Origin of the sequence: Bradyrhizobium sp. STM 3566 (assembly GCF_045571445.1) — a bacterium.
GTDB lineage: Bacteria > Pseudomonadota > Alphaproteobacteria > Rhizobiales > Xanthobacteraceae > Bradyrhizobium > Bradyrhizobium vignae.
In genome coordinates, this window is the sequence record NZ_CP120692.1 from 2,100,510 (window position 1) to 2,214,077 (window position 113,568).

Annotated in this window: 104 protein-coding genes, 2 tRNA genes, 1 other RNA gene and 2 pseudogenes (2 of these 109 running past the window's edge); 75 read left to right on the forward strand and 34 right to left on the reverse strand. The window is 63.2% G+C overall.

Annotation, left to right across the window (positions count from 1 at the left end):
• The 7 genes from P6U27_RS09970 to ssrA form a co-directional block, all read right to left on the reverse strand.
• Window positions 1–1,384: the 5' portion of a ferrous iron transporter B gene (locus P6U27_RS09970; RefSeq protein ID WP_122402021.1), read on the reverse strand. Its footprint begins 488 nt before the window's first position; only the first 1,384 of its 1,872 coding nucleotides appear in the window; its start codon is at window positions 1,382–1,384; its stop codon lies beyond the left edge, outside the window.
• A 36-nt stretch (window positions 1,385–1,420) separates the two neighbouring features.
• On the reverse strand, window positions 1,421–1,696 hold the full coding sequence (locus tag P6U27_RS09975) for a FeoA family protein (protein ID WP_122402022.1): 276 nt from the start codon (window positions 1,694–1,696) through the stop codon (window positions 1,421–1,423).
• Window positions 1,697–1,813: 117 nt separating this feature from the next.
• A complete protein-coding gene (locus P6U27_RS09980; RefSeq protein WP_025038043.1) occupies window positions 1,814–2,065 on the reverse strand; it encodes a ribbon-helix-helix domain-containing protein in 252 nt (83 codons plus the stop codon).
• Window positions 2,062–2,250 (reverse strand): DUF4169 family protein, encoded by a 189-nt coding sequence (locus P6U27_RS09985; RefSeq protein WP_122402023.1) that lies wholly within the window; start codon window positions 2,248–2,250, stop codon window positions 2,062–2,064. The genes P6U27_RS09980 and P6U27_RS09985 overlap by 4 nt, the downstream gene beginning before the upstream one ends.
• Window positions 2,251–2,521: 271 nt before the next feature.
• Window positions 2,522–3,949 (reverse strand): class II fumarate hydratase, encoded by a 1,428-nt coding sequence (fumC, locus tag P6U27_RS09990; protein WP_407193956.1) that lies wholly within the window; start codon window positions 3,947–3,949, stop codon window positions 2,522–2,524.
• 89 nt (window positions 3,950–4,038) lie between these two features.
• Window positions 4,039–4,557, reverse strand: a complete 519-nt coding sequence (locus P6U27_RS09995; RefSeq protein WP_122402025.1) for an SspB family protein — start codon at window positions 4,555–4,557, stop codon at window positions 4,039–4,041.
• A gap of 117 nt (window positions 4,558–4,674) precedes the next feature.
• Window positions 4,675–5,042: a transfer-messenger RNA gene (gene ssrA, locus P6U27_RS10000) on the reverse strand.
• Window positions 5,043–5,127: 85 nt separating this feature from the next.
• Here ssrA and P6U27_RS10005 point away from each other — a divergent pair.
• From P6U27_RS10005 to P6U27_RS10055, 11 genes and pseudogenes are all read left to right on the forward strand, one after another.
• Window positions 5,128–5,651: pseudogene (locus tag P6U27_RS10005) on the forward strand (chromate transporter).
• 95 nt (window positions 5,652–5,746) lie between these two features.
• Window positions 5,747–6,505 (forward strand): tripartite tricarboxylate transporter TctB family protein, encoded by a 759-nt coding sequence (locus P6U27_RS10010; RefSeq protein WP_407193957.1) that lies wholly within the window; start codon window positions 5,747–5,749, stop codon window positions 6,503–6,505.
• A gap of 10 nt (window positions 6,506–6,515) precedes the next feature.
• Window positions 6,516–8,030, forward strand: coding sequence for a tripartite tricarboxylate transporter permease (locus P6U27_RS10015; protein WP_162500176.1), 1,515 nt, complete (start codon window positions 6,516–6,518; stop codon window positions 8,028–8,030).
• A 179-nt stretch (window positions 8,031–8,209) separates the two neighbouring features.
• A complete protein-coding gene (locus P6U27_RS10020) occupies window positions 8,210–9,187 on the forward strand; it encodes a tripartite tricarboxylate transporter substrate-binding protein (RefSeq protein ID WP_407193958.1) in 978 nt (325 codons plus the stop codon).
• A 187-nt stretch (window positions 9,188–9,374) separates the two neighbouring features.
• Window positions 9,375–10,169 (forward strand): thymidylate synthase, encoded by a 795-nt coding sequence (locus P6U27_RS10025; protein ID WP_122402029.1) that lies wholly within the window; start codon window positions 9,375–9,377, stop codon window positions 10,167–10,169.
• 5 nt (window positions 10,170–10,174) lie between these two features.
• The gene (locus P6U27_RS10030; protein ID WP_129144002.1) at window positions 10,175–10,660 is read left to right on the forward strand and encodes a GNAT family N-acetyltransferase; all 486 of its coding nucleotides are present in this window, start codon (window positions 10,175–10,177) and stop codon (window positions 10,658–10,660) included.
• Window positions 10,660–11,169, forward strand: a complete 510-nt coding sequence (locus P6U27_RS10035) for a dihydrofolate reductase (protein WP_407193959.1) — start codon at window positions 10,660–10,662, stop codon at window positions 11,167–11,169. Before P6U27_RS10030 ends, P6U27_RS10035 begins: the two co-directional genes overlap by 1 nt.
• 153 nt (window positions 11,170–11,322) lie before the next feature.
• Window positions 11,323–12,459, forward strand: coding sequence for an FtsH protease activity modulator HflK (gene hflK, locus P6U27_RS10040; protein ID WP_122402032.1), 1,137 nt, complete (start codon window positions 11,323–11,325; stop codon window positions 12,457–12,459).
• A complete protein-coding gene (gene hflC, locus P6U27_RS10045; protein WP_122402033.1) occupies window positions 12,456–13,352 on the forward strand; it encodes a protease modulator HflC in 897 nt (298 codons plus the stop codon). The genes hflK and hflC overlap by 4 nt, the downstream gene beginning before the upstream one ends.
• A gap of 71 nt (window positions 13,353–13,423) precedes the next feature.
• Window positions 13,424–13,630 carry a DUF2065 domain-containing protein gene (locus P6U27_RS10050; protein WP_025038031.1) on the forward strand — a complete coding sequence of 69 codons (207 nt, stop codon included), beginning with the start codon at window positions 13,424–13,426 and terminating at the stop codon, window positions 13,628–13,630.
• A gap of 142 nt (window positions 13,631–13,772) precedes the next feature.
• Window positions 13,773–15,290, forward strand: coding sequence for a Do family serine endopeptidase (locus tag P6U27_RS10055; RefSeq protein WP_407193960.1), 1,518 nt, complete (start codon window positions 13,773–13,775; stop codon window positions 15,288–15,290).
• A gap of 147 nt (window positions 15,291–15,437) precedes the next feature.
• On the opposite strand, the gene serB is transcribed toward P6U27_RS10055, so the two are convergent.
• Window positions 15,438–16,343: a phosphoserine phosphatase SerB gene (gene serB / locus P6U27_RS10060; RefSeq protein ID WP_129143998.1), complete on the reverse strand. Its 906-nt coding sequence runs from the start codon at window positions 16,341–16,343 to the stop codon at window positions 15,438–15,440.
• Window positions 16,344–16,354: 11 nt separating this feature from the next.
• Between serB and miaA the strand changes: the two genes are divergently transcribed.
• The 11 genes from miaA (at window position 16,355) to P6U27_RS10115 (ending at window position 29,502) form a co-directional block, all read left to right on the forward strand.
• Window positions 16,355–17,296 carry a tRNA (adenosine(37)-N6)-dimethylallyltransferase MiaA gene (gene miaA / locus P6U27_RS10065; RefSeq protein ID WP_407193961.1) on the forward strand — a complete coding sequence of 314 codons (942 nt, stop codon included), beginning with the start codon at window positions 16,355–16,357 and terminating at the stop codon, window positions 17,294–17,296.
• A 329-nt stretch (window positions 17,297–17,625) separates the two neighbouring features.
• Window positions 17,626–19,401 (forward strand): acetolactate synthase 3 large subunit, encoded by a 1,776-nt coding sequence (locus tag P6U27_RS10070; RefSeq protein ID WP_129143996.1) that lies wholly within the window; start codon window positions 17,626–17,628, stop codon window positions 19,399–19,401.
• 148 nt (window positions 19,402–19,549) lie between these two features.
• Entirely contained in the window at window positions 19,550–20,092 is a 543-nt protein-coding gene (ilvN, locus tag P6U27_RS10075) for an acetolactate synthase small subunit (protein WP_061879307.1), read from the forward strand.
• A gap of 3 nt (window positions 20,093–20,095) precedes the next feature.
• Window positions 20,096–20,791, forward strand: coding sequence for a class I SAM-dependent methyltransferase (locus tag P6U27_RS10080; protein WP_122402038.1), 696 nt, complete (start codon window positions 20,096–20,098; stop codon window positions 20,789–20,791).
• Between the two features lie 44 nt (window positions 20,792–20,835).
• On the forward strand, window positions 20,836–21,711 hold the full coding sequence (locus P6U27_RS10085; RefSeq protein ID WP_129143994.1) for an EamA family transporter: 876 nt from the start codon (window positions 20,836–20,838) through the stop codon (window positions 21,709–21,711).
• Between the two features lie 7 nt (window positions 21,712–21,718).
• Complete coding sequence (locus P6U27_RS10090) at window positions 21,719–22,321, forward strand: LysE family translocator (protein WP_162500177.1); 603 nt, start codon at window positions 21,719–21,721, stop codon at window positions 22,319–22,321.
• A 133-nt stretch (window positions 22,322–22,454) separates the two neighbouring features.
• Window positions 22,455–23,474, forward strand: a complete 1,020-nt coding sequence (gene ilvC / locus P6U27_RS10095; RefSeq protein WP_407193962.1) for a ketol-acid reductoisomerase — start codon at window positions 22,455–22,457, stop codon at window positions 23,472–23,474.
• Between the two features lie 943 nt (window positions 23,475–24,417).
• Window positions 24,418–26,130, forward strand: coding sequence for a sulfatase-like hydrolase/transferase (locus P6U27_RS10100; RefSeq protein WP_407193963.1), 1,713 nt, complete (start codon window positions 24,418–24,420; stop codon window positions 26,128–26,130).
• 270 nt (window positions 26,131–26,400) lie between these two features.
• A complete protein-coding gene (locus tag P6U27_RS10105) occupies window positions 26,401–27,567 on the forward strand; it encodes an NEW3 domain-containing protein (RefSeq protein WP_407193964.1) in 1,167 nt (388 codons plus the stop codon).
• Complete coding sequence (locus P6U27_RS10110; RefSeq protein ID WP_407193965.1) at window positions 27,564–28,550, forward strand: ABC transporter ATP-binding protein; 987 nt, start codon at window positions 27,564–27,566, stop codon at window positions 28,548–28,550. The genes P6U27_RS10105 and P6U27_RS10110 overlap by 4 nt, the downstream gene beginning before the upstream one ends.
• Window positions 28,540–29,502: an ABC transporter permease gene (locus P6U27_RS10115; RefSeq protein ID WP_407193966.1), complete on the forward strand. Its 963-nt coding sequence runs from the start codon at window positions 28,540–28,542 to the stop codon at window positions 29,500–29,502. Before P6U27_RS10110 ends, P6U27_RS10115 begins: the two co-directional genes overlap by 11 nt.
• Window positions 29,503–29,533: 31 nt before the next feature.
• Here the strand turns inward: P6U27_RS10115 and P6U27_RS10120 are convergent, their stop codons facing one another.
• Together P6U27_RS10120 and P6U27_RS10125 are read right to left on the reverse strand one after the other, a co-directional pair.
• A complete protein-coding gene (locus P6U27_RS10120; protein ID WP_407193967.1) occupies window positions 29,534–31,093 on the reverse strand; it encodes a glycine betaine ABC transporter substrate-binding protein in 1,560 nt (519 codons plus the stop codon).
• On the reverse strand, window positions 31,090–31,872 hold the full coding sequence (locus tag P6U27_RS10125) for an ATP-binding cassette domain-containing protein (protein ID WP_122402046.1): 783 nt from the start codon (window positions 31,870–31,872) through the stop codon (window positions 31,090–31,092). Before P6U27_RS10125 ends, P6U27_RS10120 begins: the two co-directional genes overlap by 4 nt.
• Before the next feature lie 144 nt (window positions 31,873–32,016).
• On the opposite strand from P6U27_RS10125, the gene P6U27_RS10130 reads away from it, so the two are divergent.
• The gene (locus P6U27_RS10130) at window positions 32,017–32,835 is read left to right on the forward strand and encodes an ABC transporter ATP-binding protein (RefSeq protein WP_122402047.1); all 819 of its coding nucleotides are present in this window, start codon (window positions 32,017–32,019) and stop codon (window positions 32,833–32,835) included.
• On the forward strand, window positions 32,835–33,623 hold the full coding sequence (locus P6U27_RS10135) for an ABC transporter permease (protein ID WP_122402048.1): 789 nt from the start codon (window positions 32,835–32,837) through the stop codon (window positions 33,621–33,623). Before P6U27_RS10130 ends, P6U27_RS10135 begins: the two co-directional genes overlap by 1 nt.
• A gap of 200 nt (window positions 33,624–33,823) precedes the next feature.
• On the opposite strand, the gene P6U27_RS10140 is transcribed toward P6U27_RS10135, so the two are convergent.
• Window positions 33,824–34,273 (reverse strand): cupin domain-containing protein, encoded by a 450-nt coding sequence (locus P6U27_RS10140; protein ID WP_407193968.1) that lies wholly within the window; start codon window positions 34,271–34,273, stop codon window positions 33,824–33,826.
• Between the two features lie 138 nt (window positions 34,274–34,411).
• Between P6U27_RS10140 and P6U27_RS10145 the strand changes: the two genes are divergently transcribed.
• From P6U27_RS10145 to P6U27_RS10205, 13 genes and pseudogenes are all read left to right on the forward strand, one after another.
• A complete protein-coding gene (locus P6U27_RS10145; protein ID WP_162500179.1) occupies window positions 34,412–35,437 on the forward strand; it encodes an ABC transporter substrate-binding protein in 1,026 nt (341 codons plus the stop codon).
• Window positions 35,438–35,466: 29 nt separating this feature from the next.
• Window positions 35,467–36,171 carry an NUDIX hydrolase gene (locus P6U27_RS10150; RefSeq protein WP_209295773.1) on the forward strand — a complete coding sequence of 235 codons (705 nt, stop codon included), beginning with the start codon at window positions 35,467–35,469 and terminating at the stop codon, window positions 36,169–36,171.
• A 161-nt stretch (window positions 36,172–36,332) separates the two neighbouring features.
• Entirely contained in the window at window positions 36,333–37,100 is a 768-nt protein-coding gene (locus P6U27_RS10155) for an ABC transporter ATP-binding protein (protein ID WP_407193969.1), read from the forward strand.
• A 3-nt stretch (window positions 37,101–37,103) separates the two neighbouring features.
• Window positions 37,104–37,808, forward strand: a complete 705-nt coding sequence (locus P6U27_RS10160; protein WP_122402053.1) for an ABC transporter ATP-binding protein — start codon at window positions 37,104–37,106, stop codon at window positions 37,806–37,808.
• 5 nt (window positions 37,809–37,813) lie between these two features.
• A complete protein-coding gene (locus P6U27_RS10165; RefSeq protein WP_407193970.1) occupies window positions 37,814–38,695 on the forward strand; it encodes a branched-chain amino acid ABC transporter permease in 882 nt (293 codons plus the stop codon).
• Window positions 38,692–39,714, forward strand: a complete 1,023-nt coding sequence (locus tag P6U27_RS10170; RefSeq protein ID WP_407193971.1) for a branched-chain amino acid ABC transporter permease — start codon at window positions 38,692–38,694, stop codon at window positions 39,712–39,714. The genes P6U27_RS10165 and P6U27_RS10170 overlap by 4 nt, the downstream gene beginning before the upstream one ends.
• Window positions 39,674–40,603, forward strand: coding sequence for a polyphosphate kinase 2 family protein (locus P6U27_RS10175; protein ID WP_129143983.1), 930 nt, complete (start codon window positions 39,674–39,676; stop codon window positions 40,601–40,603). Before P6U27_RS10170 ends, P6U27_RS10175 begins: the two co-directional genes overlap by 41 nt.
• Window positions 40,600–41,637 carry a patatin-like phospholipase family protein gene (locus P6U27_RS10180; RefSeq protein WP_129143982.1) on the forward strand — a complete coding sequence of 346 codons (1,038 nt, stop codon included), beginning with the start codon at window positions 40,600–40,602 and terminating at the stop codon, window positions 41,635–41,637. Before P6U27_RS10175 ends, P6U27_RS10180 begins: the two co-directional genes overlap by 4 nt.
• An 812-nt stretch (window positions 41,638–42,449) precedes the next feature.
• Window positions 42,450–44,780: a mechanosensitive ion channel family protein gene (locus P6U27_RS10185; RefSeq protein WP_407193972.1), complete on the forward strand. Its 2,331-nt coding sequence runs from the start codon at window positions 42,450–42,452 to the stop codon at window positions 44,778–44,780.
• A 100-nt stretch (window positions 44,781–44,880) separates the two neighbouring features.
• Window positions 44,881–45,881 (forward strand): annotated as a pseudogene (locus P6U27_RS10190) (tripartite tricarboxylate transporter substrate-binding protein).
• 213 nt (window positions 45,882–46,094) lie between these two features.
• Complete coding sequence (locus P6U27_RS10195) at window positions 46,095–47,690, forward strand: NAD-dependent malic enzyme (RefSeq protein ID WP_245163107.1); 1,596 nt, start codon at window positions 46,095–46,097, stop codon at window positions 47,688–47,690.
• 287 nt (window positions 47,691–47,977) lie between these two features.
• A complete protein-coding gene (locus tag P6U27_RS10200) occupies window positions 47,978–48,496 on the forward strand; it encodes a septal ring lytic transglycosylase RlpA family protein (RefSeq protein WP_407193973.1) in 519 nt (172 codons plus the stop codon).
• A 102-nt stretch (window positions 48,497–48,598) separates the two neighbouring features.
• Window positions 48,599–48,754: a hypothetical protein gene (locus tag P6U27_RS10205; protein ID WP_164934324.1), complete on the forward strand. Its 156-nt coding sequence runs from the start codon at window positions 48,599–48,601 to the stop codon at window positions 48,752–48,754.
• 170 nt (window positions 48,755–48,924) lie between these two features.
• On the opposite strand, the gene P6U27_RS10210 is transcribed toward P6U27_RS10205, so the two are convergent.
• From P6U27_RS10210 to P6U27_RS10220, 3 genes are all read right to left on the reverse strand, one after another.
• Window positions 48,925–49,227 (reverse strand): hypothetical protein, encoded by a 303-nt coding sequence (locus P6U27_RS10210; RefSeq protein WP_122402059.1) that lies wholly within the window; start codon window positions 49,225–49,227, stop codon window positions 48,925–48,927.
• A gap of 84 nt (window positions 49,228–49,311) precedes the next feature.
• Window positions 49,312–49,581, reverse strand: coding sequence for a hypothetical protein (locus P6U27_RS10215; protein WP_407119909.1), 270 nt, complete (start codon window positions 49,579–49,581; stop codon window positions 49,312–49,314).
• 133 nt (window positions 49,582–49,714) lie between these two features.
• Window positions 49,715–52,399 (reverse strand): flavin-containing monooxygenase, encoded by a 2,685-nt coding sequence (locus P6U27_RS10220; RefSeq protein WP_407193974.1) that lies wholly within the window; start codon window positions 52,397–52,399, stop codon window positions 49,715–49,717.
• A 189-nt stretch (window positions 52,400–52,588) separates the two neighbouring features.
• On the opposite strand from P6U27_RS10220, the gene P6U27_RS10225 reads away from it, so the two are divergent.
• Complete coding sequence (locus P6U27_RS10225) at window positions 52,589–52,837, forward strand: hypothetical protein (protein ID WP_122402061.1); 249 nt, start codon at window positions 52,589–52,591, stop codon at window positions 52,835–52,837.
• A gap of 72 nt (window positions 52,838–52,909) precedes the next feature.
• Window positions 52,910–54,379 (forward strand): carboxylesterase/lipase family protein, encoded by a 1,470-nt coding sequence (locus tag P6U27_RS10230; protein WP_407193975.1) that lies wholly within the window; start codon window positions 52,910–52,912, stop codon window positions 54,377–54,379.
• A 7-nt stretch (window positions 54,380–54,386) separates the two neighbouring features.
• On the opposite strand, the gene P6U27_RS10235 is transcribed toward P6U27_RS10230, so the two are convergent.
• The gene (locus tag P6U27_RS10235; protein WP_024339659.1) at window positions 54,387–54,566 is read right to left on the reverse strand and encodes a hypothetical protein; all 180 of its coding nucleotides are present in this window, start codon (window positions 54,564–54,566) and stop codon (window positions 54,387–54,389) included.
• 155 nt (window positions 54,567–54,721) lie between these two features.
• Here P6U27_RS10235 and P6U27_RS10240 point away from each other — a divergent pair, with 155 nt between their 5' ends.
• The gene (locus tag P6U27_RS10240) at window positions 54,722–55,519 is read left to right on the forward strand and encodes a DODA-type extradiol aromatic ring-opening family dioxygenase (RefSeq protein ID WP_407193976.1); all 798 of its coding nucleotides are present in this window, start codon (window positions 54,722–54,724) and stop codon (window positions 55,517–55,519) included.
• A gap of 37 nt (window positions 55,520–55,556) precedes the next feature.
• Here P6U27_RS10240 and P6U27_RS10245 read toward each other — a convergent pair whose 3' ends face one another.
• From P6U27_RS10245 to glgC, 3 genes are read right to left on the reverse strand one after another with little or no spacing between them, the layout of a single operon-like run.
• Window positions 55,557–55,817, reverse strand: a complete 261-nt coding sequence (locus P6U27_RS10245) for a SemiSWEET transporter (protein WP_129143974.1) — start codon at window positions 55,815–55,817, stop codon at window positions 55,557–55,559.
• A 30-nt stretch (window positions 55,818–55,847) separates the two neighbouring features.
• On the reverse strand, window positions 55,848–57,308 hold the full coding sequence (glgA, locus tag P6U27_RS10250) for a glycogen synthase GlgA (RefSeq protein ID WP_407193977.1): 1,461 nt from the start codon (window positions 57,306–57,308) through the stop codon (window positions 55,848–55,850).
• Window positions 57,305–58,567, reverse strand: coding sequence for a glucose-1-phosphate adenylyltransferase (gene glgC, locus P6U27_RS10255; protein WP_122402065.1), 1,263 nt, complete (start codon window positions 58,565–58,567; stop codon window positions 57,305–57,307). The genes glgA and glgC overlap by 4 nt, the downstream gene beginning before the upstream one ends.
• Window positions 58,568–58,900: 333 nt before the next feature.
• Here glgC and P6U27_RS10260 point away from each other — a divergent pair, with 333 nt between their 5' ends.
• Window positions 58,901–59,323, forward strand: a complete 423-nt coding sequence (locus tag P6U27_RS10260) for a hypothetical protein (protein WP_122406517.1) — start codon at window positions 58,901–58,903, stop codon at window positions 59,321–59,323.
• A 225-nt stretch (window positions 59,324–59,548) separates the two neighbouring features.
• Here P6U27_RS10260 and P6U27_RS10265 read toward each other — a convergent pair whose 3' ends face one another.
• A complete protein-coding gene (locus P6U27_RS10265) occupies window positions 59,549–60,529 on the reverse strand; it encodes an ABC transporter substrate-binding protein (RefSeq protein ID WP_407193978.1) in 981 nt (326 codons plus the stop codon).
• Window positions 60,530–61,007: 478 nt separating this feature from the next.
• Between P6U27_RS10265 and P6U27_RS10270 the strand changes: the two genes are divergently transcribed.
• The 9 genes from P6U27_RS10270 (at window position 61,008) to P6U27_RS10310 (ending at window position 69,846) form a co-directional block, all read left to right on the forward strand.
• Window positions 61,008–62,108 carry an ABC transporter substrate-binding protein gene (locus tag P6U27_RS10270; protein ID WP_122402066.1) on the forward strand — a complete coding sequence of 367 codons (1,101 nt, stop codon included), beginning with the start codon at window positions 61,008–61,010 and terminating at the stop codon, window positions 62,106–62,108.
• On the forward strand, window positions 62,086–63,108 hold the full coding sequence (locus tag P6U27_RS10275; RefSeq protein WP_122402067.1) for an ABC transporter permease: 1,023 nt from the start codon (window positions 62,086–62,088) through the stop codon (window positions 63,106–63,108). Before P6U27_RS10270 ends, P6U27_RS10275 begins: the two co-directional genes overlap by 23 nt.
• The gene (locus P6U27_RS10280; protein ID WP_129143970.1) at window positions 63,102–63,899 is read left to right on the forward strand and encodes an ABC transporter ATP-binding protein; all 798 of its coding nucleotides are present in this window, start codon (window positions 63,102–63,104) and stop codon (window positions 63,897–63,899) included. Before P6U27_RS10275 ends, P6U27_RS10280 begins: the two co-directional genes overlap by 7 nt.
• Window positions 63,893–65,065, forward strand: a complete 1,173-nt coding sequence (locus P6U27_RS10285; RefSeq protein ID WP_407193979.1) for an acyl-CoA dehydrogenase family protein — start codon at window positions 63,893–63,895, stop codon at window positions 65,063–65,065. The genes P6U27_RS10280 and P6U27_RS10285 overlap by 7 nt, the downstream gene beginning before the upstream one ends.
• A 21-nt stretch (window positions 65,066–65,086) precedes the next feature.
• A complete protein-coding gene (locus tag P6U27_RS10290) occupies window positions 65,087–66,187 on the forward strand; it encodes an LLM class flavin-dependent oxidoreductase (RefSeq protein WP_407193980.1) in 1,101 nt (366 codons plus the stop codon).
• Window positions 66,184–67,122 carry an ABC transporter substrate-binding protein gene (locus tag P6U27_RS10295; protein ID WP_407193981.1) on the forward strand — a complete coding sequence of 313 codons (939 nt, stop codon included), beginning with the start codon at window positions 66,184–66,186 and terminating at the stop codon, window positions 67,120–67,122. Before P6U27_RS10290 ends, P6U27_RS10295 begins: the two co-directional genes overlap by 4 nt.
• 251 nt (window positions 67,123–67,373) lie before the next feature.
• On the forward strand, window positions 67,374–68,219 hold the full coding sequence (locus tag P6U27_RS10300; protein WP_129143967.1) for a CmcJ/NvfI family oxidoreductase: 846 nt from the start codon (window positions 67,374–67,376) through the stop codon (window positions 68,217–68,219).
• A gap of 102 nt (window positions 68,220–68,321) precedes the next feature.
• Entirely contained in the window at window positions 68,322–68,636 is a 315-nt protein-coding gene (locus tag P6U27_RS10305) for a septal ring lytic transglycosylase RlpA family protein (RefSeq protein ID WP_122402073.1), read from the forward strand.
• Between the two features lie 40 nt (window positions 68,637–68,676).
• A complete protein-coding gene (locus P6U27_RS10310; protein ID WP_407193982.1) occupies window positions 68,677–69,846 on the forward strand; it encodes a Gfo/Idh/MocA family protein in 1,170 nt (389 codons plus the stop codon).
• 359 nt (window positions 69,847–70,205) lie between these two features.
• On the opposite strand, the gene P6U27_RS10315 is transcribed toward P6U27_RS10310, so the two are convergent.
• The 10 genes from P6U27_RS10315 to P6U27_RS10360 form a co-directional block, all read right to left on the reverse strand.
• Complete coding sequence (locus tag P6U27_RS10315; RefSeq protein WP_129143965.1) at window positions 70,206–70,478, reverse strand: hypothetical protein; 273 nt, start codon at window positions 70,476–70,478, stop codon at window positions 70,206–70,208.
• 499 nt (window positions 70,479–70,977) lie between these two features.
• Window positions 70,978–71,163 carry a hypothetical protein gene (locus P6U27_RS10320; RefSeq protein ID WP_407193983.1) on the reverse strand — a complete coding sequence of 62 codons (186 nt, stop codon included), beginning with the start codon at window positions 71,161–71,163 and terminating at the stop codon, window positions 70,978–70,980.
• Between the two features lie 415 nt (window positions 71,164–71,578).
• The gene (locus P6U27_RS10325) at window positions 71,579–72,889 is read right to left on the reverse strand and encodes an ABC transporter substrate-binding protein (protein ID WP_122402076.1); all 1,311 of its coding nucleotides are present in this window, start codon (window positions 72,887–72,889) and stop codon (window positions 71,579–71,581) included.
• Between the two features lie 187 nt (window positions 72,890–73,076).
• A complete protein-coding gene (locus tag P6U27_RS10330) occupies window positions 73,077–74,315 on the reverse strand; it encodes an ABC transporter substrate-binding protein (RefSeq protein ID WP_407119898.1) in 1,239 nt (412 codons plus the stop codon).
• A 41-nt stretch (window positions 74,316–74,356) separates the two neighbouring features.
• The gene (locus P6U27_RS10335) at window positions 74,357–75,838 is read right to left on the reverse strand and encodes an ATP-binding cassette domain-containing protein (RefSeq protein ID WP_162500562.1); all 1,482 of its coding nucleotides are present in this window, start codon (window positions 75,836–75,838) and stop codon (window positions 74,357–74,359) included.
• Window positions 75,838–76,764, reverse strand: coding sequence for a branched-chain amino acid ABC transporter permease (locus tag P6U27_RS10340; protein WP_122402079.1), 927 nt, complete (start codon window positions 76,762–76,764; stop codon window positions 75,838–75,840). Before P6U27_RS10340 ends, P6U27_RS10335 begins: the two co-directional genes overlap by 1 nt.
• A 1-nt stretch (window position 76,765) precedes the next feature.
• Window positions 76,766–77,641: a branched-chain amino acid ABC transporter permease gene (locus tag P6U27_RS10345; protein ID WP_407193984.1), complete on the reverse strand. Its 876-nt coding sequence runs from the start codon at window positions 77,639–77,641 to the stop codon at window positions 76,766–76,768.
• A 103-nt stretch (window positions 77,642–77,744) separates the two neighbouring features.
• On the reverse strand, window positions 77,745–78,989 hold the full coding sequence (locus P6U27_RS10350; protein WP_122402081.1) for an ABC transporter substrate-binding protein: 1,245 nt from the start codon (window positions 78,987–78,989) through the stop codon (window positions 77,745–77,747).
• Window positions 78,990–79,143: 154 nt separating this feature from the next.
• The gene (locus tag P6U27_RS10355) at window positions 79,144–79,347 is read right to left on the reverse strand and encodes a hypothetical protein (protein ID WP_245509538.1); all 204 of its coding nucleotides are present in this window, start codon (window positions 79,345–79,347) and stop codon (window positions 79,144–79,146) included.
• A gap of 182 nt (window positions 79,348–79,529) precedes the next feature.
• Window positions 79,530–82,208 carry a TIR domain-containing protein gene (locus P6U27_RS10360; protein WP_407193985.1) on the reverse strand — a complete coding sequence of 893 codons (2,679 nt, stop codon included), beginning with the start codon at window positions 82,206–82,208 and terminating at the stop codon, window positions 79,530–79,532.
• 202 nt (window positions 82,209–82,410) lie between these two features.
• On the opposite strand from P6U27_RS10360, the gene P6U27_RS10365 reads away from it, so the two are divergent.
• From P6U27_RS10365 to P6U27_RS10440, 16 genes are all read left to right on the forward strand, one after another.
• Window positions 82,411–82,680, forward strand: coding sequence for a hypothetical protein (locus P6U27_RS10365; RefSeq protein ID WP_407194433.1), 270 nt, complete (start codon window positions 82,411–82,413; stop codon window positions 82,678–82,680).
• A gap of 496 nt (window positions 82,681–83,176) precedes the next feature.
• Window positions 83,177–84,739, forward strand: a complete 1,563-nt coding sequence (locus tag P6U27_RS10370; protein WP_122402084.1) for a 2-isopropylmalate synthase — start codon at window positions 83,177–83,179, stop codon at window positions 84,737–84,739.
• 223 nt (window positions 84,740–84,962) lie between these two features.
• Window positions 84,963–85,967, forward strand: a complete 1,005-nt coding sequence (locus P6U27_RS10375; protein WP_407193986.1) for a TRAP transporter substrate-binding protein — start codon at window positions 84,963–84,965, stop codon at window positions 85,965–85,967.
• A 196-nt stretch (window positions 85,968–86,163) separates the two neighbouring features.
• The gene (locus tag P6U27_RS10380) at window positions 86,164–86,772 is read left to right on the forward strand and encodes a Spy/CpxP family protein refolding chaperone (RefSeq protein ID WP_209296604.1); all 609 of its coding nucleotides are present in this window, start codon (window positions 86,164–86,166) and stop codon (window positions 86,770–86,772) included.
• Window positions 86,773–86,952: 180 nt separating this feature from the next.
• Window positions 86,953–87,028: transfer RNA gene (locus tag P6U27_RS10385), tRNA-Lys, on the forward strand.
• A 517-nt stretch (window positions 87,029–87,545) separates the two neighbouring features.
• A complete protein-coding gene (locus P6U27_RS10390) occupies window positions 87,546–88,280 on the forward strand; it encodes a GntR family transcriptional regulator (protein WP_407193987.1) in 735 nt (244 codons plus the stop codon).
• A 212-nt stretch (window positions 88,281–88,492) separates the two neighbouring features.
• The gene (locus P6U27_RS10395; protein WP_407193988.1) at window positions 88,493–88,999 is read left to right on the forward strand and encodes an ureidoglycolate lyase; all 507 of its coding nucleotides are present in this window, start codon (window positions 88,493–88,495) and stop codon (window positions 88,997–88,999) included.
• 12 nt (window positions 89,000–89,011) lie between these two features.
• A complete protein-coding gene (locus tag P6U27_RS10400; RefSeq protein WP_407193989.1) occupies window positions 89,012–89,932 on the forward strand; it encodes an allantoinase PuuE in 921 nt (306 codons plus the stop codon).
• 20 nt (window positions 89,933–89,952) lie between these two features.
• Window positions 89,953–90,825: an ABC transporter substrate-binding protein gene (locus P6U27_RS10405; protein WP_209296602.1), complete on the forward strand. Its 873-nt coding sequence runs from the start codon at window positions 89,953–89,955 to the stop codon at window positions 90,823–90,825.
• Between the two features lie 56 nt (window positions 90,826–90,881).
• Window positions 90,882–91,553 (forward strand): amino acid ABC transporter permease, encoded by a 672-nt coding sequence (locus P6U27_RS10410; RefSeq protein WP_407193990.1) that lies wholly within the window; start codon window positions 90,882–90,884, stop codon window positions 91,551–91,553.
• Between the two features lie 9 nt (window positions 91,554–91,562).
• Complete coding sequence (locus P6U27_RS10415; RefSeq protein ID WP_122402092.1) at window positions 91,563–92,234, forward strand: amino acid ABC transporter permease; 672 nt, start codon at window positions 91,563–91,565, stop codon at window positions 92,232–92,234.
• Between the two features lie 3 nt (window positions 92,235–92,237).
• Window positions 92,238–93,236, forward strand: a complete 999-nt coding sequence (locus P6U27_RS10420; protein WP_407193991.1) for an NAD-dependent epimerase/dehydratase family protein — start codon at window positions 92,238–92,240, stop codon at window positions 93,234–93,236.
• Window positions 93,233–94,009 (forward strand): SDR family NAD(P)-dependent oxidoreductase, encoded by a 777-nt coding sequence (locus P6U27_RS10425; RefSeq protein WP_407193992.1) that lies wholly within the window; start codon window positions 93,233–93,235, stop codon window positions 94,007–94,009. Before P6U27_RS10420 ends, P6U27_RS10425 begins: the two co-directional genes overlap by 4 nt.
• A gap of 17 nt (window positions 94,010–94,026) precedes the next feature.
• Window positions 94,027–94,782, forward strand: coding sequence for an amino acid ABC transporter ATP-binding protein (locus P6U27_RS10430; protein WP_129145294.1), 756 nt, complete (start codon window positions 94,027–94,029; stop codon window positions 94,780–94,782).
• Window positions 94,783–95,176: 394 nt separating this feature from the next.
• Window positions 95,177–95,277: transfer RNA gene (locus tag P6U27_RS10435), tRNA-Ser, on the forward strand.
• 246 nt (window positions 95,278–95,523) lie between these two features.
• Window positions 95,524–95,715, forward strand: a complete 192-nt coding sequence (locus P6U27_RS10440) for a hypothetical protein (RefSeq protein WP_407193993.1) — start codon at window positions 95,524–95,526, stop codon at window positions 95,713–95,715.
• Window positions 95,716–96,143: 428 nt separating this feature from the next.
• Here the strand turns inward: P6U27_RS10440 and P6U27_RS10445 are convergent, their stop codons facing one another.
• Window positions 96,144–96,359, reverse strand: coding sequence for a hypothetical protein (locus tag P6U27_RS10445; protein WP_122402096.1), 216 nt, complete (start codon window positions 96,357–96,359; stop codon window positions 96,144–96,146).
• Window positions 96,360–97,053: 694 nt separating this feature from the next.
• Here P6U27_RS10445 and P6U27_RS10450 point away from each other — a divergent pair.
• The 3 genes from P6U27_RS10450 (at window position 97,054) to P6U27_RS10460 (ending at window position 99,619) form a co-directional block, all read left to right on the forward strand.
• A complete protein-coding gene (locus tag P6U27_RS10450) occupies window positions 97,054–97,299 on the forward strand; it encodes a hypothetical protein (RefSeq protein ID WP_407193994.1) in 246 nt (81 codons plus the stop codon).
• A 114-nt stretch (window positions 97,300–97,413) separates the two neighbouring features.
• Complete coding sequence (locus P6U27_RS10455; RefSeq protein ID WP_407193995.1) at window positions 97,414–98,556, forward strand: PqqD family peptide modification chaperone; 1,143 nt, start codon at window positions 97,414–97,416, stop codon at window positions 98,554–98,556.
• Complete coding sequence (locus P6U27_RS10460; RefSeq protein WP_245163364.1) at window positions 98,534–99,619, forward strand: nucleotidyltransferase family protein; 1,086 nt, start codon at window positions 98,534–98,536, stop codon at window positions 99,617–99,619. Before P6U27_RS10455 ends, P6U27_RS10460 begins: the two co-directional genes overlap by 23 nt.
• A gap of 130 nt (window positions 99,620–99,749) precedes the next feature.
• Here P6U27_RS10460 and P6U27_RS10465 read toward each other — a convergent pair whose 3' ends face one another.
• On the reverse strand, window positions 99,750–100,133 hold the full coding sequence (locus P6U27_RS10465) for an H-NS family nucleoid-associated regulatory protein (protein WP_122402099.1): 384 nt from the start codon (window positions 100,131–100,133) through the stop codon (window positions 99,750–99,752).
• 723 nt (window positions 100,134–100,856) lie between these two features.
• Between P6U27_RS10465 and P6U27_RS10470 the strand changes: the two genes are divergently transcribed.
• A complete protein-coding gene (locus P6U27_RS10470; RefSeq protein WP_122402100.1) occupies window positions 100,857–101,225 on the forward strand; it encodes an H-NS family nucleoid-associated regulatory protein in 369 nt (122 codons plus the stop codon).
• A 55-nt stretch (window positions 101,226–101,280) separates the two neighbouring features.
• Here P6U27_RS10470 and P6U27_RS10475 read toward each other — a convergent pair whose 3' ends face one another.
• From P6U27_RS10475 to P6U27_RS10485, 3 genes are all read right to left on the reverse strand, one after another.
• Window positions 101,281–102,747 (reverse strand): exopolysaccharide biosynthesis polyprenyl glycosylphosphotransferase, encoded by a 1,467-nt coding sequence (locus P6U27_RS10475; protein ID WP_407193996.1) that lies wholly within the window; start codon window positions 102,745–102,747, stop codon window positions 101,281–101,283.
• A 138-nt stretch (window positions 102,748–102,885) separates the two neighbouring features.
• The gene (locus tag P6U27_RS10480; RefSeq protein WP_407193997.1) at window positions 102,886–104,964 is read right to left on the reverse strand and encodes a hypothetical protein; all 2,079 of its coding nucleotides are present in this window, start codon (window positions 104,962–104,964) and stop codon (window positions 102,886–102,888) included.
• A gap of 93 nt (window positions 104,965–105,057) precedes the next feature.
• Complete coding sequence (locus P6U27_RS10485; protein ID WP_245163363.1) at window positions 105,058–107,391, reverse strand: AAA family ATPase; 2,334 nt, start codon at window positions 107,389–107,391, stop codon at window positions 105,058–105,060.
• 298 nt (window positions 107,392–107,689) lie between these two features.
• Here P6U27_RS10485 and rfbC point away from each other — a divergent pair, with 298 nt between their 5' ends.
• The 5 genes from rfbC to P6U27_RS10510 form a co-directional block, all read left to right on the forward strand.
• A complete protein-coding gene (gene rfbC / locus P6U27_RS10490; protein WP_209296598.1) occupies window positions 107,690–108,250 on the forward strand; it encodes a dTDP-4-dehydrorhamnose 3,5-epimerase in 561 nt (186 codons plus the stop codon).
• 14 nt (window positions 108,251–108,264) lie between these two features.
• Complete coding sequence (gene rfbB / locus P6U27_RS10495; RefSeq protein WP_209296597.1) at window positions 108,265–109,323, forward strand: dTDP-glucose 4,6-dehydratase; 1,059 nt, start codon at window positions 108,265–108,267, stop codon at window positions 109,321–109,323.
• An 8-nt stretch (window positions 109,324–109,331) separates the two neighbouring features.
• Window positions 109,332–110,321 (forward strand): dTDP-4-dehydrorhamnose reductase, encoded by a 990-nt coding sequence (gene rfbD / locus P6U27_RS10500; protein WP_209296596.1) that lies wholly within the window; start codon window positions 109,332–109,334, stop codon window positions 110,319–110,321.
• Window positions 110,230–111,114: a glucose-1-phosphate thymidylyltransferase RfbA gene (gene rfbA / locus P6U27_RS10505; RefSeq protein WP_209296595.1), complete on the forward strand. Its 885-nt coding sequence runs from the start codon at window positions 110,230–110,232 to the stop codon at window positions 111,112–111,114. The genes rfbD and rfbA overlap by 92 nt, the downstream gene beginning before the upstream one ends.
• Before the next feature lie 614 nt (window positions 111,115–111,728).
• Window positions 111,729–113,568, forward strand: partial view of a DUF4082 domain-containing protein gene (locus tag P6U27_RS10510; protein WP_407193998.1) — the start only. Its footprint extends 2,333 nt past the window's final position; only the first 1,840 of its 4,173 coding nucleotides appear in the window; the start codon lies at window positions 111,729–111,731; its stop codon lies beyond the right edge, outside the window.

A 113,568-nucleotide genomic window follows, 5' to 3' on the forward strand; every position in this document is an offset into this window, starting at 1 on the left:
CCAGGAACATCTTGGCGCGGGTGTAGATGCCGATCGCGATCGATTTCAGCCGCGGCATTTTGTAGTCCGGCAGCTCCAGCATGAACGGTGCCGGCGCAAAGTCGCGCAGCATGAAAAACTTGATCAGGAACGAGACGACGAGCGCGCTGGTGATGCCGGCCGCATAAAGGCCGAACATCACGAGGCCCTGGAGGTTGATGAAGCCCCAGACGTCCCTGGCCGGAATGAAGGCGGAGATGATCAGCGTGTAGACCGGAATGCGCGCCGAGCAGGTCATCAGCGGCGCGATCAGGATCGTGGTCAGCCGGTCGCGCTTGTTGTCGATCACGCGCGTCGCCATGATGCCGGGAATGGCGCAGGCAAAGCTCGACAAGAGCGGAATGAAGGCGCGGCCGTGCAGGCCGGCGCCGCCCATGATGCGGTCCATCAGGAACGCGGCGCGCGCCATGTAGCCGAAATCTTCCAGGAGCAGGATGAACAGGAATATGATGATGATCTGCGGCAGGAACACGATGACGCTGCCGACGCCCGCTATCACGCCGTTCTGAAGGAAGCTCTGCAACAGACCGTCGGGGAGGGTGGCGTGGACGAACTCGCCGAGTACATCGAAGCCGGACTGCAGCAGCTCCATCAGCGGCTTCGCCCAGGCGAACACCGCCTGGAACATCACGAACAGGATCAGCGCGAGCACGATGAGGCCGGCGACCGGATGCAGCACCACGGCGTCGATCCGCGCGGTCCAGGTGTCGGGGCTAGCAGGCAGGCTGACGCAGTCGGCGATGATGCGGTCGGCCTCGCGCTGGGTGGCGCGCAATTCGCTGACGCTGAGCGCGCGCCAGCTGTTCTCCTGTGGCTCGGCGGCAAGCTTGGCCGAGATCTCGTCGGTCAGCGCGAGCAGGTCGGCCGTGCCGCCCCTGCGCACCGCGATCGAGGTGACCACGGGCACGCCGAGCTCCTTGGCGAGCCGCTCGACGTCGACTGTGATGCCGCGGCGGCTCGCGATGTCGAACATGTTGAGCACGAGGATCATCGGCCGTCCGGTGCGCTTGAGCTCGAGCAGCAGGCGAATGGTCAGGCGCAGATTGGTGGAATCGGCAACGCACAGCACGAGATCGGGCACCGTCTCGCCGGTGGCCTTGCCGAGCACGAAGTCGCGGGTGATCTCCTCGTCCGGGCTGCGGCCGCGCAGCGAGTAGGTGCCGGGCAGGTCGACCACCGAGACCTGGCGTCCCAAGGGGGTGACGAAGAAGCCTTCCTTGCGCTCGACGGTGACGCCGGGATAATTCGCGACCTTCTGCCGGCTGCCGGTCAGGGCGTTGAACAGCGAGGTCTTGCCGCTGTTTGGCGTGCCCACCAGGGCGAGATGCAGCAGGGGTAATTCCATGTATCAAGGGCCCGGGATGAGGCGTCCCGTCGCTATCTAAGCGACGATGATGGCCATGGCTTCGCGACGGCGGACCGCGATGGTGATGCTGTCGACCCGCACGGCGATCGGGTCGCCCCCGACCAGCCCCTCATGCAAGATCTCGACCCGGGCGCCCTCGACGAAGCCGAGTTCGATCAGGCGGCTCTCGAGCTCGACATCCGAGAGCGCCGAGCCCGCCTGCTTGGCGGCAAGGTGCTGGATGACGCCGGTATAGCCACGCTGGGCCAGGCCCAGCGGCATATGCGAACGCGTGTCGGTGGTGTCGGTCATGCCCTGTATTTTCAACGCAGGGCATTGAGGTCAAGCGCGCGCGCCCGCCGAAGCTGCATCTTAGAGTGATTTTAAACTGCAGAGGCCGGGGCGCCGTCGAGGGCGCCCCCTGACGGGCTATTGCGCCGGGACCTTGTCCGGCTGGGCGGCCATGGCGCGGCTCTTGAAGTAATCCAGGACGAAGAGACGGATCGCCGACGACAGATTGCCCTGCTGGCGGTTGTTGTCGATCTCGCCGACCAGCTCGGACAACGTCATGTTGCGCAGGCCGGAGATTTCCTTCATGCCGTTCCAGAACGCCTCTTCCAGGCTGACGCTGGTCTTGTGACCGGCGACGACGATCGACCGTTTCACGACCGGCGACTTCATGGCTGCTCCTCGCGATCGATCCGGTGCTGGTCCAGATGCTGCTTGGCCTGGTCCCCCCGCTTCTCCTCCGCCGACCGTTCCGCCTTCGTGCGCCCGAATTTCGCCCGGTTGGCGTCCGCCTGTTTCGCCGAGGCTTCCCGCTCGGCGCGCTTCCTGAAACGATTCAGGTTGATGACGTTCCCCATGCCGCGTCTCCATCATCCGCTCCTCTTCAGGCAGGATGAAACATTCAGAAACAGGGTGCCGCGTTGCGCCCCACGAGAGTTGATCGCCATTCGCTCGTCCTCGTCAATCGGCCCCTCGGGCCACCAAACGATAAATTTCGCCCGGTCGAGGGGCGGAAGGGCTGCGTAGCACGCCGCCCCGCCGCGACATTGACGGTAATCAAATCCCGCCCGCAAAACCGCATATTTTTGAGCGCCGAGCGTCCGTATCATTACGGAGGACTATCGGAATCTATCCCGGGCTGGTCATCTTCTCCGGGCGCACCAGGCGGTCGAACTCCTCCACCGAGACGAAGCCGAGCCGCAGCGCCTCCTCCTTCAGCGTGGTGCCGTTGGCATGCGCGGTCTTGGCCACCTTGGCGGCGTTGTCGTAGCCGATCTTCGGGGCCAGCGCCGTCACCAGCATCAGTGAGCGCTCCATGAGCTCTTTGATGCGCTTTTCGTCGGCGCGGATGCCGCTGACGCAATGCTCGGTGAAGGAGCGCGCGGCATCGGCCAGCAGGCGGATCGAGTGCAGCATGTTGTAGGCCAGCACGGGCTTGTAGACGTTGAGCTCGAAATGGCCCTGGCTGCCGGCGACGGTGATGGCGGTGTGATTGCCGAATACCTGGCAGCACACCATGGTCATCGCCTCGCACTGCGTCGGATTGACCTTGCCCGGCATGATCGAGGACCCCGGCTCGTTTTCCGGCAGGATCAATTCGCCGAGGCCCGAACGCGGGCCAGAGCCGAGCAGGCGGATGTCGTTAGCGATCTTGAACAGGCCGGTCGCGACCGAATTGATGGCGCCGTGCGCCAGCACATAGGCGTCGTTCGAGGCCAGTGCCTCGAATTTGTTGGCGGCGCTTGTGAAGGGGAGCTTCGTGATCCCGGCAACATGCTTTGCGAACAGTTTTGCAAAGCGCGGCTTCGAGTTGAGGCCGGTGCCGACGGCAGTGCCGCCCTGCGCCAGCGGATAGAGGTCCTTCACCGCGACCTTGAGCCGGGCGATGCCGCTTTCGACTTGCGCGGCATAGCCGGAAAATTCCTGGCCGAGCGTCAGGGGCGTCGCATCCTGCGTATGGGTGCGGCCGATCTTCACGATCTTCGAAAACTCCTTCTCCTTCTTGCGCAGCGCGCGCAGCAGCTCGCCGAGGGCGGGGACGAGATCGGCATTGATGCGGCTTGCGGCCGCGATGTGCATCGCGGTCGGGAAGGAGTCGTTCGACGACTGGCTCATGTTGACGTGGTCGTTGGGGTGCACCGGCTTCTTGGCGCCGAGGTCGCCGCCGAGCAGCTCATTGGCGCGGTTGGCGATCACCTCGTTGAGATTCATGTTGCTCTGCGTGCCCGAGCCGGTCTGCCACACCACAAGCGGGAAATGATCGTCGAGCTTGCCCTCGATCACCTCGCGCGCGGCGCGGATGATGGCATTGGCGCGGCGCTGGTCGAGCAGGCCGAGCTCGAGATTGGACTGCGCGGCGGCCAGTTTGACGATGCCGAGCGCATGCACCAGCGAGATCGGCATACGATCGGTGCCGATGCGAAAGTTCTGGCGCGAACGCTCGGTCTGCGCCCCCCAATAACGATCGGCGGGCACCTCGATGGGACCGAAGCTGTCGGTCTCGGTGCGGGTTGCGGGGCGTGAAGCGCGGGTCGTTTTGGCCATGAGCACATCCATTCTGCCGCGCGAAATGCCGCACGGTCTTTTCGTGTGCTTCTCTATATAGGCAGTTTGACCGTGTGCGACCGGCGCGGGCCCAACCTAGATCATTTCTTGCGGAAACGATCGAGCCGCACGACTTCGGCGCCGCCCTGGCTCGGCGGGGGCGGTTCATCGGCAGCTTCTGCTTTTTCCGTGGCAGGTGCCGGGACCGACACGGCCGATGGCGCAGGCGCTGCCGGCAAATTCTCGGGTGCGACCTCGGCGACGTCCGAGGTGTCGAACTGGAGGCCGAACTTCACGGATGGATCGAGGAAGCTCTTGATGGCACTGAACGGCACCACCAGCCGCTCCGGAATGCCGCCGAAGGACAAGCCGACCTCGAAACGGTCCTCGAGCACGGTCAGGTCCCAGAACTGGTGCTGGAGGATGATCGTCATCTCGTCCGGATATTGCGCGAGCAGCCGCGGCGACAACTTCACGCCTTCGGCCTTCGATACGAAGGTGATGAAGAAATGGTGCTCGCCCGGCAGGCCATGGGCCGCGGCATCGGTCAGCACCTTCCGCAGCACGCCGCGCAGCGCGTCGCGGGCCAGCACATCGTATCGGATATGATCGGTCGCCATGGTGGTCCTGTTGCATCCCCGAAGCCGGACCCTGCCGGCCCGACTCGCCAAGCCGCAATAGTACCGCGCCTGACGGATGAGCAGGAGTCCCCGCCGGGGAAGAAATCAAAAGAGTAAAGTGGAGGCTTCTGTTGCCAGGTGCCTCCGAACCCCGCCTAGCGGAGCTTAACCCACTAGGACTTTAGAGTGGTCTTTCAAACTGCGTTACGCAGCCTGAGCAACCGGAGCAAAGTTGTCGTTGGCAACTATTGCAGTAGCCCGATAACGGCGGAACAATACCGGGAAAAAGTACGCCCTTTACGCCCTCGTCGATCCTATTTCGCCCCCGCCAAAGCTCAGCTTCAGAACACGCCCGATACTGGGCTTTGGTGGAGGCGCCGGGTACCGCCCCCGGGTCCGAATGGTTTATTACGACGACCGTTTATTTCCATAGCCGGCGAACCGGCACACCCAATATAGGGGGCAAAGGTCACAAAAAACAGAGGCTTGGAAGGGCGATCCTCTGGTTCCCTTTGGATAGGTTCCGGACCGTCCTGGCCTCGGATTCAGCACCGGCCGTCGAAGAGCCGGATCTCGCCGCCGCACCGGCCGGCCTGGTCGCCCTGTTCCTGGCCTTCGCCACTGTTCGCCGTCGGCGGAGCCGCGGCGGCGGTGCCCGAGATGCACCGCATCGCGGTCGAGGTGAATCACTGGCTGACCGACAAGCAGTTCACTGACGCGTATGCGATCGCGCAGCTCTCGCCAGGTCCAAACGTGCTTATCGTGACGTTAATCGGCTATGCCGTCGCAGGCATCCCCGGCGCGCTGGCCGCAACGCTGGCGATGTGCCTGCCGACGGCGCTGCTCGCCTGTTATGTCAGCCGGCTCCTGAACCGCCCCAGCCAATCGCGCTGGCCCGCCCTGATCCAGGCTGCACTGGTTCCGCTCTCGATAGCTCTGATGGCAGCGAGCGCCCTGATCCTGGCCCAGTCGACCGATCGCTCAATTGCTGCATTGCTTCTGACCGCGATTGTTGCGGTGGTTGCGTCCATTTCGCGCATCAATCCACTCTGGCTCCGGATGGAGGCGTGTTGGGTTTTGCTGGCATTGTGTGATGAAAATGGCTAGGCAGTGATCCGGGCGGGGTATCCAGTTCCAGCCGATTTAGAACAACAGTGCTCGTGACTTAAGGGTCGCGGAGGAGACAAGCATGGCCGACACGATGGGCCACTCAGCGACGGCCACCCGAAATACCAAGGTGGCGCTCGGCTTTTGTCTGCTGGCGATTGCGCCGCAGATATTCGAATTGATCTGGTCGATCGGGACGATCTTCGGCTGGGGCACCGGCCGCGGCCCGAGCGCTGTGGTGATCAGCCACGCCACGGCGTTGCTTGCCGGCGCGCCTGGAGCCTTGATTGGAGCGGCCAGCGGTGACACCAAGAAGGTATCGTCCGAGGTGCTGCTCGCGCTGATCTATTCCTACCCGCTGTTCGTGGTGGCGATCCTCACGTTTTTCATGACGATCCGGTCGGCTCAGGATTATGTCGGAGGCGTCGTCCTCATGGCGGTTGCGCTGTTCGCGCTGTGGGCAGGGAGCGACCTGCAGGGCATGCGGGGCTTCTCTTTCGGGGCGGGTACGGCGCCACGCATGTTCGGCGGACTCCTGGTCGCGTTATCGGCCGGAATCGCCTTGACCGGTCTTCTGACCGATGGGCCGCCAATGGCCCATTATTCCTGGCGCGGGCCGCTGTTCGTGATGGCCGGGATCCTGTTCTTCGCGCTGGCAATCCGGCCGCTCGGCCTCGTGGTCACGGGCTTTATCAGCTTCATGATCGCGGCGGCGGGCTCGCAGGAGACGCGCTGGCTTGAAGCGGCCATCGTCGGCGCCTGCCTGACGCTGGGTTGCGCAATCCTGTTTCCATACGTGCTCGGGCTGCCGATGCCGATGTTCCCGCGTTTCCTGGCTTAGTGAGGCTGTGATGGAGCTTTTTGCCAACCTCGCTCACGGTTTTGTCGTCGCCTTCTCTCCGATCAACCTGTTGATGTGCCTGATCGGTGCGCTGGTCGGCACGCTGGTCGGCGTGCTCCCGGGCATCGGCACCATCGCCACCGTCGCGATGCTGCTGCCGATCACCTTCGGCCTGCCGCCGGTCGGCGCACTGATCATGCTCGCCGGCATCTATTACGGCGCGCAATATGGTGGCTCGACCACGTCGATCCTGGTCAACATACCCGGTGAGGCGACGTCGGTTGTCACTGCCATCGACGGCCACCAGATGGCCAGGCAGGGCCGCGCCGGCCCGGCGCTGGCGATCGCCGCGATCGGCTCGTTCTTCGCCGGCTGCGTCGCGACCGTGCTCATCGCCGTGCTCGGCGCGCCCTTGACCAAGCTCGCGCTGGCGTTCGGTCCGGCGGAGTATTTCTCGCTGATGGTGCTCGGCCTGATCTTTGCGGTCGTGTTGGCCAAGGGCTCGGTGCTCAAGGCGATCGCGATGATCGTGTTCGGCCTTTTGCTGTCGATGGTCGGCTCGGATATCGAGACCGGCGCCTCCCGCATGGCCTTCAACATTCCGGAACTCGCCGACGGCCTCGGCTTTGCGACGGTCGCGATGGGCGTATTCGGCTTTGCCGAGATCATCCGCAATCTCGACGCCGGCGCCGAGATGAGCCGCGATCTCGTGCAGCAGAAGATCACCGGTCTGATGCCGACCAGAAAGGATCTGGTCGATTCGACTCCCGCGATCCTGCGCGGCACCGTGCTCGGCTCGATCCTCGGCATCCTGCCCGGCGGCGGTGCGACGATTGCATCATTCGGGTCCTATACGCTCGAGAAGAAGCTCGCCAGGAACCCGTCGCGGTTCGGCCGCGGCGCGATCGAGGGCGTCGCGGGGCCGGAGAGCGCCAACAACGCCGCCGCGCAGACCTCCTTCATCCCGCTGCTCACGCTCGGCATCCCGCCGAACGCGGTGATGGCGCTGATGGTGGGCGCGATGACCATCCACGGCATCGTGCCGGGCCCGCAGGTGATGCAGAAGCAACCCGACCTCGTCTGGGGCATGATCGCCTCGATGTGGATCGGCAATCTGATGCTGATCATCATCAACCTGCCGCTGGTGGGAATCTGGGTCCGCCTCCTGCGCGTGCCGTACCGGCTGATGTTCCCCTCGATCGTGATCTTCTGCGCGATCGGCATCTATTCGGTGAACAACGCGCCGGTCGACGTCATCCTTGCCGGCGTGTTCGGTCTCGTCGGCTACTGGCTGATCAAGCACGATTTCGAGCCTGCCCCGCTGCTGCTCGGCATGGTGCTGGGACCGCTGATGGAGGAGAACCTGCGCCGTGCGCTGCTGATCTCGCGCGGCGACTGGAGCGTGTTCGTGATGCGTCCGTTGTCGGCGGTGCTGCTGGCGGTCGCGGCGGGCCTTCTCGTCCTTACGGTGCTGCCTGCGTTGCGATCGAAGCGCGACGAGGTGTTCACCGAATCCGAGAACTGAAACATGATCCGGAAAAGCGCGAAGCGGTTTTCCGGAAACATCATGCTCATATGAAAGCCGTGCTCGCCTGCGTCGACGCGCCGCATTCGGAAGTCGAATCGACTTGTGTGACGGCTTCGTGAAATGAAAATGCCGGCCTTTGGGCCGGCATCTTTGTTTGTGTTCAAGGGACCGATACCATGACCTTCATTCGCGCGCTCACGGGCGCATGTGCCGTAGCGCTCGCCTCGTTGGGCCTTGTTGCACCGGCTAAGGCGCAGACCTATCCGACGCGCAGCATCACCACGATCGTGCCGTTTGCGGCCGGTGGCCCGACCGATGTCGTCGCGCGCATCATCACCGCGCACATGGCGCAGACGCTGGGACAAAGCATCATCATCGAGAACGTCGTCGGTGCCGGCGGCACCACCGCGACGACGCGCGCTGCGCGCGCGGCCAATGATGGCTATACGCTGATCACCGGCCACATGGGCACCCATGCGGCATCGGTGCCGCTCTATCCGAAGCTCGCCTATCATCCCGAGAAGGATTTCGAGCCGATCGCGCTGCTCGCGGGCACACCGATCCTGATCCTCGCACGCAGGGACTTTCCGCCGAAGGATCTGAACGAGTTCGTTACCTATGTGAAGGCGAACACAGAGAAGTTGAATGCCGCGCATGCCGGTGTCGGATCGGTCTCGCACGTCTCATGCGAGCTTCTGCACTCGATCCTCGACATCAAGCCGGTCGGCGTGCCCTTCAACGGTACGGGCCCTGCGATGAATGCGCTGGTGGCGGGCCAGGTCGACTACATGTGCGACCAGATCGTCAACGCGGTGCCGCAGATCAATGCCGGCACCATCAAGGCCTATGCGATCGCAACACCGGAGCGCAATCCGTCGCTTCCGAACGTGCCGACGACGGTGGAAGCGGGCTTGCCGAAGTTCCAGGCCCAGGCTTGGAATGCGATGTTCGCCCCGAAGGGAACCTCGCCTGCGATCGTGGCGAGTCTGAACGCAGCGGCGGCCAAGGCGCTCGATGACGAGACCGTGCGCAAGCGCCTGATCGAACTCGGCAGCGTCATCCCGGGTCCCGCCGAACGGACGCCGGAAGCGCTGGCCACCCTGGTCAAGAACGAGATCGCGAAGTGGACCCCGGTGCTCAAGCCGGCGACTTAGGCAACGCAATCAAGCTGATAGGGCAGAAGGGCGGGACGTCAGTTCCGCCCTTGTCGTTTGTGCCGGGAACACTCATTTTTCCGGGTATAATCGATGGGAGTAGCGAATCGCCGCTGTCGCAGCACCGAGGTGGCCGTTAAGTTCGCCGCCTCCCCAAAGGCTGCCGTCTTCTTGAGGTTTTTGGCACATGCACCAGTATCAGGACCTGCTCGAGCGGATTCTTTCAGACGGCGCCGAGAAGACCGACCGAACGGGCACCGGCACGCTCTCGGTGTTCGGCCACCAGATGCGCTTCAATCTGTCCGCCGGCTTCCCGATGCTGACCACCAAGCGGCTGCCGCTGAAGGCGATCGTGCACGAACTGCTCTGGTTCCTGAAGGGCGACACCAACATCAAGTATCTGCGCGACAACGGCGTCACCATCTGGGACGAATGGGCGGATGCCAATGGTGATCTCGGCCCGGTGTACGGTCATCAATGGCGCTCCTGGCCCACGGCCGACGGGCGCAGCATCGACCAGATCGCCAATGTCATCGATATGATCAAGCGCACTCCAGATTCCCGCCGGCTGATCGTCACCGCCTGGAATCCGGCCGACGTCGAGAAGATGGCGCTGCCGCCGTGCCACCTGCTGTTCCAGTTCTATGTCGCGAACGGCAAGCTGTCGTGCCAGCTCTATCAGCGCTCGGCCGACGTCTTCCTCGGCGTGCCCTTCAATATCGCCTCCTACGCGCTGCTCACCATGATGGTCGCGCAGGTCACCGGCCTGAAGCCGGGGGACTTCGTGCACTCGCTCGGCGACACCCACCTCTACTCCAACCATCTGGAGCAGGCGCGGCTTCAGCTCACCCGTGCGCCGCGCGCCCTGCCGGTGATGCGGATCAACCCCGATGTGAAGGACATCTTCTCGTTCCGCTACGAGGATTTCGAACTCGTCGGCTACGACCCGCATCCGCATATCAAGGCGGACGTCGCGGTCTAGCGCAGATGTCGGTCAACATCCGCCGCGCGCGCGCCGGCGAAGCCGGGCTCGTTCTTGCTTTCATCCGCGAGCTCGCCGAGTACGAAAAGCTTTCGCACGAGGTCGAGGCGACCGAGGCTGACATCGCGGAGGCGCTGTTCGGCGAGAGGCCGCAGCTCTATTGCGCGATCGCCGAGTGGAACGGCGAGCCGGTCGGCTTCGCGGTGTGGTTTGCAAATTTCTCCACCTTCAGCGGCCGCCACGGCATCTATCTCGAAGATCTTTACGTGCGGCCGTCGCATCGGGGCAGGGGGCTCGGCAAGGCGCTGCTGGTCTATCTCGCGAGGGAGTGCGTCGAGAACGGCTGGTCGCGCCTGCAATGGGCGGTGCTGGACTGGAACGCACCGTCGATCGCGTTCTACAAATCGCTCGGTGCGGTCATGATGGACGACTGGACGCTGTGCCGCGTCACCGGGCCTGCGCTGACGCGGCTTGCCGGGAGCGCGCCCTGATGGAGATCGTCTTTGTCGTCGCCATCGCGGAGAACGGCGTCATCGGCGCGGGCAACGCCATTCCGTGGCGATTGAAATCCGACATGGCCCGCTTCAAGGCGCTCACGATCGGCAAGCCGGTGATCATGGGCCGCAAGACTTTCGAATCCCTGCGCCGGCCGCTGCCGGACCGCACCAACATCGTGATCACGCGCGATGCGGCCTATCGCGCCAGTGGCGCCATTGTTACGACGTCGGGAGCGGCTGCGGCTGCGGTTGCGCTCGGCGATGCCCTGCGGCGTTCGGTCACTGAGATCGCGGTGATCGGCGGCGCCGAGATCTACCGGCAATGGCTCGATCGCGCCGATCGCCTCGAAATCACCGAAGTGCATGCGCGGCCGGAAGGCGACACGCATTTCGACATCGACAAGGCTGATTGGGACGAGATTGAGCGCATCCGCCATCCTGCCGGCCCCGACGACAGCGCTGACTTCTCCTATGTGACATGTCGTCGGCGCCCCCGCCATTAACCGCATTCGTCAATGTTTACATTGACTTTTTCGTGCCCAAGCATAGCTCGGAGGACGGCCCAGGCCGCGTTGTAAGGGACCTGCCTGTCCCCTATAAAGCCGGACCGGACAAAGCGGGCGGGGGCAATTCCACCCTGCCGAGGAGAGCGTCGAATGCCGTGGAAGAATCAGGGCGGTGGCCCATGGGGCTCCGGTCCAAAGGGACCATGGGGCTCAGGTCCGCAACCGGTCGGGCCGAGACCGCCGGATCTGGAGGATCTTCTGCGGCGCGGCCAGGACCGCCTCCAGCAGATCATGCCGGGTGGTTATTTCTCCGGCATCGGTATCACGCTGATCATCCTGCTGATCGTCGCATTCTGGCTGCTGTCGGGCTTCTTCCGCGTGCAGTCCGAAGAACTCGGCGTCGTGCTGCGCTTCGGCAAGCATGTCCGCACCGTGCAGCCCGGCCTGAACTATCATCTGCCTTATCCGATCGAGACAGTGCTGCTGCCCAAGGCGCTGCGCGTCAACACCATCTCCATCGGTATGACGCTGATCGAAGATCCGGCGCGTCGCGGCCGCTCCATACGTGACGTCCCGGAAGAGAGCCTGATGCTGACAGGCGACGAAAACATCGTCGACGTCGACTTCACGGTGCTCTGGCGCATCAAGCCGGACGGCGTCGGCGACTTCCTCTTCAACATCCAGAATCCCGAAGGCACCGTGAAAGCGGTCGCCGAGAGCGCGATGCGCGAGGTGATCGGCCGCTCGCAGATCCAGCCGATCCTGACCGGAGCACGCAACGTCACCGAGCAGGGGGTGCAGGAACTGATCCAGAGAACTCTGGACAGCTACGGAGCGGGCATTCAGATCACCCAGGTGCAGATGCAGAAGGTCGATCCGCCCGCCCAAGTGATCGATGCCTTCCGCGACGTGCAGGCGGCGCGCGCCAATCAGGAGCAGTTGCAGAACGAAGCGCAGACCTACGCCAACCAAGTGGTGCCGCAGGCGCGCGGACGCGCGGCCAAGATCCTGCAGGATGCCGAAGGCTACAAGGAGCAGGCGGTTGCCGAGGCCAAGGGCCAGAGCGCCCGCTTCCTGAAGATTTACGACGAATACAAGAAGGCGCCCGACGTGACTCGACAACGGATTTATCTGGAGACGATGGAGCGCGTGCTCGGCGGCGCCGACAAGCTCGTCTACGACGGCGGCCCCTCAGGCCAAGGCGTCGTGCCCTATCTGCCGCTTCCCGAACTGGCGCCCAAGCGGACACCTATGACCGGTCCGCAGTCGAGCGGAGGCAGCCGATGAGGTCTCCGGTTACAGGTTTCGCCACGCTGCTCGGGCTGCTCCTGGTCCTGATCGTGGCCTACATGTCACTGTTCACGGTGCAGCAGACCGAGCAGACCATCGTGCTCCAGTTCGGCAGGCCCGTCGACGTCGTCACCGCTCCCGGCCTGCATTTCAAGGCACCGTGGAATTCGGTGATCAACATCGACAAGCGGATCCTCGACCTCGAGAACCCGTCGCAGGAAGCGATCGCGTCCGACCAGAAGCGGCTCGTGGTCGACGCCTTCGCGCGCTATCGCATCAAGGACGCGCTGCGCTTCTATCAGAGCGTCGGCTCGATCCAGGCCGCCAACATCCAGCTCACCACGCTCCTCAACGCGGCGCTGCGCCGCGTGCTCGGCGAGGTCACCTTCATCAACGTGGTTCGCGACGACCGCGAGAAGCTGATGCTGCGCATCCGCGACCAACTCGACCACGAGGCCGACGGCTATGGCATTCAGGTGGTCGACGTCCGGATCCGCCGCGCCGACCTGCCGGAGCAGAACAGCCAGGCGGTCTACCAGCGCATGAAGACCGAGCGCGAGCGCGAGGCGGCCGAGTTCCGTGCACAGGGTGGACAGAAGGCTCAGGAGATCAAGTCCAAGGCCGACCGTGAGGCGACAGTCATCATCGCGGAAGCCAATTCGCAGGCCGAGCAGACCCGCGGCGCGGGCGATGCCGAGCGCAACCGCCTGTTTGCGGAAGCCTACGGCAAGGACGCCGACTTCTTCGCCTTTTACCGGTCGATGACGGCCTACGAGAACGGGCTGCGTGCGAGCGACACCCGCTTCCTGCTGCGGCCGGAATCGGATTTCTTCCGGTACTTCGGTCACCCGTCCGGCAAGACGGCAACCGAGACGCCGGCCAAGCCGTAAGCTAGACAAGGGCGGCGGATCTCGCCGCGCTTTGTCCAGACAAGAACAGCATAACGGGAGGTTCCATTCCGATGAGGTCCATTGCGTTCGCCGACTTCCTCATCGGCCTAGGCATCCTGTTCGTGCTGGAAGGCTTGATGTTCGCGGCCAGTCCCAACTGGATGCGCAAAGCCATGAAGAGCGCCATCGCCACGCCGGACAACATCCTGCGGGCGGTCGGGATCGGCTCGGCCGTGGCCGGCCTGGTCCTGATCTGGGTTATGCGGCGCCCAATTTAGCTATCAAGCCAACGCCAAAGTGAAGGCGCCGGACTGGTTTTCGCCCTATTATCGGGCTCTTGAAGCCCGTTAAGCTCTGCGCTTGCGCCGTGCCCCCGTTCGAGCGCAGTCTGGCGCCGAATCCCTTTGTCTGGAGATCACAATGACCGCTGCCACCACTGCCCCGTCCCACTCGCGCCGTCGCGTGCGACTTGGTGTGCGAATTGGGCTGGCCGCGCTCGCCGTCGGTGCTTTCAGCGCGTTCGGCACGCCAGCCCATGCGCGCGGACCGGATGGCATCGCCGACGTCGCCGAGAAGGTGATCGACGCGGTCGTCAACATCTCGACCTCGCAGACGGTCGACGCCAAGGGCGGCGGCAGCAACACCATGCCGCAATTGCCGCCCGGCTCGCCGTTCGAGGAGTTCTTCGACGACTTCTTCAAGAACCGTCGGGGCCCCGGTGGTGGCAGCAAGGGCGGTGACAACAACCCGCCGCGCAAAACCAACTCGCTCGGAAGCGGCTTCATCATCGACGCATCGGGCGTCGTCGTCACCAACAACCACGTCATTGCGGACGCCGATGAGATCCACGTCATCCTCAACGACGGCACCAAGATCAAGGCCGAGCTGGTCGGGGTCGACAAGAAGACCGATCTCGCCGTGCTCAAGATCAAGCCGCCGAAGCCGCTGGTCGCGGTGAAGTTCGGCGACTCCGACAAGCTGCGCCTCGGCGACTGGGTGATCGCGATCGGCAATCCCTTCAGCCTCGGGGGCACGGTGACCGCCGGCATCGTCTCGGCCAAGAACCGCGACATCTCCTCAGGGCCATATGACAGCTACATCCAGACCGACGCCTCCATCAACCGCGGCAATTCCGGCGGCCCGCTGTTCAACCTCGACGGCGACGTCATTGGCGTCAACACGCTGATCATTTCCCCCTCCGGCGGTTCCATCGGCATCGGCTTCGCCGTGCCGTCGAAGACGGTGGTGGGCGTCGTCGACCAGCTCCGCCAGTTCGGCGAGCTGCGCCGTGGCTGGCTTGGCGTGCGCATCCAGAGCGTCACCGACGAGATCGCCGAGAGTCTCAACATCAAGCCGGCGCGCGGTGCGCTGGTCGCCGGCGTCGACGATAAGGGCCCGGCCAAGCCCGCCGGCATCGAGCCCGGCGATGTGGTCGTCAAGTTCGACGGCAAGGACGTCAAGGACCCGAAGGACCTGTCCCGCGTCGTCGCGGACACCGCGGTCGGCAAGGAGGTCGATGTCGTCATCATCCGCAAAGGTCAGGAAGAGACCAAGAAGGTCACGCTGGGCCGCCTCCAGGATCCCGAAAAGGTGCAGGCTGCGGTGAAGACCGACGAGCCGGCGCCGGAGAAGCCCGTGACGCAGAAGGCGCTCGGCCTTGATCTCGCAACGCTGAACAAGGATCTGCGCACGCGCTACAAGATCAAGGACAGCGTCAAAGGCGTGGTCGTCACCAGCGTCGACGCCAATTCAGACGCGGCCGAGAAGCGCCTGTCCGCCGGCGATGTCATCGTCGAGGTGGCGCAGGAGGCAGTGTCGAGCGGGGCCGACATTCAGAAGCGGGTCGATCAGCTCAAGAAGGACGGCAAGAAATCGGTGCTGCTGCTGGTCTCCAACGCCGACGGCGAGCTGCGGTTTGTCGCGCTGAGCGTGCAGTAGTCGCAGTACGGTCTCGTACAGGGTGGGCAAAGCAAAGCGTGCCCACCACCTTTCCAACATCGCGGCAAGAGTGGTGGGCACGGCGCAAGCGCGCCTTTGCCCATCCTACGGCTGCTGAGCCAGCAACAAGGGCTGACGACGGCGAGGCTACCCCTCCACGAACTCGTCGCGCCGATACCCCTGCGCATAGAGCAGCGCGGTGAGATCGCCATGATCGATCCGCGCGCCCGCGGCAGCGGCTACCGCAGGCTTGGCGTGATAGGCGACGCCGAGCCCCGCCGCCTGGATCATCCCGAGATCATTGGCACCGTCGCCGACCACGACCGAGTCGATGTCGTCGAGATCGAACGACTCCATCAGGTCCACCAGCGTCGCAAGCTTTGCGGCGCGGCCGAGGATCGGCTCCTTCACCTCGCCGGTGAACTTGCCGTCGCGCACGACGAGCTCGTTGGCGCGGTTCTCCTGAAAGCCGAGCTTGGCGGCGATCGCGGTCGTGAATAGCGTGAAACCGCCCGAGACGAGGCAGGTGTAGGCGCCATGGGCGCGCATGGTCGCGACCAGTGTCCTGCCACCCGGCGTCAGCGTGATGCGCTTGGCCAGCACCTCGTCGACCGCGCTGGCCGGCAGGTCCTTGAGCAGCGCGACGCGCTCGCGCAGCGCTGGCTCGAACTCGATCTCGCCGCGCATCGCACGCTCGGTGATGCCTGCGACATGCGCCTTCACCCCGACGAAATCGGCGAGCTCGTCGATACACTCCTGGCCGATCATGGTGGAATCCATGTCGGCGAGAAAAAGCTTCTTGCGCCGGAAGCCGACTGGCTGCACGACGATGTCGATGGGCAGGTCGCCGCGGAGCTCGCGCAACCGCTGCTCGATGGCGTGGCGGTCGCCTTCGAGGTTACTGTCGACGCCGAAGGGAATGTCGACCGCAACCCCGTCGAACAGCCAGTGCGCGGGAGCTGCCTGAGGCAGCACGGCGCGGGCGCCGTCGACGATGGTCGAGTCGAGCGCGGGATTGTCAGGGTTGCAGATCAGCGTGGCAACGAGGGACATTTGAGGTTTTCGTGAGCGAGGGGCATTCAGGCAAGGCCGTGCTTATCGCAGGCCCGACCGCCAGCGGCAAGTCGGCGCTGGCGCTCGAGCTTGCGCTCGCCACCGATGGCGTCGTCATCAATGCCGATTCCATGCAGGTCTACCGCGACCTGCGCATCATCACGGCGCGGCCGACAGCGGCGGATGAGGCGCTCGTGCCGCATCGCCTTTATGGCCATGTCGATGCCGCCGTGAACTTCTCGGCTGGTGCCTGGGTAAGCGACGCGGCGAAGGCGCTCGATGGAGCAAGGGCTCAGGGGCGTCTGCCGATCTTCATCGGCGGCACCGGGCTCTATTTCAAGGCGTTGACGGCCGGTCTCTCCGTGGTGCCGCCGATCCCTGCCGAGGTGCGCGACGATGTACGCGCGCGGTTGGAACGGAACGGCGTCGAGGCGCTGCACGCGGAACTCGCGCGTCGCGATCCGCCCGCGGCCGGGCGGTTGAACCTGCGCGACCGCACCCGGATTGCGCGCGCGCTTGAGGTGATCGAGGCAACCGGGCGTTCGCTGCTCGACTGGCAGCAGGAGGGGCAGCCACCGCTGCTGCCGAAAGACAGTTTTCGCGCGGTGTTTCTCGCCCCCGAACGCGACGAGCTGTATGCCCGCATCGATGCCCGCTTCGATGCGATGCTGGGTGCCGGTGCGCTCAGGGAAGTCGAGCGGCTCGCCGCCCGACACCTCGATCCGCTGCTGCCGGCGATGAAGGCCCATGGGGTGCCGGCCTTGATCCGGCATCTGCGCGGCGGGCTGAGCCTGGAGGAGGCCGCTGGGATCGGCCGGGCCGATACCCGCCATTATGCCAAGCGCCAGTTCACCTGGTTCCGGCACCAATTGCCGGAATTCGAGTGGGTGAGGCCGAATGAGGCGAGGGGGTGGCTGGCGACGATGGTGAGCGCGACTGAGGACCCTGGCTGACACGCATTTGTGCCCGGGTTCCCGAATTTACCTCTCGCCGAACTCCGGGAACACCGCTACACTCCACAAATCGCGCAGGAACGGCCGCATTGCCTTGACATCCAGGGTTTGGCCGCTATGTTTCGCGCAATCTTTGGGAAGCCGAGCGCCTGCCATGCGTAACATTATTACCAAACTCCTTATCGCCGTCGTACCCAGGCACACCGCCGGGGGTGGCTAGCTGCCATCCACAAGACAGGCGGTGTGCGTGGGCCCTCTTCGGGGCCTTTTTTATTTCCCGAACCCGACACGAATGAAGCCGCTGGCAACAGCGCATCCGGAGCAAGCCAATGAGCGACAAGAGCCACGATCCGAACCAGATGACCGGCGCCGCAATGATCGTCCGTGCGCTCATCGATCACGGCGTGACCGACATTTTCGGTTATCCCGGCGGCGCGGTGCTTCCGATCTATGACGAGATCTTTCAGCAGAGCCACATCCAGCACATCCTGGTCCGCCACGAGCAGGGCGCGGGCCATGCCGCCGAGGGCTATGCGCGTTCCACCGGCAAGCCCGGCGTTGCGCTGGTGACCTCCGGTCCCGGCGCCACCAACATGGTGACGCCGCTCACCGACGCGCTGATGGACTCGATCCCGCTGGTCTGCATCTCCGGCCAGGTGCCGACGCATCTGATCGGCAACGACGCGTTCCAGGAATGCGACACCGTCGGCATCACGCGGCCCTGCACCAAGCACAACTGGCTGGTGCGCGACGTCAATGATCTCGCCAAGGTGCTGCATGAGGCCTTCTATGTCGCAACCTCCGGCCGTCCGGGCCCGGTCCTGGTCGACGTTCCCAAGGACGTGCAGTTCGCGACCGGCACCTATCACCCGCCGCGCAAGTCCGATGTGCACCGCTCTTACGCGCCGCGCCTGAAGGGCGATGCGACGCAGATCCGCAAAGCCGTGGCGCTGCTGGCCAGTGCCAAGCGTCCTGTGATCTACAGCGGCGGTGGCGTGATCAATTCCGGCCCCGAGGCGACCAAGCTCTTGCGCGAGCTGGTCGAGGTTACCGGTTTTCCGATCACTTCGACGCTGATGGGTCTGGGCGCCTATCCGGCATCGGGCAAGAACTGGCTCGGCATGCTCGGCATGCACGGCACTTACGAAGCCAACATGACCATGCATGATTGCGACGTCATGCTGTGCGTCGGCGCGCGCTTCGACGACCGCATCACCGGCCGTGTCGATGCGTTCTCGCCGGGCTCGAAGAAGATCCACATCGACATCGACCCGTCCTCGATCAACAAGAACATCCGGGTCGACGTGCCGATCATCGGCGATTGCGGCAATATCCTCGGCGACATCCTCCAGGTGTTCAAGGCCGAGGCGAAGAAGCCCGACATCAAGTCGTGGTGGCAGCAGATCGCGCAATGGCGCGCCCGCAACTCGCTCTATTACAAGAAGAGCAACGACGTCATCCTGCCGCAGCACGCGATCCAGAGCCTGTTCGAACAGACGCGCGGCAAGGATACCTACATCACGACCGAGGTCGGCCAGCATCAGATGTGGGCGGCGCAGTTCTACGGCTTCGAGGAGCCGCATCGCTGGATGACCTCGGGCGGTCTCGGCACCATGGGCTACGGCCTGCCGGCTGCGGTCGGCGTGCAGGTCGCGCATCCGGACAGCCTCGTCATCGACATCGCGGGCGACGCCTCGGTGCAGATGACCATGCAGGAGATGTCGACGGCGGTTCAGTATGAGCTGCCGATCAAGATCTTCATCCTCAACAACCAGTACATGGGGATGGTGCGCCAGTGGCAGCAGCTGCTGCATGGCAACCGCCTGTCGCATTCCTACTCCGAAGCGCTGCCCGACTTCGTCAAGCTCGCGGAAGCCTATGGCGCCGTCGGCCTCCAGGTGCACAAGCCGGCCGATCTCGATGGCGCCATCAAGGAGATGATCTCGGTCAAGCGTCCGGTGCTGTTCGACTGCCGCGTCGCCGCGCTCGAAAACTGCTTCCCGATGATCCCCTCGGGCAAGGCGCATAACGAGATGCTGCTGCCGGAGCAGGCAAATGACGAGGCCACGGCCAAGGCGTTCGCCGGCGGCAAGGCGCTGGTGTGAGCGCGATGGTCACAAACTCCGCTGTCATCGCCGGGCTTGACCGGGCGATCCAGCACGCCGCGACAGATTTGGGGGCCTCGACGCTGGTAGTTACTGGATGCCCCTTCGCCTTCACGGGACATGACGACGAAGAATAGAGGGGACGACAATGAACCAGCCCGCATCCGCCTATTTCATCGAGGACCGTCACGATCCCAACGAGACACATACGCTCGCTGTGCTCGTGCAGAACGAGCCGGGCGTGCTCGCGCGCGTCATCGGCCTGTTCTCGGGCCGCGGCTACAACATCGAGAGCCTCACGGTCTCGGAGACCGAGGCTCAGAAGCATCTGTCGCGCATCACCATCGTCACCACGGGCACGCCGATGGTGATCGAGCAGATCAAGCACCAGCTCGACCGCATGATCCCGGTGTACCGCGTCGTCGACATGACCCTGACCAAGCGCTCGATCGAGCGCGAGCTGGCGATGGTGAAGGTGCGCGGCCAGGGCGAGCATCGGGTCGAGGCGCTCAGGCTGGCGGACGCGTTCCGCGCCCGGGTGATCGACGCCACCACCGAGAGCTTTGTGTTCGAGATCACAGGCAATACGGACAAGATCAACCAGTTTATCGACTTGATGCGCCCGCTCGGCCTCGTCGAAGTGTCGCGCACCGGTGTTGCCGCGATCGGCCGCGGGCCTGAAGGGATGTGAACCATGCTGGCGCGCGACTGGTATTATAACGAGCGGAATCGGATGGGGATCGAGCCCGCCGTGGCTTCGATCTACGACAATCATGACGATGCCGATCTGCGGGCGCGCGCCGCGCTGAAAATGCTCGGGGTCCAGCGCAGCTGGCGCATCGCCGATATCGGCTGCGGCAACGGCGTGCTGGCGACCGAAGCCGCGCTGATGGGCGCCGAGGTCGACGCCATCGACATATCGCCCGCGATGCTGGCGCTCGCTGAGATCTACGCGCGCGACCGCAAGGCGCCGGTTCGCACCCAGTCCGCAGGCCTGCTCAGCTTCGCCTACCGTCCGGAGTCCTACGACCTGATCGTCAGCGAGTTCACGCTGCACCATCTGCCCGATTTCTGGAAGGCGGTGGCGATGTCGCGGATCTATCGCGCCCTGAAGCCGGGTGCGAGCTTCTATCTTCGCGACATCGTCTATACCGCGATGCCCGACGCGGTCGAACGCGACGTCGAGCAATGGGCCGATTTCCAGATCAAGAATCACGATTTCGCGCGGGAGAGCGTGGTGACGCATATGCGCGACGAATATTCCACCTTCGGCTGGGTGATGGAGCGGATGCTGACCGACGTCGGCTTCGTGCTGGTCTCGGCCGACTACCACGCCCCCATGCATGGCACGTATCTGCTGCGGAAACCGAAAGCCGGCGAGCAAGGCTAGACCAGAACAATAGACCTGCACGGCAAGCAGAACCGGAAACAACAATGAAGCCGGCCGACATCCTCATCGCCGTCATGGTGGCGATCATCTGGGGGTTTGCGTTCGTGGCGAGCCGGATCGCGCTCGACGAGCTTTCGCCGGAGCTGATGACGGCATTGCGCTTTACGATCGCCGCGGTGCCGTGCCTGTTCATTCCCAAGCCGAAGGTCGCCTGGTCGCGGCTGATCGCGATCAGCTTCACGCTGTTCCTCGGCCAGTTCCTGTCTCAGGCCTACGGCATCGCTCACGGCGTGCCGGTGGGACTGACCAGCGTCGTCGTGCAGAGCCAGGCGCTGTTCACGATCGGCTTCGCAGCGCTCGCGTTCGGCGAGCGGCCGACGCCGGTGCAGACGCTGGGCATCGTCATTGCAGCGGCGGGCCTGCTGATGATCTGCGGCACAGTCGGCTATGATTTCAGCGTCGCGGCCTTCGCGGTGCTGATGATATCGCCGCTCAGCTTTGCCGTCGGCAATCTCCTGCTGCGCGGCGCGCGCGGCGTGCCGATGTTCGATCTGTTCGCGTGGCTGTGCCTCGCTTCGGCGGTGCCGCTGTTCGTGCTGGCACTGATCGCCAACGGGCCGGCGCCGACCTGGACTTCGCTGACGCACATATCGCTGACATCGATTCTCTGCATGCTGATGCTCGGCGGTATCTCCACCTGCATCGCCTATTGGCTGTGGGGCCGCCTGCTGCGCGACTATCCGGCCGCGCAAGTGGTGCCGTTCGCGCTGCTGGTGCCGTTCGTCGGCTCGGCTGCCTCCAGCATCGTATTCGGCGAGCGGTTCGGACCGTTGCGGCTCGCCGGCATGCTGACCGTGATCGGTGGCATCGCCGTGATGGTGCTGGCGAAGCGCCCGCAAGTTCTGCCGAAGACCGCGTGAGGTGAACATGGCCTTCTCGCTATTCTATGCGTTCCTGGCCTTCATGGTGGTGATGTACTTCACGCCCGGCCCGAACAACATCATGCTGCTGTCCTCCGGTCTGACCTATGGCTTCCGCCGCACCATTCCGCACATCGTCGGTATCGTCATCGGCTTTGCCTTCATGGTCGCGACCGTCGGTCTCGGGCTCGGCACCGTGTTCCTGGCCTATCCGATCCTCCAGACCGTCCTGAAATATGCCGGCGCCGCTTACCTGATCTACCTGGCCGCCGTGATCGCGATGTCCGGTCCGGCCAAGTCGGGCGAGGAGAAGGCCCGTGGCCCGATGACCTTCTGGGGCGCGGCCATGTTCCAGTGGATCAATGCCAAGGGCTGGGTCATCGTGATCGGTACCATCACCGCCTATGCTGCGATCGCCCAATTCCCGCTCAACATCGCTATCCAGACCGTAATCAGCCTCGTCGTCGGCACGGTCTCGACCGTGGTCTGGGCGTTGTTCGGCACCGCGTTGCGGCCGATCCTGACCTCTGAGCGGCTGGTCCGCGCCTTCAATATCCTGATGGCGATCCTGCTGCTCGCTTCCCTCTACCCCGTTTTCATGGATGCATGATGTCGCGGATTTCCATGCAGAAACGGGTTTCCCTCGGGGCTGAAAATGCTCTAGACAGCCCCCGAAATCCGCAAATTTCACCCTTCGGACACTGACCATTGGCCGATTTTTGGCCCTGAACGAGGAAACGACTATGCGTGTTTATTACGATCGCGACGCCGACCTGAACCTGATCAAGGGCAAGAAGGTCGCCATCGTCGGCTATGGCAGCCAGGGCCACGCCCATGCGCTCAACCTGAAGGATTCCGGCGTCAAGGAAGTCGCCATTGCGCTGCGCAAGGGCTCAGGCTCGGCCAAGAAGGCGGAAGCTGCCGGCTTTAAGGTGCTGGAAGTTGCGGAAGCTGCCAAATGGGCCGACCTCGTGATGATGCTGACCCCGGACGAGCTTCAGGGCGACATCTATCGCGAGCACCTGCACGACAACATGAAGAAGGGCGCTGCCCTCGTGTTCGCGCACGGCCTCAACGTCCACTTCAACCTGCTCGATCCTCGCGCCGACCTCGACGTGCTGATGATCGCGCCGAAGGGCCCAGGCCACACCGTGCGCTCGGAGTATCAGCGCGGCGGCGGCGTACCCTGCCTGATCGCGATCGCCAAGGACGTCTCGGGCAACGCCCATGACCTCGGCCTGTCCTACGCCTCCGCGATCGGCGGCGGCCGTGCCGGCATCATCGAGACCACCTTCAAGGAAGAGTGCGAGACCGACCTGTTCGGCGAGCAGGTCGTGCTCTGCGGCGGCCTGGTCGAGCTGATCAAGGGTGGCTACGAGACCCTGGTCGAAGCCGGCTACGCTCCGGAGATGGCCTATTTCGAGTGCCTGCACGAAGTGAAGCTGATCGTCGACCTGATCTATGAAGGCGGCATCGCCAACATGAACTACTCGATCTCCAACACCGCCGAGTACGGCGAGTATGTCACCGGTCCGCGCATCATCACCGAAGAGACCAAGAAGGAGATGAAGCGGGTTCTCAACGACATCCAGTCCGGCAAATTCTCGCGCGACTGGATGCTCGAGAACAAGGTCAACCAGACCTCGTTCAAGGCGACCCGCGCCAAGCTCGCCGCGCACCCGATCGAGGAAGTCGGCGCAAAGCTGCGCGACATGATGCCCTGGATCAAGAAGGGCGCGCTGGTCGACAAGAGCAAGAACTAAAGCATGATCCGGAAAAGTGCGAAGCGGTTTTCCGGAAAGATCATGCGTGAACAACAAGCCAAAGCGCGATGACGATTCATCCAAATCTCATCGCGCTTTAAGTCACCGTGCCCCGGACGCAGCGCATCACGCACGTGGTGCGCTGCCGAGCCGGGCCCATTGCGGCTTCCGGGTCCCAGCTCTGCGCTCTGCTTCGCTGCGCTTGTCCGGGACACGAGCCTCGCACGTCGAACCAAATCTTAAGCCTTCGCAATTAGTGTTGGCAAAGTCACAAAGAGCGTTCGCTCTTTCATTTCCCGCGCCAAGTATTGCTGCTTCATTCAAATTCTTCGCGAGCTGAAGTACAGCCTGAACGCGAAGAACTGACGCTTAAACCACTTTCTTGATCTCGCGTCGGTTCTCGGACTCTCGTCGCTGCCACTGCAGCGCCAAAACGTCTGCCTCTTCAGAGGCAAGCATTCGGCTCTTCATCTATAGTCTCATCACGCGTATCGCGAACCACGATTGCGTCCTGGCACCTTTCTCCGACATGATCGCCGGAACTGGAGGGCGGGGGACCATGCGATCTGTCGTCATCACCGGTGCGTCCACAGGCATCGGCTGGGCCGTCGCGAAGTTTCTGATCGGGCGCATCATCGCCAAGCGGCTCGGGCTGCTGGCGCAGTAAGGCGGCCGTTCAGCCCGCCACGACGGTTTGCCCGCGCGGGCGGCGGCCCATCGCGAGCGTGCGCAAGGCCATCTCCGCCGGGCCTTGGTCTACGGCTTTCGTTCGCCGGCCGCTAACATTAAGCCAAGGTTGGATCGCGCCGCACGTTGCCTGTCCGCGACAGTTCCACTACAGTTTTATGAAACGGTGCAGCCGGCTGCCCCGGACGCCCTGGCCGTTTTCAGGCCGGCCAGACGGCTTGGCATCACTGCGCCGGACCAGAGTTCCGTGTCGTCGATGGCGTCCGCGCCCAATCCAGGTCCTTCTGCCGCGACCACCGTGCTGGCGAGCGTCGCCGCGCTCGGCATCTGGCGGCTGCTCGCCGTTGCCGCGCCGCATCTGGCGGCGCTCGCGCTGATGTACGAGACCGAGACGGATTTCGGCTCGCGCCTGTCCTTCGCGCTGGCCTGGGGCATCCTCAACTTCTTCTGGATCACCCTCCTGCGCCGGCCGGCGCTGTCGGGGGCGCTGTCGCTGACCCTGGTCGTGGTGCTGGTGCTGCTGTCGCGGCTCAAGCACGACGTCGTGCAGATGACGGCCAACTTCATCGACCTGATGATGATCGATCGCGACACCGTCGCGTTCCTGTTCACGATCTTCCCGAATTTGCGCTGGTCGGTGATATCAGCCGGTCTCGTCACGCTGCCGCTGATGTATGCGCTGTGGTGGCTCGACCCGTTCCGCATCCGCCGCCTGCCGGCACTCGCTTGCAAGCTTGCCTGTCTTGCCGCCCTGGTCGCCTATTCGCTCTCTCACCCGGAGGAGGCCTGGCGCGGCTACTACGATGACGGCTATCTCTCGAAATTCTTCCGCTCCGCCGTCACCGCCGTCTCCGACTTCGCGCAGTACGGCTTCATGGAATCAGCTGCCTCGACCGACGAGCGGCTCAACATGCCGCTGGTCGATTCCTGCCATCCCGCCGGCCGGCGGCCGAACATCATCATGATCCATGATGAGTCGAGCTTCGACATCCGCGCCGCGCAGGGCGTCAAGGTGCCCCAGGGCTATGGCGGCCACTTCAAATCCTGGGACGGCAGGCAGCGCACGTTCCTCGCCGAGAGCAATGGCGGGCCGAGCTGGTTCACCGAATACAATGTGCTCGCGGGACTCTCCTCGCGCTCGTTCGGCCGCTTCGCCTATTTCGTGACGCGCATCGCCTCGAACCGGGTCGAGCGCGGCCTGCCGCTGGCGCTACGCCGTTGCGGCTATGATACGCTGTCGCTCTATCCCGCCCATGGCGGCTTCATGGGCGCGCGTAGCTTCCAGATGACGACCGGCATCGAGCGCTTCCTCGACTCCAAGGATCTCGGCGCCAAGGATGTGGAGCCCGACAGCTTCTTCTACGACAAGGCGCTTCAGCTGATGGGGCAGCAGCCGCCGAACAAGCCGCTGTTCACCTTCATCTATCTCGGTGCCAATCATTTTCCCTGGGAGACCCGTTTCCATCCCGACCTGCTGCCGAACTGGCGCGCGCCGGGCAATGCGCCGTCCATCGACGAATATCTGCGTCGTCAGGCCATGAGCGCCGAGCAATACAAGGCATTCGTCGCTGGCCTGAAGAAGAGCTTTCCGGGTGAGCCCTTCCTGATCGTGCGCTATGGCGATCACCAGCCCGAGTTTGCGCCGCACCTGCTCGAGCCCGGGCTCGATGAGGGGGCGATCGGCAAGAAGCTCGATGTCTACGATCCGCGCCTCTACGCGACCTATTACGCCATCGACGCCGTCAACTTCGAGCCGGTCAGAAGCGCGGCCGTGATGGACACGATCGACGGCCCCTATCTGCCGCTGGTGATCCAGGAAGCTGCCGGCATCCCGCTCGATCCGTCCTTCGCCGAGCAGAAGGAGATCATGCTCCGCTGCAAGGGCATCTTCTACGGCTGCAAGGATGGCGCCGAGGCGCGGCGGCTCAATCGGCTGCTGATCGACGCCGGGATGATCAGAGGGCTTTAGCGGCACGATGTCCTTAGCATCATCGCCGCCCCGGGTCCGGCCGGGCGGCGATCCGTTGCACTGCGACATCGTCATCTCTCGCGCCTGCACGCCGACTTCGAACTAAAGTCTGAGGCAAAAATGCCCGCAATCACAGACTTGTAACTGGCAGGGCGCTTCGCTTCCAAAACTTCGTCACGATTGCTTCCATCATCCGACACGCCGCCAAATGGTCTTTCCGGCGGTGCGAAGCCCATCCCTGATCCATCCTTCCTTGCAGGAGTGTCGTCCATGCGAGCGCTTGATGCTGCGCGTCTTGCATTTGCCCTCGTGCTGCTGAGTCCGGCTGCCCGTGCGGCCGAAGCTGCGCACGACATCAAGGGGCTTTATCTCATGACCGACTATCCGGCGGTCACGGTACGGCCGGGGACCACGACCAACATCTCCCTGCGTCTGCAGAACTATGGTCTCGCGCCGCAGCGCTACCAGCTTTCGGTGGCGGGCGTGCCGAGCGGCTGGACCGCGACGCTACTCGGCGGCGGTCAGCCGGTCGGCGCCGCGATGCCGGCCCCCGACGGCAACGTCGCGCTGCAGCTCAGGCTCGACGTGCCCGCAGGCAACGATCTCGCCCCGCATACGCTCACGGTCAAGGCCGAAGGGCAGGGCACAACGGCCGAACTCCCGGTTGCGGTCTCGCTCGCCAAGGAGCTGCCGGCCAAGCTCAGCGTGAAGTCCAGCCTGCCGTCGCTGCGCGGCAGCCCGAAATCCAATTTCGATTATACGCTCTCGATCAAGAATGATTCCGGCCGCAATCTCGTCGCCAGTTTTGCAGCAGAGGCTCCCGTCAATTTCGAGACATCGTTCACCGAGGCTTACGGCACGCAGGAGCTCTCGTCGATTCCGATCGATGCGGGTCAGTCCAAAGACATCAAGCTGAAGGTGCGCCCGCCCACGACGATCGACGCCGGTCACTTCCCGGTCAAGGTGACCGTGAAGGCGGAGGATGCCTCTGCCTCCACCGAGCTGGCGCTCGACATCATCGGCCAGCCGCAGCTCCAGATCTCCGGCCGCGACGGTCTGTTGAGTGCGCGTGCGGTCGCCGGCAAGCAGAGCTCGATCCCGATCGTCGTGACCAATTCCGGCACTGCTCCGGCGGAGAATATCACGCTGGCCGGAACGGCGCCGAGTGGATGGAAGGTGACATTCGAGCCGGCGACCATCGAGCGGCTCGTGCCGGGCAAGGACGGCGAGGTGCAGGCGTTGATCACGCCCAGCGACAAGTCGCTGGCCGGTGATTACCAAGCCACGATCCGCGCCACATCGCGCGGCGAGAACGCCTCCGGCCAGTTCCGCATCACCGTCGCCACTTCGACCGTATGGGGCATGGCAGGTGCCGGCGTCATCGGTGTCGCGCTCCTGCTGATGCTGGGTGCAGTCGCGAGGTTCGGACGGCGATGAGGAATCAATCAACGGACAGCCGAGGGACGGCACCGGATCCCGTCATCGCCGCGCGCGGACTGACGCGGCGCTACGGCGCTACGGCCGTCGTCGACGGCATCGACTTCGACATCGCGCGCGGCGAGGTGTTCGGCCTGCTCGGCCCGAACGGCGCGGGCAAGACCACGACCATCCTGATGATGCTGGGATTAACCGAGATATCATCGGGCGAGGTCAGCGTGCTCGGCTTCAATCCAGCCCGCGAGCCGCTGAAGGTCAAGCAGCGCGTCGGCTATCTGCCCGATGCGGTCGGCTTCTACGATCATCTCACCGCCGCGGAAAACCTCGCCTATACGGCGAAGCTGATGGGACTGGCGCGCGCTGAGCGCGCGCGTCGGATCGAGGCGGCGCTGGCGCGGGTGGGCCTCGCGGAAGTCGGCTCAAAGCGGGTCGCGACCTTCTCGCGTGGCATGCGGCAGCGGCTGGGTCTGGCCGAGATCATCGTGAAGCGGGCCGAGATCGCCATCCTGGACGAACCGACGTCGGGCCTCGACCCGCAGGCGACGCAGGAGTTCCTGGGATTGATCGGAGAATTGAAGGCCGAGGGCATCACGGTGCTGCTGTCGTCCCACATGCTCGACCAGGTGCAACGCATCTGCGACCGGGTCACGCTGTTCCAGGGCGGACGCATCGTGTTGATGGGTGCGGTGCCGGAGCTCGCAGTCAAGGTGCTCGGTGCCGGCTTCGTCGTGGAAGTCGAGGCCGACGGACTCGGTATGGCCCGGCGGCTCGCAATGATCCCCGGTGTGACCCAGGTCGACACCCTGGGCGTCGATCGCTTCCGCATGACTGCCGAGCGCGACGTGCGGCCGGACGCGGCACGCGCCGTGGTCACGGTCGGTGGTGACTTGCGCAGATTGTCGATCGACGAGCCAAGTCTCGAGGCGATCTACGCGCGCCATTTCCAGATCAGGCCCAGGGGAGATGTTCGCCATGCGGCGTGAGGGTTCACCGTTCCGCGGGCTGTCCACCGTCTTCGTCAAGGAGCTCGCCGATCATCTCTCCGGCATCCGCATGCTGATGCTGGAGCTCCTGATCGTCTTCACGGCGCTCGCCGCGCTCTACGGGGCGATCAGCAGCCTCAGGCAGAACACGGCCGAAGATCCGTTCCTGCTGCTACGCCTCTTCACCATCGACAAGGCGCCCCTGCCGTCCTTCGTCGCCATCCTCGGATTCCTCATCCCGCTGATGGCGATCGGGCTCGGCTTCGATGCCATCAACAGCGAGCACAACCGGCGGACGTTGTCGCGCATCCTGGCGCAGCCGATCTATCGCGATGCGCTGCTGATGGGAAAATTCCTCGCAGCCCTCGCCACCATCGGCATCAGCCTCGCTGCCTTGTGGTTGCTGGTGATCGGTCTCGGCCTGATCTTTCTCGGGGTGCCGCCCGGCGGCGAGGAGATCGCACGCTCGCTGGTGTTCCTGGTCGTGGCGATCTTCTATGCCGGTGTCTGGCTCTCGCTGGCCATGCTGTTATCGATCGTGTTCCGCTCGCCGGCGACTGCGGCGCTGGTTTCGCTTGGCATCTGGCTGTTCCTGGCCGTGCTCTGGCCGATGCTGGCCCCGGCGCTCGCGCAGGCAATCGCTCCGGCCGATCCGCGCTACGCGCTGCTCGGGCTCAATGATCCGGCCACCGCGATCTGGACGCAGGAGCTGCTGCGGCTGTCGCCCAACGACCTGTTCGGAGAGGCGATGCTCGCCGTGCTCTCGCCGACCACGCGCACGCTCGGCCCGGTGTTCCTCGACCAGCTTCGCGGCGCCGTCATGGGATCACCGCTCCCATTCGGCGAGAGCGTCATGATCGCCTGGCCGCAAACGGTCGGCCTGATCGCGGGCACCATCGTGCTGTTCGCTTTCGGCTACGTGCTGTTCCAGCGCCAGGAGGTGCGGGCGTGAACCGATCGCGGTCAGCTAGACGAATTCTGCCCTAGCGTCGCGCGATCTGCTCCCACAGCCATCGGGCGACCGCATCGGGCGAGGAGTTCGCATCATTGCCGCTGGCGCGCAAGTTCGCCTCGCGCATGATGGCGATGTCGATCTTGCCGAGCAGCGGCTGCAGCGCAGCCTTGAGCCGTTCGTCGCCGGCGCGTTTCGGCGCCAGCAGCAGGATCGCGTCGTAGGGCGGAATCGCGTGGCGGGGATCGTCGAGCGTGACGAGGTCGTATTTCGCGATCAAACCGTCGCTGGTGTAGCCGGCGATGACGTCGACCTCGCCGCTGGCGACGGCCGCATACATGAAATCCGGCTGCATCTGGCGCTGGGCGCGGAACGGGAGTCCATAGGCCTTTTGCAGCGCCGCCCATTCGGGCCGGGAAAAGAATTCGTAGTCGCCGGCAATCGACAGTGTCGAGGCATGTCCGCTGAGGTCGGCAATGGTGCGGATGCCGAGCGCCTCGGCGCGCCGTCTCGGCATCACCAGCGCATAGGCGTTCTCGAAGCCGAGCTCACCGAGCAGCGTGATGTTGTCCTTCGCGAGCGCCGTCTTCAGCTCGGCGACCAGCTCGGCGCGCGGCTTGATGTCGGTGCGGCGGAGCTGGTTGGCCCAGAGCGTGCCGGAATAGTCGACATAGAGATCGATGTCCCCCGCCTTCAGCGCCTGGAAGATCACGCTCGAGCCGAGGCCCGACCGCGCGGTGGCCGAGAGACCTGCCGCCTGGAGGCGGTCCCTCATCAGCGCCGACAGCACATATTGCTCGGCGAAGGTTTTTGCGCCGACCACATAGCCTGACGACGGGCGTCCCATGGTCGGCACCAGCATTGCGGCGACCAGCGCCGCGATTCCGATCGCGCCGAGACCGCTGCGCAAGCGGCTGCGGTGGCGCAAGCCGTTCTCGATCAGGCCAAGCAACTGATCGACGGCGAGCGCGAGCAGCGCCGAGGCCAGGCAGCCGAACAGCACGAACACCCAGTTCTGGGTCTGGAGCCCGGCAAAGATGTAATTGCCGAGGCTGGTTTGCCCGATCGGCGTGGACAGCGTGGCTGTGCCGATCACCCACACAGCGGCGGTGCGGATGCCCGCCATCATCACCGGCAGCGCCAACGGCAGCTCGACGATGAGCAGCGATTGCCGTGCCGTCATGCCGACACCCTTTGCGGCTTCGATCAGCGCCGGATCGATGCCGTTGAGGCCGGTGATGCCGTTGCGCAGGACCGGCAGCATCGAATAGAGCGCCAGCGCCAGCATCGCCGGCAGGAAGCCGAACGCGGAGAAGGAAACGCCGAACCAGGCCAGCGCGACGGAAGCAGCCAGCAGCAGCAGCGGATAGAACAGCGCAAGCAGCGCCAGCCCCGGTACCGTCTGCACGATGCTGGCGAACGCGAGCAGGATGCCGCGCGGCGCCGGACGGTTGCGGGTCAGGATCGCCAACGGCAGGCTGATGGCGAGGCCAAGTGCGAGCGCGGCGAGGCTTACCCGCACATGGTTGCCGAGATAATCGGGCAGATGCCCCAGCGCCTCGCCCCAACGCGGATCGGTGAAGAGGCTCATGCCGCACCGCTCTGCGGCAGCAGCGCATTCAGCCGCCCGACCTGCCGCCGCGGCGTGCTCAACAGCTCCAGCACGTAGTCGTCGCTGCTGCTCGAGAGCTCCGCGGGCGTACCCTGGGCGAGCAATCGTCCGCCGCGCATCACTGCGATGCGGTCGGCGAGCAGGATCGCCTCGGTCATGTCATGCGTGATCATCACGGTGGTCAGGCCGAGCTTGCGGTGTAGCGCGCGATAGTCCTCGCCTAGCGCATCGCGGGTGAGGGGATCGAGTGCGCCAAACGGCTCGTCCATCAGCACGATGCGGGGCTTTGCGGCGAGCGCCCGCGCCACGCCGACACGCTGGCGCTGGCCGCCGGAGAGTGCCTCTGGCAGACGGTCGCGATGCGATGCGCCGTCGAGCTGCACGAGCTCCAGCAGTTCGTCGATGCGCCCCGCGATCGCCACTGCCGGCTCGCCCAGCAGCTTTGGCGTGATCCCGATATTGTCGGCGACGCTTAAGTGAGGAAACAGCCCGCCGCTCTGGAAGACGTAGCCGATCCGGCGCCGCAGCGCGACCGGATCGACGCTCCGCACGTCTTCCCCCTCAACCATGACCGTGCCGCCATCGGCCTCGATCAGCCGGTTGGTGAGCCGCAGCAGCGTGGTCTTGCCTGAGCCGGACCCGCCCACGATGGCCAGAAACTCGCCCTCGGCAATGTCGAGCGACACATCGTCGACGGCTGCGAGGAAGCCGAATCTCTTGGTGACCTCTTGGTAGCTGATCGCCAGCTTGGAAGGCATCGCGGATGGCTCGCTTTTCTCTTACCCTGCCCCTCCAGGGGAGGGTAAGAGCACGGCAAGTCCCCATGCGTAGCACGCTTGGCGCCTTGATTGAACTTGGCCGCGCGAGCGGCTAAGGCATCGGCCTGAGTTCGGAGGAAGCACATGACGACGCCCACGGCAGTGGCGCTGGAAGATGCCAAGGTCGCGTTCCGGCTGGGGGACGGCCGGGTCTATACGGCGGTGGAGAAGGCGCATCTCGCGGTCGCGCAGGGCGAGTTCGTCGCCATCGTCGGCCCGACCGGCTGTGGGAAATCGACGCTGCTCAATGTCGCGGCCGGCCTGCTCAAGCCGGCGGCGGGCAGCGTCAGGATATTCGACCGGCAGCTGACGGGACTGAACCAGGATGCCGGCTACCTGTTCCAGGCCGACGCGCTGTTCCCTTGGAAGACCGCGCTCGACAATGTCGCGATCGGGCTCGAGATCAAGGGCACGGCGCGCGCAGAGGCGCTGCCGCGGGCGCAGAAATGGCTGACCTCCGTCGGTCTCGGCGCGTTTGCCAGCCGCTATCCGCACATGCTCTCCGGCGGCCAGCGTAAGCGCGTGGCGCTAGCGCAGGTGCTGATCCGCGATCCGAAAATCCTCCTCATGGACGAGCCGTTCGGGCCGCTGGACGCGCAGACGCGCCAGGTCATGGGCAATCTGCTGCTTGATCTCTGGAATGCCGACCGCAAGGCCGTGCTGTTCGTGACGCACGATCTGGAAGAGGCGATCGCGCTCGCCGACCGCGTGGTGATCATGTCCGCGGGGCCGTCCTCGCGCATCATCGGCGATTGGCGCGTCAGCTTGCCGCGCCCGCGCGACATCTTCGAGGTGCGCCTCGACAAGGAGTTCCATGCGCTCCATCGCGAGATCTGGAGCGTGCTGAAGGACGAGGTGATGAAGGGATACGTGCAATCCACTCAGGCAGTGGAGGCGGTCTGATGTCGCGCCCGACGCTGTTTGCGCTGCAGGTCCTGGTCGCGGTCGTCTGCATCGTGCTGTGGCAGGTGCTGTCGACCATCCCCGTGTTCGGCAAGATCCTGCTGCCGCCGTTCTTCTTCTCCAACCCTTTCGACGTGTTCAGCCAGATCGTGAAATGGTTCGCCTCCGGCGTCATCTGGAAGCATCTCGGCATTACACTGGCGGAATCGATCCTGGCTTTCGTGATCGGATCGCTCGGCGGCGTGCTGGTCGGCTTCTGGTTCGCGCGCCAACCGCTGGTCGCCGCGGTGTTCGACCCCTACGTCAAGATGGTCAATGCGCTGCCGCGCGTCGTGCTGGCACCGATCTTCGCGCTGTGGCTCGGCCTCGGCATCTGGTCGAAGGTCGCGCTAGGCGTCACGCTGGTGTTCTTCATCGTGTTCTTCAACGTCTATCAGGGCGTCAAGGAGGTCAGCCGCACCGTGCTCGACAATGGCCGAATGCTCGGCATGAGCGAGCGGCAGTTGATGCAGCACGTCTATTGGCCGTCGGCCCTGTCGTGGATGTTCTCCTCGCTGCACACCTCGGTCGGTTTCGCCGTGGTCGGCGCGGTCGTCGGGGAATATCTGGGATCGGCGGCGGGCCTCGGTTATCTCATTCAGCAGGCCGAAGGCGTGTTCGACGTTGCCGGTGTGTTCGCCGGCATGTTCGTGCTGTCGGCCTTCGTCATCCTGATCGACTTCGGCGTGACGCTGGTGGAGCGGCGGCTGCTGGTGTGGCGGCCGATGGCGTCGGACGGGCGGGGGTAGGGGCCCAAGTTCACCTCTCCCGCTTGCTTGCGGGAGAGGCGTAGGCCGCCTCTGGCGGCCGTCATCTCAAAACACGCCGAGGCACGGCTATGGCGTAGCGCCGGGTGAGGGTTTTCTCCTTCGGGCGATTCTCCCATCGCGGGGACACCCTCTCCCCAACCCTCTCCTGCTCGGCAAGCGGGGGAGGGAGCGCACAGCCATCAATCCAGCAGCTTGATGTCATCGGGGGCCTGCGGCGGCGTCTTGATCGCGATGGCCTTGACCTGGCCGCTGATCGGCTTGGTGCCGCCATGCGGCGTGCCCTTCGGAATGATGACGAGATCGCCTGGCTTCACCGTGACCTCCTTGTCGCCGAGCCAGATCGTCCCGGTCCCGTCCAGGATGTACTGGATCTCGTTGGTGTTGGGATGCAGGTGCTTGGGCACATTGCCGACCTGGATTGACACAGTGGCGCCGTCGGCGGTCATGAACGTCTTCGAGCGGTAGCCAACCTTGTTGGCGGGGCCTAGCGCGTCGCCTTCCATCTCGCCGGTATGAATGATCTGCGCGGTGATGCTCTCGGCGGCGAGTGCCGGCCCGAGCAGGTAAGTTGCGCCGCATCCGGCGGCAAAGGCGGCGGCGATCGACAGGCTGGCTGCAAGGCGATTCATGGACGATCCTCCCCATTAGGAATTGTTATTGTCCGCGCATGCTATTGCGCCGAAAGACCGATGGCCAGCCCACTTCGGCAGTGCTTCTCAATCCCGCCCCGCTGCTCTATGGTGCCGCCGGCCGAACGGAGGAAACCAATGAAGAACACGATTGCCAGGCTCGCCGGCGCGCTGCTTGCGCTGACGCTCACCACCGGATTTGCCGCGGCGCAAAGCAAGGTCACCATCGCGGTCGGCGGCGGCTCCTGCCTGTGCTATCTGCCGACAGTGCTGGCCAAGCAACTCGGCGAATATGAGAAGGCCGGCCTCAATGTCGAGCTGGTCGACCTCAAGGGCGGCTCGGATGCGCTGAAAGCCGTGCTCGGCGGCAGTGCCGACGTCGTCTCCGGCTATTTCGACCATTGCGTCAATCTCGCGGCCAAGAAGCAGGAGCTGCAGTCCTTCGTGGTCTATGACCGCTATCCCGGCCTCGTGCTGGTCGTCGCGCCCTCGCGCACCAATGACATCAAGTCGGTCAAGGATCTTGCCGGCAAGAAGGTGGGTGTGAGTGCGCCCGGCTCCTCCACCGACTTCTTCCTCAAATATATGCTCAAGAAAAACGGGCTTGATCCCACCAGCGCCGCCGTGATCGGCGTCGGCCTCGGCGCCACCGCGGTCGCCGCCATGGAGCAGGGGCAGATCGATGCTGCCGTGATGCTCGATCCTTCGGTGACCGTGCTTCAGGGCAGCCACAAGGATCTGCGCATCCTCTCGGATACCCGCACCCAGAAGGATACACTCGAGACGTTCGGCGGCGAATATCCGGGCGGCGCGCTTTACTCGACGGCAGCCTGGGTCAACGGCCACGAGAAGGAAACGCAGGCGCTCACCAATGCGATCCTCGCCACGCTCGCCTGGATTCATTCGCATTCGCCCGAGGAGATCATGGCGAAGATGCCGGAGGAGACGGTCGGCAAGAACAAGGATCTCTATCTTGCCGCGCTGAAGAACACGATCCCGATGTACTCCGAAACCGGCAAGATGGACCCCAAGGGCGCCGATGCCGTGCTCGCCGTGTTCAGCGTCGGTTCGCCCGAGGTCGCGAACGCCAAGATCGACGTCAGCAAGACCTTCACCAACAAATTCGTCGACCAGGCCAAGAAGACGACGGGGACCGCCAAATAGCTGACGCGAAGGCGTAGTAACCAGGCGTCATGACGTCACTTGTCATTCATCGCGTCACGACGCTTGATCTTGCCGTGCGGCCGATCGTGTGGCCGTTCGCCGAGGAGCGCCGCGCCGAGATCGCGGCGCATTTTGCCGAGAAGCAGCGCGAGCGGCCGAAGATCTGGAACGGTCGCGTCCTGCTCGGGCGCGATGCCGCGTTCACGGACGGCCATCTCGCTGCGACCTATTTCGAAACCGATTTCGCCAGCTTCCTCGCCTGGCGCGACTGGGGTTTTCCTGATCCTGCCGTATTCAACGGTTTCGGCATGGGCGCGCTGCGCACCTCCGATGGCGCCTTCGTGATGGGCGAGATGGCGCAGCACACGGCCAATGCGGGCCGCATCTATTTTCCTTCAGGCACGCCCGACCTTGACGACATCAGGGACGGCGCCCTCGACCTTCGCGGCAGCGTGGTCCGCGAGATCGCGGAGGAGACCGGGCTCACCGCCGACGATTACGCGCCGGAAGCCGACTGGCATTGCGTCGTCTCCGGTCGTGCGATTGCGATGATTCAGGTCCTCAATCTGGACATGCCGGGCGATGAAGCCCGCGCCCGGATCGAAGCCAATCTCGCGCGCGAGGCCGAGCCCGAGTTGTCGGCCATTCATCTCGTGCGCGGGATGAGCGATCTTACGCCGACCATGCCGCGATTTGTCACGGCCTTTATTGCGCAGCAGTTCGCCTCTCGCTGACGCGCGAGGCTTGACATCGCTTCGCGCAGCCCGTGTGATGGGCGAAAACAAGAACGACAAGAATGCAACGCACAATCGTCCGGGAGGTTTTGATGCGCGAGGCCGTGCTGCCACTGCCGAAGGGCACCACCGACAGCAACCAGTAGCGGCGGAGAACGGCGGTGCTGGAGGTGAACGGATTGGTGAAGCGGTTCGGCGGCTTCACCGCCGTGAACAACGTCTCGTTCAGGGTCGACCAGGGCGAGATCCTCGGCCTGATCGGGCCCAACGGCTCGGGCAAGAGCACGATCTTCAACATGCTCTCCGGCACGCTGGCGCCGACCTCCGGATCGATCCTGTTTGCCGGGCACGAGATCGCAGGCCTTGCGCCGCACCGGATCATCAACCGCGGCATCGGCCGCACCTTCCAGATTCCGCGACCCTTCCGCCGCCTGACCATCTTCGAGAACGTCGCGCTCGCCGGATTCTACGGCCAGGGCCGCCACAGTCGCGTCAAGGCCGAGGAGGCGGCCGAGCGGTCGCTGGCGATGGTGGGCCTGCCGACCGATCGCCACGCCAGCGTCGACGGCCTGGGGGCGGCCGGCCTGAAGAAGCTCGAGCTGGCGAAGGCCCTTGCCACTTCGCCGAAGCTGCTGCTCGCCGACGAGAGCCTCGGCGGTCTCGACGAGGCCGAGATGGACCAGGCGGCCGACATGCTGCGCAATATCCGCGACGAGCTCGGCATCACCATCATCTGGGTCGAGCACATCATGGGCGTGCTGATGCGCGTGGTCGATCGCGTCATGGTGCTCGATCACGGCGAGAAGATCTCGGAAGGCCTGCCGAGCGCGGTCGCCGGCGATCCGCGCGTCATCGAAGTCTATCTCGGCACCGATGCAGAGACCACGCAGGCCGCGGCCGCCGAAGCGCGCCGCCGGGCGGGAGGTTAGCCCATGCTGGAGCTCCGCGGCGTCAATGCCGGCTATGGCACGTTCCAGGCGCTGTTCGACGTCAATCTCGACGTCAAGGCCGGCGAGGCCGTCGGCGTCATCGGTCCCAACGGCGCCGGCAAGACCACCTTGATGCGCGTCATTTCCGGCCTGATCCGTCCCTCGCGCGGATCGATCAAGATGGAAGGCGTCGATGTCGTGGCGACGCCGGCGCACAAGATCGTCAGCCTCGGCATTGCGCATGTGCCGGAGAACCGGCGGCTGTTTCCGCAGCTCACGGTCGACGACAATCTCAAGATGGGCGCGTTCATGAAGGAGGCGCGCGGACACTATGCCGAACGGCTGGACGTCGTGTTCGACCTGTTCCCGCGCCTGAAGGAGCGGCGGCATCAGATGGCCGGCACCATGTCCGGCGGCGAGCAGCAGATGTGCGCGATCGGCCGCGCCCTGATGTCCAGCCCGAAGCTGCTGCTGCTCGACGAACCCTCGGCGGGGCTCGCGCCGGTCGTGGTGCAGCAGGTGTTCGAACTGGTGAAGCGGATTCGCGCCAGCGGGCTGACGGTGCTGATCGTCGAGCAGAACGTGCAGCAGGTCCTGAAAGTGGTCGACCGCGCCTACCTGATCGAAGCGGGCACGATCCGCGCCTCCGGCACCTCGTCCGAGATGCTGGCAAGCGACACGGTCAAGGAAGCTTATCTCGGGGTGTGATGGGCATGCAGGCGTTCCTGGACGTATTCGACATCTATCTGCTGGAGGCCGTCATCAACGGCATCCTGCTCGGCGGCGTGCTGGCACTGCTCGCGCTCGGCCTCAACCTGATCTTCGGCGTCATCGACGTGACCTGGATCTGTTACGCCGAGCTCGTGATGATCGGCATGTACGCCATGTATTTCATGGTGCAGTATTACGGCGTCGGCTATTTCATCGCTGCGCCATTCACCATCCTGCTGGTGGCGGCGCTCGGCGCCCTCTTGCATTACCTCGTGATCGCGCCGCTGTTGACCGCGCCGCCGATCAATCAGCTGCTCGCGACCGGCGGCGTGCTGTTCGTGCTGCAGAGCTTTGCCACTGTCGCCTTCGGCATCGACTTCCGCAATCTCGGCATCCGCCTGCCGGTGCTCGCCTTCGGCGACATGAATTTCAGCTACGCGCGGCTTTTGTCCTTCCTGGCAGCACTGGTCGGCATGGTCGCGGTCTATCTGTTCATGACGCGCACCTTCACCGGCACCGCGATCCGCGCCATCGCGCAGGACCGTCAGATCATGGCGCTGATGGGCGTCGATACGAAGCGGATCTATCTCATCACCTCCGCGCTCGGCGGTGCGCTGGCCGGGCTCGCGGCCTGCCTCCTGGTGCTGCAATATGACGTGCATCCGTTCGTCGGCCTCTCCTTCGGGCCGATCACCTTCCTGATCTGTGTGCTCGGGGGCCTCGGCAATTTCATCGGCGGCTTCATCGCCTCCTTCCTGTTCGCCGAGATCATCTCGCTTGGCGGCCTGTTCTCCGACCTCGAATGGGGCTATGTGCTCGCCTTCGCCTTCTTCATCGTCATGATGTTCATCCGGCCCGCGGGCCTGCTGGCGAGGCGGCGATGAAGGGGCAGGGGCGGCTTGCTGCATGGGGCGTGGGGCTGGCGGTGCTGGTCGCGCTGCCTTTCGTCTATCGCGATCCCTATCATCTGCACATCCTCGTGCTGATCCTGATCTGGTCGTTCGCCTATACCTCCTGGTCGATGATGGGGCGGTTCGGCCTGGTCTCGCTCGGACATGGCGGCTTCATGGGCATCGGTGCTTACGTCACCGCGCTCTTGTGGAATCACCTGGGCCTGTCGCCCTGGATCGGCATTCCCGTCAGCATGATCGCGGCCGGTGCGCTGGCGCTGATCGTCGGCTATCCCTGCTTCCGCTTCCGCATCACCGGGCATTATTTCGTGCTGGTGACGCTGGCGCTGTCAGGCATCGTGCTCCAGGTCATCACCGCGACGCGCGACTACACCGGCGGCTCGCTCGGCTACACCCCGAACCGCGCGTCGTCCGGCAACAAGCTCCTGGCGCTGCAGTTCGACGACAAAACCACCTGGTATCTGATCGCGCTTGCGGTCTGGCTGTTCGGTATCGTGGTCTGGCACTGGGTCGACCGCAGCATGGCTCGCTATGCGCTGGAGGCGATCTCGGAGGACGAGGACGCCGCGGCTGCGGCCGGCGTCAACGTCACCGCCGAGAAGCTGAAGATCACGCTGCTCAGCGCGCTGATGACGGCACTGGCCGGCGCGATCTACTGCCAGTATCAGATGTTCATCACACCCGACACCGTCAGCGGCATCGCGGTTTCGCTGCAGATGGTGTTCGCGGCCATCGTGGGCGGCCTGTTCGTTTCGCTCGGCCCGACCTTTGGCGCCATCATCACCATTTTGCTGGCCGAGACCTTGCGCATCGGCTTCGGCACCAAGGCGGTCGGCTGGGACAACCTCGTGTACGGCGTGCTGCTCGTGGTTTTCATCATATTCCTTCCCAAGGGCATCCTTGGTAGCGTCCTCGACCGACTGAAGCCGCAACGCAAGGTGCCCCGCGCTCATGAGCAAGAAGCCGTCCAGATCGCTCGCCCAGGAGCTTGACCGCTACATCACGCCATTCCGTTACGATGGCTCGGGCAAGTTTCATCTCAAGGACCATAAGACCGACGAGAAGGGCGACCTCGACAAGGAGAAAGCGCAGGCGCTTCTCGACGCCAACAAGAAGCGCCTCGTCGGGTTTCAGGAGAAGCTCTACGCCCAGGACCGCTGGTCCGTGCTGATCGTGCTCCAGGCGATGGACGCCGGCGGCAAGGACAGTGCGATCAAGGCGATCTTCGAGGGCATCAATCCGCAGGGCTGCGAAGTCACGGCCTTCAAGGCGCCAAGCAGCAAGGAACTCGACCACGACTTCCTCTGGCGCCACGTGGTCGCGCTGCCGGAGCGCGGCCATATCGGCATCTTCAACCGCTCGCATTACGAAGAATGCCTGGTGACGCGCGTGCATCCGGAAATCCTCGCCAAGGAGAAGCTGCCGCCAAAGCTCGTCACCAAGCACATATGGAAGGAGCGGTTCGAGGACATCTCCGCCTTCGAACGCTATCTCTGCCGCAACGGAACCCTGGTGCTGAAGTTCTTCCTCAACGTCTCCAAGGAGGAGCAGCGCCAGCGCTTCCTCGACCGGTTGGAGGAGCCGGCCAAGCAGTGGAAGTTCTCCATGGACGACATCAAGGAGCGCGCGCTGTGGCCGCGCTACCAGGCGGTCTACCAGGACATCGTCCGCCACACGGCAACGCCTCATGCGCCGTGGTACGTCGTGCCCGCCGATCACAAATGGTTCGCCCGCGTCGTGATCGGCTCGGTGATCAATGCAGCGCTCGAAAAGCTGGACCTGCGCTTCCCCCGCGCCGACAAGGCCTCGCTGGAGGAGTTCGAGCAGGTGCGCAAGGCACTGGAGAAAGAGGGGACGGGAGGCAAGAAGCAGGCAAAGTGACAGCCAAGGAGATCGCCGATCGCAAGACCGTCAACTTCGCGCTCCAGGGGGGCGGCGCGCACGGCGCCTTCGTCTGGGGCGTGCTCGACCAGGTGCTCGAGGACGGCAGGCTCGCGATCGAGGCGGTCAGCGCCACCAGTGCCGGTGCCATGAATGCGGTGGCGATGGCCTCCGGCATGGCGAACGGAGGCGCAGAGGGTGCGCGGGAGAACCTGCACGCATTCTGGTACGAGGTGTCGCGCATGGACATGGCGTACGATTTGATGTCGCCGCTGAACCAGTGGATCCAGGCCCTGAAGCTGCCGCCGGAATATCATCCGGTGCACGCCGTCATCCACACGCTGACGCACACCCTGCCGCCGAACCTGCTCAATCCCTTTCATTTCAATCCGCTCCGCGCGCTGCTGCAGCGCGTGGTCGATTTCGACCGGCTCAATTCCTCGCCCGAGGCGCCGCAGCTGTTTCTCAACGCCACCAACGTCCGCACGGGCAAGATCAAGGTGTTCCAGAGCCCGCTTCTCACGGCGGAAACCGTGCTCGCCTCGGCCTGCCTGCCGCCCTATTTCCAGGCCGTCGAGGTCGACGGCGAGCATTATTGGGACGGCGGCTATCTCGGCAATCCCGCGATCTATCCGCTGATCTACCGCAAGGGCAGTCACGACGTCATCATCGTGCAAGTCACGGCGATCAGGCGCAACGAGCTGCCGACCAGTGCGGCCGATGTCCTCCACCGCATCAACGAGATCAGCTTCAATTCGTCCTTGATGCGCGAGATGCGCGCGGTCGCCTTCGCCACGCGGCTGATCGACGACGGCGAGCTCGACAGCGACAAGCATAGCCGCATGTACATGCATTGGATCGGCAACGATCAGTTGATGTCGCAGCTCGGCACGGCCACGCAGTTCCACCCCGAATGGAGCCTGTTGTGCCGCCTGCGCGATGAGGGCCGCGAGGCGGCGCGAAGCTGGCTGGCGCGAAACTTCGACCAGATCGGAAAGTCCTCGACCGTCGACCTGGCAGACATGTTTCTCTAGCCGGCTGAGCCGGCCATGCACAAAAACGCGAAAACAACCCCATGCACAGTAGCCGAGCGTAGCAGAATCAACCGCTTGCAGCTCCGTCATCGTTGCTGCGGATTTTACGAAACTCATTTGACTCGTCGGGCAAAACAGGGGCATGATGTCAACATGCCCGCTGCCCCTCGACAGCTGCGACCCGCGCGCAAGCGCTTTGCATCGGCGGGCTGCTTCCAGGGAACTCGCGCCTTCAAATGTGATCTCTAGATCGTTGATCTTGCTTGACAGTTTTGTGTCCTAGGACGAGCATCGTAACGGTCGCAAACAAGCGACGCGCAACGTCCACCTCATGAGCAAGGGGAGGTCTATGACGCCACCTCCGCAAATCCAGCCGCTGAGTGCGATGGAGCTCGTTCGGACTATCGCATAGCGGCGAAAACCGCGAACGGCACGCCGGGTCAAGGTTTAGCGGGCCGCATCAGTGAGGCAAGGCCCCTACCTTCCCGGCGCTGTAATTTGCATTACATCACATCGATCGTGTCGGATGGCCGTGACGGGCTGCCGCAACGAGCGTCTTTGACATCCCGCTGTTCCCATTCTCCCCGCCGTCGCTCCGCATTGGCGCAAGAGGTCTTTGGCGCATCACAGCACGTCGGTGATGCCGCGGCTTCCGATCCTGCATTGCGGCAAATGCCAAGAGAATGTCGCCTCAAAGGCCAACTTCCGACACAGGGCCGGGGCGAATAGCGGCAATCCGACATGACGCATGTGCTTCGGCGGTGACGGTCCCGACGCCGCCGGTGCATTCATTTTTTTTCCAGGGAATCCTCGTGTCGCATAAGCTGGCCGCGGCGCTCCTCGCCGCTCTCTTCCTCACGATTCCATCTCTCTCCGGTGCCCGCGCCGAGCCGCCTCCGCCCGCGGCAAACAGCGCCGCCACACTGTCGCCTGACGAGGCGAAACGCGCGCTGGAAACCCTTCAGGACGACAAGAAGCGCGCGCAGATGATCGATACGCTCCGCGTGATCGCCAACGCGTCCGGTCCGCAGCAGGCAGCGCCGGAGCAAAAGTCGCCGATCCCGCTCTCGGCCGACGGCCTCGGTGCGCAGCTCTTGCTCACGGTGTCGGAGGAGATCGGCGAGATCTCGAGCGAGATCGCCGGCATGGCGCGGACGCTCACGCACTTTCCGGCGTTCTATTACTGGATCATGCGGACCGCGAACGATCCCGCGGCCTATCACCTCCTGATCGAGATCGCCTGGAAGCTGGCGCTGGTGCTCGGGTGCGCCCTCGCAGCCGAGTGGGTGATCTTTCGCCTGATCCGCCGTCCGGTCGCGTTCCTGGAAGGACGCGTGCCACAAACCGCGCACCTGCCGGCACAGGTGCTGCCCGTAGCCGACCCGCCGTCATCGGTGGCCGATGTCACTCCCGCACCCGAGTTGAACAAGCGCCGCCACAGTCTTGCGCGGGTCTGGCAGGTCCTGTCACGGCTGCCCTTCGTGCTGGGGCGCCTTGTGCTCGAACTGCTGCCGGTGGTGGTCTTCGTTGGTGTCGCCACGGCGCTGCTCGGGACGGTGATCGGCGAGCCCACGACCGTTCGCCTCGTGATCCTCGCGGTCGTCAACGCCTATGCGTTTTCGCGCGGGCTCATCTGCGTGGTCCGGGCGCTGGCGGGGCCGTTCGGCCTGTTTCCGCCGCGGGCCGAGACTGCGGCCTATATCGAGATCTGGGCGCGCCGCATCGTCGGTGTCGGCGTCACCGGCATCGCCTTTGCCAATGTGGCGCTATTGCTCGGCCTGCACCGCGCCGGCTACGCCGCCCTGCTGCGGATGGTGATGCTGGTCGTGCACCTCTTCATCGTCGTCATCATCCTGCAATGCCGCCGCCAGGTCGCCGACGCCATCCGCGCGCCAGCCGAGCGGCAGGGGATTGCAGCCCGTTTGCGTAACCGCATCGCCGGCGGCTGGCATTATCTTGCCATCGCACTTGATCTGGCGCTATGGGCCGTCTGGGCGCTGAACATCCGCAACGGTTATTCGCTGCTGCTGCAATATTTCGTGGGCACCATCGCGGTGGCGCTGGTCACGCGTGTCGCCATCATGGTGACGCTGAGCCTGATCGACCGTGGTTTCCGCATCAAGCCGGAAATCCTCCAGCGCTTTCCCGGCCTCGAGATCCGCGCCAACCGCTATCTACCGCTGTTGCGCCGGATCGTATCCAGCGTGATCGCCTTCATCGGCTTCGTGGCGGTGCTCGAAGTCTGGGGTGTGGACGCCATCGTCTGGTTCTATGGCGGCCAGATCGGCGGCCGGCTGATCTCCGCCGTGGTGACGATCGGCATCGCCGTGTTTATCGCTGCGGCCATCTGGGAAATCAGCAATGCGTTGCTGGACCGCCAGATCAATGCACTGTCACGCGATGGGCATTATGCCCGTGCGGCGCGCCTGCGCACCTTCCAGCCGATGCTCCGCACCGCGCTGCTCTGCCTGATCGCAACCGTCGTCGGCCTCACGGCGCTGAGCGAGATCGGCGTCAATGTCGCGCCGCTGCTCGCGGGCGCCGGCATTGTCGGCATCGCGATCGGCTTCGGCTCGCAGAAGCTGGTGCAGGACCTCATCACCGGCCTGTTCCTGCTGCTGGAGAACACGGTCCAGGTCGGCGACAATGTCAGCTTGTCAGGGCTCGCGGGCGTGGTGGAGAACGTCTCGATCCGCACCATTCGCCTACGCGCCGGCGACGGCGCCGTGCACATCGTGCCGTTCAGCGCGGTCACGACCATCACCAATGCCAGCCGCGGCGCCGGCAACGCCTCGGTCAGCGTCAACGTCGCCTACAAGGAAGACACCGACCGCGCCGGCCAGATCCTCAAGGACATCGTCGACGAGATGCGCCGCGAACCGGAATTCCGCGCATTGATCCGCGGCGACCTCGAGCTGTGGGGCGTCGACAAGGTGGACGGCGCGATGGTGTCGATCGTCGGCCAGATCCGCTGCACCGAGGCCGGGCGCTGGCCGGTCCAGCGCGAGTTCAACCGGCGCATGAAGCTGCGCTTCCAGCAGAACGGCATCGAGGTCGCATCCGCCACCCAGACTATCCTGATGCACATCGCGCCACCGGCCGATAGCGCCGCCACTCCGACGCCGCGGCGAGTGACCGCATAAGCAATCCCAAAATTTCCGGCTTGCCTCTATCGATCCGGCCGCGTTCACTCTGGCCCCAGCCCGCGAACGACATGCGGGCGAAGAAAGAAGGGTGGGCGGGATGAACCGAGGACTCTGGGCCGGATTGCGCGGCCATGTGATGGTCGTTTGCGCATTGGTCGGATTTGCTGCGTTCGCCGGGTCGGCGGGCGCCCAATTGTCTCCGTCGCGCCCGGTCACCCTCGTCGTGCCCTTTGCGGCGGGTGGCCCGACCGATACGCTGGCCCGGATCCTGTCGAGCGCATCGCGGGCGAACTGCACACGACGGTGGTTGTCGAGAACGTGGCGGGTGCTTCCGGCAGCATCGCCGGCGCCCGCGTCGCGCGCGCGACACCTGACGGTACCACGATCACGATCGGCCATTGGGGTACCCATGTGCTGAACGGTGCGATCCTCAAGCTGCCCTATCACGTGGTCGCCGATTTCGAGCCGGTGGCAATGATCGCGATGGGGACGCAGCTCATCGTCGGTCGCAAGTCGCTGGAGGCAAACAGTCTGAAAGAGCTGATCGCGTGGCTGAAGGCCAACCCCGGCAAGGCCACCGCCGGCACGGCCGGGGCCGGCACAGGCGCGCACGTCGCCGGTGTCTTCTTCAAGGACAAGACCGGCACCGACTTCCAGTTCGTGCCCTATCGCGGCGCAGGGCCCGCCATGATCGATCTCGTGGCCGGGCAGATCGACCTCATGTTCGACCAGGCGTCGAACTCGCTGCCGCACGTCAAGAGCGGTGCGATCAAGGCGTTCGCGGTGACGTCGCCGACAAGGCTTGCGTCTGCGCCCGACGTGCCGACCGTCGACGAGGCGGGTCTGCCCGGTCTCTACATTTCCTACTGGCACGGCATCTGGGCACCAAAGAACACACCGAAGGACATTGTCACGAAGCTCAACGCGGCCATCATCGCCGTGCTGGCCGATGCGTCCGTCAAGCAGCGCTTTGCCGAGCTGGGGCAGGAGATTCCGCCACCGGAGCAGCAGAGCCCCGCAGCACTCGCCGCTTTCCAGAAGGCCGAGACCGCAAAATGGTGGCCGATCGTGAAGGCGGCCGATATCACGCCGGAATAGCGCCGTTAACCTTTTCTCGCGCGCCTGCCAGGCGTTCGCGAAAATCTCGCTGCGGTGCGAGATCACAATCGGCGCCCGAGTCTCTCCGTCCTTGATCTGGATGGCGCGCTGGCCGACAATGTGTGCGGTTCAATGTGAAGCTCCTTGGGGGAATTCGTGAATAGACCTGCCCGGGTCGTTGCCCAATCGACGTCGTCCAATTCGCAGCAAGGCATGACGCTGCTGCGCGATCCCTTGCTCAACAAGGGCACTGCTTTCACTGAAGCGGAGCGCGAGGCACTGGGCCTGCGAGGTCTCTTGCCGCCATGCGTGCTGACGATGGAGACACAGGCGCAGCGCGTGCTCACCAATCTGCGCACGCTACCGACGGACCTCGAAAAATACGTCGCGCTGAACGCGCTGCATGACCGCAACGAGGCGCTGTTCTTCCGCGTCGTCGTCGACAATATCGACGAGATCCAGCCGATCATCTACACGCCGACCGTCGGGCTCGCCTGCCAGAAATACGGCCTGATCTTCCAGCGGCCGCGCGGCATGTTCATCTCCTCGCGCGATTGCGGCCAGATCGCGGAGATTCTGAAGAACTGGCCTTACCCTGCCAAGCTGATCGTCGTCACCGACGGCGAGCGCATTCTTGGTCTCGGCGATCTCGGCGCCAACGGCATGGGCATTCCGGTCGGAAAACTGTCGCTCTATTCGGCCTGCGCCGGCGTGCATCCGGAACTGTGCCTGCCGATCGTGCTCGATGTCGGCACCAACAACGAAGAGCTCTTGAACGATCCCTATTATATCGGCCTGCGCGAGCGGCGGCTGACGGGGGAGGCCTATGACAGCTTCGTCGACGAGTTCATGCAGGCCGCGCGAAAAACGTTCCCGGGCGTGCTGATCCAGTTCGAGGATTTCGCCAACCATTCGGCGTTCAAGCTGCTGCACAAGTACCGGGATGAAGCCTGCGTCTTCAACGACGACATCCAGGGCACGGCGGCCGTGGCGCTCGCCGGCCTGTTCTCGGCCCTGCGCGTCTCCGGCGGCAAGCTCAGGGATCAGCGCATCCTGTTCCTCGGCGCGGGCGAGGCGGCGACCGGCATCGCCGATCTCGTGGTCTCCGCCATGATGGCGGAGGGCGCTTCCGAGGCGGATGCGCTCCGGCGCAACTGGCTGGTGGATTCCCGCGGTCTCGTCGTCAGCGGTCGCGAAGGCCTCTCTGGCCACAAGCTCCGCTATGCCCACACCGGCCAGGCGCCGATCGCCGATTTCCTCACCGCGATCAAGACGCTGAAGCCCACGGCGATCATCGGCGTCGCCGCGGTCGGCGGCGCCTTCACGCCCGAAGTGCTCAAGACCATGGCCGAGCTCAACGAGAAGCCGATCGTGTTCGCGCTCTCGAACCCGACCTCGAAGGCGGAATGCTCGGCGGAGGACGCCTATCGCTATACCGAGGGCCGCGCGCTGTTCGCCTGCGGCAGTCCGTATGATCCAGTGACGCTCAACGGCCGCAGCTTCGTGCCGCGCCAGGGCAACAACTCCTACATCTTCCCCGGCGTCGGCCTCGGCGTCATCGCCAGCGGATCGAAGCTGGTGACCGACGAGATGTTCATGGCGGCGGCCCACACGCTCGCCGACTGCGTCGGCAAGGAGGATCTCGCGCAAGGCAGTCTCTATCCGGCACTGCCGCGCATCCGCGAGGTCTCGGTCCGCATCGCGGCGGCCGTTGCGGACGTTGCCTACCAACGTGGGCTCGCCGACGGACCTGCACCCAACGACGTGAAGGCCCTGGTCCAATCCCAGATGTACGAGCCGCATTACTGAGCCACCGAGCCGACGGTTGATCGACGCCAGAACCAAAATCCGGTCAGGCGCTGGCTCGTTCACCTCTCCCGCCTGGGAAGTGGGAGAGGGGCCGCACCTCCGTCGTTGCGCGATCGAGCCTCATTTCATTGCGCCTTAGGGGCCGTCTGTCCCGATTCAGAACAGGTCACTGTGGTGGAATCGTCACAGCTGGCGCGAAACGGACGCGGCCCCAGGGCCGCTTTTGTTCCGACAAGGTTCTGCCCTCATTGCCCAGCGAAAATCCGGGCTGTTCGGAGGGGCGTACCATGTCTCGCATTGCACGTGCCGAAACTGCCCGGATTTCCCTCGCAACCCCATGCCGGCTGCTGCTTGCCGTCGCCGGCGCCGCCTCGCTCGCCGCTTGCGCGCAGTCGCCGGTCGGTCGCCAGAAGGCCGATCTGGCTGCTCCCGGCCGGCAGGCCGTGGTGGAGCGCCCGCATAGGCTGGCGGCGCTGCATCCGCGTCCGACCAGCCGGGCGCGCGCTGTCGGCGGCGACGCGAAGCAGACGGCTTCGCACGGCGTCGCCAGCTTCTATTCGGATACGGAGACCGCGAGCGGCGAGAAGTTCGACAAGAACGAGTTGACCGCGGCGCATCCCACGCTGCCGTTCGGCACCAAGCTGCGCGTCACCGATACCTCCTCCGGCCGCGTCGTCACCGTCAGGGTCAACGATCGCGGGCCCTTCATTCGCGGGCGCGTGGTCGACATCTCGCCTTCCGCGGCGGAGGCGCTCGGCATGGTCGACAAGGGCATCACCAATGTCAGGCTCGAGGTCGTGCAATAAAGCGCGCCTCGTCGAGACCGATGGGGTGCGCTTAACCGGCTGTTAGCGGCTTTTCAAGCATCATGGCTGCCCACAATTCCGGGCTTTGGGGGGAGGCGGCGCTTGAACACGATCCAGTATCTCGAAGATCAGGCTGCGCGCGCCGAGCGGCTCGCCAAACGGATCACGGATACGCTGACGATCGAGAAGCTCCTGACCTTTGCCGGCGAACGCCGTCGCGAGATCGAGGTCATCGCCGGCAAGCATCGCCGCGCCTAAAGCGCGATGAGATTTGGATCAATCGTCATCGCGCTTTAGCTTGTTGTTTACGCATGATCTTTCCGGAAAACCGCTTCGCACTTTTCCGGATCATGCTTTAGCTCTGACGAACCATGCGGCAAGCCCATCCGGGTTTGCTTCCCTGTCTGCGCAATTGAGACAATGCCCGCTCAGCTGTGGCTCTCGACGAAGTCGCTGAGGTAATCGGGTAGCTCTATGCCGTACATGTCGCAGCGCGCCTTTATCTCGCCGACGACATCGGTCGAGATGTCCTTCATCCAATGCTCGAGCGTGTTGAACGAGATCACCTTGACGGGATCGTTGAAGCAGCCGGCAACGAGTTCACCGATGGTGGCTTCAAGATCGCTGCGCTCGATAGGGATTTCGGTCGCCTCGTCGCGGCGGTCGATCACCACGAAGAGGGTCTGGTCTGCGCCGTAGGGCACGACGGAAGATACGCCAGCTTCAAGCATGTGAGGTGCTCACGTCTTTGCTTCCGATCTCTGACAACGGGAAAAACCGGAAGAAGGTTCCTGCTCGCGTGCTTGTGAAGGCCGTCAGAGAAATTCTCTCAAGCGCGACAGCTCGATCACGTGTTCGGGTGAGAGTATCTCCGTGACCAGCGGCGGCTGCGCCCCCGTGCGTATCTCGTAGAGATGCCTGGTCGTCACCGGTTTCTGCATGAACGCCGAAATGCAATCGTCGAGCGTGCCTTCGAGGACCCGGTAAGGCTCCCGGTCCGGCCTCCGCTGGTTTGCAAGCGATGGCCATTTATGCAGCACCGCGAGCGCGCCGAAATCGACCTTTGAATCCCGGACGTCCCCCATCGCCTGCCTCACGCAAAGGACGGCCCCAGCACACACATCCACGTGCTGGGGCCTACACACCTATCGCTGCATCTCAAAGCCACGACCACCCAACGCGACAGCCAGGAAAAGGTTCCCGGCCGCCCGGCGCTCCTCAGCTTGCGGCGGCCGCGATCCTGCGTCCCGGGCTGTCGTGCTCCTGGTTGCTCTCGCCGCGGCTGATCTCCGGCGGCAGCCCGGCGAAGCGGCGCAAGGCCCCGGCCATCTGCACCCGGCCCGACACGCCCGTGATCACCACGTCGACCATGGTGAAGGACGAGTGGAAATGGCCGCGCGCCCTCAGCTGCTCGACCGGGACGCCGGCTGCGGCCATCGCCTCGGCATAGGCGACGCCCTCGTCCCGCAACGGATCGAACTCGCAGGTGACGACGAAGGCCGGTGGCAAGTTTTCGACCTTGCCGCGCAATGGCGAGACCCGCGGGTCGGTGCGGTCCATCGGCGAGCAGTAGAGGTCCCAGAACCAGTACATCAGCGAGCGCGTCAGGAAGTAGCCGGTCGCGTTGTCGTTGTAGGACGGGCGATCGAAGCTGCAGTCGGTGACGGGGCAGACCAGAAGCTGGCCGGCGATGTCGGGGCCGCCGCGATCGCGCGCCAGCTGGCAGGTGACGGCAGCGATGTTGCCGCCGGCGCTCCAGCCTGCCACCAGCACCGGGCCCGGTCTGCCGCCGAGCTCGGCAGCGTGCTCGGCGATCCAGCGGGTTGCCGCATACCCGTCTTCGGCAGCCGTCGGGAAACGATGCTCCGGCGCGTGGCGATAGCCGACGCTGACGAACATCATGCCGGTCCTGCGTACCATGTCGCGGCAGAACGGCTCGTCCGACTGCTCGTCGCCGAGCACCCAGCCGCCGCCGTGGAAATAGACCACGACCGGATGCGGTCCTGCCGTTGCGGGCTTGTAGACACGATACGGCAGCGGACCGTCGGCACCGGGCAGGGTGCCGTCGATGATCTCGCCGATGGGTCGTCCGGCGGGACGGCCCTTGTTGAACTCGTTCACGAAGGCGCGCGCGCCTTCTGCGCCCATCGACTCGATCGGCGGCAGGTTGAGGGTTGCGAGCAGGTTCAGCACCAGCCGCACGTCGGGCTGCAGGCGCACCACCTCCCCATCGTTGCATTGCGCGGCGCCATCAGGGCCGGTGAGCCTGAAGCCGAGCATGCCGCGACTGACGACCTCGTCGCAGATGCTGCGATAGGGGCCGACGCCGCCGGTATAGGGCATCAGCCCCTGCACCTTGCCGGGCACGTTGGCGCCCGTGTACCAGGTGTTGGCGAGTCGGTGCAGCGTCAGCATCGAGCAGTCGGCCATGTGCCGGCCCCAGCCGGCCTGCGCCGTCTCGGTCGGCTCGATCGTGGTGAAGCCGGCGTCGCGTAACGCGGCAAGCCGATCGACCACCCAGTCGACATGCTGCTCGATCGACACCGCCATGTTCGACAGCACCGACGGGCTGCCGGGGCCCGTGATCATGAAGAAGTTCGGGAAGCCGGCAACCGTGAGGCCGAGATAGGTCTGCGGCCCCTGCGCCCAGACGTCGGAGAGCGACTTGCCGCCGCGCCCGGTGATCGGATGCACGGCGCGGATCGCGCCGGTCATGGCATCGAAGCCGGTCGCGAACACGATGACGTCGAGGTCGAAGCTGCGGCCGTTGGTGGAGATGCCGCTCGCGGTGATCGCCTTGATCGGCTCCTGGCGCAGATTGACCAGCGTGACGTTCGGCCGGTTGTAGGTGGCGTAGTAATTGGTGTCGAGGCAGGGACGCTTGGCGCCGAAGGGATGATCATGCGGCGTGAGTGCCGCGGCGGTCTCGGGATCCTTGACGGCGGCGCGGATCTTCTCGCGGATCAGGTCCTGGACGATCTTGTTGCCGTCGACGTCCACGGCCTGGTCGGCCCAGAGCTGCGTCAGGATGTGGACGAGATCGCCGGCGGCCCAGGCGCGTTCGAACCGCTCGCGACGCTCGGCATCGCTCAATTGCCAGCTCACGACGGTCTGTTGCGGATAGGGCACCCCGGCCATCGACTGCCGCGCCTGTGCGCGATAGGTGGCGCGGTCGCTTTGCAGGAGGCTCATACGGTCCGACGGCGGCGGGCCGTTATGCGCGGGCAGCGCGAAATTCGGCGTGCGCTGGAACACGGTCAGATGTGCGGCCTGCTCGGCGATCAGCGGGATCGACTGGATCGCGGACGAGCCCGTCCCAATCACGGCGACGCGCTTTCCCGCGAGATTGACGCCGTCATGCGGCCAGCGTCCGGTGAAATAGACCTCGCCCTTGAAGTCCTTGACGCCGTCGATCTCCGGCGGCTTGGGCGCGGAGAGGCAACCGGTGGCCATGATGTAGTGACGGCAGGAGACCGGTGCGCCATTATCGGTGGTGATGAGCCAGCGCTCGGACGCTTCGTCCCATCTGGCTTCGGTGACCCTGGTCTTGAAGCGAATGTCGCGCCTGAGGTCATAGCGGTCGGCGACGAAGCCGAGGTAGCGCAGGATCTCGGGTTGGGTCGCGTATTTCTCAGACCATGTCCACGCAGCCTCGAGCTCCGGATCGAAGGTGTAGCTGTAGTCGATCGTCTGGATGTCGCAGCGCGCGCCCGGATAGCGGTTCCAGTACCAGGTGCCGCCGACATCACCGGCCTCTTCGAGGCCGACCGCCGAGAACCCTGCCTTGCGCAGGCGATGGAGAAGATAGAGGCCGGCAAATCCGGCGCCGACCACGGCGACATCGACCTGCTGAGCGGTTCCGCGCTCGTCGGAGGCACGTGTGGCAACCATCGTGTCAGACATGGCATTCCTCCCGTGTGTTTTGTTTGCCGGCAGGCTATCGCCGCAGGTTCAGCTTGTCATTACGGCAAGTGCAATCCTAGGGTGGTCGTTTGCGGCGGCATCGTGACGCGCGAATGTTGCGGCACCACACGCACCGCGATGCACAATGGCCGTGATAGCACGGGGTAATCAGACCGCATCCTTGCGTGTATGCTTGCGCTTACAAGCCACGCGTACCGGCTGGGCGTCATGATTGAGTTGAGTGAGCGCACCAAAGCGAACATGGACGTCGTCCTCGAGGAGACGTGCCGGCAACTGCCGCATGGCGGCGATCACGACAGCCGCAGGTTCATCGCCGAGCGCCTGATCGAGGCGGCGCAGTCCGGCCATTCCACGCTCGGCGAGCTCGGCATCATCGCGCGCCGCGCGCTGGCGGAGCTAAAGGGCAAGGGCAGATAGGCGCGGGCGAGGCTTGCTTCGCTGACGGCTCTGGACATAACCTGCCGGGCCCCTCATCGAGATCTTGCGAAGATGCGGTCCTTGCTTGCACTTGTTGCGGCTTCCGCAGTCCTGTGTTGCGCACGATCGGCCGCGGCTCAGCCGGTCGGACAATTTCCATTCGCGTTGACGCGTGAGGGGCAGATGCTCGGGGCCGTGGAAGGCGAGGTGGCGTCGTTCAAGGGACTGGCTTACGCGGCGCCGCCGGTCGGCGCGCTGCGCTGGCAAGCGCCGCAGCCGACGACCGAAAGTTCGGAGATGCGCACCGCCTACGACTACGGCGCGCCGTGCCTACAACCGTCGCTGCCTGAGGCGAGCGAGGATTGCCTGACGCTGAACGTGTTCCGTCCTTTCGGGGTCGACGGCCCTTTGCCGGTGATGGTGTTCGTCCATGGCGGCGGCTTCGTCACGGGCACCGCGAACGATCCGCTGTTCGACGGCGCCAGGCTGGCGCAGGCGGGCCTCATCGTGGTCACCGTGAATTATCGGCTCGGCGCACTCGGCTGGCTCACGCACCCCGCGCTGTCGGATGACGGCTCCGGAAATTACGGCCTGATGGACCAGATCGCCGCGCTGCATTGGGTGCGCGACAATATCGCGGCCTTCGGCGGCGATCCTGATAACGTCACCTTGTTTGGCAGCGATGCAGGCGCGACGTCGATCGCGCTGCTGATGCTGTCTGCGCAAGCGCGCGATCTCTTCCAGAAGGCCATCCTGCAATCGCTGCCCGGCCGCGCGCGCCTGCGCTCGGTGCAAGAGGCGGAGGCCGTGGGCCGGCAGTTCGTGGCCGCGCTCGGGCCGAAGACAGATTTGCGCGCAACCGAGCCGCGGCGCCTGCTTGCCGCCGAAAAGCATCTGCTCGGGAAAGCGCCGCGCAGCTTCGCACCGATGATGGATGGACGTCTGGTGACCGAGGACCTTGCCGCAGGCTTTGCGGCCGGACATCAAAGCCGCATTGCTCTGATCATCGGCTCGAATGAAGACGAGGCGGGTTTTGACAATGAGTCCGGTATCAAGGAGGAGCTTGCATCGTCCGGCATTGCCAGCAGTGAACTGCGCCGGCTCTATCCCGATCTCGTCAGGCCCTCGGATCTCGCGGCGAGGTTCTACACCGACAAGGTCTTCTCGGAGCCGGTGCGACTGCTGACCCGGCTGCACGCGGCAAGCGGCGCGCCGACCTTTCGCTACCGTTTCGCCTATGTGCCGGAGGCGCGGCGCGCGAATCCGGAAGTCGGCCACGGACGGGAGTTGCAGTTCATCTTCGGTGCGGAAGGCGTGCCCGGTGCAGGCATCTTGTCGCGACGCGATCGCGCGGTCGCAAGCCGCATCCGCGCCTACTGGATCAATTTCGCCAGGAGCGGCGATCCCAATGGTCCCGACCTGCCGCGCTGGGACGGCGCGAGCGGCGATCGCCTGCTGCTGATCACGAACGATGGCATCGCGAGCGGAGACGATCCGTTCGCGGAGCGTCTCGATCGGCTCGCAGGTGATGGCAGGAAATGAGCTGGATCTAAGCCGCCAGCTCGACGCGGGGCGCCGGGCTCAGCCGGTCTTCCTCCAGATAATCGATCGCACCGTCCTTCTCGACGGCATAGAACTGCTGGCCGTCCCTGGACTTGAAGGCGGCCCGCACGACACCGCGGCGGCCCTTGTCACTGTTGACGACGTCCCCCAGCGCAAACTTCCTCATCTCACGTCTCACTTGTCTTCAGGCCGACTGCTTCGGCCATGTCGGGATTCTGGGCGGCAAATCGTTAACGACTTGCTAACCATGCTGCTTTGCCTATGCTCACCGCAGATCGTGCGGACAGCTCGCACGCGCCTGTTGTCAACGAGACGAGCCCCATGACGCGATTTCCGACCCTCTTCCTGTCGCATGGCGGTGGCCCCTGGCCCTTCATGGAGGACCGGCGGGTGCAATATGCCAGGACCGCCGAGGCGTTCGGCCGTCTGCCGCAGCTTCTCCCGGAGAAGCCGAAGGCCGTGCTCGTCATCACCGGACATTGGGAGGCCGATGCCTTCACCGTGTCCACATCGCCGCATCCGCCGATGGTCTACGACTATTACGGTTTCCCCGAGCATACCTACCACCTCAAATATCCTGCGCCGGGCAAGCCCGAGCTCGCCGCGCAAGTGAAGGCGCTGCTCAAGCACGCGGGCTTCGATTGCCGCGAAGATCCCAATCAGGGGTTCGATCACGGCACGTTCGTGCCGCTCGGCCTGATGTATCCGAACGCCGACATGCCGATCGTGCTGCTGTCGCTGAAGTCGAGCTATGACGCGGCCGAGCACGTCGAGGTGGGGAAGGCGATCGCGCCCTTGCGTGACCAAGGCATTCTGATCATCGGCAGCGGGCTGACCTATCACAACATGCGCGGCTTCAACCGGCCGGAGTCCAGGCCGGTCTCGTATGATTTCGAGGCCTATCTGAACGAGGCGATCAGCAACCCGGATGCCGCGCGCCGCAACGCGATGCTGGTCGACTGGGAGAACGCTCCCAGCGCACGTCTGGCGCATCCGCGGGAGGACCATCTGCTGCCGCTGATGGTGGCGGCAGGTGCCGCGGGCAGCGACGTCGGACGCCGCGTCTTCGTCGACGAGGTCGCCAATGTGGCGATGGCATCGTATGTGTTTGGCGGGTGACTCTTCCTTCTCCCACAAGGGGCGAGGGTATCAGTCCTCATCCATATCTTAGCTTCATCACCAGGATGCCGCCGGCGAGCAGCATGGTGATGGCGTTGGCGGCGACCAGCGGCGCATCGCCGGAGAGCAGGCCGTAGAGCAGCCAGAGCGCCAGGCCCAGCACCATGACCAGGAACATGCCGAGCGAGATGTCGCCGGTCGAGCGGGTCTTCCACACCTTGATGGCCTGCGGCGCGTAGGCCGCGGTGGTGCAGGTGGCGGCGGCAAAGCCGATGAGCTTGATCACGAGGGGTTCCATGCCGGTTCTATAGCATGGATTCGATGATGGTCATGCCTTCAGGCGCGCTTCCATCAGCCCGCGATAGAGCGCGGCATAGTCGCCGGCGCGGTTGCGCCAGGAGACGTCGGTCGCAAGGCCGCTGCGTTGCAGCCGGCGCCAGGTCAGCTTGTCATGGAAGACGGTGTTGGCCTTGCGCAGCGTGCCGGCGAGGGCATCCGCCGTCACGGGGCCGAACTTGAATCCCGTGGCATCGCGGTCGGATGTGTCGGCCTCGCCGATGTCGACGATGGTGTCTTCGAGGCCGCCGACGCGCGAGACGATCGGCACGGCGCCATAGCGCAGTGCGCAGAGCTGGGTCAGGCCGCACGGCTCGAAGCGCGAAGGCACGATCAGCGCGTCCGAGCCCGCCTGGATCAGATGCGCCAGAATCTCGTCATAGCCGATCACGACGCCGATCCGGCCGGGATTGGCGCGGGCCACAGCCTGGTAGCCGTCCTGCAGATCGCGATCGCCGCTGCCGAGCAGTGCGAGCTGCATGCCTTCGCGCAGGATGGTCGGAATGGCCTCGAGCAGGAGATCGAGCCCCTTCTGCCACGACAGCCGGCTGATGACGCCCAGCAATGGCGCCTCGTCCGAGGAATCGAGGTTGAACTGCTGCTGCAGCACCGCTTTGTTCGCCGCCCGGAACGTCAGGTCCTCGGCGCCGAAGCGGTAGGCGATGTGCGGATCCTCCTGCGGATTCCATACCGATATGTCGATGCCATTGAGAATGCCGCTCAGCACGCCCGAACGTTCACGAAGCAGACCGCCGAGCCCCATGCCGCCCTCGTCGCTCTGGATCTCCTTCGCGTAGGTCGGCGACACCGTGGTGATACGATCGGCGAATCGCAGGCCGGCCTTCAAAAAGCTGATGCCGCCGAAATATTCCAGCGCCTGAACGTTGAACGAGTCCCAAGGCAGGCCGATTGATCCGATCAACTCGGGAGCGAACTTGCCCTGATAGGCCATGTTGTGAATGGTCATCACGGTGCCGGGCCGCGGACGATTGTCGTAGTGCAGATAGGCCGGCGCGAGCCCCGCCTGCCAGTCGTGGGCGTGCACGATGTCGGGCACGAAGGCCGGCACGAGGCCGTGGCCGATATCCGCGGCCACGCGCGACAGCGCGGCAAAGCGCACGCCGTTGTCCGGCCAGTCGATGCCCTCGGCAGTGACATAGGGGTTGCCCGGCCGCGCGTAGAGATGCGGCACGTCGAGCACGAACAGATCGAGCCCGTCATGGGAGCCCGCCAGCAGCCGCCCGGGGCCGCCGAAATAATCCGGCCAGCGCCGGAGTTCATCTGCGCCTGACACAAGGCGCATCACGTCGGGATAGCCGGGCATCAAGGTGCGCATCTCGGTGCCATGCGTCTTCAGCGCAGCCGGCAGCGCACCGGCGACATCCGCAAGGCCACCGGTCTTGACGAGGGGATAGACTTCAGAGGCGACCGCGAGGACGCGAACAGGCATCATGTATTGAGCCTGTCGATCATCGGCTGGGTGATCAGCGAGATGCCCTGCTCGGTGGTGCGGAAGCGCTTTCCGTCGAACTCGGGATCCTCGCCGACGACGAGTCCCTCCGGGATCTCGACGCCGCGGTCGATCACGACGTTCCTCAAGCGAGCACCGCGACCGACATTCACGTAAGGCATGATCACGGCATTCTCGACATTGGCATAGGAGTTGACGCGCACGCCGGTGAACAGCAACGAGCGTCGTAGCGAGGCGCCGGAGATGATGCAGCCGCCGGAGACCAGCGAGCTCACCGCCTGACCGCGCCGGCTCTCCTCGTCATGAACGAATTTCGCCGGCGGCGTGATTTCGGCATAGGACCAGATCGGCCAGGCGCGGTCGAACAGGTCGAGCTCCGGCACGACGTCGGTGAGGTCGACATTGGCGGCCCAGTAGGCGTCGACGGTGCCGACGTCGCGCCAATAGGCGCGGAGATCGCTCCCCGAGCGGACGCAGGAGGTCGAGTACTGGTGCGCCATCGCGCGGCCGTTCTTGACGATGTAGGGGATGATGTCCTTGCCGAAATCGTGATTGGAGTTCGGGTCCTCGGCGTCGCGCTTGAGCTGGTCGAACAGGAATTTCGCGTCGAAGACGTAGATGCCCATGCTGGCGAGCGAGACGTCCGGCTTGCCGGGCATCGGCGGCGGATCTTTCGGCTTCTCCAGGAACGACTGGATCCAGCCGTTCTCGTCGATATGCATGATGCCGAAGCCTGAGGATTCCGTCCGCGGCATCTCAAGGCAGCCGACGGTGACGTCGGCGCCACTCTCGACGTGCTGGCGCAGCATCACCTCGTAGTCCATTTTATAGATGTGGTCGCCGGCCAGCACCACGATGAAGCGACAGGCGTGGGATTCGATGATGTCGATGTTCTGGTACACCGCGTCCGCCGTGCCGACATACCACATGGTCTCGGAGACGCGCTGGCTGGCGGGCAGGATGTCAAAACTCTCATTGCGTTCGGGGCGGAAGAAGTTCCAGCCCATCTGAAGATGCCGGATCAGGCTGTGCGCCTTGTATTGGGTTGCGACCGCGATACGGCGGATGCCCGAGTTCACCGCATTCGACAGCGCGAAATCGATGATGCGGGATTTGCCGCCGAAATAGACCGCCGGCTTGGCACGCCGGTCGGTCAGCTCCAGCAGCCGGCTGCCGCGTCCTCCGGCCAGGACGAACGCCAGAGCTTGGCGGGCAAGCGGCTCGGGTCTCGCGGCACTCATGTCATCCTCCCCACAGCTCTGGCGCTCGCGAAAAGCCTCCCGGCCGCGCACATGGAACCGATAGTAATGGCACGAATAGTAAATCGTGAAGGTGGTTGTTGGTTGCGAATGCACGGGAAGCTTAATGCTTTACCGGGTGATCGGGCCTCAGGCGCCGTCATCCGGGTGTCACAGGCGGCGAAGTCGTCGATCCTCGCCGGACACGGGTAAATCGAACGGAAGTGTGCGTCTTGTGCGGTGCACGCAAATTCCACGCTTTGACTTGGCGCAAGGATGACCGATCATGGCGCTGCGATCCTTTTCCAAGCGAAAGGTCAGACAGGGAGCAAGACGATGAGGATCTGGAAGACGGCAATTGCCTGTTCGCTGGCCGGCGTAGTCGTGGTGGGCCAAACCGCCCAGGCCACGGCGGCCCCGATGCCGACCAACGTCGCGACGATGAAGGCTGCAGCCGGCGACGACGTCGCGCAGGTGCATTGGCGTGGCGGCGGATGGGGCTGGGGTCTTGGTGGTCTCGCGGCCGGCGCGATCATTGGCAGCGCCATCGCGGCCGGCAGCCCTTACGGCTACTATGGCGGTCCATATTACGGCTATGGATATCCGGGCTACGGTTATGGCTATGCCCCGGCCTACTACGGTTATGGCTACGGGCCGACCTATTATCCGCGATATTATCGACCCTATCGTCCGTATTACAGCTATGGCTATTACCGGCCGTACCGCGTCTACCACCGTCGCTACTACAGATATTGGTGAGCACTGCGCGGCTAAAGCGGAATGGATGGCCGCGGATCCTTCACCTCTCCCGCAAGCGGGAGAGGGAGCCCGCCTTCGTTGGTGTCGCGATCACGCCTCATTTCATCGCGCTTTAGAACGAAAGCCATACGATCAGGCTCATGCATGCAACATGCATGAGCACGATCGCGGCGAGATGCAGTGGGCCGGGCTTGAGGCGAAGCGCGCGCATCCCGCCGCCTCCGCCTAATTCGATCCCGCGGCTGCAGCCGTGAAGCTGCGGTCGACGGCTTGGCTCACGTCGAGCTTCTTCGGCAGGATGCCGTAGCGTGTCGAGCGATCCGAGGCGGCCTGGATTTCCTTCACCACGTTCTCGTCGATCACGATCGGGCTGGTGCGCTGTGCCGTGTAGGCCGACAGCAACACGTCTTCCGGCAGCTTGGTCAGCTCGGCCGTGTTCTTCGCGTATTCACCGAGGTGATCCAGCGACCACAGTCGCGCCTTGTTCAGCCGGTGCACCAGGTCCTGCACCGCCACGCGCTTGGCGGCGATGGCACTGTCGGAGGCGACGATGAAGGTGATGGTCGGTGTCAGGCCTTCGCCGTGGGCGATCACGCGGGCCTTGTCCTTCAGCGTCGCGAACGAGACGTAGGGCTCCCACACAGCCCAAGCGTCGACCAAGCCCGCTAGCAGGGCGATCTTGGCATCGACCGGGCCGAGCGGCGCGAAGGTCGCGTCCTCCAGCTTGATCCCTGTCTTCTCCAGCGTGGCGTCGATCAGGAACTGGCCCCAGCCGCCGCGCGTGCCGGCGAGCCGTTTGCCCTTGAGGTCTGCAGCCGATTTGATCTGTGAATCCTGACGCACCAGGATGGCCTGCGTCCTCGCGTCCGATCGCGTGCCGCCGATCGCCTTGATCGGCGCGCCCGTCGCATAGACCGAGAGGAAGGAGAGGTCGCCGGTGTAGCCGACGTCGAGCGCGCCGGCATTGAGCGCTTCGAGGATCGGCGCCGCCGCGGGAAATTCCGACCACTCGATCCTGTAGGGCAGGTCCTTCGCATAGCCGGAGATCTCCAGCAGTGAGCGGTTGCCGCCTTTCTGGTCGCCGACGCGCAGGACGACGGTGTCGGCCGCGAGCGATGCGGCAGCGGTCGACAATGTGATGGCGGCGGCCAGCAGCGAGGCCGCGAGCCGGCGGGTGATGGAATGGTCGTGGGCGTTGATGCTCATTGGATCCGTCTTGTTGCGTCGCTCACGAGGCGTGAGCGGACGATGCAGCGAGACGATCAAGTCTATGAGCGCGAGATACGCAGTCAATGAAATGGCCAACCGTATTGCATGCGCGATCGGCAAGGACGTTTCAACGAAGCGAGGCTTTCGAGAACGCGCGAGTTGCGCAGCGGAAAGATGCGTACGGATGAAGCAAGCGAGGGAATCGCGGTGCGCTTTGCATGACGATGCGGCAGCGAAAATCCTTTCATCGTTCCCGCACGCGCCGATGGAGAGAATGACTTCGCTTCGCGTCACATTCGAAATTCCATTTCATTGACGATGTGGCGGCCGCGCCGCATGATTTGCGCATCGCATCAACGCGGCGCAAAAAGCGCCGGCGGGAAAACTTTCTCTCAACGCAGCTCCGCACGGAACATGCGCAACGCGAACCGTTGCGCAAGCGGCGGAGCCGTGCCAGCGCAGGAGCCAGGGGCCGATGAACAACGACAACAAGCGCAGCGGATCGACGCTCGACCGGCGCCATCTGCTTCGGGCAGGGCTTGCCGCCGCCTTCGCGGCGCCACTCGGTGCGCTCGGTGCACAGGCTTTTGCACCGCGCGCCATCGCGCCCGGCGTCGATTTCTCGGAGTTTCCGCTATGCCGCACGGCTTCTGATGTGCCCGCTCTCGCCGGCGCGCCGCGCAAGCTGAAACTATCGTGGAACGCGGGAGCAGTGTGCCTCGCGCCGGTGCCCGTTGCCATCGAGCACGGCTTCTTCCAGAAGCACAATCTCGACGTTGAGCTCGTCAATTATTCCGGCTCGACCGACCAGTTGCTCGAGGCGATCGCGACGGGCAAGAGCGACGCCGGCCTCGGCATGGCGCTGCGCTGGCTGAAGCCGCTGGAGCAGGGTTTTGACGTCAAGATCGCTGCCGGCACCCATGGCGGCTGCATGCGCGTGCTGTCGCGCGCCGACTCCGGGGTCAGCAAGCTTGCCGATCTCAAGGGCAAGATCGTCGCAGTCGGCGATCTCGCCGGTCCTGACAAGAACTTCTTCTCGATCCAGCTCGCCAAGCTCGGCATCGATCCGGTCAAGGACGTCGACTGGCGCGCCTATCCCGGCAATCTGCTCAACGTCGCCGTGGAGAAGGGCGAGGTGCAGGCGTTTCTGTCCTCCGACCCGCTCGCCTATCTCTGGCTCAAGGACACCCAGTACAAGGAAGTCGCGTCCAATCTCGATGGCGAATACCGCGAGAAGAGCTGCTGCATCCTTGGCCTGCGCGGCAGCCTGGTGCGCGAGGAGCCGCAGGTCGCGCGTGCCATCACGCAGGCGTTGCTCGATGCCGCGATGTTCAGCTCGCAGAATGCGGCACTCGCGGCAAAATCGTTCCAGCCTTATGCGCCAAAGGCGGCGACGCTCGCCGACATCGAGGGCATGGTGCGCTACCACACCCATCATCATCATCCCGTCGGCGACGTGCTCAAGCGCGAGCTCAAGGCCTATGCCGACGATCTCAAGAGCGTGCAGGTGTTCAAGCCGAGCACAGACACCGCCAAATTCGCGGAGCGCATCTATGTCGACGTATTCGCTGTCTGACGGTCTTGCCTCCGGCGCGCCGCGCACCTCGCGCGCGCCGCTGCTCGCGACCTGGATCCGGGAGTCCGGCGTCGGCGTTCTCGCCAGCATCACCTGGAGCGCGTTCGGCCTGTCCTGCCTGTGGTGGGAAGATGTCGGCGACTGGTCGCGCACGCACTCGCTCGGCATCGCCGCCTTCGTCATCGCGGCCGTGGCGCTGTTCGGAACCGTCGGCGCTGATTATCTCGGCTCGGCCGGAAAGGCTTTGCGCAAGCGGGCGCCATGGCTCGTCGCCCTCGGTGCTTTCCTGACGCTGTGGGAAGTCGCGACCGCAAAGCTCGCGTGGCTGCCGCTGCCGTTCTTTCCGCCGCCGCAGGCGATCATCGAGGTCTACACCGACGATCTGCCGAAGCTGCTCGACAGCGTGTTCGCGTCGGTCAAGCTCCAGCTCGGCGGTTATCTGATCGGCGCCACGGTCGGCTTCTTGACTGGCGTGTCGATCGGCTGGTCGCGCGCGGTCGGCTATTGGGTGCATCCGGTGCTGCGCTTCATCGGTCCGCTGCCGGCGACCGCCTGGCTGCCGATTGCCTTCTTCACGTTCCCGTCGAGCTGGAGCGCGTCGACCTTCCTGATCGCGCTGGCGACGGGCTTTCCGGTGACCGTGCTGACCTGGTCGGGCGTCGCGAGCGTCAGCAACGCCTATTACGACGTCGCGCGCACGCTGGGCGCCAAGCCATCCTTCCTGGTGCTGAAGGTCGCGATCCCCGCGGCGCTGCCGCACGTCTTCGTCGGCCTGTTCATGGGACTAGGCTCGTCATTCGCCGTGCTCGTCGTCGCCGAAATGATCGGCGTCAAGGCGGGGCTCGGTTGGTACCTGCAATGGGCGCAGGGCTGGGCTGCCTACGCCAACATGTATGCGGCGCTGATCGTGATGTCCTTGCTCTGCTCCGGCGCAATCACGCTGCTGTTTTCGATCCGCGATCGCCTCTTGGTCTGGCAGAAGGGGACCGTCAAATGGTAGCCACCGCTCTTGCCGAAGCCGTGACGCATCCGGCCGCCGGCGCTGCGCTCGACATCGAGCAGGTCAGCCACGCCTTCGATATCGACGGCATCGAGCTGCCGGTGCTGAGCGACGTCAGCATCTCGGTCGAGCCCGGCGAGTTCGTCGCGCTGCTCGGTCCGTCCGGCTGCGGCAAGTCGACCTTGCTGCGGCTCGTTGCCGGCCTCGACAAGCCCAAGGCAGGAAGGCTGCGGGAGGACGAGGAGCGCATCAAACATCCGCATCCTTCGCGCGTGGTCGTGTTCCAGGATCCGACCCTTTTTCCCTGGCGGTCGGTCTGGGACAACGTCGCCCTGGGCCTCGAGGCCCAGGGCATCCTCAAGAGCCAGCGGCAGCGTGTGGACGACGCGCTCGATCTCGTCGGGCTCTCGTCGTTCCGCAATGCCTATCCGCACCAGCTCTCCGGCGGCATGGCGCAGCGCGTCGCGCTGGCGCGGGCGCTGGTCAACGATCCCAAGATCCTGATCCTCGACGAGCCGTTGGGTAAACTCGACTCGCTGACCCGCATCACCATGCAGGCCGAGCTGGTCTCGCTCTGGCAGCGCAAGGCGTTTACCACGCTGCTGGTGACGCATGATGCCGAGGAGGCGCTGGTGCTCGCCAACCGGGTGATCGTCTTCAGCGAGCGGCCGGCGCACGTGAAGGCCGACATCCGCGTCGATCGTCCGTATCCGCGCCATCGTGGAGATCCGTATCTGGCTGACCTGCGTCGTCAGATCCTTGGCCTGTTGGGGCTCGACGCCACATGGTAACCTCCATAGCCAAGGGTCGTACGGCTCACAGCGAATCCGACTACATCGCCCGTGCCGAGACGCTTGCGGCCGGCTTTGCGGCGCGTGCGGCCGAGCACGACCGCACCGGCAGCTTTCCGTTCGAGAATTTCCGTGAACTGTTCGAGGCGGGCCTGTTGTCGCTGACGGTGCCGTCGGCCCATGGCGGCGGCGGAGCGGGCGCGCGCTACGCCGCGCGCGTCATCGGCATCTTCGGCAAGGCGGATCCGTCGACCGCGCTGGTGCTGTCGATGCACTACATCAATCATCTCGTCATGGCGCGCAGCCAGACCTGGCCGGCGCGGCTGTCGCGCAAGCTCGCGCGCGAGAGCGTCGAAGGTCTTGCGCTCGTCAACGCGCTGCGCGTCGAGCCCGAGCTCGGCTCGCCGGCGCGCGGCGGCCTGCCGGCGACGATCGCGCGCCGCACCGAAACCGGCTGGCGCCTCTCCGGCCACAAGATCTATTCGACGGGCTCGCCGATCCTGAAATGGTACCTGGTCTGGGCGCGGACCGACGAGGCCGAGCCGCGCGTCGGCCAGTTCCTGGTGCCGGCAGGCCTGCCGGGCACCCGCATCGTCGAGACCTGGGACCATCATGGCCTGCGCGCCAGCGGCAGCCATGATGTCATCTTCGAAGACGTCGTGATCCCGCTGGATGCCGAAGTCGACCTGCGCAAGCCGGCGGACTGGCGTGCGCCCGACGCCACACAGGCGACCGTCCACACCGTTTTCGTCGCCGCGATCTATGACGGCGTTGCCCGCGCGGCGCGCGACTGGCTGATCTCCTTCCTGAAACAGCGCGTGCCCGCCAGCCTCGGCGCGCCGCTCGCGACCTTGGCCCGCGCGCAGGAGATCCTCGGCGCCATCGAGGCGCGGCTCGCGGTCAATGCGCGGCTGATCGAGACGTTCGCCCGCGACTTCGATGATGGGGTCCAACTGTCGTCCGGCGAATCCAACGCGATCAAGTTGACCGTGACCAACAATGCCGTCGCCGTGGTCGAGGACGCACTGTCACTGACCGGCAATCACGGCCTGTCCCGTAGCAATTCGCTGGAGCGGCACTATCGCGACGTGCTGTGCGGGCGCGTGCACACGCCGCAGGACGATTCCACCCGCATCGGCCTCGGCCGCACCGCACTGGGCCTTTAGGAAAAGCAACAGGGAGACGACATGTCGATCGAGTTCATCGGCTTCATCAGCAACAACAATTCGTCCGAGACCATCGTCCGCGAAGGTCCGGTCCTCAATCCCACCCACATCGAGACGGTGGCGAAGGCGCATGAGAATGCCGGCTTCGATCGTGCGCTGCTGGCGTTCCATTCGACATCGCCGGATGCGCTCCAGGTCGCGCAGCACGTGCTCAACCATACCGACCGCCTCAACGTGCTGATCGCCCAGCGGCCCGGCTTCACCGCGCCGACATTGCTGGCACGGCAGTTCGCGGTGCTTGACCAGTTGTCCCGCGGCCGCGTTGCGCTCCATGTCATCACCGGCGGCAATGCCACCGAGCTCCGGCAGGACGGCAATACGATCGACGACAAGGACGAACGCTATGTCCGTACCTCCGAGTTTCTCGATGTGCTCAAGCTGGAATGGACCAGCGACAAGCCGTTCACCTACAAGGGCAAGTATTACCAGGTCGAGAACGCCTTCTCGCAGGTGAAGCCGTATCGTCCCGAAGGCATTCGCGTCTATTTCGGCGGCGCCTCCGACGCGGCGATCGACGTCGCCGGCAAGCACGCCGACACCTTTGCACTGTGGGGCGAGTCCTATGCGCAGGTGCGCGATGTCACTTCGCGCGTCCATAACGCGGCGGTGAGGCACGAGCGGCCGACGCCGCGCTTCAGCCTGTCGGTGCGGCCGATCATCGCCCCGACCGAAAAGCAGGCTTGGGAAAAGGCGGAGGAAATTCTGGCGCGCGCCACCGCGCTGCAGGACAAGACCGGTTATCGCAAGCCGGCCGACGGCCACGCCACATCAGGCGCGCGGCGTCTGCTCGCGCTCGCCGACCAGGGCAGCCGGATCGACAAGCGGCTCTGGACCGAGATCGCAAAGCTCACCGGTGCCAACAGCAACACCACCGCGCTGGTCGGAACGCCCGCGCAGGTGGCGGAGGTCTTCGGCGATTACTACGACCTCGGCATCAGCCATTTCCTGATCCGTGGCTTCGATCCGCTGATCGATGCGATCGAATACGGCCGCGAGCTGATCCCGCTGACGCGCGAGCTGATCGCCAAGCGACAGGCCGTTCGCGGCGAGGCGGCGGAATGATCCGCCTCGTGCTGGCCGGCGCGCTGCTGCTCGGTTGGTTCGAACTGGCGGCAGCGCAAACCACTCTGCGCGTCGGCGATCAGAAGGGCAATTCGCAGGCCGTGATGGAAGCGGCCGGCGTGCTCAAGGACGTCCCCTACAAGATCGAGTGGAAGGAGTTTCCAGCGGCAGCCCCACTGCTGGAGGCGCTGAGCGCGGGCGCGATCGAGACCGGGCTCGTGGGTGATGCGCCCTTCACCTTCGCCGCCGCGTCGGGCGCCCCGGTGAAGGCGATCGCCGCGATCCGCCAGACGCGCGAGGGTCTCGCCATCCTCGTGCCGGAGAACTCGCCGATCAAGACCTTTGCCGACCTCCGTGGCAAGAAGATCGCCACCGGCCGCGGGTCGATCGGCCATCAATTGATCCTCGCCGCGCTCGAGAAGAACGGCTGGAGTGCGAGCGACGTGCAGATCGCCTTTCTGGCGCCGTCCGACGCCAAGATCGCCTACATGCAAGGCTCAGTCGATGCGTGGTCGACCTGGGAGCCCTATGTCAGCCAGGAGGAGGTACTGTTCAAATCGCGCCGCATCATCTCCTCCGAAGGCCTGACACCGGGTCTCAGCTTCCAGGTGGCGCGGCAAGAGGCCATCCGCGACAAGCGCGCCGAGCTGACCGATTTCGTCCGGCGCCTCACCGCGGCGCGGGCGTGGTCGCTGAACAATATCGACAGCTACGCCGCGACCTGGGGCAGGCTGATGAACATCCCGACCGCCGTGCCGCAGAACTGGCTGTCGCGCGCAAAGATTCGCATCGCGCCGATCGATGATGGCGTGGTCGCCGACGAGCAGAGCACGATCGAGCTCTATTTCCGCTGGGGCCTGATCAAGCAGAAGCTGGATGCAACCGAGATCGTCGACCGCTCGTTTGCGGACGCGATTGCGAAGGCGAGGTTGTAGTACACTCTCTCGTGTCCCGGACGCGCTGCAGCGTGAAGCGCTGCTGCGCCGCGTCCGGGGCACGAGGCCTCACGAACCGCTCAAGCATCTGTGAGACGAGAATGGCGTTTCCATAACACTCGCATTTCTCGACGTTTTCATTCTTCACTCCTCACTGCTGACAACACCCTCGTTGCTATTTGCATCGCACCTCTTGCGGCACGGTGCACTCCCGCAAAGATCAATTCGACGACCACATCGGGAGACCGGCCATGGGCCTGCAAGAAACAAGAATCGAATCGCTTCCCTTCGTCACTGCCGAACTCAACTATCTCGCCCCGACATCAGCCAAGCCGCGCACCTATGCCTTCGATCCGCCGCCGGGCGAGCCGAAGAGCACGTCGCTGCCGGAGCCGCATCAGGTCCCGATCTTCGACGCGCGGCTGATCGCGCAGAACTTCTCGCTTGATCGCGAGGGCTTTGCGCTGGTGCGCCATCCGACCCAGGTGAAGGATTTCTACGACGACGAGGAGGTGAGGACGGTGTACTATCCGGCCGTCGAAGCCTTCCTGCGTGCGACCCTGAAGGCCGATCGCGTCTTCATCTTCGACCACACCGTGCGCAAGCGCGTCGAGGGCGCCCCGGACATCCGGGGCGGCGGGCCGCGTCAGCCGGCGACGCGCGTTCATGTCGACCAGACCGCGGTTTCCGGGGCCAATCGCGTGCGCGAGCATCTGCCTGATGAAGCCGAGGAGCTGCTGAAGGGACGTGTGCAGGTGATCAATCTCTGGCGGCCGATCCGCGGCCCCTTGCGCGATTCACCGCTCGCCATGGCCGACGGCACCACGGTGGCGGCCGACGATCTCGTCGCCTCCGACCTGATCTATCCCAACCGCCGCGGCGAGATCTATTCGGTGAAGTACAATCCGAACCACCGCTGGTTCTATTTTCCCGAGATGACGCCCGACGAGGCGCTGCTGCTGAAGTGCTACGATTCCGCAACGGATGGTCGCACCCGCTTCGGGCCGCATACCGCATTCGTCGATCCGACCACGCCGGCCGATGCGGCGCCGCGCGAAAGCATCGAGGTCCGAACGCTGGTATTCCACAAGCAGTAACAAAGTGTGATGGCCCTGCCGGGCATTCCCGGCAGGGTTCCCGGAACCTGAGGGAACAAGCGACGTTTGCAGCGCCGGGCAGGCCAACCCGGGAGCGGTGCCGTGCACGCGCAGACGACTCTATTGCTTGGTCTCGTGACTTTATCTCTTGCCTTGATGTCCGTTGCAAAAGCCGAAAGCGGCCTTGCCTCCTATTACGGATACGCAAAAGCCGGCAAAGGCGGCGAGCTGACCTGCGCCCACCGCACGCGCCCGTTCGGCAGTGTGCTCAGGGTCTCCTACAGCGGGCGCACGATCCAATGCCGCGTCAACGATCGCGGCCCCTTCATCCGCGGCCGCATCGTCGATCTCTCGGTGCCCGCCGCCCGCGCGCTCGGCATGATGAGCGCAGGCGTGGTGCGCGTCTCGGTGGATTAGACCTCGAGGCACGCTATAGTGCCGCCCAAAAGGGGGCGCCATGGCCAGAATCAGGGTGGGACTCGTCGGCTGCGGCTTCGTGTCGGAGCTGCACATGTATGCGTTCCGGCGTGTCTATGGCGTGGACGTCGAGGTCGCGGCCGTGGCTGCGCGCGGCGACAAGGTTGTCGCATTCGCCCGGCATCACAATATCCCGCGCGTTTACCGGAGTTTCGCCGATCTGATCGCGGACCGCGAGCTCGACGTCATCGACATCTGCACGCCACCCAACCTCCATGCCGGGATGATCGTCGCCAGCATGCAGGCCGGCAAGCACGTCATCTGCGAAAAACCGTTCGCCGGCTATTTCGGCCGCGAGGGCGACACGCAGCCGATCGGCAAGCGCGTGCCGAAGGCGCTGATGTATGAGCGCGTGATCGAAGAGATGAACCGGACGCGTGCTGCGATCGAGCGCACGGACAAGCTCTTCATGTATGCCGAGGACTGGATATACGCGCCTGCGGTGACCAAGATCGCCGAGATCCTCAAGGCGACCAAGGACAAGATCCTGTTCATGAAAGGCGAGGAGAGCCATTCCGGCTCGCACGCGGCACATGCCGCGCAATGGGCGATGACCGGCGGCGGCTCGCTGATCCGCATGGGCTGCCATCCGCTTTCGGCCGTGCTGTATCTGAAGCAGGTGGAAGCCAAGGCGCGCGGCGAGACCATCCGCGTCGCCAGCGTCACTTGCGATGTCGGCAACGTCACCGCCGGGCTGAAGCCCGAGGAACGCTCTTACATCAAGGCCAATCCCGTCGATGTCGAGGACTGGGGCACGCTCACCGCCACCTTCTCCGACGGCACCAAGGCCACCGTGTTCTCAGGCGACATGATCATGGGCGGCGTGCGCAACCTGATCGAGACCTACACAAGCGGGGGCTCGCTGTTCGCCAACATCACCCCGAACACGCATCTGATGAGCTATCAGACCTCCGAGGAAAAGCTCGCCAGCGTCTACATCACGGAGAAGGTCGACCGCAAGACCGGCTGGCAATATGTCTGCCTCGAGGAGGAATGGACGCGCGGATACTTGCAGGAGATCCAGGACTTCATGGAATGCGTCGCGACCGGACGACAGCCGCTGTCGAACCTGGCGCTCGCGTACGAGACGATCAAGGTGAACTACGCGGGGTACTGGGCGGCGGAGGAGGGGCGAAGGGTGGTGTTTTAGTGATGAGGCCGCTGAGCTGGCCGCGCGCATGGCCGAGCAGTGAGCGCGCAAACAAAGAAAGCCTAAAGCATGATCCGGAAAAGTGCGAAGCGGTTTTCCGGAAAGATCATGCGTAAACAAGAAGCTAAAGCGCGATGACGATTCATCCAAATCTCATCGCGCTTTAGGAAATCCACTTGAGGAAATCCACTTGAGGAAATCCACTTGAGGAAATCCACTTGGGAATCCCTTGGGCTATTTCTCGGCGAAGCTCGTATTTGAAAGCGTGCGAGGTCTCTATCTGGACGCCCGCCCTCGATTCTTCTTCTCAGGCTGGTCGATCCATTGTGATCGCGCTTTCAGTCCTCACACTAGCTTCGTCAATTGCCCTGATAATTGCAGGACACGCACATATGACCATCTTTATCGAAGTTCTCTCTAGCATTGTAGCCTGAGTCGCGCAGATTCTGCCTATAAAGTGTCGAGGCAGATCGTTGGTCAACACCACCGCCTGTTGGAACGCCAACAGCCATCATAGCTGATCCAGTATGGTGTCTGTTATGGAGTGATGAACGATGACGCTGATCACTACCAGCATTAGCTGATACAATACCAACAGCCAAAATAGCTGCAACAAGAAGTGCCGTCTTCATGATACACCTCTCAGATATAGGCAACGTAGTTGCTGCCAAAGCAAGGCGACTGCTTCTGTCACCCGGTTCATTGTGAACTAGCTCGCATCTTGGCATCGTTCGAAGGTCGAGAGCTTTGCTCGCCGAGAGAAGTCCTCACCCATCTCGCCGCCGTGCGGCGAGACACCCTCTCCCACAAGGCTGGTGCACCGTCAGCGCGGTATGTGGTGCTTACGTCATTGCGGCACAGATTGATTAGCCGCGCGCTACCGCCGTGACCTTTCTTCGAAATGGCGCCAAGTGTTCCAGGCGATGGTGGCAATGCGATCACCGAGCTTGATGCCGTCGCGCTCCAGGCCGCCTGCCAAGCTCCGACAGTCATTAAGTCAAAAATGGTCCGGCACGAAACTCAAGCAATCGACGCAGTATAGAATTCGGCGCATTCAATGTTGCTTCCTGGGGGACGATCTTTCTTGATTGCTGTTGCGGCGAGGGGAGGCCTCCTGTTTCGTGGCGCGCTTCAACTCTGTGCGCCGTGCCGGACTTCGTGCTGTGTGTCCGCCGTGCCAAAGCTACTCTGATCAGCAGCATCGCAATCCGCTTTTAGAAGCTCAGGACGATTGCTCGTGAGCAGAAGCTGTTTCCGCATTTCTGTAAGGCGGGCGCGGCAATATTCGCGATAGAGCAGCTCGAACATGGCGGGCATGGTCACCCCCATCGTTGACTATCACTATTATGCGTATTCCCAATAAGGGTCGCCGCTGGATGCGTGCCCGTTCGCCGGCTGCGCCAGCCTTGCGACATGCGAAAAAAGGAGCAGGGTCAATTACCTAAAGGCTATTATAGCAGGCTCGTGTTTCAGTAAAACTTCGTCCCACAACTTCAGGGCGTGGCCGCGCGATCGAATATCCAACCACAGCGCGAAAATAACTACCACTGGATGCAAGCACCATCGGCTGCAACGTCTCCAGCGCGGCGGGGGTTCGTTGCGGCACCGATTGGTTGGCGCGCTGCTTCACTCGCGGAGACAGATCCCTCACCCGGCGCGCCGCTCGCGCGGCGGGCCCCCTCTCCCACAGCAAGACCACGACAAGCGGAGAGGTGCACCGTCAGCGCGGCGGTTACGCCCCGTAGGTCGAGCCTTTCGGAAGCGGGAACACCGGGTCCTGCGTTCTGATGTTGGTCGGCCACACCACCGAGATGTGCTCCCCGGCGTTCTGCATCACCACCGGTGTCGAGCGTTCGTTCTGGCCGGAGAGCGGGGTGCCCGGCGGGAAGAATTTCACGCCATAGCCCTGGATCGTGCCGCCGGCGGGAATGTCGACGTCGAGCGCCGCCTTGCGAATGGCTTCGGGGTCGAAGCTGCCATACTTCTCCTTGGCGACCGGCAGCACGTTGTTGAGCAGCACCCAGGTCTGGTTGAAGCCCATCGAGCAGTGCGGCGGCACGTCGGTGGCGCCGGTCTTGGCCTTGTAGCGCGTCACCATCGCGTTGATCAGATCGCCCATGCCGGGCGCGAGCTTGGCAGGATCGAGCAGCTGCGCCGGCACCGGATCGATGTTGCAGAAATTGTCGATGTCGGCGCCGAAGGTGGCGCGCAGCTTGTCGAGCTGGCTGTAGCCGGCGCCGGCCCCGAACAGCATCTTGAAGCGCAATCCGCTCTCGCGCGCCTGACGCAGGAACAAGGTGATGTCAGGGTTGTAGCCGGCATGCGAGATCACGTCGGCCTTGGCACGCTTGATCTTGGTGACGAGCACCGACAGGTCCGGCGCCGAGGCCGAATAGCCCTCGCGCAGCACGACCTGGATGCCGGCCTGCTTGGCATAGGCCTCATCGGCAGAGGCAACGCCGACGCCATAGGGGCCGTCCTCGTGGATCAACGCGACCTTGACCTCCTTCGGGTCCATGCCGAGCTTGGCTTTCGCATGTTCGGTGATGAAGCCTGCAAACGCCTGCCCGTACTGATCCGAATGGATCTGCGCGCGAAACACGTATTGCAGGTTCTTGTCCTTGAACACGGCGGTCGAGACCGCAGTCGTGATCCAGAGGATCTTCTTCTGCTGCTCGACCTTGGCCGCGAGTGGCACCGCATGCGAGCTCGCATAGACGCCGTTGAGAATGTCGATCTTCTCCTGGTTGATCAGACGTTCGGCCTCGTTGATCGCAACGTCGGGCTTGCTCTGGGAATCCGCGGCGACCGGAACGACCTTGGTCTTGCCGCCGATACCGCCCTTCTCGTTGACGAGATCGATCGCGATCTGCGCGCCGATTGACGAGGCGACCGAGCCGCCGGCGGCGAACGGGCCAGTGAGGTCGTAGATCAGGCCGATGCGCAAGGTCTCGGCTTGCGCCTGGGCCCTGGTCCAATCGAGGCTGAGTGCGGCGGCGGCAGCCGCCGATGTCTTCAGCAGCTGCCTGCGTGAAGTCGGCATCCTATCCTCCCTCAAAAGCGTCTTATGATTGGTTGTTGTTTTTTGCGAAGTATGGGGAGCGCGACGATTGAAAGTCAACAGCGCCCAAGGTCGATAGGCGCCGGCGGCGGCACAACGCACCTGCGAAAGACAGCGAAAAGCCCACCGCTCCCGTCGGAGCGATGGGCCTGATGCGGGCGTGAGCCAATTACTGCGACAGCTTCACGAAGTTCGGAAACTTCATCTTGCCTTCGGCGATCTTGTCGGGCCAGACCACGACCTGCTTGCCGTCCTGCCACTGGAAGACCAGGCCCGTCACGAAGCCGGGGCCGGATTTGATGCCGTGGGTGAACTCGTCGTTCTTGCCGTAGAACTGGATCTTGCCGATCGTGCCTTCGTAATCGGTTTTCTCGAGCTCGGCGACCATCTTGTCGGGGTCGGTCGACCCGGCCCGCTTGATCGCGTCGGTGATGATGTAGACCTCGTCATAGGCGGTGTAGCCGGTATAGGCCGGTGGGGTGCCGAACTTGGCCTTGAAAGCCGCCGCGAACGGCTTCGTCTTGGAGGTCACGGCGACCTCGGGTGTCGCGACCGCCAGCGACGGCACGCCGTCGGCCGCGCCATTGGTGTCCTTCCAGAAGGTCGGGCTCAGGGCCTGCGCGCTGATGCCGAACATCGGGATCGGCACCTGCTGGTTCTTCCACTGCACCGTCGGTTGCACGCCGACATGGGAAATCCCGGTGACGATCACGTCCGGCTTCTTGCTCTCGATGTTGTTGAAGATCGGCGTGAAGTCGGTGGTGTCAGGGGAGAAGCGGACGTGCTCGACCACGTTGAGACCGGCCTTCGGCAGGCAGGCCTCGTAGCCGACGTCGAGCGGCTTGGTCCAGGCCGCGTCCTCGCTCATGATCGCGACGGTCTTGAACTTGAGCTTCTCGACCAAGAGATCCTTGGCCGCGTCGCAGACGAGCTGGGCTTGCGCCGCCGAGGTCAGATAGCCGTGGAAGGTGTACTTGTTCTTCTCGTAGTCGTTGTGGATCGCCTTTGTGATCTCGTTCGACGCGGCACCCGGTGTGATCAGCGGCATCTTCAGCCGCGCCGCCCAGGGCTCGAGCGCCAGCACGACCTCGCTGATGTAGCTTGCGATCACTGCTGACACCTTGTCCTCGCTCACCGCGCGCTGGAAGGCGCGCACCGAGTCCGCCGACGAGCTCTTGTTGTCGTAGGTGACGATCTCGACCTTGCGGCCGAGCACGCCACCCTTGGCGTTGATCTCGTCGGCGGCGATTTGTGCGCCGCCGGGAGTCGCCGCACCCGCGATCGCCTGCACCTCGGCGATGACGCCGATCTTGATCGGATCGTTCGACTGCGCGTAGGCGGGAGCAGCGAGGCACAACGCCAGCGCCGAGGCGAGCAGGCTGCGGTTCAAGATCGTCGATGGTCGCATGATCGTTTCCCTTTCTATGCTTCTTGTCGATGCTCGTGGACTTACAGAAAATCGGCGCCGGCTTCGCTGGCGAAACGGCCGGGATCGCCCTCCCAGACGATCCGCGCATGTTCGAGCACATAGACACGGTCGGCATGCGGAAGAGCGAACGTCACGTTCTGCTCGCCGAGCAGCACGGTGATAGAGGTGGTCTGACGCAGCTTTTCGAGTGCCCTGGACAATTGTTCGAGGATGACGGGGGCAAGGCCGAGCGTCGGTTCGTCCAGGATCAGGATCTGCGGCTGCATCATCAGCGCGCGGCCGATCGCCAGCATCTGCTGCTCGCCGCCCGACAGGGTCTGCGCGAGCTGGCCTTGACGCTCTTTCAGGATCGGGAACAGCTCGAACAGCCATGCGAGCTGCGCGGCGCGCTTGTCGTCGGACAGATGCTGGCCGCCGAGGTCGAGATTCTCCCGCACCGTCATCTCGCCGAACAGCTCGCGCGATTCCGGGCATTGCACGAGACCGCTGCGCGCGATTTTCGCCGGGCTCGTGCCGCGCAGCTTTTCGCCGCCGCGCAGGATCTCGCCGCTATAGGGCAAGAAGCCGGAGATGGTGTTGAACAGCGTCGTCTTGCCGGCACCGTTGAGACCGACGATCGACACGAACTCGCCCTCGTGGACGTGGATCGAGACGTTCTCCAGCGCCTGCGCCTTGCCATAGAAAACGCTGACATTCTCGACCTGGAGCAGCGGGACCTTGTCCTTGAAGCTGGTCTCCGGCCGCGCATGGGTCTCGATGGCGCCGCCGAGATAGACCCGCCGCACGGTTTCGTTGCGCATCACATCGTCGGCCTTGCCGGTGACGATCTCCTCACCGAGATACATCGCGAGCACACGATCGACGAGGGCGGCGACGCTCTTGACGTTGTGATCGACCAGCATCACCGCGCGGCCCTCGTCGCGAAAGCTGCGGATCAGGTCGGAGAAGACGTCGACCTCGGCGCGCGTCAGACCGGCGAATGGCTCATCGACCAGCACCACCTTGGGGTCGCGGGCGATCGCCTTGGCAAGCTCGAGTCGGCGCAGATCGGCGAAGGGCAGTGTCGGCGGGCGACGGTTCATGACTGCGCCGAGTCCGACGCGGTCCGCGATCCACTTGGCGTGCTCGACCAGCGCCTTGTCGGGAAACAGCATGAAGAGGCTGTCCGGCAGCAGCGCTACCATGATGTTCTCCAGCACGGTTTGCCGGTTCAGCGGCCGCGAATGCTGAAACACCATGCCGAAGCCTTTGCGCGCGATCTTGTGCGCGGGCAGACCGGCGACGTTCTCGCCCTCGAAGATCACTTCGCCCGCGGTCGGACGCTCGATGCCCATCACGCTCTTCATCGCGGTCGATTTGCCCGAGCCGTTCGGCCCGATCAGGCCGAAGATCTCGCCGGCGTTGACCTCGAAGCCGAGATTCTTCACGGCGGTCAGGCCGCCGAAGCGCTTGGTCAGGCCGCGGACCTCGAGCACGGCCCTGTTTGATAGTCTCATATCCATCACGAACGTGCCTCACGCGAGAGGGCCGCTCCGAGGAAGCCGCCGGGGAAGAAAAGCACGACGAGGAGGGCAACCGCCGAGACGATGAAAGTCGCAAGCTCGCCTGTCGGTCTTAGGAATTCGCCGGCGACGATCAGGAAGATCGCGCCCAGCGCCGCGCCAAGCACGGTGCGCCGCCCACCGAGCACGGCCGAGACGATCACGTTGACGCCGACAGCGACGTCGACGACGGTGCCGACCGAGGCCGTGCCGAAGTAGAACACGAGCAGCGCGCCTGACAGACCGGAGAAGAAGGCGCTGACGACGAAGGCGAAGAGCTTGTGCTTGACGATGTTGAAGCCGAGCGCGCCGGCCTGCACCGGGTCCTGGCCGCTGGCTTGCAGCACGAGTCCAACAGGCGATTGCGACAGGCCATAGAGGATTGCCGCCGAGATCGTCATGAAGCCGAGCGCGATCCAATAGTTGGCGCCGGCATTGATGCTGATGACATCGGGGATGGTGAGCCCGATCTCGCCGCCGGTGAGATCGGCGAACACCACGATGAAGTTCTGCAGCATCAGCACTGCGACCAGCGTGGTCAGGCCGAAATACGGTCCGCGCACTCTGAGCGCCGGGAGTGCCAGCACGAGGCCGGCGATGACGGAGGCGAGGGCGCCCAGCACGATGCAGAGATAGACCGACCAGCCGAACTGGTTGTTGAGAATGCCGGCGGTGTAGGCGCCGACGCCGATCAGGAAGGTCGGCCCGAAATTGACTTCGCCGGCGAAGCCGAACAGGAGGTCCCAGGCCATCGCGAACACACCGAAATAGAAGGCGACGGTGAGAAGTCCGAGCACATAGCCGGAGACGTAGAGCGGCAGCGTTGCACCGAGGATGACGAGCGCCAGCGAGACGAAGAACAGGCGCGAGGTGAAGAAAGTGGGCATCTCAGCGCCTCCCCAGCAGGCCCTGGGGCCGGATGTACATCACGATGACGAGCAGCAGCAGAGCCGGAATGGTGCGGTAGGCCGGCGAGAGCAGATAGGCCGTGAAGGTTTCGAGATAGCCGACCACGAAGGCCGCGATCAGTGAGCCGGAGACGCTGCCGAGGCCGCCGAGCACGACGATCGAGAACGCGCTCGCCGTCAGCGGTCCGACGCTGTAGGAGCTGACGCCCAAGAACATCCCGAGCAGCACGCCGGCGATGCCGGCGAGGGTGCCGTAGATCGCCCACACCACGATGTAGATGTTGGTGAGCTCGAACCCGAGCAGGGTGACGCCGCGAGGGTTCATCGAGGCCGCCAGCACCGCCTTGCCGATCCGGGTACGGTTCACCAGGAGCCACAACAGCGCGATGACGAGGCAGCATACGATCGCGGTGAAGATCTCGTTCGTCGGCGTGCGGACGCCGAGAATCTCGACCACGCCCTCGACGATCGGCAGCACGGTTTTGGCGTTGTTGGTGAAGAAGTAGGCGATCAGCTCCTGGATCATGATGCCCCACAGCAGCGTGCCGGTGAGGACGAAGATCTCCTTTTCCTCGTTCGGGATGCGCCGGGAATCCTGGATCGGTTTCACCACCGCAAAGTAAGTAGCAAAGGCGATCAGGAGCGCAACGCCCACCCCGATCAGCGCGCCGGCATAGGTGCCGACGCCGAGGATGCTCGCGGCAGCCCAGGCCGCCACCGCTGCCGCCACCATGATGGCGCCATGGGAGAGGTTGAGGACGCCGGAGACGCCGAAGATCAGCGTGAAGCCGGTGGCGCCGAGAGCGTAGAGAGCGCTGATGGCAAAGCCATCTATCAGAATCTGGAAAACTCGCATTGATGATTGGCCGCGTGGCAGTCAAACTGCCGCTTTGAGGGAAGGTGCTGCGAGGGTCGCAAATGGAAGCTCCCGGGAGGTGATCCCGGGAGCATGTCCCTGCCTAATTGCCGAGCTTGATGAAGCTCGGAAACTTGACGTCGGCTTTGGCGACCTCCTTGGGCCAGACCGCAACCTGCTTGCCGTCCTGCCACTGCAGCATCAGGCCGGTGATCAGGCCCTTGCCGTATTTGAGCGAGTGGGTGAACGGATCGTCCTTGCCGTAGAACTGGACCCGGCCGATCGTGCCTTCCCAGTCGGTCTTCTCCAGCGCGGTGACCAGCTTGTCGGCGTCGGTCGAGCCGGCGCGCTTCACTGCGTCTGCGATGTAGTAGACCTCGTCATAGGCGGTGTAGCCGGCATAGGACGGAAAGTTGCCGAACTTCTTCCTGAAGTTCTCCGCGAACGGCACCGACTTCGGTGTCACCGCCACGCCGGGACCGGAGACGCCCTGGTAGAGCACGCCTTCCGCGGCCTGGTTGGTGTCCTTGCCGAAGGTCTCGTTGGTCGCCTGCGAGGAGATGCCGAACATCGGGATCGGCACCTGCTGGTTCTTCCACTGCACCGTCGGCTGCACGCCCACGTGCGAGATGCCGGTGATGATCACGTCGGGCCTGGCGCCCTCGATCTTGTTGAAGATCGGCGTGAAGTCGGTGGTGTCAGGTGAGAAGCGAATGTGATCGAGCACCTTCAGCCCGATCTTGGGCAGGCATTCCTCGTAACCGACGTCGAGCGGCTTGGTCCACGCGGCATCTTCGCTCATGATGACAGCCGACTTCATGTGCATCTTGTCCACGAGCAGATCCTTGGCGGCGTCGCAGACCGACAGCGCCAGCGCCGCGGAGGTCAGGTAGCCGTGGAAGGTATATTTGTTCTTCTCGTAGTCGGCATGGACGCTCTTGCTGATCTCGTTGGACGCCGCGCCCGGTGTGACGAACGGCGTCTTCAGCCGTGAGGCCCAGGGCTCCAGCGCCAGGACCACCTCGCTGATATAGCTCGCGATGACCGCGTTGACCTTGTCCTCGTTCACCGCGCGCTGGAACGCGCGCACCGAGTCTGCCGAAGAGGAGTGGTTGTCGTAAGAGACGATCTCGATCTTGCGGCCGTCGACGCCGCCGCGTGCGTTGATCTCGTCCGCTGCAAGTTGCGCCGCCTGCGGGATCGATGCGCCCGCGATCGCCTGCGCTTCCGCGATCACGCCGATTCGGATCGGATCCGCTGCAAGCGCTGCGCCTGACACCGTGATCAGCGCACCGACCGCGGCCGCAGCGAGCGGTATTCGCAATGCAATAGAGAGTGGTTTTTTCATATGTTGTTCTCTCCCTTGAACAGGCCTCTTGTGAGCCATTGGGCCGCGACTATACCGGCCGAGACCTTCTCGGCAAGTGAAACTGCGTTCAGGATCGTGGGAGAGGACTAAAGTCTAGCGCTGCGCAATTGCGGGCAGGATACCTGCGGGACCCTCATCGCACGCAGGCATGCAGATTCCGTCGAGGGGCATGCGTGAGCATCAGGTGGTGCATTCCGAGGCGGACGCCATCGGAAGCAACGAAGCCGGAGGCGGCGGCGACCTCGGTCCGCTCGACGACAACGACATCGATGTCGTGGCGGCCCAGGAACTCAGCGGTGCAAGCGCCGATCACGCCGCCACAGATCACGATGCGCATGGCTTGTTCCTCGAAATGCGCAGGCGCCGAAGGAACAGACATTGCCGTTGACATCGCAGCGCAGGCCATCCGGTCCGCACTTCACGCCTCATACTTCTCAATTGTCGCCGGACGCGTGGTCCACCATCCGGGAGCCGTGGCGCGAGCCCATACTACGCTTGCTTCGATCACGAACGGACAGATCAGTCGAACTTCACCAGCCCCTGTTCGACCAGTTTCTTGAGAATGGGCGCGGCGCCGCAGTACTTGACGGCCGCTTCAGGATCGAAAACGTGATCGCCCACGAACTTTCCCTTGGTGTAGTGATTCGTGCACGCCCAGAGAAATGGTGAATTGATTTTATGTTTGCGGTAGCCGAGGCCGTTGCTTTTTTCCAACTGGTACAGCATTTCGCCCAGCCCCCAACTGGTCGACTTCGTGAATCCGCCCAGCTCAAGATAGTCAGTCGCACTTTCCTCCCATGAAAAAGGTGGATTGCCGCTGCGCGGGCGGCCTACGGGCACATGTACCGTTCTCGCAGTCAGTGGATCTCCGTTGTGCAGGTGTCTTCCGAAGTCGAAACTACTCTCAACACCATGCAAGATGCCTATAAAATACCAAGGCACGTTCAGCTTATTGCCGACATCTTCATATCGCTTGCGCCCAGCCAATAGCGTTTTAGTTGCGCTTTCGACCTGAGCCTCCATTTCTGGCGGAATTGAGCTGGTCACGAAGAGCTGAAGCATTTCGAGCAGCACGGCATTTTGTGCCGCGAGGCGCTCCGCGATGATCCTTTGTTGGTCCGCAAGTGCCCTTTGCCTCTCCGCGTCAGCCCTGGCATTTTCCGCGAGGGTTCGCTGTGCATTGGCTTCGCGTTGTTGGACATAGGCATACATCCAGCCTCCGCCGACGACGAGCACGAGAAGCGCTGCCACCGCCAATGCGATGCCTTGGCGGCGCAGTCGCGTGCGTGCCTGCGCCTTCTCGAGCTGGTCTTCCTGATCTCTCCGTTCTCGCTCTGCCTGCGCAGCCAATTGTTTTTCGGACTCGGTGATACTGTCGGCAATGAATGCTCGCTCTGGTGCCGGCAAATTTGCGTCTGGACGCGCTTGCAGCCATTCCCGGGCCCGCTGAAGTTCGCGGCCGACCAACAGGCCCCTCTCATTGGCTGTGAATAGTTCGAACATGCGACCCAGCCGCTGCCGCCAAATCATGAACTCCCGGTCTTCTGCCAGCAATTTACTGAGCGGCGGCTGTCGCAGGAGCGCTTCGTGTGCGACCTCGATCACTTCGACCTCGGCTCCCGCATCCGTCCGTCGATCCCTGATCAGCAAGCGGCGTTCTGCAAACCGATCGATGAGGGGCAACGTCCTGGGCGGAAGATCGTCTCGTTTGGCCACGCGTCGGACGAACTGCCCCGCGTCGTTGACCTGCACCAGATGAGGTATGAAGGCCTCCCGCCACAGCATCAATTGATCGTTCTCGTCCGTCGGTAGTTCACCCCTTGCGACTCCGTCGGCAAAGGCTCCCTTCACAACCGTTGCTATGACGCCCCTGAGGTGGCCGAGCCTTTCGTAATCGACCAGATTGAGTTCGTTGTCGGCGCTGTAATTTTCGTAAAGGTGCGCAAGCGTGAAAGCGAGAAGCGGCAGCGCATCCTGGCCGGACACGTCCCTCAGCAATTCATCGGTCAGCCTCGGATCAAGCTTGAGGGGCTTTGGCTCGAGCAGCCTTGCTGGCCCTTCGATCACCGCGCGGTATGAGCTCTCCAACATGGCTTCCAGAGGAAAAGTGTCCTTCGGAAACTCGGCGAACTTCGCCTCCGCCTGCAGGCGGGGAAGTGCGTCCGAGCGCATGGCGACCAGCGCTAAGGCATGAGCGGAATCGGACGTCAGCGTTCGGGTCAGGATATCGATGAAGCGCTTGGCTTCCGCGCGGCCATCCTCTCCAAACAGCTCCTCACCTTGATCAATGGCGAGAATGATGGTCGGTGGCAACGCGTTCGTGCCATACAAATCAGGTTGATGCGCGATGTCCCGCAATGCGTCAAAAAGCTTGAGAAGACCGGCTTCGTCCGTCTCGATGAATTCCTGAATAGCGGCGCGGCTGCGCGGCAGGCCGCGCTTGCGGAATTCTCCGGCAAATCGTTCCTCGCTGATCTTGCTCAGGAGGGCCTGTGCAAGTCCGAAATCGCCCGAGATAGCGGCGCGCTCCGGTCGGATCGTAGGAAGCGGCAACCAGGTCCGGTCGTCTCGATTGAGGCGCGGCAGAAGTCCAGCACGCAGAAACGACGACTTTCCTGATCCCGATGCTCCGAGAATCACGAGCATGCGATCGACACCGACCCGCGCAATGACACGCATTCTGTCGAGCGCGCGCACGATCTGCCCATCGCGCCCGAAGAAGATCGCCGCATCCTGCTCATCAAAATACGCAAACCCGGGATAAGGGCGGCGTCCGGGCTGAAGCTCGAAAGTCGATGGATCGAGCCCAGCAAGCTTTAACCCTAGCGCCAGGCGCTTGTATTCATGAGCACCAGCATTGAGATCGACCCATTGCTCGTCGGTGAGGTCGAGCGGCACGTCCGACTTGTCGGCCCCGATCAGAGCGATGATAATCTTCTTACCCATCAGACGGGCGGTGTCGATCTCCGCCCGGCACCAACGCGAGGCAAGCCATTCGTTGGAGATGAGCGCAAGCACCACCTCGCACCTCTGCGCAGCCTTCTGAAGCGCATCTTTCCAACGCTGGCCAGCCCCGATGCCACGTTCTGGGTCAAGATCGAGAAAGACATCGTCCCAGCCATTCGCTGTCAGCCAGTCCAAAACCTCCCTGGCCCGGTCAACATCGCTGCTCGAGTGACTGATGAAGATATTCCCCATTCATCCCAGCCTTACGGTCCTCGTTCCGCGGAGGACTTTTCCAGGTCACCCGCGCATGCCCGGCCGCAGCGGAAGGTTAGTCTGGTCCGGTGTCGGTTGCGAGGGGCGGAATCAAAACCGCTGCGCGATCGTGGGTCGCAATTTCGTCACCTTCGAATGCGTTGGGGTTGGAGGGCGCTGAACGGGGATAAAGCCGGAGCTCATTGTGCAGGTTGTCGTCTTGGTCATCCTTCTCGCGATCGCATTTGCGGCGGGCTATTTCACGCGGGATCACGTCTCCCGGAAAAGGCGGGCGGAGGCGCGCCGCTGGCGCGAGTACACGGAGCCCGATTGGCTCTCAGCCAACGCACCGGCCAACACCAACGAGATCACGAACGCCAGGACGGCTGCACCCGCGGTCACCAGCGAGCTCGGCCAGATGCTGAACCGCTGGGAAAGCAGGGCCCGCGCCCGCCGCACCGGCACGGGATAGGCGTCTCCCTCGCAAATCTGGCAGCCTGGATGGAGCGGCAAGCAAAATCCAGGACAATGCTCCCGCATCGCGCTTCGCTCCCATGCGGGCGAGGCCCTCCGTGCGGCTATCATCGACCCATTAGGCCACGTATGCTGACCATCTTTTGGCGTTGCAGTTGCAGCCATTTCTCGTCTAGAAACGGAACGCACTGAGCCCCCTGGCAACCAACCGTCAACGGTTTTGGCCGAGGATTTGTGGCTCAAAAGGGTCCGGCAATGCTGATTCGCGGCCAAATCGATGGGATTGCGGGGGAGGTGGCTCTGGCCGCCGCCACGATCCCGGCCGCGTCGCTGCCCACCCTCCTTATTGGCGGCCTTCTTCTTACTTGCCCCTGAGGGCCGGCTGGGCGCCACGCGCCTGGGCGCTCAGGGGTTGGTCGAGATCACCGGACACCTCAAGCGCCAAGGGACCAAACCGGTCTGAACGGTGCAAACGCTCAAAAGGAAATTTAGGAATGGCCACCCAGAACAAGTCCGAGAAGGACCGCGTCATCATTTTCGACACCACGCTGCGCGACGGCGAGCAGTGCCCCGGTGCCACCATGACCTTCGAGGAGAAGCTCGAAGTTGCCGAATTGCTGGACGATATGGGCGTCGACGTCATCGAGGCCGGCTTTCCGATCACCTCCGAAGGCGACTTCCAGGCGGTCAGCGAAATCGCCCGCCGCTCCAAGAATTCGGTGATCGCCGGGCTGTCGCGCGCGCATCCGGCCGATATCGACCGCTGCGCCGAGGCGGTGAAATTTGCAAAACGCGGCCGCGTCCACACCGTGATCGCGACCTCACCGTTGCATATGCGGGTGAAGCTGAACAAGACCCCGGAGCAGGTGATCGAGACCTCGGTCGCCATGGTCGCGCGCGCCCGCAACCAGATCGACGACGTCGAATGGTCCGCCGAGGACGGCACCCGCAGCGAGATGGACTTTTTGTGCCGCATCGTCGAGGCCGTGATCAAGGCCGGCGCCACCACAGTGAACATCCCCGACACCGTCGGCTACACGGTGCCGGAGGAATACACCCACTTCATGAAGACGCTGATCGAGCGCGTGCCGAATTCGGACAAGGCCGTGTTCTCCGTGCACTGCCATAACGACCTCGGCATGGCGGTGGCGAACTCGCTGGCCGGCATCGTCGGCGGTGCGCGCCAGGTCGAGTGCACCATCAACGGCATCGGCGAGCGCGCCGGCAACGCTGCGCTCGAAGAGATCGTGATGGCGATCAACGTCCGTAACGACAAATTCCCCTACTGGAACAAGATCGACACCACCCAGCTCACCCGCGCCTCGAAGCTGGTGTCGGCGGCGACCTCGTTTCCGGTCCAGTACAACAAGGCCATCGTGGGCCGGAATGCCTTCGCGCATGAGAGCGGCATCCATCAGGACGGCGTGCTGAAGGACGCTTCCACCTACGAGATCATGCGCCCCGAGATGGTCGGCCTGAAGCAGTCCTCGCTGGTGCTCGGCAAGCATTCCGGCCGCCATGCCTTCGTGCACAAGCTGGAGGAGATGGGCTACAAGCTCGGTCCGAACCAGCTGGAAGACGCGTTCAACAGGATGAAGGCGCTCGCCGACCGCAAGAAGGACATTTACGACGAGGACATCGAGGCGCTGGTGGACGAGGAGATGGCGGCATCGCACGACCGCATCAAGCTGACCTCGCTGACGGTGATCGCGGGCACCCATGGTCCGCAGCGCGCCACCATGAAGCTCGACGTCGATGGCCAGATCAGGATCGAGGAAGCCGAGGGCAACGGTCCGGTGGACGCGGTGTTCAACTGCATCAAGCGCCTGGTGCCGCACGAGGCCAAGCTCGAGCTGTACCAGGTCCACGCCGTCACCGAAGGCACCGACGCCCAGGCGGAAGTCTCGGTGCGGCTGTCGCAGGACGGTCGCTCGATGACGGCGCGCGCGGCGGATCCGGATACGCTGGTGGCCTCGGCCAAGGCCTATCTCGGCGCGCTCAACAAGATCGTCATGAAGCGCCAGCGCGATACGGTGACGACGGCCGCGGCGAGCTGAGGCGCGTCAGCGTGTCATTCCGGGGCGCCTCGAAGGCGACCCCGGAATCTCGAGATTCCGGGTCTGGTCCTTCGGACCATCCCGGAATGACGCCGATTGTGGCGGCGAATAGCTGCCCTGCTAAGGGCCAATAGCGGCTCCATCTCCCAGCCGCTATTGATGCAGCCGGAGCAAGATTGGCCGCCTATGCGCCGGGCGGCCCAAAAAACAACAGGGAGAGACTATGCGCACCTTCGCGATCGCCGCGTCCATCGCGGTCCTGGCCCTCGGTTTGACCGGGCCGGCACTGGCGCAATCGCCGATCATCATCAAATTCAGTCACGTCGTCGCCACCGACACGCCGAAGGGCAAGGGCGCGGAGAAATTCAAGGAGCTCGCCGAGAAATACACCGGCGGCAAGGTCAAGGTCGAGGTCTACCCGAACTCGACGCTCTACAAGGACAAGGAAGAGCTCGAGGCGCTGCAGCTCGGCAGTGTGCAGATGCTGGCACCGTCCAACTCCAAGTTCGGTCCGCTCGGCATCCGCGAGTTCGAGGTGTTCGATCTGCCCTACATCCTGCCCGACCTGAAGACGCTGCGGAAGGTGACGGAAGGACCGCTCGGAGCAAAGCTGCTCAAGCTGCTCGAACCCAAGGGCATCACCGGCCTCGCCTATTGGGACAACGGCTTCAAGCAGATGAGCGCCAACAAGAAGCTGATCACGCCGGCCGACTACCAGGGCGTCAAATTCCGCATCCAGTCCTCGCGTGTGCTGCAGGCCCAGTTCAAGGCGCTCGGCTCTCTGCCGCAGGTGATGGCGTTCTCGGAAGTCTATCAGGCGCTCCAGACCGGCGTGGTCGACGGCCAGGAGAACACCTGGTCGAACATCTATACCCAGAAGATGCACGAGGTGCAGAAGTACATCACCGAGACCAATCACGGCTACATCGGCTACGTCGTGATCGTGAACAAGAAGTTCTGGGACGATCTGCCGGCCGACATCCGCGACCAGCTGTCCAAGGCGATGAAGGAAGCGACCGACTTCAACAACGCGCAGTCGCAGAAGGAGAACGACGGCGCGCTGGCCGAGATCAAGAAGAGCGGCAAGAGCGAGATCATCAAGCTCACCGCCGATCAGGACGAAGCGATGCGCAAGGCGATGGAGCCGGTCTATAAGGATGCCGCGGGCCGCGTCGGCCAGGGGCTGATCGACGAGTTCCTGAAGGAATCCAAGAGCACGACGAACTGACCTGAACAGACGATCAACGAAGGGCTTCCGCGCACCGCACGGAAGCCCGTTGTGTTGCAAATCATTTCAGTTGGCATCTGAACGGACATTCACGGCCGTTGCATCTGCCTAGAAACGCGCTCCCTGTCCAAGTTGTAAGTTGCGCGTGAGCCTCCTCGCGCTCATCCTCGCGGGCATCCTTCCAGAGGAGGTCCGGATGAAGAAGTTCACCATCGCCGCCATCGCCGTGCTCAGCATTGCCGGCTCGGGCGCGGTCTATGCCCAATATCATCGCCCGTGGATGGAGCACGTCCGCCACATGCGCATGAACCCCGAGGACCGCGCCGCCTTCGTCGATGCGCGGATTGCCGCCGTCCATGCCGGCTTGAGGCTCAACGCCGACCAGGAGAAGCTGTGGCCGCCGGTCGAGGCCGCGGTGCGCGACTTCGCCAAACTGCGGATCGATCGCGCCAATGCGCGGATGAATGCCGGCCCAGGTGACACGTCGAGGGATACCGACAGGCCGGACGATCCGATTGCCCGTCTGCGCCAGCGCGCCGAGGACATGGGCGCCAGTTCCGCCGCCCTGAAGAAGATCGCCGATGCCGCCGATCCGCTCTACAAGAGCCTGGACGAGGGCCAGAAACGGCGCCTCGCCGTGCTGACCCGTCACCGCGGCCCATTCGGCGGCGGGGAGGATGGCCCGCCCCGGCACTTCATGGAACGGGGCATGGACCGGATGATGGAAAGGGGCATGGAGCACTTCCATCGTGACCGGTTCGACCGCGACGGCGGCGAGGGGCGGGACCGCGAGGGCCGGCTCTGAGCGGGGCCGGTTTCTGTGTCCGTTACTCCTGGCGAAGCCGCTGGAATCCAGCGGCTTTTCGCATTTCCGGAGCTGCGGACGAAGCCTTGTTGAACCCCTTGGAAAACTTGCGCCCGATCGCTTGCCATCCCCGGATCGCTTTGCTAAACGACCGGCCTCGCAAGGCATTGACCGCCTTTCGGGCGCATAGCTCAGTTGGTAGAGCAGCTGACTCTTAATCAGCGGGTCCCAGGTTCGAGCCCTGGTGCGCCCACCATTCCAAGGCCCTGTTGATGCAGGGCTTTTTCATTTCCGGCGCTAGAACAAAGCGCGTCCCGTGGGACGTCTTTTGTGGTCGGACGCCGTACGGCCAGATTGCTGCGCGAGCTTCCCCTTTCTTCCGTATCTTTACCCTATTCGATACAGCGGACAGATCCGATCGGGCAGGGCGACTACGTGCTCGTCGCAGAATTGGATATTTCGGTGAGCAAAACGGACGATCTGTTCTGGCCGTCGCAGCAGGGTATCGCTTGCTGCAAAACCAGAACCGGATTGTTCGGGGCGGGCGTGCGATTCGCTCCCTCGCTACCACGGGCCACGATTCCCCACGCCAAATTACGATCTTCTCCGATTTTGTGCACTTGATCGTGGCGGCGCTCCCAGGCGTCATGGCGAAATCGGCCGACCAGCGGTATCCCAATCGGATACACTCGGCTTATCGGCGAGGTATCTCGACAAGCCGCGGTAGCACGATTATCAACTGCTACTGGCGAACGGCGGCCCGAGGATCGAACGTGACCAAATCGACTGCGCGCAAACGCTTATCCGCGACAACCTCTTCGCGCGCAACGGCAGTAGAGGCACCGAAGCGCCCTCGGCCGAACGGCAGCGTCACCGAGGCGACCTATCGAAAGCTCCTGGATCTGATTGAATCGCGGCAACTTGGACCGGGCGAGGTCATCGAGGAGCGCCGGCTTGCGCTGCGCCTCAAGGTGTCGCGTACTCCGCTACGTGCCGGAATCAGCCGTCTGCTGGGCGAGGGCAGGTTGGAACAGCTTTCGAATGGCTCGGTCATCGTGCGCAATATCGGTATCGCCGAGTTGCTCGAATTAATTCATCTACGGCTCATTCTCGAAAGCGAGGCGGCCTCGCTTGCTGCAACCCGCATCAGCCTCGATGTCCTGCAGCCGATCAAGGCCAGCCTGGAGAAGATCCTGTCCACAGCCGTGATCACCAAGACCAAGCACTGGACGCTGGATGACGAGATTCACGACCAGATCGCCAATCATTGCGGCAACCGCTCTCTTGCCACCCTCATCGGAGAGACCCGCCGCAAGATCAGGATGTGCAATGTGGAGCGGCGTCCCGAACGGCTGTTGCCCGCGTGTCGTGAACACCTCGCGATTGTTGATGCCATCATCAAGCGAGACGCAGCGGTGGCGCGCCACGCGATGATCCAGCATCTCACCAATGTCCGTCAGGGCATGCTGGAAACATTCGGGATATTTTTACCCGAGAGCCACGGCTGATCGCCGTCACTGAAAGGTTTCCCGAACGGCCCAGGCCTGTTCGGGGCGCGCCGCATTCTGCCTGAATTTTCACTTCCGATTGCTGCTCATGTGGGCAGAAGGTCACGGCTCGCGCCCTTGACAAGGTGGTACCTCCGAGCTCCAATGGTATCCCACTGGTATAATGAACTTCGCGCGGTGCTATTTGCATCGTTTCCTGGGCTGGAGCCTTAATGATCGCTTCTCCTTCGTACACAGTTTCGCTCGAGCCGCTGTCCGCCGAAGCCTTCGCTCCCTTCGGTGACGTGGTCTCGCGCCCGACTGGTGAGCGGCGGCGTTACCTTCCGACCATGCTGAACTGTGCGGACGAGGCGCAATCATTCTCGCTCTGGATTAGCGGCGCGGCCGCACTCGGAGAGCTCCCGTTGCGGGCGACCACGCTGGAGCGGCACCCCTATTCGGCCCAGACCTTCGTGCCGCTCGGTTCCGCGCGCTATCTCGCCGTCGTCTGCGCTGCGACATCGGACGGAGACCCTGATCTGCCGACTCTGCGCGGATTCATCGCCGGTCCCGACCAGATCGTCACCTACGCGCGCAATGTGTGGCATCATCCGATGACCGTGCTTGACGCGCCCATGGAATTCGCGGTGGCGATGGGGGTGACGGGCCGGCAGAACGATGACGTTTTCTTCGGTCTCGATGCCACCGTGACCCTCGTTATGCCGCCGGCAACTTCGTAGAAGGTAACGGTCATGACCGCGCAAGCCGACCAGAATCGCGATTTTATCGGCTATGGACGCAACCCGCCGGATCCGAAATGGCCCGGCGGCGCTCGCATCGCGCTCAACATCTGCGTCAATTACGAAGAAGGATCGGAGGCTTCCTTTGCCGATGGCGACGGCGTCACCGAGGCGGCGCTGACGGAGGGCGGCGGCGGAGGCTTTGAAGGGCGCGATCTCGCTGCGGAATCGATGTTCGAGTATGGCAGTCGCGTCGGTTTCTGGCGGCTGATCCGGTTACTCTCCGAGCGCGGCATGACGGCCACCATCATGGGGTGCGCCCTTGCGCTGGAGCGCAATCCGGAAGCGGCCGCGGCCATCGGCGAGCTTGGATACGATGTCTGCGCCCATGGCTGGCGCTGGGAGCGGCATCAACGTCTTGGCGAGGATGAGGAGCGCGAGCGGATCAGAAAGACGGTTGCGAGCCTTACGCGGACGACGGGCGAGCGGCCTCTCGGCTGGTATTGCCGCTACGGCGCCGGCGTGAATACACGCCGACTGGTGGTCGAGGAAGGAGGCTTCCTCTATGATTCCGACGCCTACAATGACGAGTTGCCGTACTGGACGACGGTCCTCGGCAAGCCGCACCTGGTTGTCCCCTATGGTCTGGTCAACAACGATGCCAAGTTCATCCGTGGCGCGATGACGACCGCTGACGATTTCTTCGTCTACCTGAAGGATGCCTTCGACATGCTCCATGCTGAAGGCGCGACCGCGCCGAAGATGATGTCGGTGGGCCTGCACACCCGGATCGTCGGTCATCCGGGCCGGGCTGCGGGCTTCGCGCGTTTTCTTGACTACGTTGCCACGCATGACGCGGTGTGGGTGTGCCGACGCGTCGACATTGCCCGGCATTGGATTGCCACCCATCCCGCACAATCCCGAAAGTCTTGACCCATGGAAGGACCCGACCGATGACGCTCCGATCGAAGCTTCTTGCAATCGCGCTGATCATGGCCGGCGCCCAGGTCGGGGGCGGGATTCAGGCTCATGCCCAGGAGGCGGATCACCCCTCCGACAAGCCGCTGGTCGTCGCGTCCGATTTCGGTGTCGCGCCATGGATGGTGCGAGGCACGAGCGGTCCTGAAGGCTTCGGCGTGGATCTGATCAACGAGATCGGCAAGGAACTCGGCCGTCCGAAGGTCGAGATCGTGGATATCAACTTCTCCGGGCTATTTGCGGCATTATTTGCCAAGCGGGTCGAATTCCTGGTCAACCCGCTGAACCTGACAGCCGAGCGCTCCGAGCGGATGCTCTATACCGAGCCGCTATTCACCACCGGAAACGGCTTTCTGGTTCGCGCCGCCGACGAGATGAAGGGCTTTGACGACCTGAAGGGCAAGGCGGTGGCGGTGAACCGCGGCACCATCTCGGACACCTGGGCAACGGCGAATGCCGAGAAATACGGATTCGAGGTGCAGCGTTACGACACCTTTCCGGATAGCGTGCAGGCCGTGCTGACCCGGCGCGCGTTCACTGCGCTGAACGAAATCCCCACCACCGTGTATGCCGCCAGTCAGAACAAGGCGATCAAGGTTGGCTACAAGGACTTCAACGGGCGCAACTTCGCTTATGCGTTCCGCCTGGAGGACACCGAGTATCGCAACAAGGTCGAGGACGTGATCGAATGCATGAAACTCGACGGGCGGCTGCGCAAGCTGCACGAGAAGTGGTACGGGGCCACTCCAGATGCCGGCTCGGCAATCGAGACGGTGTATTTCGGCTACGGGCCTCCCGGCTTCAAGGGCTTCGAGCCGGCCGCCCATGTTCCGGCCTGCAAGAAGTAGCGGGGCACCACAGCCGGATCGCAAGAGCGGTCCGGCCGCCACGATAGTGACAGCCGATGGACCGCATTCTCGAGTACTATTTTAATCCGAAGGTCATCGCACTCGCGTTTCCAAACGTGCTGGCGGGCTTTCGCGTGACGGTCGCCGTCGCGCTGCTGATTATCCTGTTCGGCATCGCGACGGGGCTGCTGCTGGCGCTGCTGCGTTGTGCCAATTTGCGGCTTTTGAATGCGTTGATCGTCGTTTACGTGGACGTTCTGCGGACGCTGCCGCAACTCGTCATCATCGTGTTCATCTATTTCGGCCTGCCCTATGTGGGGCTCACTCTCTCGCCGTTCGTGACCACGGTGCTGTCGCTGGCGATGGTGCTATCGGCGTTCAGCACCGAGATATTCTGGTCGGCCATCATGGCGGTCCCCCGTGGACAGTGGGATGCCGCGAGCGCTCTCGGGTTTGGCCGGGTGCGCACGTTGCTGGAGATCATCCTGCCTCAGGCCATCCGGCTGTCGGTGCCGCTTCTGACCAACCGGGCGATCTCGATCAGCAAGGGCACCGCACTGGGCACTGCGGTGTCGTTGCCGGAGACGCTGGGGCAGGCGCAGAGCGTAACTGCGATGGTCGCGAATCCCTCGCCACTGACGCTCGCCGCCGCCTTCTACGTGCTGTTCTTTCTGCCGCTCGTGGTCGCCAGCCGCTGGATCGAGCGGCGATCAGCGCAGGGACGATGAGAGAGGGCCATGCAAGCGCTGCTGGACAATTTTGCCGACTTCGACGCGCTGATGCGGGTCTATCCGCTGCTGCTGCAGGGCCTGCTTTACACCGTCACGCTGGCGCTGGTGGCGCTGCCGCTCGGCCTCCTGCTGGGCCTGTCTATCGCTGTGGCCTACAGCTTCCATCATCGCTGGCTGAATGTCGCCCTACTGGTCCATATCGATGTCTTCCGGGCGTTTCCGGTGGTCGTGCTGCTGATCCTGGTGTTCTACGGCCTGCCGTTCCTCGGGTTGACTCTGGGCGGATTTGCTGCCGCCGTTCTCGCGATCGTGCTCAACAATTCCGGCTACTATGGCGAGATATTTCGCGCGGGCATCGAGTCCGTTCCTCGCGGCCAGTACGAGGCGGCGCGCGCGCTGGGCTTCAAACCGCTGCATGTCGTGCTCTACATCGTCCTGCCGCAGGCCGTACGCAACGTGCTGGCGCCGCTGGCCAGCAATTCATTGGAGCTGGTCAAGACCACCTCGATCGGTGCGCTGGTAGCGTTACCCGAGCTTCTGCGCTCGGCGCGTGTCGCTCAGGAGCAGACCTATAATCCGACGCCGCTGATGGCGGCTGCGGTGATCTTCTTCGTCCTGCTGTATCCGATCGCGCGTTGGGTCGCGCGTCTGGAGCGGCAGGCCCTTGTGGCACGCTAAGTCATGGCCACGCTGATCACGGGTGGTGCAGGATTCATCGGACTTGCGCTGGCGGAACGTTTGCTGGCGGCAGGCCAGCGAGTCGTGCTGTTCGACCTGCCGGCGGCTCCGCCGCTCTGGCTGGCGCGGCCCGAGCTTGCGGGCGCAGTCTATGTCAGCGGCGATGTCACGGACCAAGCCGATCTGGACGCGGCGCTCGCTGCCGCGCCGATCGACCGGGTGGTTCACGCGGCTGCGCTGACACCGAACGAGCAGCGCGAACGCAAGGACGCTCGCCGGATCGTCGATATCAACATCGGCGGTACCGTCAACTTGATGGAGCGTGCGATCGCGCACGGCGGAATTCGACGTATTGTTGTGGTGAGCTCTGTTGCCGTCTACGGGTTTTCTGCACCTGCCCCCTCAGGCTGTTTTGAGGAGGAGATCAGTCATCCGGCGCCCGCCGCACTCTACGGTATCAGCAAGCTTGCGGCGGAACAGGCAGCGATCAGGATCGCGCATCTCCACGGCCGTGACACGCGGATCGTCCGGCTCGGCCCGGTCTATGGTCCCTGGGAATGGCCGACCGAGGTGCGCGATGCGCTCAGCCCGCATCACCAGGTCCTGCAGGCACTCAAATCTGGTCGCGAGGCGGTGCTGCCGCGCGCGATGCGTGCCGACTGGATCTATTCGCGAGATGCCGCCGCCGGTATCGCGGCAGTCGCCATGAATGAGGCCCTGCGCCATGCAGTCTATCACGTCGGTGGCGGTTGCCTGTCAGACCTGCAGGACTGGTGCCGCGCGCTGGCAAGCCGCTTTCCGGATTTCCGTTGGCGCTGCGCCGAACCGGGCGAGGCTGCCGGCATCATCTACAATCTGCCTGTTGACCGCGCGCCGATGAGCATTGCGCGTCTCGCGCGCGACACCGGGTTCAACCCTACCTATCCCGTGGACGCTGCGGCTGCGGATTATCTGTCCTGGATGGGTCTCGATTGCGCTGCATCATCGGGAGGCACGTCATGACGGGGCGGTTACTCGGCAAGTCCATCGTGATCACCGGCGCCTCGTCCGGAATTGGGCGTGCCATCGCGTGCCGGTTTGCGGCCGAAGGCGCGCGGCTGGTTCTCGCCGATGTCACCACCGATGTTCGCGAGGGCGGCGTGCCGACCATCGATCGGCTGCGGGCGGACGGCTACGAGGCGGAATTCATTCGCACCGACGTCTCCTCCGAGACCGACACAGGTCAGGCGGTCGCGCTCGCCGTGGAGAAGTTTGGCAGGCTCGACGGTCTGGTGAACAATGCGGCCATCGGCATCGGCAAGCCATTGCTCGAGACCAGCCTCGCGGAGTGGAACCGGGCGTTTGCGGTCAATCTCACCGGCGTCTTCCTGATGAGCAAGGCAGCGGTTGCGACGATGCTGAGGCAGGACGCACACAACGGCGTACGCGGACGGATCGTCAATATCTCGTCCCAGCACGGCATGATCGCCTGCCCGGAGGATATCGCCTACGGCACTTCGAAGTCCGGCGTGGTCTACATCACCCGGCAGATCGCGGCGGACTATGCGAAGCATCATATTGTCTGCAATGCCGTTGCGCCTGGGAAAATCGTGACCGGCAAGCCGGGGCGTGCGGCGGAGCCGCGCTGGATGGACTATTCCAGCAGCCGGACGCCGATGCCGCGCCTGGGCGTGCCCGACGATGTGGCAAACACGGCGCTGTTTCTGGCTTCCGACGAAGCCACCTTCATTACCGGAGAGAACATTCTCGTCGACGGCGGCTGGATGGCCGCATGACAGGCACGGAGACATCGATGACCCCCGATACTGAAACCGCAGCCCCCGTAATCGATCTGCGGGGTGTCAGCAAATGGTACGGCGCGACCCAGGTGTTGAAGGGGATCGATTTTTCCGTGGCACGGGGCGAGCGCGTGGTGGTGTGTGGTCCCTCCGGCTCCGGCAAGTCGACCATGATCCGCTGCATCAATCGGCTGGAGGAGCATCGGGACGGAAGGATTATCGTGAATGGGGTGGAGCTTGACCACTCCACCAAGAACGTTGACCTGGTCCGCCGCGATGTCGGGATGGTGTTTCAGCAGTTCAACCTGTTTCCACATCTGACTGTGCTGCAGAACCTGATGATCGCGCCGGTCAAGATCCGCAAGATCCCCAAGCCGGAAGCCGAAGCAACGGCGAGGCAGTTTCTGGCGCGGGTGCGGATCGCCGAGCATGCGGACAAATATCCGAGCCAGCTGTCCGGCGGACAGCAGCAGCGCGTCGCGATTGCGCGAGCACTTTGCATGAAGCCGAAGATCATGCTGTTCGACGAACCGACGTCAGCGCTGGATCCGGAGATGGTCCAGGAGGTGCTCGACGTCATGGTTTCGCTCGCGCGTGAGGGAATGACCATGGTATGCGTGACGCACGAGATGGGATTTGCCCGCACCGTTGCGGACCGGGTGGTGTTCATGGACGCCGGCCTCATTGTCGAAGAGGGATTGCCTCAGGAGTTCTTCTCGAATCCCAAGCACCAGCGCACGCGCGCATTCCTGAAGCAGATTATGCACTAGTCACAAGGTGGGAAGAAGCGCGATGGCTGCTGCTGTCCTGCCATGGAAACAGCTTCTTCCTTCGACTCAAGCTTCGTGGCTCTGCGTATGTCACTAAGGGCGAAGAGCTAAGTTCCGCTAAGCGTCATGCGAAAGATTGGATGCAGGTCTGGCGGATGTGGGGAAAGGCGGAAGCGCTCCACCGTCTCGAACCCCGACAGACAATTGCGTGACGCCTCTCAATACGGTCGTCCTCGCGACGCGAGGTGTTTTGGTCCTGTCTCCGCTTGGATAGCGCGAGTAGTGCGCAGCCCGAACTAGATGCCAAGTTTCTCCGGGACAAATGTCCTGACCACGCGGACAATGGGTAGTGCAACGAGGCCCATGATCGTGCGACGAATGCCCATCTTCGGCCGGATAAGCCCAGTGGTGCGACCAATAAGTCATTGATTGTACTCACCCCGCGGCTGACTCTTAATCAGCGGGTCCCAGGTTCGAGCCCTGGTGCGCCCACCAGATTTTCTGATAATTCAATAGCTTGCAACGTCCCTCTGGCGACCTGCGGTTCGTCGGCCACTTTGGGTCACGCAATGGCTCCGCGGAAACTCTGGCCAATCTGGGAATGGACTCAAGGATTAGATTTCGCGCGCTATCGGTACTCTCGGGCCGCCGAGGTGCCGGCTCGCCGCAATCGAATCCTTGCGCGCCACCGCAAGGAAGGGGGCGATAAGATTCTCGAAACCTCTCGTCACGAGCGCCACTGTGGGACGCCTTATCGAGCTCTATCTGAAAGAGGACGATGGGCTTGCCGATCTCCAAGGCTCCATCAATAGCATGATGGTGGACCAGCCAGGCATCAGCCGCTCCATTCGGCTCGACGAAAATTTTGAGGAGTATCGCGAATACATCGCCGATCCCGACGCCCTCAACGGAGAATATGACGCTCGCAGGTGATCGCTGTCACGGGCGCACTCGCGTGCGATAGCTCGTTGCTCGGAGCCTTCGCGCGCGCGACGCCGACGCTGATCGTCGTCTTTCTCGGGCGCGCCGCGCTTCCGCCCTTCGAACTTTCTCCCGGAGCCGCTGCAATTGAGCGAGCAGGCTAACGAGCTCGATTGTTGTATGACGCAGAACTGCCAGGCTGCAAACCCCACTACTCACTACAAACACCCCCAAACAGGCCCTTGTCGAATCCGTGACGGGAAGCTCGGATTTGTGATGACGTGCCAATGAGGTCTAAGCGATGGGTGCTCGGGCCGTCCGTTCGCTTTACGACGATACGCGGAAATAATTTCGCGCATTATCTTGCTGCGTCGCAACAAGATGCGTGCATCGGAAAATGAGAATTTGGGCGCCTCTCTGAAACGGGCTCTTCGTTTGGCTCAGCACGAGGGAGCCGCTCCAAGGATCTCCGCCGTCCGGACAATTGGCTCTTCGACCCAGGCCTCGCGGGCGAACCAGTTGTGATTGGCCTGACAGATCGGACAACGAGTATTGCCGAAGAACACGATGCTCCGCAGGAAAGTCTCACGATCGGATTTGATGCCGGTGGGAATCGCGCGACCGGTTTGCGGACACTTGACCATGACCATGCCCATACGAGCCTCCCTGAAACACGTATTTGTCGAGTAAAAGGGCCGGTCGGCTGGAGCGCGCTCTCGTCGGTGCGGGTGACTTGGGGGGGCATCGCACCTGGGGTCGTTGTTCGAGCAAAGGGCAGCTTGCTCGTGACGACGCTTCTCCAACCGACCGGATTCCTGCTTGGCGATTTCTTGGGATGCCGCCGGCTTCGTGCGGCAACGCTGAATGGTGCTGCGATCTCAACCGAAAGCTTCTGGAAGGCCCCTGACAATTGTCTTGTGGAAGTGCCTGAGACTTCGTGCGGAATGGTCCGCTCGCGACGAAACCATTTTCTTCCTCTCGACGGACGGATCGGCCAATCGCATCACTCGTTTCACTCCCCACTGCGTAATTCGTTAATATTCTCTGTTTGCATTTAATGTGCAAATTAAAATTTGCTCTGTCGGTCTGATTTGCGACTCTCGGCAGATTTATTTTTTTGCGCGGCGCGATGCATTGCTGAACCCATCAGTGCCTCTCCCTTAGGCTTCAGCAGCCCTATCCTCGATGGCGGTTCTGTGCGTGCTGCGGTTTGTGCGCGGTATTGAATGGTCGCGCGAGGTTCAAATGTGAAACAAATTTTGATTGTAATCTAAATATATAAATCTCGTTGTTAATTGCTGCCGATCACGTAAGCTAAACTGGTCCAAGTTTCTTCGGCTGGAGGAGACGATGTGGGAATTAATTCTTAACGGGCCCGACCTCACCTCGGAGACACCGCAATTGGCTCAGATGCGCGCGGAGTTGGTAAGCATTGGCGAGAAGGAGCGCATTCTGAGAGAGCGGAGTGCCGATCGCGAAGCTTATCGGTACCTCTTGGACGCTCATCGGTTGATCGCGAAAGCGAGCCTTCTTGGAGAGCAGGTGTTGAAGATTTCTCCGCAAGAAAGGGGCGAGGACGGTCAGCTCGCGGCATGACCGACTGGATTGTCATTTCGAAAGCGCAGGCGAAGGCCGTCCGTTTGTCGGGCGCCGCCAAAACAGCGCATCCCGGACGCTGTCGCCGCCTCGCCGGTGCAGGGCGAGGCAGATTTGTTCACATTGGTTGAAGTCGTGCTGGAAAGATCGTCGGCAGAGATGGTGTTGAGACCGGCCCCGGATGCAGTGTTTGCGCTGCTTGACGGTCGATCAATGCTGTTCAGCGAGGCAGGGCAGAAGATCTTTGAACTCGACCGGGTAGGGGCATTCATTTGGTGTAAGTTGGCGCAAGGCGCCTCTCTGCAAGACGTCTATCAGGGGCTTGCGGAGCTCGGCATTGACGAGCACACGGCACGCCGGTTCACGCGACAGGTCGTAAATGTCTGGATCGATCGAGCGTTGCTCGAAGTCGATTGGCGAATGCCGACCGATTTCGCCTTCTCGGCTAATCTAGGCCGGCACAGAATAAGCGTCCGAGCGGCAAATCGGGACCTCTTGAGGCGGCTGCTTTCGCCATTTTGTGTGTCGGACCAGGGTGGGGACGGCGACATCGCGATCGAGGCAATGATGCTGGACGAGCAGGTGCTCTTGCGCGCAGAGGATTCCAGCATCTCCAGATGTGACGTCGAAGCACTGGCTCCTACAATCAAAGCTCACGTCACCGAGCGGCTTATTCGAAGCAATCGTTGGGTCTTCTCCCTTCATGCCGCTTCCCTCGTGAAAGACGGCATGGGCCTGCTGTTGTGCGGTCAACCGGGAGCCGGAAAGTCGACCCTCACACTGCAGCTGGTGGACGCCGGATTTCGCTACGCCGGCGATGACGTCGCGCTGGTCGGCGCTGACGGAACGATCTGCGGAATCCCGTTTGCGATCACCCTCAAGGAAGGATCGTGGGACTTGCTCTCGCGACTACATGGCGACCGGTACGACGCGACGCATTGCCGCTCGGACGGCGTTCGGGTGCGGTACCTACCCATTGCGGATGCGCAGGACCAATGCGTTTCCGCAGGCTGGATCATCTTCTTGAACCGGGTCGCGGGCGGTCCGGCCGAACTGACTGCGATAGATCAGTTGGATTCGATGAAGCGGCTCATCGAGAACGCATTTGCCGCTGACGGAAGACTGTCGCAGACCGGTTTTTTCGCTCTAAAGCGGATTGTTGCGGGCGCGCGATCACTTCAACTCACCTACTGCGAGGCCGTGGAGGCTCGGCGCTTGCTCATGGAATTGTGCAATGGGTGCAATGGCAAGGCATAGCGGCGCGCTCACGAGCCTCTGCAATTGCTTGCGGGGCATGCCGCCCGCCGATGTAGAGTGGACGTCCGTCATCGGGCTCGCAAATCAGACCCTGACGACGCCGGCGCTCATCGACTTTGTCGACAAGTTCGCGTCGGTGCTGCCTCAGGACGTCTGCACATATATTCGCCATATCCACCGCCGAAACGTGCTGCGCAACGATCGGTTGCTCGCTCAACTGGAAGAGACCGTCGTCGCGATGAACGGCCTGGGAATTACGCCGATCATGCTCAAGGGGGCATCGACACTGGCGACCGCGCCCGAAGAGCGGCGAGGCGTTCGGCTGATGTCCGATCTGGATATTATGGTCATGCCGGACGAAGCCGGAACGGCAATCGCCGCTCTCTCCGCAATCGGCTACCATATCGAGCATCAAACCCCGCCCGAAAGCCAGAGATGGCACGTCGAGTTGAATCGGTTGCAGGACGTCGGGACCATCGACCTGCAGCAGGCAGCTCCAGGTCCCGCGTACCTCTACCGGAGCTTCGGGCATGCGCTGAACCATTGCGTCCCAGCGGCGCTGGGACGGGGACGTGTGTATGTCCCTACGCCCGCCTACCGGGCGCTCATGCTGATCATCCATGACCAATTTCAAGACTATGGTTACTGGCTCGGCGACCTCGACCTGCGGCACCTGATCGAATTACGCGATCTAAACAATTCCGCCGGGGGCCTCGATTGGATGGAGCTTACCTCACTTGTCCCGGGCGAATTGATGAGGAACGCGGTCGAAACCCAGCTGCTCGCTCTTGCTGAGCTGCTTGGCGTCGAGATTCCGCGAGCGCTGCGCTCCCGACTGATTCCCCGGCTGCAGTTCATGCGACAGTTGATGCAAGCACGCTTTCCGGCCACGCGCCTGCCCTTCCTCGCAATGATGGTGCTGGATCTCGGAAACTACCGAAAAGCGGCAAGTGGCGCCCAGCAAGCTGCCGCGCGTCCGCGTGGACCATGGTCCTTGCCGAGAGCGGGCACCGTGCAGTTCCTGTTGAAGGCGGCCGTGGCGGTGCGCGCAGGGAAGGTCTAAACCACAAGCGCTTTCGGTCGGCGCGTCCCCGGGCCGACGTCTTCAATCCGCCGCGTGCGGAGCCAGCTGGTAGCTCCCGATCCGTCGAGCCGAACGATCTCGCGCCTGCCGGCATTTGCAGCGGGGGCCATCAATGCTCGTGACCGCCGGCATTCCGGTTGGACGCTTCGCCGTTCTCGCGAATCCTGAACTCCTCCAGGGTGTGTCCTGATTGGAGCGCGGCGACCAGCCAGCGTGGCTGCTTGCCGCGCCCAGACCAGGTCTCGGTCGGTTTGAGGGGGTTGAAGTATTTCGGCACGACCTTCGGGTATTTGCGCCGGGGCGGCTGGCTCGGGCCCGTCCCCGTCGCCCCGCCCTCCGGCCCACCGAATTGATCCGGTTGATTGAGTTGCGCGAGGCGCTTTTCCAGCTCCCGCTTTTCGGCCGTGATCTTTTCAGCAAGAATCTTTGTTAGCTCCTCGTGGAGGAGCCATAGTTCTTCAAAATCCATGGCTTCGAGATCCTGCCTGTGCATAGCATTCTCGTCACCGTTGGACCGACGCCCTCCCTGCTTGTCTCTCACCCCGAATATGGCTTTTCGAGCGGCGAATAACAGACGGGACCAAGGCTGGTCTTTCAAATTGACGCGATAATAAATAAATAATATATTATTTAATATATATTGCGAGGATTATTTTCATCGATTTACCGAAGGCGAGAAAACCTTGCTGCAGGCTCGAAAAGAAACATCGGACATTATCGACTGCCCGCTGGTGCGTCTTCAGGCGGCGATCAGTCGGTTTGTCGCTCCCTCGGCGGCATCGACCGACATCCAGGCTTTGAAGCTGCAAATCCAGCTGCGACGGCTCGCTCTGAGGGACATCGCAGTCATAAGCTCGCGGTTGCAGCGGGCTGACGGCCGCATTTCGCCGGGATTATCAGCGAAGAAAGGCGGTCTTGCGCGCCGGTCATGCTCGCCGGGGGCGCGGCGCGGCAGACGGCTCTCACGCCTCGTTCAATGAGCCGTGCTTCGTTTGAAAAGGGGCCTCGGTGCCCGTAGGACGCGTGTTGTTACTTTGGCCGCTATTAAATTGAGCGGGATAATCCTTTTTTCAGTCTTGATTGGAACCGGCGACGCAGTTATGTGGAGCACCGAACTGCTGTTCGGTTCCACATATTTTTTTGGGGACTGACCCAGTCGGGTTCTTGATTACTCGGCCGGGACAATATTAAATGGGCGCAACTACAGGATGCTAGCATGTCGACCAAGAAGCTCGAACTAGAAGCGATGTCCATCGATGATCTATGGTCGCTTCATGAAGAAATTAGCGGCATTTTGTCGGATCGGATCAAGGCGGAAAAGCAGGAACTGGAGAAGCGTCTGGCGGTTCTCGGCGGCGGGATGGCCGTGTTAGCCGAAGCAAACGGGCCGGGCGTCTCTCCGAGCGGCAAACCGAGGCGCAAATATCCGCGCGTACTGCCGAAATATCGTAACCCGCAGACTTCCGAAACCTGGTCAGGACGTGGCAAGCGCCCACGTTGGTTGGTGGCCGCGATGAAATCCGGCCGTCGGATCGAGGAGTTTCGTATCGGAGAAGCGGCTCCGAAGCTTCGGCAGCGGGCGTGAGAACGAGCTGCGCCTGCGGACTGGCGCAGCTCGGCGCTTCGCGCGGAGATCGAGGCTAGTAGGCGTTGCGCCCCCGCAATACTTCCATGGGGGTTCGCAACAGGATTGCGAGATCCAGCTGAAGACTCCAATTGTCGATGTACCAGAGATCGTACTGTACACGTGCCTCGATCATGGGCGCGGTGGGCGTTGCGCCGCGGCAGCCGTGGACCTGGGCCCATCCCGTCAGCCCCGGCCTGACCTTGCGGCGAAAGGCGTAGTTTCGCACGAGCTTGTCAAACTGTCCGTCGTGGGCCAGGGCGTGGGGACGCGGGCCCACCAGTGACATACTGCCCTCGAGAACATTGAGCAGTTGCGGCAGTTCATCGAAGCTCGTCCGACGCAGCCATTTGCCCACGCGGGTGACGCGTCGGTCGAGAGGAGTGGCCTGAGCGATCACGTTGCCGTCCTCGAGCACATGCATGGTCCGGAATTTGCGGATCAAGAATGTCCGGCCGTTGAAGCCACAGCGCTGCTGTCGGAAGAATACGGGGCCGGGAGAATCCAGCTTGATTGCGACTGCAGCCAGCACAAGCAGCGGTGCAGATATCGCCAGCGCGAGCCCCGCGCCGACAACATCAATGATCCGCTTGGCCGCGCATTCGAGGGAGCTTAGGGGACCGCGCTGTAGTTCAACGCAAACGGCGCTTCCAAGGCTCCGAGTCGGATGTCGAAGCAGTTCGGATGTCGTGCCGACGGGCACGAACACGATCGGGAACGGCAATACCCGGAGATCGGCGACCAGCGCCCGGAGCTCGGGCCATCGCTCGGGACTGGCCTCGACCACCACCTGGTCGAGCGGAGCGTTGCGAATATAGTCGATCACGCGAGAAGTGAGCCGCTTTCGACCGGCAGGCCCGAAGCCGATCGGCGGCAGGCTGAATCGTCCCTTGACGCAATATCCGTGCATAGCCAGGGCCTCCGGCAGCCCGGCGTTCTTCGAAAGCGGTTGGTCGCTGATTAGAACGATATTGGTGCTAGCGAATTTTCTTTCGCTCAGACCCCTTATCAGCAGCGACCTGACCCCCCATCGCTCGGCCACAAGTAACGCCAGGCCGACGATGGCAAAGAGTGGGCCTGCTTCCTGAGATGCGCCCGGGCGAATTGCAAAGCCGTACGCAGCCCAAATCAAGAGCAACAGTGACGCCCAGGTCACGCAGACGGCACGAACCTGGTTCTTGAGCACGAGGAGCTCAATCGGGCGATAAAGGCCTTGAGCCTTCAGCACAGACGCCAGACAAGCTGCGCTCACCAGTGCCAAGCCAAATGCGTTGCCGAAGTCTCCCCCGGTCTGCCCGTTCTGGAGCCGGTACAGCAGCGTGGAGACGATGCTGGCAAACAGAATCGTCGCGATATCGGCACAGAGCGCAACGTGTTCGATCCGGTCATAACGCAGGGGCCATTTATGCCGGGATGCCGACGGCTCGAGACTGACACGAGCCGCATCATTCTGATCGGGAAGGTGTCGGTTCACGAAGTTCATGGCGAGGCACTCGGGATTAGTATTTAATCTATTGTTAATTTATTGAATGTATCAAGCGAAAATAACGTTATTTAAATATCGGTATCTCCCTGCCGCATATGCTCGGTCGCCTGTCCAGCGAGCGGAATACGTCGGAAGTTACCGCGCCGTCCCGCGGCCGGGTGGTCTGTTGGGCGGAGGAAGTTCCGTTCCGGGCGAAGGAGCCCGAATTTCCTTGCGCATGCTCTGAAGAGCGGCTGAATCCCACTCCGAAATCAGATTGTCCACCAAGCCCTTCCCGTCTGCCGACGCCGATTGATAGGCGGCAATAAGAGCGGGGCGGAGACTGGGTTGTTTGGTCAGGGCAATCCTGACGTCACGCTGCACCAGTTCACGCAGCTCGGGCTCGCTTGCGACCGAGACCTCGCCGAGAGCGACAGTCAGCCGTAGCGGAAGTAAGGCCAAATCGTTTGGTGCTGTGTAGTACGACAGCTTCAGCAAGGCCGCGACGTCATAGTCGGCCGATCTCTGCTCCCTCGAGAGCGCCGCGAGCATGAGCCAAAGATCGCCTCGTAGCGGCGAATACTGCAGTGCCCGTGCCAATACCATCGGCGCGGCCGGACCGCCTCCGATCTCCGGCCGTGACGCTGCCGCTTCATTGGCGGTGGGCTGCGACGCAGGAGCCAGCCTCCCCGCACGCAAATCGCCGTCGCCGCGGGGCGAGCTCGGAAGCGCCCTTAGAAGGGCTTCGCGTGCCGCTTCAACCGGCAAACGGCCCGGATACGACGGCTGGGCGAGCAGCCTGACTGTTTGCGCGATCAGAATCACTGCGATGGAGCCCAATCCAATACGCATCGATGCATTGGCAATCCCGTATGTGCGTGTTGGCGCACATGTCGGACGGGGATTATCCGGCTCACTTACGAGCCGCGTCGATTGCGACGGCAAGGCCGCAGTCGCTGCATCGCTTTGGCTTTGAGCAACCGCCAGTCCGAACATCGCGGCAGCCAACAGCGATGCGCCGAACTGGAGAATACCGTCCTCGACCAAGGCCAGCAGGGCCAGCGCAGCCGCAGCGCCGGACCCGACGGCCGCGTAGACGTAGTCACGCCTTCGCCGCAGGGAACATCTGAGCAAAGCCGCGGCGCCAAGTACCGCAAGCATCAACAGGACATAGAGAAAGGGGCGGCCCATTTCGATTGCGATGGCAGCGGCAGCCGTGGGGCGCTCTCGCGACAACGGCGCGCCGATATCGCGATGGATCGGCAGCAGTGCCGCGTACGTTCCTGCGCCGGACCCCGCCTGGCCGGCATCTTGCAACATCCGTTCAGTCGCCGCCAGGTTGTGTGCTGATAGGGCGATCGTGAGATCGGTATTCTGCCTCACCGGCAGCAGGGTGAACGCCGCCAGAAAGAGAATTGCAGCCGTGGCGAGCACGCTCGCCATTCCCCAAATCCCATAGAACCAGTTCTGGATCGCGAACGCGGCGAGAACGATTCCCACTCCGAGCAGTGCAGCTATGGCAGTTCTCGTCCCGTCTCCCCTGGCAAGGATCGCCGACAGGCAGAGAAGCGCTGCCAGGAGCGCGAACGACAGGGTGGTCGCCAGCCGAAATGAGAGTTGCTTGGCCCGGCGGCGCTCCTCGAAGGCACGGGCCAGCATCGCTGCAGACAGCACCAGCCCCAGCACTGCCGGTACTGCGCCGGTTACGGCCAGCACCGGAGCATCGCCGGGCGAGAGACCGTCCGATCCTACCGCCTGCCGCACGAGCAAGCACGCACTGACGATCGCCGTGACCGAGACCAACATGGCGAGGAGTTGCCACGCACGCTCTTTGTCCAGCGCGACGACGGTCGCGATGAGCGCGAGGGCGATAGTAGTACCGTAATGCAGGAATGCCTGCGCGGTTGCGCCGATGTCCACCGTGAGCCGTCCGGCAAGGGGGACATTCAATGCCGCCGATGCGGTTTCCCATATCGGATTGCCGAAGCCGTGGATAGGAATTGGAGCGAGCTGGAGGGTCATGTAGATCGCCGGTACAACGAGAACGACGAGGAGAAGGGGGCGTAACCGTCGTGCCAGGCGCGCGATTGTGGAAGATGAGGTGAAAACTGCGGTTGCCAGCACCGCGATCGCGAGAACAGCGGAGCATAGAGCTCGCGCTTGCGGGATCTCGGGCATTGCAAAAGCCACGGCGACGGACACCAGGAGTGCCGCCATCAGGAACCTGACGAGCATGCGACGCACCTCTCGGGCTTGGCGTTTGTCCGAATGTTCAGATCGGTAGGCTCTTCAGCGCACAAGTGGCGATGATGCACGGCGACAGGCCGCTCAGGAGCTCGAGAGACCATAGCGGACATAGTGACTGTCATCGTAATAATCGCTTCGGTGGGAGTCGTATCGGTTCATCGCCTTGATGTCGGTCTTGTTCAAGACTGCGCCGATCAGCGAGTCCGAGATCGTCGGGGCAGTGTGCAGTGCATGCTGTACGACGTCGATCTTCGTGCGTCCCCACTCGACGACGAGAACGTAACAATCGATCAGAGGAGCCGTGACCCGTACGTCGACAAGCGGACTCAGCGGCGGAAGGTCGACAATGACATAGTCATAGCTTTGCCGCAGGCGATCAAAGAGCTTGCATATCGCGCCGTCGGACAGAAGCTCGCTTGAATGAAGCACGGGCCCGCGCTGAACGGCCGGAAGAACGGCGAGAGCCGTCCTCGGATCCCGCCATACCACCTCCTCGAGTGAGCGATCGCCGTTCATGACTTCGATGATGCCATCCACGGCCTTGGGGACGAGACGGGCCGAGAGCGACGGATTCCGGAGATCGCAGTCGACTATGATCACCTTCTTCCCGCTGTGTCCGATAAGTTGCGCCACGGAAGCGGAAATCGTGGTCTTGCCCTCATTTGGCAGGGCAGAAGTCACGCCAATCACCTGGTTCGGCGTCTTTGCCGGGCTATGGTCGATCGCAATCTTGATCGCCCGGATGGCCTCAGTGTACCGAGAGAGAGGCATGCCCACGACGGCGCGATGAATGTCCGGAGCGGTCGGAAGTATTCGTTGATTCGAGTCTTCCTGCGGCTGTTGAAGCCGAGCCGCCGGCCTCTGCTGCCTGGGCAAACTCAGGATCGGCACGAGAGACAGGCACGGCAGTTCGAGCGCAGCCTCGAGTTGGGAGGACGTGCGGAAAACGCGGTCCATTACGTCTCGCACGAAGCCGAGGAGCAGTCCCAGCGCGAGCCCCCCCAGAAGTCCGAAGGTCAGCACGACCTTCGCTTTCGGTTTGCTCTTGGTTTGAGCGGCAGAAGCGGGGAAGATGATACGGGTCTCGGAGATCGGGAAGTTCTCCTGCTGTGCCGAGCCCATGTACTGCTGAAGGAAGGTGTCGTAGAGGCCCCGCAGGCTCTTCGCCCGACTTTCCAAATCCCTTATCGTCAGCTCCGCCGAGTTCGTGAGCCGCGACTGCGCAATGGCCACAGACAGACGTTTTTCGATCTCTTGCTGCCGCTGCTTTGCAAGTTCGGCCTCGCTGCGGCTGATTTCAGAGAGCCTCTTAACCTCGTCCAGAATGGAGACGCGATATTCACGCAGCCTGTTTCGGATGTTGACGACCGCCAGATGATCGTGACCGACGCGGGCGGATAGCTCGGCCTCACGCCTGGCGAGTTCGAGATATTGCTGGCGCAGCGACGTAATGATCGGACTGTTCATCGCGTCGGAGCCGATGGCATCCAGATTGCTGATCGAGGATGGTTTTGCCGGGTCGACACCAAGGAGAGCCTCATAGCGCGACAACTTGGCCGCGGCCTCTGAACTCTGCGCGCGGGCGGCGGCCAGCCGGGTGTTGAGCTCCGTGATCTGCTGCTCGTCGATCGGCTTTCCACCGGACGAAACGATGTTATTTTGAGATTTGTATGCCTCAACTGCACGTTCGGCGGTCAGCGCCTCCTCACCGAGAGTTCGCAACCGTTCCCGGAGCCAGCTTGTTGCCGTTCGAGTGGCTTCGAACTTCGCCTCGAGCTGATCATTGATGTAGGCTTTGGCAATTGCGTTCGCGATGTCCGCCGCCAGCGCTGGATCGCTCGAGGTGAACGCGATTTCGATCACGTGGCTATAGCCGACTCGACCTGCGGACAGGCGATCCAGAAAGTTCGCAATCGTGGCTTCCGAGGGCTGCTCTGGCGGAGCGGGTTGCGTACCTTCTGGCGGACTTGACCTCCATCGTTGCAGCCAGCCCAGCAACCATGACTGCAGCGGCCGCGACTCCCTAAAGTCCGGGTGATCCCACAGCTTCAACTGTTTGATCACAGCCGCAGCGGTCGCCTGCGACTTGATGATCTGCAGCTGCGTTTCGATCTGAGTAACGTCGACGATCGGTTCGGATAGAAGCGATTGTTTCTGAAGGAATTGCGCTCTTGGATTCTCGAACAGGACCTGAACCTGGGCCGTATAGGCCGGCGAGACCAGTCGTAGGTATATGAGGCTGGCGGCACCTGCGAGGACCGCGGTGAAAATGATGACGAGGTATTGGCGCCGTATAAATACGAACGCTAATTTAATGAGGTCGCCGATGCCCCCGGTGTTTTGTCGGTCCGACTGCATTTGCATGGCGGAAGGGAGGCGCGCCCCATCGGGCTGCAACGTATGGGTCTGAAGCATCGGACAATTCTCTCGGCTGTCGACGATCGCGCGGGAGCATCCCGCAGACGCATATTTGGATCCGCGATCGCATTTAAAATAATATATCCGATAAATTTTGTATTGCCAATTAAATCTGGCTCAGGCATTAATTGCCGAATAATTAATTTGGATTGATGGAAGGGTCCCCGATTAAACCCGATACTTTGTCGCGAACGGAGCGAAGCGGAACTGGTTCGCCGGAAGGCTCGGTTTGCAGGACATCAGGGAGATCGGTGACCGTCCGGGCGGATAGCGCCGCGTATCGGAGCGTGCGGTCATGCTGGAAGTGCGAAGTCTGGCGATTCCGGATGTCAAGATGGTCCGGTCGCAGCGCTTTTCCGACGCGCGGGGCTATTTCTGCGAGACGTTCCGCCGCTCTGCTTTTGCCGAAAACGGAATCTCTTACGATTTCATCCAGGACAATCAGTCCTGCTCCGAACGGGCTGGGACAATCCGTGGATTGCACTTCCAGCGGCCTCCCTTCGCGCAAGCCAAGCTCGTCCGCGTGTTGAGGGGGGCGATCCTTGATGTGGTCCTCGATCTGCGGCGCCGGTCGCCGACATTCGGCAAGCACGTCTCGGTCAAGCTGGATAGCGAGAGCGACGGGCAGTTGCTCGTTCCAAAAGGGTTCGCGCACGGCTTCTGCACGCTCGAGCCTCAAACCACGGTCTTTTACAAGGTCGATGAGGTCTACTCGCCGGACCACGATGGCGGCGTTTATTGGGCGGATCCCGAATTAGCGATCGAGTGGCCGGTGAAGGCCTCAGAGGCACAACTTTCGCCGAAGGATCGAGCGCTTCCCACTTTCAGCCAGCTTGCTTCAGTATTTGAATTTTGAATAGAGGACGTGTCATGCGTGTCCTGGTGACGGGTGGAGCTGGATTTATCGGGTCTGCGGTCTGTCGCCAATTGGTCTTGGAAGCGCAGGCCTCGGTCGTCAATGTCGACAAGTTGACCTATGCGGCCAATTTGGCATCGCTGGCATCCATCGAGGGTACCAGCCGTTATCGATTTGAGCAGCACGACATCTGCGATCAGGAGGCGATCACTCGTCTGTTCTACAAATGGGAGCCGAGCGGAGTCATTCACTTGGCAGCGGAGAGCCATGTCGATCGGTCGATTACCGGGTCGGCGGCGTTCATCAGCACCAATATCGTCGGCACCTATACTCTGCTGGAAGCAGCCAGGCGATATTACGACGGGCTTTCAAGCCAGCGGCAGAGACAGTTCAGGTTCATTCACGTGTCGACCGACGAGGTCTACGGTTCGTTAGGGCCGGCCGACTGCTTCCGGGAAGACACCCCTTATCGGCCGAGTTCACCCTATTCGGCGAGCAAAGCCGCCTCGGACCACCTCGCGCTCGCCTGGTACAAGACCTATGGCTTGCCGGTGATCGTGTCGAACTGTTCGAACAATTACGGACCGTTTCAATTCCCGGAAAAGCTCATTCCGCTGACGATTCTCAACGCGATCGAGTACAAGTCGTTGCCTGTCTATGGCGACGGCAGCAACGTGCGCGATTGGCTTCATGTCGAGGACCACGCAGCAGGCCTGATCAGGCTGCTATTCGAAGGCAGGGCCGGAGAGAAGTACAATTTCGGCGGCGACAGCGAGCGCTCGAACCTGGAGGTCGTCACCCGGATTTGTGACGCGCTCGATCGCTTGCGTCCAGGGCCGGCAGCGAGGCGATCGCTGATCTCGTTTGTGCCGGACCGTCCGGGACACGACGCACGTTACGCGATCGATGCGTCCAAAGCTCGCAGCCAGCTGGGATGGCGGCCGACCCGAAGCTTCGAGCAAGGTCTCGCCGACACGGTCGAATGGTATCTGGCCAGCGGCACCTGGTGGGCACGGGCTCGCAATATGGTCTACGACGGCTCGCGTCTTGGTCTCCCAGCCACCCAACACTGAGGTTGCCAATGATCGAACAGCCGATTCTGATTGTTGGTCGAAATGGCCAATTGGGCAGTTGCCTTCGTGATCTCGCTGCGCTTCGCGGTCTGACTGCGGTGGCCCTCGGACGTGAGCAGCTCGATCTCGAGATCCGGGACGGAATCGACAGGACGGTCGCCTCGATCGCCCCCTGCATGATCATCAATGCCGCGGCCTATACGGCCGTGGATCAGGCGGAGTCCGAAGTCGGAAAAGCCTTCAACATCAATCGCGATGGTGCGGCCGCGTTGGCGGATGTCGCATGGCAGAGAAACATTCCATTTGTGCATGTGTCGACCGATTATGTCTTTGATGGCGCCAAATGCGAGGCTTACGACGAAACCGACGTGCCGGCGCCGCTGAACGCATACGGCGCATCAAAGCTGGCCGGCGAGGCGGCCGTGTTGGCGGCGCATCCCCTCGCGACCGTCGTCAGGTCATCTTGGATCTACAGCTCGACAGGCAGTAACTTCGTTCGGACAATGTTGCGGCTGGCCGAAACGCGTCCGGTCGTAAGGGTCGTTTGCGACCAACACGGAAGCCCGACGTCAGCGGCGGATCTGGCCGCAGCGCTCCTGAAGATTGCGGAGCGGCCGTTCACCGATGACCGCCGCATCGCAGCCGGCATCTTTCACGTGGCCGGCCAGGGAGCAACGAGCTGGCACGGCTTCGCCGAGGCAATCTTCGACGGTTTGTCCCGTCGCGGGGTACGGCCGCCGGCGTTGGAAGCGATCACGACAGAGCAGTATCCGTGCGCTGCTCGCAGGCCCGTAAACTCGCGCCTGGACTCGTCCAAAGCAGAACGCGTGTTTGGAATTCGATTGCCGGCCTGGCGCCACTCTCTCGAAACCTGTCTCGACCAACTCGTCGGAAGAGGAGACACCGATGCTGAAGGGAATCGTCCTGGCTGGCGGCAGCGGAACGCGGCTCTATCCGATCACACGTGTGGTCAGCAAGCAGTTGCTGCCCATCTATGACAAGCCGATGATCTATTACCCGCTGTCGACGCTGATGCTGGCAGGAATCCGCGAAATCCTGGTCATCACGACCCCGGCGGATCGGTCCCAGTTCGAACGATTGCTCGGGAACGGCAGCCAGTGGGGAATCCGGCTCAGCTATGCCGAACAACCCCGTCCCGGCGGGCTTGCGGAAGCCTTCATCGTAGGCGCCGATTTCATCGGAACCGATCGCGTCGCGATGGTGCTCGGAGACAACATCTTTTTCGGCGATGGCTTGAGCGCGCTGCTCGCCCGCGCGGCGGCACGTGAGGAAGGCGCAACCGTCTTCGCATATCATGTGCGGGATCCGGAACGATATGGCGTCGTTACGTTCGATGAGGCAGATCGGCCGGTGCGGATCGAGGAGAAGCCCAACAAGCCAATCTCAAGTTGGGCGATCACTGGACTGTATTTCTTCGACAATCGCGTCGTGCGGTACGCTCGCCGCGTCGAGCCATCTGCGCGTGGAGAGCTGGAGATCACCGATCTGCAGATGCGCTACCTTACAGCCAATGCTCTCCATGTCGAGCGCATGGGGCGGGGATTTGCCTGGCTCGACACTGGCACGGTCGAGTCGCTGGTTGATGCCGCAACTTTTGTTCAGACCCTCGAGCAGCGGCAGGGAGTGAAAATCGCCTGTCTGGAGGAAATCGCCTTCAGGCTGGGCTTCGTCACGCGCGACCAGGTCCTGGCGCTTGCGAGACCCCTCGAGAAGAGCGGCTATGGCAGATATCTGAATGAAATCGTATCGCTTCGGCGCGAGGCGGATTGAAAGGACGCATTTAGAAATATAGAAATAAATATCATGTTGCAAAACGCATTTTAAATGTGAATTGACGAGATAAATGTGTTAATTAAATCTTACCTGAGCGATTGGAGGGCTTTGCCATGCGGGGCCAGAAATCAAGCGCGTTCTTCACGAGAGTTCTGCTCAATGCTCAGGGAGCGCTGCGGGCTCGCGGATCACTGGAAGATGACCCCTGGACCTGGAACGGTTGGCTTGGGTCAACCAATCTGCCGGATCCCGGCGGTCCTGCTGAGACGGCGGCATCGACCGGATTGCAATGGCCAAGCATGGCGGAGCTGGGCCGCGATGACGGAACCTCGAGCGCCAGCGCGCAGGTCGACCGGACCGCGCGGAATTGGCTTTGGCCAGAGCCTCACGCAGGAATCCGCGCCGGAACAGAACAAGGCTCCTCCGCACAACGGCTCGAGCAGTTCGACTGGGCGACCAGCATGGCGGGTGGAGGCGGTGGTGCGTTCCCTGGTTCAAGCGCGACCACGCCTTTGCATCCCGGTGCCGGCAACTCCGGCGCGACGAGTTCGTTTTCAGTAGCTGCGGACGCCGCGGATTACCCGCCTGGTAGCATTGCAACGTTTACCGCAATGGGCCTCCTGTCCGGAGGGTCGGTCACCTTCCAGATCGCTGACCTACCGAGTGCGCCGGGTGCTGACGGCATTGCCGATGTTTATACGCCATTCGCGATCAAGGACGGCGGCGCCGGCGATTTGGACGGGCTCGCCAATGGCACAGTGGTCGCGCAATGGCAGGTGCCCGTCGACGGCCGTGCGACCGGTGCGACCTTGCAGCTCACGGCGACCTCCGGCGGCCAGACTGCGACAACGACGTTCGCCGACGCAAGCAACAAGATCGTCACGGAGAATCAACTAGCAGGTACGCCGAAGAGTACGTGGTCGATCCACGGCTCGATCGCCAACCAGGGCGACTCGCAGATTGAAGGTTTTGCGACCCAGATCAGCACCAACGCTGGACAGACGGTCTCCTTCAAGATTGACACCGCCGCGAGCGTGACCGGCTATCAGCTCGATATCTACCGGCTTGGCTATTATGGCGGCAACGGCGCGCGTTTGATCACGAGCATGCATCACACCGGAACGGACAATCAGCCGAACCCGATTTTCAATTCTGCAACCAATACCGTCGACGCTGGAAACTGGTCCGTGACGGACTCATGGACGATCCCGAGCACAGCGGTGTCAGGCGTCTATTTCGCGAAATTGACATCGGATACGGGCAACTACCAGAACATGATCCCGTTCATCGTTCGGAATGACGGCACGACCTCGGACATTCTGTTCCAGACCAGCGATACGACCTGGGAAGCATATAATCCGTGGGGCGGATACAACTTGTATCAGGGCCCTAGCGGTACGAACAGCGATCGCGCATATGAAGTGAGCTACAACCGTCCGATCGCCATGAATGTGAATTCCAACTTGGCTCAGCCGCCCGACTTCCTGTTCGGCGAAGAGTACGCGGCAATCTATTGGATGGAGCGGAACGGCTATAATCTCAATTACATCTCGGGTATCGATGCCGCGACCAATGCCGGACTGCTGCTAAATTCGAAGTCTTATGTCGACGTTGGCCACGACGAATATTGGTCCCAATCGCAATTTGCCAATGTCAAGGCGGCGGCAGATGCGGGCGTCAATCTCGCTTTCCTGAGCGGTAACCAAATCTATTGGGACACCCAGCTAGCTCCGAGCTTCGACGCCAGCCATACGCCGAACCGGAATATCATCGAATACAAGGACATTTGGAGCGGCGCCCAGATCGATCCTAACGGAACTGCGAACGGCGGAGCGGGGCTGTTTCGCGATCCTGTTTACGGACCCGGAACTCCGGAGAATTCGCTTTCCGGCCCGATCTTCACGGTCGACGACTCCGGCACGCTCTCCAACATCACGATTCCGGCCAGCATGTCGCAGCTCCGCTTCTGGAGAAATACCAGCGTTGCCAGCGGCAACGGAGGAACGCTGACCAACCTGCTTGGCTACGAATGGGACAGCGACCTCGATAACGGCTTTCGGCCGGGCGGCTTGATCGACATGTCCTCGACAACGATGAACGTCAACACGCTGCTGCTCGACAACGGATTGACTACCGGTCCCGGCACAGCCACGCACAGTCTCACGCTCTACCGTGATCCGACCAGCGGAGCCTTGGTTTTCGGCGCCGGCACGGTCATGTGGTCGTGGGGATTGTCGAACCAATACGTCCCATTCCACGGCATCACCGCACCGGTTAGCACTGCCGTTGAGCAATCCATGGTGAACCTGTTCGCCGACATGGGAGTGCAGCCGCAGACGCTTCAGACTGGCCTTGTAGCTGCGCAGGCCTCGACCGACACAACCGCGCCGACGGCGGTCATCACTTCCCCAACGAGCGGGAGCAGCGTCAGTCAGGGCCAGCAGGTAACGA

What these genes read in the sequence shown, in the direction of transcription:
- P6U27_RS10395 (WP_407193988.1), top strand. Translation starts at nt 88,493, where the DNA reads ATGATCGCTTCTCCTTCGTACACAGTTTCGCTCGAGCCGCTGTCCGCC.
- P6U27_RS10330 (WP_407119898.1), bottom strand. Translation starts at nt 74,315, where the DNA reads ATGCGACCATCGACGATCTTGAACCGCAGCCTGCTCGCCTCGGCGCTG.
- P6U27_RS10300 (WP_129143967.1), top strand. Translation starts at nt 67,374, where the DNA reads ATGGGCCTGCAAGAAACAAGAATCGAATCGCTTCCCTTCGTCACTGCC.
- P6U27_RS10215 (WP_407119909.1), bottom strand. Translation starts at nt 49,581, where the DNA reads ATGGGGGACGTCCGGGATTCAAAGGTCGATTTCGGCGCGCTCGCGGTG.
- P6U27_RS10070 (WP_129143996.1), top strand. Translation starts at nt 17,626, where the DNA reads ATGAGCGACAAGAGCCACGATCCGAACCAGATGACCGGCGCCGCAATG.
- P6U27_RS10050 (WP_025038031.1), top strand. Translation starts at nt 13,424, where the DNA reads ATGAGGTCCATTGCGTTCGCCGACTTCCTCATCGGCCTAGGCATCCTG.
- P6U27_RS10145 (WP_162500179.1), top strand. Translation starts at nt 34,412, where the DNA reads ATGAAGAACACGATTGCCAGGCTCGCCGGCGCGCTGCTTGCGCTGACG.
- P6U27_RS10400 (WP_407193989.1), top strand. Translation starts at nt 89,012, where the DNA reads ATGACCGCGCAAGCCGACCAGAATCGCGATTTTATCGGCTATGGACGC.
- P6U27_RS10140 (WP_407193968.1), bottom strand. Translation starts at nt 34,273, where the DNA reads ATGAATCGCCTTGCAGCCAGCCTGTCGATCGCCGCCGCCTTTGCCGCC.
- P6U27_RS10110 (WP_407193965.1), top strand. Translation starts at nt 27,564, where the DNA reads ATGAGGAATCAATCAACGGACAGCCGAGGGACGGCACCGGATCCCGTC.
- P6U27_RS10035 (WP_407193959.1), top strand. Translation starts at nt 10,660, where the DNA reads ATGGAGATCGTCTTTGTCGTCGCCATCGCGGAGAACGGCGTCATCGGC.
- P6U27_RS10100 (WP_407193963.1), top strand. Translation starts at nt 24,418, where the DNA reads ATGGCGTCCGCGCCCAATCCAGGTCCTTCTGCCGCGACCACCGTGCTG.
- P6U27_RS10310 (WP_407193982.1), top strand. Translation starts at nt 68,677, where the DNA reads ATGGCCAGAATCAGGGTGGGACTCGTCGGCTGCGGCTTCGTGTCGGAG.
- rfbA (WP_209296595.1), top strand. Translation starts at nt 110,230, where the DNA reads ATGCTGAAGGGAATCGTCCTGGCTGGCGGCAGCGGAACGCGGCTCTAT.
- P6U27_RS10240 (WP_407193976.1), top strand. Translation starts at nt 54,722, where the DNA reads ATGACGCGATTTCCGACCCTCTTCCTGTCGCATGGCGGTGGCCCCTGG.
- P6U27_RS10425 (WP_407193992.1), top strand. Translation starts at nt 93,233, where the DNA reads ATGACGGGGCGGTTACTCGGCAAGTCCATCGTGATCACCGGCGCCTCG.
- P6U27_RS10105 (WP_407193964.1), top strand. Translation starts at nt 26,401, where the DNA reads ATGCGAGCGCTTGATGCTGCGCGTCTTGCATTTGCCCTCGTGCTGCTG.
- P6U27_RS10460 (WP_245163364.1), top strand. Translation starts at nt 98,534, where the DNA reads ATGGGTGCAATGGCAAGGCATAGCGGCGCGCTCACGAGCCTCTGCAAT.
- P6U27_RS10020 (WP_407193958.1), top strand. Translation starts at nt 8,210, where the DNA reads ATGACCTTCATTCGCGCGCTCACGGGCGCATGTGCCGTAGCGCTCGCC.
- P6U27_RS10295 (WP_407193981.1), top strand. Translation starts at nt 66,184, where the DNA reads ATGATCCGCCTCGTGCTGGCCGGCGCGCTGCTGCTCGGTTGGTTCGAA.
- P6U27_RS10275 (WP_122402067.1), top strand. Translation starts at nt 62,086, where the DNA reads ATGTCGACGTATTCGCTGTCTGACGGTCTTGCCTCCGGCGCGCCGCGC.
- P6U27_RS10430 (WP_129145294.1), top strand. Translation starts at nt 94,027, where the DNA reads ATGACCCCCGATACTGAAACCGCAGCCCCCGTAATCGATCTGCGGGGT.
- P6U27_RS10265 (WP_407193978.1), bottom strand. Translation starts at nt 60,529, where the DNA reads ATGAGCATCAACGCCCACGACCATTCCATCACCCGCCGGCTCGCGGCC.
- P6U27_RS10345 (WP_407193984.1), bottom strand. Translation starts at nt 77,641, where the DNA reads ATGCGAGTTTTCCAGATTCTGATAGATGGCTTTGCCATCAGCGCTCTC.
- P6U27_RS10350 (WP_122402081.1), bottom strand. Translation starts at nt 78,989, where the DNA reads ATGAAAAAACCACTCTCTATTGCATTGCGAATACCGCTCGCTGCGGCC.
- P6U27_RS10245 (WP_129143974.1), bottom strand. Translation starts at nt 55,817, where the DNA reads ATGGAACCCCTCGTGATCAAGCTCATCGGCTTTGCCGCCGCCACCTGC.
- rfbB (WP_209296597.1), top strand. Translation starts at nt 108,265, where the DNA reads ATGCGTGTCCTGGTGACGGGTGGAGCTGGATTTATCGGGTCTGCGGTC.
- P6U27_RS10130 (WP_122402047.1), top strand. Translation starts at nt 32,017, where the DNA reads ATGACGACGCCCACGGCAGTGGCGCTGGAAGATGCCAAGGTCGCGTTC.
- P6U27_RS10380 (WP_209296604.1), top strand. Translation starts at nt 86,164, where the DNA reads ATGAAGAAGTTCACCATCGCCGCCATCGCCGTGCTCAGCATTGCCGGC.
- rfbD (WP_209296596.1), top strand. Translation starts at nt 109,332, where the DNA reads ATGATCGAACAGCCGATTCTGATTGTTGGTCGAAATGGCCAATTGGGC.
- P6U27_RS09975 (WP_122402022.1), bottom strand. Translation starts at nt 1,696, where the DNA reads ATGACCGACACCACCGACACGCGTTCGCATATGCCGCTGGGCCTGGCC.
- serB (WP_129143998.1), bottom strand. Translation starts at nt 16,343, where the DNA reads ATGTCCCTCGTTGCCACGCTGATCTGCAACCCTGACAATCCCGCGCTC.
- rfbC (WP_209296598.1), top strand. Translation starts at nt 107,690, where the DNA reads ATGCTGGAAGTGCGAAGTCTGGCGATTCCGGATGTCAAGATGGTCCGG.
- P6U27_RS10175 (WP_129143983.1), top strand. Translation starts at nt 39,674, where the DNA reads ATGAGCAAGAAGCCGTCCAGATCGCTCGCCCAGGAGCTTGACCGCTAC.
- P6U27_RS10370 (WP_122402084.1), top strand. Translation starts at nt 83,177, where the DNA reads ATGGCCACCCAGAACAAGTCCGAGAAGGACCGCGTCATCATTTTCGAC.
- P6U27_RS10260 (WP_122406517.1), top strand. Translation starts at nt 58,901, where the DNA reads ATGAGGATCTGGAAGACGGCAATTGCCTGTTCGCTGGCCGGCGTAGTC.
- P6U27_RS10150 (WP_209295773.1), top strand. Translation starts at nt 35,467, where the DNA reads ATGACGTCACTTGTCATTCATCGCGTCACGACGCTTGATCTTGCCGTG.
- P6U27_RS10470 (WP_122402100.1), top strand. Translation starts at nt 100,857, where the DNA reads ATGTCGACCAAGAAGCTCGAACTAGAAGCGATGTCCATCGATGATCTA.
- P6U27_RS10160 (WP_122402053.1), top strand. Translation starts at nt 37,104, where the DNA reads ATGCTGGAGCTCCGCGGCGTCAATGCCGGCTATGGCACGTTCCAGGCG.
- P6U27_RS10230 (WP_407193975.1), top strand. Translation starts at nt 52,910, where the DNA reads ATGCGGTCCTTGCTTGCACTTGTTGCGGCTTCCGCAGTCCTGTGTTGC.
- P6U27_RS10015 (WP_162500176.1), top strand. Translation starts at nt 6,516, where the DNA reads ATGGAGCTTTTTGCCAACCTCGCTCACGGTTTTGTCGTCGCCTTCTCT.
- P6U27_RS10135 (WP_122402048.1), top strand. Translation starts at nt 32,835, where the DNA reads ATGTCGCGCCCGACGCTGTTTGCGCTGCAGGTCCTGGTCGCGGTCGTC.
- P6U27_RS10325 (WP_122402076.1), bottom strand. Translation starts at nt 72,889, where the DNA reads ATGCCGACTTCACGCAGGCAGCTGCTGAAGACATCGGCGGCTGCCGCC.
- P6U27_RS10480 (WP_407193997.1), bottom strand. Translation starts at nt 104,964, where the DNA reads ATGCTCGTCAGGTTCCTGATGGCGGCACTCCTGGTGTCCGTCGCCGTG.
- P6U27_RS10055 (WP_407193960.1), top strand. Translation starts at nt 13,773, where the DNA reads ATGACCGCTGCCACCACTGCCCCGTCCCACTCGCGCCGTCGCGTGCGA.
- P6U27_RS10200 (WP_407193973.1), top strand. Translation starts at nt 47,978, where the DNA reads ATGTCTCGCATTGCACGTGCCGAAACTGCCCGGATTTCCCTCGCAACC.
- P6U27_RS10030 (WP_129144002.1), top strand. Translation starts at nt 10,175, where the DNA reads ATGTCGGTCAACATCCGCCGCGCGCGCGCCGGCGAAGCCGGGCTCGTT.
- P6U27_RS09995 (WP_122402025.1), bottom strand. Translation starts at nt 4,557, where the DNA reads ATGGCGACCGATCATATCCGATACGATGTGCTGGCCCGCGACGCGCTG.
- P6U27_RS10465 (WP_122402099.1), bottom strand. Translation starts at nt 100,133, where the DNA reads ATGCACAGGCAGGATCTCGAAGCCATGGATTTTGAAGAACTATGGCTC.
- glgC (WP_122402065.1), bottom strand. Translation starts at nt 58,567, where the DNA reads ATGAGTGCCGCGAGACCCGAGCCGCTTGCCCGCCAAGCTCTGGCGTTC.
- ilvC (WP_407193962.1), top strand. Translation starts at nt 22,455, where the DNA reads ATGCGTGTTTATTACGATCGCGACGCCGACCTGAACCTGATCAAGGGC.
- P6U27_RS10285 (WP_407193979.1), top strand. Translation starts at nt 63,893, where the DNA reads ATGGTAACCTCCATAGCCAAGGGTCGTACGGCTCACAGCGAATCCGAC.
- hflC (WP_122402033.1), top strand. Translation starts at nt 12,456, where the DNA reads ATGAGGTCTCCGGTTACAGGTTTCGCCACGCTGCTCGGGCTGCTCCTG.
- P6U27_RS10450 (WP_407193994.1), top strand. Translation starts at nt 97,054, where the DNA reads ATGTGGGAATTAATTCTTAACGGGCCCGACCTCACCTCGGAGACACCG.
- hflK (WP_122402032.1), top strand. Translation starts at nt 11,323, where the DNA reads ATGCCGTGGAAGAATCAGGGCGGTGGCCCATGGGGCTCCGGTCCAAAG.
- P6U27_RS10195 (WP_245163107.1), top strand. Translation starts at nt 46,095, where the DNA reads ATGACGCTGCTGCGCGATCCCTTGCTCAACAAGGGCACTGCTTTCACT.
- P6U27_RS10375 (WP_407193986.1), top strand. Translation starts at nt 84,963, where the DNA reads ATGCGCACCTTCGCGATCGCCGCGTCCATCGCGGTCCTGGCCCTCGGT.
- P6U27_RS09985 (WP_122402023.1), bottom strand. Translation starts at nt 2,250, where the DNA reads ATGGGGAACGTCATCAACCTGAATCGTTTCAGGAAGCGCGCCGAGCGG.
- P6U27_RS10315 (WP_129143965.1), bottom strand. Translation starts at nt 70,478, where the DNA reads ATGAAGACGGCACTTCTTGTTGCAGCTATTTTGGCTGTTGGTATTGTA.
- P6U27_RS10280 (WP_129143970.1), top strand. Translation starts at nt 63,102, where the DNA reads ATGGTAGCCACCGCTCTTGCCGAAGCCGTGACGCATCCGGCCGCCGGC.
- P6U27_RS10420 (WP_407193991.1), top strand. Translation starts at nt 92,238, where the DNA reads ATGGCCACGCTGATCACGGGTGGTGCAGGATTCATCGGACTTGCGCTG.
- P6U27_RS10025 (WP_122402029.1), top strand. Translation starts at nt 9,375, where the DNA reads ATGCACCAGTATCAGGACCTGCTCGAGCGGATTCTTTCAGACGGCGCC.
- P6U27_RS10170 (WP_407193971.1), top strand. Translation starts at nt 38,692, where the DNA reads ATGAAGGGGCAGGGGCGGCTTGCTGCATGGGGCGTGGGGCTGGCGGTG.
- P6U27_RS10220 (WP_407193974.1), bottom strand. Translation starts at nt 52,399, where the DNA reads ATGTCTGACACGATGGTTGCCACACGTGCCTCCGACGAGCGCGGAACC.
- P6U27_RS10090 (WP_162500177.1), top strand. Translation starts at nt 21,719, where the DNA reads ATGGCCTTCTCGCTATTCTATGCGTTCCTGGCCTTCATGGTGGTGATG.
- P6U27_RS10225 (WP_122402061.1), top strand. Translation starts at nt 52,589, where the DNA reads ATGCTTGCGCTTACAAGCCACGCGTACCGGCTGGGCGTCATGATTGAG.
- P6U27_RS10360 (WP_407193985.1), bottom strand. Translation starts at nt 82,208, where the DNA reads ATGGGGAATATCTTCATCAGTCACTCGAGCAGCGATGTTGACCGGGCC.
- P6U27_RS10235 (WP_024339659.1), bottom strand. Translation starts at nt 54,566, where the DNA reads ATGAGGAAGTTTGCGCTGGGGGACGTCGTCAACAGTGACAAGGGCCGC.
- P6U27_RS10340 (WP_122402079.1), bottom strand. Translation starts at nt 76,764, where the DNA reads ATGCCCACTTTCTTCACCTCGCGCCTGTTCTTCGTCTCGCTGGCGCTC.
- P6U27_RS10210 (WP_122402059.1), bottom strand. Translation starts at nt 49,227, where the DNA reads ATGCTTGAAGCTGGCGTATCTTCCGTCGTGCCCTACGGCGCAGACCAG.
- P6U27_RS09980 (WP_025038043.1), bottom strand. Translation starts at nt 2,065, where the DNA reads ATGAAGTCGCCGGTCGTGAAACGGTCGATCGTCGTCGCCGGTCACAAG.
- P6U27_RS10080 (WP_122402038.1), top strand. Translation starts at nt 20,096, where the DNA reads ATGCTGGCGCGCGACTGGTATTATAACGAGCGGAATCGGATGGGGATC.
- P6U27_RS10125 (WP_122402046.1), bottom strand. Translation starts at nt 31,872, where the DNA reads ATGCCTTCCAAGCTGGCGATCAGCTACCAAGAGGTCACCAAGAGATTC.
- P6U27_RS10270 (WP_122402066.1), top strand. Translation starts at nt 61,008, where the DNA reads ATGAACAACGACAACAAGCGCAGCGGATCGACGCTCGACCGGCGCCAT.
- P6U27_RS10410 (WP_407193990.1), top strand. Translation starts at nt 90,882, where the DNA reads ATGGACCGCATTCTCGAGTACTATTTTAATCCGAAGGTCATCGCACTC.
- P6U27_RS10355 (WP_245509538.1), bottom strand. Translation starts at nt 79,347, where the DNA reads ATGCGCATCGTGATCTGTGGCGGCGTGATCGGCGCTTGCACCGCTGAG.
- fumC (WP_407193956.1), bottom strand. Translation starts at nt 3,949, where the DNA reads ATGGATGTGCTCATGGCCAAAACGACCCGCGCTTCACGCCCCGCAACC.
- P6U27_RS10290 (WP_407193980.1), top strand. Translation starts at nt 65,087, where the DNA reads ATGTCGATCGAGTTCATCGGCTTCATCAGCAACAACAATTCGTCCGAG.
- P6U27_RS10475 (WP_407193996.1), bottom strand. Translation starts at nt 102,747, where the DNA reads ATGAACTTCGTGAACCGACACCTTCCCGATCAGAATGATGCGGCTCGT.
- ilvN (WP_061879307.1), top strand. Translation starts at nt 19,550, where the DNA reads ATGAACCAGCCCGCATCCGCCTATTTCATCGAGGACCGTCACGATCCC.
- P6U27_RS10115 (WP_407193966.1), top strand. Translation starts at nt 28,540, where the DNA reads ATGCGGCGTGAGGGTTCACCGTTCCGCGGGCTGTCCACCGTCTTCGTC.
- P6U27_RS10405 (WP_209296602.1), top strand. Translation starts at nt 89,953, where the DNA reads ATGACGCTCCGATCGAAGCTTCTTGCAATCGCGCTGATCATGGCCGGC.
- P6U27_RS10120 (WP_407193967.1), bottom strand. Translation starts at nt 31,093, where the DNA reads ATGAGCCTCTTCACCGATCCGCGTTGGGGCGAGGCGCTGGGGCATCTG.
- glgA (WP_407193977.1), bottom strand. Translation starts at nt 57,308, where the DNA reads ATGATGCCTGTTCGCGTCCTCGCGGTCGCCTCTGAAGTCTATCCCCTC.
- P6U27_RS10415 (WP_122402092.1), top strand. Translation starts at nt 91,563, where the DNA reads ATGCAAGCGCTGCTGGACAATTTTGCCGACTTCGACGCGCTGATGCGG.
- P6U27_RS10335 (WP_162500562.1), bottom strand. Translation starts at nt 75,838, where the DNA reads ATGGATATGAGACTATCAAACAGGGCCGTGCTCGAGGTCCGCGGCCTG.
- P6U27_RS10010 (WP_407193957.1), top strand. Translation starts at nt 5,747, where the DNA reads ATGGCCGACACGATGGGCCACTCAGCGACGGCCACCCGAAATACCAAG.
- P6U27_RS10320 (WP_407193983.1), bottom strand. Translation starts at nt 71,163, where the DNA reads ATGCCCGCCATGTTCGAGCTGCTCTATCGCGAATATTGCCGCGCCCGC.
- P6U27_RS10165 (WP_407193970.1), top strand. Translation starts at nt 37,814, where the DNA reads ATGCAGGCGTTCCTGGACGTATTCGACATCTATCTGCTGGAGGCCGTC.
- P6U27_RS10085 (WP_129143994.1), top strand. Translation starts at nt 20,836, where the DNA reads ATGAAGCCGGCCGACATCCTCATCGCCGTCATGGTGGCGATCATCTGG.
- P6U27_RS10445 (WP_122402096.1), bottom strand. Translation starts at nt 96,359, where the DNA reads ATGGGCATGGTCATGGTCAAGTGTCCGCAAACCGGTCGCGCGATTCCC.
- P6U27_RS10485 (WP_245163363.1), bottom strand. Translation starts at nt 107,391, where the DNA reads ATGCTTCAGACCCATACGTTGCAGCCCGATGGGGCGCGCCTCCCTTCC.